Here is a 112,594-nt window from a genome sequence, read left to right as displayed (position 1 = left end):
CGCCGGCCGCACACACGACCGCACCTGCCGCATCGTCACCGAGGAGATCGACCATGCCTAGACGCACCTTTACGAACCACCGCCCTGGCGAGGAGGGCATCCACATCCGCTTCACCTCCCAGGACATCACCGCCCTCCTCGCCGACATCCAGCCGATCGCCGACGCCCGCACGGCCACGCGCGAGCTGCGCCTCGTGCTGGAGCGCGCCGCGGTCGAACTGGGCCTCACCGCCTCCTTCCGCGTTGAGGACGCCAGCGCCCGTGGCGAAGCCGAGGAGACCAACCGTGCCCACTGACCCCGCCCGCGAGATCGTCCGCGCCGTCGACCGGCTGACGACGCAGGTCAGACGCCTCGCCGACCACCTGACGACGCCCGTCACCGACGAGCCGACGACGGCCAGCGCAGCTCCACGCCAACCCAACGCTGCTCGCACTGGCCGCTCTACCCATGGGGAACAGCACTACCGAATTGGTGACGATGGCGCTGCCTGTCGCGACGCGCTGCTGGTGCTCCTGTCCCGCGCCGCCCGTGGCGTCCTCACCCCCGACGAGGGCCCGCTCCTCCGGCAGCACGTCGAGCACCTGCTCCACGACCGCGACCAACTCGCCGCCGCCGTCGACCGCGTACGTGCCGTGGCCGACGGCGACATGGAGCTACAGGACTACGTCGAGCGCGAGGCACTACACGATGCCCTCGCTACCCCGTAACCGTAGAGTGCTGCGCCCCGTCAGCCACCCGGCCGACGGGGCGCAGCGCTGTGCGGCCCGCACTCTCAGCCCTGCGACTCCCGGGCCGCCATGTCCGGCGGCTCAGCTCGATACGCCTCGTCCGCGGCGTCGATGCCCTCGCAGTAGCACGGGCCGCCGGGGTCGCTGGCGGCCGGGCACTCGTCGTAATGGTCCTCAGTCTGATCAGTGGTCATGCACTCTCTCCTTCGGTCTCAGGGGCTTGCCTACAACCGCGGATGGCGAAAGCGACTAATTACGAACAATTTTGAGGCGGGTGGGGCTGGAGTGGCGCCGCCTCGTGTCAGAGTGAGTACCGCTGCACGTCCGCCACCTTGCACGTGATCTTGCCGGACGCCTTCTCGAACCCCTGCGCCGTCGCCCGCGCCTTCTGCCCCGACGCGAGGTTGTTCTCCGCCGCCGCACCCGTGCCGATCCGCGTACCACTGGAGTCGACGAACTCCACCTGCACCATGTAGTTGAAGGTCCGCTCCGTGTGGTTCGTGATCAGCAACTTCGCCGACGGCCACCCCGTCGCCCCGCTCACCTCACAGCTGGTGATCTTCACGTCGCCCGCCGCCTCACCCCCCGGCGCGGCAGCCATACTCGGCGACGAGTCGGCCACCTCCGGCGCAGCCTTCTCCGGCACCGCCCTCGCAGGCGCCGGCGTCGCCTTATGCTGCGGCACCCCCACCATGCAGCCGGTGAGTGCCACCGCCCCCACGATCAGGCTGGCTGCGGCGAAACGTATGCGCATGATCCCCCCACGGGTGCGAAGTTGAGGACGCAACCGTACGAGCCGGGCGAGACGCGCGGGAGAGCCGTGGCGATCCTGTGACCATTCCGCAGCCGACGCCGGTCAGCCCGCCTCGTCGCCACCCCAGTCGTCCGGCCCGCCGCCGCGCCACTCGATCAGCCCGGGATCGTCCGGCCGGACCGCGCCCTCGTCGAGACCCGCGCGCCGCAGGAACTCGACCACATCAGCCCAGCCGTACGCCACCCCCAAGACCGTGCCGTCGACCGACACTCGTCGGCCCCCGCTCGGGGACGGTGGATGCACGATCACGGGTCGCCGCTCCATGAACCCACGGTGCGCGCCGGACGGTGACGACGCACGTCAACGGCCGTCGGACGGGTGGCTACTTCCCCCGCGCGATCTGCCCGGCCCGGTCCCCGCTCGTGCCGATCTGCTGGCCGATCTCGTCGTACGTCCGGCCCTCCCGGTGCGCAGCGATCACCGCGTGCTGACGGACCTCCCTGAGGAGTGAGTGCAGCTCTGGCCACTCGCGGAGCAGCCTCGACGTCTCGCGCGCCCGCTCGATCGGGTCACTGATCGCCTCCAGCGCCCGTACGGCCTCGCGTACCGCGTCCGCCTCACCCGCCATGATCCGCACCTCCCGACCGGAGAGTAAGGCTGCACAGCGCACCCAACGAGGGGTACCCTTCGAAAAACGAGGGGTACCCCTCGCCGCGTCATGACGGGCCACCGACGCCCGTCGACGCCCCACAACAGAACGGCCCCCGGCGGTGTGGCTGCACTACCGGGGGCCTGACCAGGAGAGGTGATTCTCCATGGCTGAGCAGCAGCCTACCCACACCCCGGACGACGAGGCACAGGCCCGCGTCCGCCGCCTCCAGGCCGAGGCCGCCGAGGCTTACGCCCGCCACCAGGACCCGGCCACGGCCGCCGCCGCACGCGACCAGTCCGCCACCGGCCGCGCTCACGGCAACGAGAACGGCGGCAACCGGTGAGACTGCACCGCCGCATCTGGCACCGCCTCCGCGCCCGCGGCACCACACCGCTCCCGCCGTCGAGCGCCCGCATCCCCTGGTGGGCATCACTGTTCACGGACGCCGGGCGCCCCATCGTCGCCGTCCTCGTCATGGTCATGTGCGCCCCCGGCGAGCACCACCTCGGCGTGCTCGCCGGATGGGACACCCGCCTCGCATGGGGCATGGCCTCCGTCCTCGCCGCGTACGCAGGCATCGCCGCAGTGGTCGCCTCGCGCCGACCGAAGGGAGCGCCGGGCAAGACGAGCGCGGTGGTCGGGGCGTGGCTGGCGCTCGGTGCCGCCATGGCCGCACAGCCCGTGTCGCATCTGTTCGTGACCGGGCACTGGTCCGCCGAGCCGCACGCCCCCGCGTGGCTCGTCGTGGTCGTGTCGTGCGTGCCGCCGCTCGTCCTCGGTCACCTGCTGCACCTCGCGGCGACGCCCGTCCCGGCCCCGTCGACCAGCGTCGACACCGAGCAGGACGCCCCCGTCGTCGAGCGCGCCGACGGGGAGACGACCACCCCGGCACCGGCCGTACCGCCGGTCGAACAGGCCCCGCCGCTGCCGCCCGCCGAGCCGCAGCGCCCGCCGATCGTCTACCGCGACCCCAGGTGCGCCGCCATCCGGCCCCTGTACGACGGAGGCACCCGCCCCGGCACCGCCGCCATGCGCGACGCCCTGCTGGACGCCGGGCACGGACGCGTCGGCGACTCCACGATCCGCGGCGTCATCCGCGCCGAGATCGAGGAGCACGAGCCCCAGCTCGCCGCGTACCCGCCCGCGCTCCCCGCAGCGCACACCGCGTAGGCCGGCCGTGCCCGCGCTGCTGTTCTTCCTCACCGCGACCGTGACCGGGCTCGTCGGCTTGGTGCGCACCGCACCAAGCCACGCCCCCGGCCGGTACGCCGTCCCCGTCGCTGGGACCACCGCCGTCATCCTCACCCTCGCGGCCCTCGGTGCCGCCCTCTACCGCTGAGGACCCCATGTCTGACCCCATCCGCCCGACTCGGATCATCCCCGCCAGCCAGCCCTGGCCCCCATTCCAGCGGCCGGCCGCCGCCCCGGTGGCGCCGCCCGCACCGCCTGGCCCGCCCGCGCCCCCGATCTCGCCCCCCGTCCCACCCGGCGGCGGAGGGATGACGCCCTGGCTGCCACCGCAGCCGCCGGTCCCCTGGGCCGGTCCGCCGAAGATCGACTTGTACGTCACTGTTCAGCCCCCGGTGCCGGTAGAGCCGGACCTGCGGTGGTGGCAGCGTCTCGGCCGGGCCGTCCCGTACAGGGTGTCGCCGCTGGTCGCGGTGACCGCCGTCGCGGCCGCGAGCATCCCGCTGCCGGGCGTCGGCTACGGCGTCGGCCGCATCTGGGGCGCCCTGCTGGACGACCTCGGGACGAACGTCCACTACGCGGCGTCCCACGCCGCAGCGGCCGTCGTCATGGGCGTGGTGGCCGCGCGCATCCACTGGCCCTGCCGCCTGCGGACCAACCTCGCCGGCGGCCTCGTCCGCCGCCTGACCTTCCTCGACGCCTTCGGCGTGGCCGTCACCGTCATCGGCGGCACCTGGGGCGTCCTCTGGCCCGATCTTGTCGCAGCAACCACAGGAGTCCGCGGATGAACGCCGGAATGACCATCGCCGGAGCCGTCGTCTCCGTCGCCATCTTGATCATCAACGTGAGGTCATGGTGGAAAGGCAACCGCGAGCTGAAGGCCGCGGTCCCGTTCGGCGGCGGGCTGATCACCGGCGCCGCCTGGACCACGTGCGTCGGCGGCATCCTCGGGTGGTTCGCCACGCAGGCCGTCGAGGCGAGCAACAAGGTCGGTGACAAGGCGGTGTCCGCCGTGACCGGCGCCAAGGGCGGCGGGGGCCTGGCCCAGGGGTCCGTCGGAGCGCTCACCTATCCCGGCGCCTGTGCGGTTCTCGTCGCCGCGGTGATCGGCGTCATCGTCTGGAAGGCCGCGGGCAAGACCGACAAGAAGCGCATGATCGGCGGCGTGTTCGCCGGGGCGACGCTCTGCGCTACGGCCGGGTTCGCTCAGCTCATGCAATGGGTGCCGGACCTGTACAACGCGATGGGTGACGCTGGTGTGGCTGTCCTGAATGGGACGGTGACGCTGTGAGCGAGACCACGCCGGAGGGCGGTGCTCTCACCGGCCGCGCCGACGAGCTGAAGGTCAAGGCGGCGCAGGCGGAGGAGAAGGCGAAGCAGGCCAGCGCGTGGGCGGTTCGGCTGATGTCGGCGCTGGGGGAGGGAACCGGCCTGCTGGGCAGGCGCCTCACCGACCGGCTCAAGGGCTGGTGCCTGGAGGCACACCGCTCCGACCTGACGGGCTTGTCGGCCGACCTCGGGATCTACGTGCGCGGTGCCCTGCTCCTCGGCGCCGGGGCCAGCCTGTGCTGGCTGGTCTACCGGCACTCCGCGCTCATGTGGCCGCTGGCCGTCGGGTGGTCGCTCGCGGCCCTCCGCGCCAAGGTCAGCGCCGACAAGGCGAAGTCCGCCAAGGAGGCCCCGGCCGACGGCAGCCCGGAGGGCGCGGGCAAGCGCGCTCCGGGGCCCTCCCCGGAGGCGTTCGTGCACCTCCTCCACGACCTCGTGGAGACCTGCTCCGAGGGGGGCAAGATCACCCCCGGTCTGCACCACGCTCAGGTGGTCGCCGCGCTCTCTTCCCGCTACCCCGGCCGGGCCTGGAAAGCGGCCGACTCCCGGGCCCTGTGTGAGGCCGCAGGGGTGCCCCTGACCCGGGGCACCCGGGCCACCGGTCCGGGTGCCTCTCGGGGGGCGTCCACCGGGGTCCGTACTCGGGACCTCCCGGCCCGCCCGCCGCACCCCTCCCCTGGCCCCTCTCCGGAAGGGGCCCAGGGCCCGGGCGTTGCTGTTGTTTCCGCAGGTCAGATCGAGCAACAGGTCCAGCAACAACAACAGCAACAGCCGCCGGACAACGCCTTCGCGTTCGTCCAGGACGAGAGCAACCCAGCGCGCTGGCACGTCGCCTGACGCGCATCTCAGCCCCGGGGCGGCCGACTGCTGCCAGGCGACCCGGCCGCCCCGGTCCCATCCCGATCACGAGATAGGAGCGCCATCATGGCACTGCCCTCCATGCCCATACGCGACCCTGGCCGGGACGGCGAGCGGCCTGAGGACATACGGGAGTACGCGAGCAGCACCGGCGGATGGACCACCGCCCCGGCGGACAAGCCGGTCCCCGGCAAGCCCAAGAACGGCTGATCACCTGCCACACTGAACGAGGCCACGCCGCGCATCCCCCGTCGCGGCGGGGCCGTCCCGAAGGAGGCCGCTATGCCCATCCCTGTAATCGTCGTCGTGGCCCTCTCCGTGGTGTGGGTCGCGGCTTCGCTGATCACGGCCTTCCGCGTCGGCCGCTCCGGGCCACGGTGGCTCTGCTGGCCCGCGTATGGGTGGGGTGCCTACACCCTCCTAATCCCGGCGTCGTGGCGGCGCCGGACGGCGGCCCCGAGAGGCAGGTAGCCGATCACACTTCCTGCGGCCCCACCGTGCCCCGGCATGGTGGGGCCGCTTCATGTCCGCGAATGACACCACCCAAGATCCCGCCGCGCCGAAAATCCTTACCCTCCCCACCAGGGAGGCGAGCGGACATGGCCACGAAGCGCAACGAGATCGTCGCGACGCAGCGGGAGGACGAGGTCGTCCTCTTCTACACCCGCGACCGCCTGACCTTCCACCAGATCGCCGACCGTCTGCACCTCAACGTCAAGACGGTGTACGAGGCGTGGAAGCGGGCCCGCAAGAAGTACGCCGCCGCTGCCGCCGAGGAGCACGGCGCGTGGATCGGCGAACAGCTCGGGGTGCTGGACGAGATCATCACTGGCCTGATGCCGCGCGTACGGTCCGGCGACGCCAAGGCAGCCGAAGCGATGATCAAGGCTCTCGACCGGCAGTCCAAGCTCCTCGGCCTCGACGCGCCCATCAAGGCGTCCGTCACCGTCACCGACGAGATGACCGCCCGCGTCAAGGCCCTCGCCGACGAACTGGCGGAGCTATGACCGTCGCCCCTAACGAGCTGGACGCGCGCCTCGCCAGCATGGGCCCGGAAGAACTGGCCCTGCTGGAGGAGGAACTGCGCGCCAAGCTGTGGGCGAAGCGCTGGGGACGCTGGACGCCGTACCCCTGGCAAGTCCCGCCCGACCACATAGAGACCCTGGGCTGGTGGCTCCAGCTCGGCGGGCGCGGCACCGGCAAGACGGACGGCTGCGCGAGGTACATGGTCGAGCACGTCAACGGCCCGCCCTGTGACCCGCGGCTGCGCGGTGGCCACCGCATGGCCATCATCGCCCCGACGCAGGGGGACGCCGTTGAGGCGTGCGTCAACGGACCGTCCGGGCTGAAGGCGCACGACCCGCGCGTCGTCCTGCGCACCACGGCCGGGGGCACGTTCGCGCGGTGGCCGGATGGTGCCGAAGCGAAGTTGTTCGGGGCGCACAACCCGGATGATGTCGAGCGGCTGCGCGCGGGCGGTAATCGCTGCTTGGTGTGGATGGAGGAGGCCGCCGCGATGCGCCGCCTCGGCGCCGCCATCACGCACTCGGAGATGGGCCTGCGCATCGGCCCGAACCCGCACTACATCGCGTCCACCACACCCAAGCCGCGCACCGAACTGATCAAGCTGACACAGCAGGCAGACGTGACCGTCACCCGCGGCCGGACCCGCGACGCGATCCACCTGCCAGAGGAGCAGCGGCGGAAGCTGATCGCGAAGTACGCCGGCACGCGCATGGAGGCGCAAGAACTGGATGGCCAGCTCCTCACCGACATCGAGGGCGCCCTGTGGTCCCGAGCCCTGTTCGACGCGACACGCGTCGGTGCAGCCCCGTCCATGTCCCGCGTGGTCGTCTCCATGGACCCGGCTGCCACCTCCGGCGACGAGTCGGACGAGATGGGCATCATCGTGGCTGGCCTCGGACAGCAGTACCTTCCGGACCGCAACGGCACGATGCGTCAGCACGGCTACCTGCTCGATGATCTGTCCGGCCGGATGCCGCCCATCGAGGCCGCCCGCCGGGCCATCGCCACGTATCACCAGCACAGAGCCGACGCGGTTGTCGTTGAGGTCAACAACGGTGGCGACTGGATCGTGACCACCATCCACCAGATCGACCCGACCGTGAACGTGCGCAGCGTCCACGCCACCCGCGGCAAGCTCACACGGGCCGAGCCTGTTGCCGCCGTGTTTGAGCAGCACGCGGCTCATGTCGTCGGCAGCCTGCCGGAGTTCGAGGAGCAGTGCGTCACGTGGGTTCCCGGTGACGACTCTCCGGACCGACTGGACAGCGGCGTGTGGGCCCTCACCGATCTCATGCTCGCCCCCGCGGGCAACCTCGCCGCGGTCGCATAGGAGGACGACGACGTGGGACGACTCAGAGACGCGCTCGATGTGGCGCGCGGCCGGCGCTCCGTCGGCGGCCTCGACCAGCTGCGGGACCGCCGCCCGATCACCGTCGCGTCGATCGGTGGGCAGCAGTCCCTCACGCTGGACCTGGACGCCGAGGCGCGCGGGTACGCGCACAGCGCGGTGGCGTACCGGTGCGTGGCGGCCATCGCCGACAACGGCAGCAGCGTGCCGCTGGTGGTGCGGCGGCCGGACGGCGAAGCCATCATCGGGCACCCGGTGGCGCACCTCTTCAACAAGAAGCCGAATCCGCAGATGAGCGCCCGCGTCTTCAAGTCGCTCATCCTCCAACAGGCGGAGTTGGCCGGGCAGAGCTTCGTGTGGCTCGACCGCGGCGAGACCGGGCTCGGCCCGATCACCGAGGCGCACCCGGTGTACGACGACGTGCAGGTCGTGGTGAACAAGCCGATCGCCGCGCGGCCGACGACGGCCGACATCGTGGGCTTCGTGATCAACCGAGCCGACGGCCAGCGTGTGCCGGTCCTGCCGGACGAGATGCTGTGGCTGCGGTATCCGCATCCGTTCGACCCGCTCGGCTGCCTCGCGCCGTGGAAGGCCGCACGGCACGCGGTGGACATGGACGCGTACGCCCGCGAGTGGCAGCGCCGGTCCTACGCCAACGGCGCTGCGCCGAGCGGTGTGCTGTACGTCGGCGACCAGACCGAGCAGCAGTTCGCGCAGACCCGCGCGTCGTGGCGCACGTCGATGCAGGGGCCGGAGAACGCCGGTAAGACGCTGCTCGTCGCCTCGCCGCCGGGCTCGCAGGGCAAGGGCATCGAGTACGTCCGCGTGGGCCTGACCACGGAGGAGATGGCCTACCTCGAATCCCGCATGGCCAACAGCGCGGAAGTGATGTTGGCGTTCGGGGTGCCACACGACTACCTCGCCGCGGGCACAACGTACGAGAACCGTGCCGCCGCCCGATCGACGTTGTGGTCCGACACGATCAAGACGAAGCTGGAGATCATCGGCTCCGAGATCGACCGAATCCTCCTGCCTTCGGACGCCGAGGAAGCAGAGTTCGATCTGTCCGGCGTCGAGGCTCTGCAAGAGGCGCAGGACTCGAAGGCGAACCGGGCTCGCGCGTCGATGTACGCCGACATCACCATGGTGGACGAGGCCCGCGCCGTGCTCGGCTACGACCCCCTGCCGAACGGGCTGGGGCAGCACACGTTGACGCCGTACCGGGCGCAGTTCGCACCCGTGCAGGGCGCGGCGGGAACAGACGATGCCCGCTCGTGGGACGCCGATTTCTCCCGCCTTCCGGGCCCGGACGTGGACACCATCGTCGCGAGGGCTGTCGAGTCGACGCTGTCCCGTCTGCTGGGAAAGACGCAGGTAGACGCCCGTCCCGCGCCCGTCCGGCGTGCGCTGACGCGTGCGGACGACGGCCCGTCGTCGCCATCGCTGGCGGAGATCGCCGAGGCGTACGACGGGCTGGAGGCGGCCGGGCGCGCGGCGGTGCGGGCCCTCGCCAAGGAACAGGGCGCCCGCGTGCTCCGCGACTTCGACCGGCTGATGAAGAAGCCGCAGCGCTCGACCGACTGGCTCGCCGAGGTGCGCGAGGAGTCGTGTGCCCTGGCCCGCGAGGACACCGTCCGCCTCGCCCCGCCGGACCCGGAGACGACGCCCGCGGACCGGATGACAGACCTCGATGTCGCGGCCGGCCCGGAGGGCTGGGAGCAGCGCATCCGGGTACGAGAGTTGTTCGACGGCGGGTACTGGCGGCGCCGAACGCGGGAGGTGCTGCGGCCGTTCGTTGAGCGGGCGTGGCGCCGCGGCGGCGCCTCGATCACCGCCTCGTTCGACCTCGACGAACCGGCGGTCGGCGAAGCCCTGGACGACCGTATCGACGAGCTGGCCGGGCGGGTGACTGCGACGACCGAGGCCGTGCTCCGGTCGCAGCTGCTCGCGCACGGCGTGGCGGACGGCGAGTCGGTCCCTGAGCTGCGGGCCCGCATCCAGCGCGTGTTCAGCAACTTGTCCGACTTCCGCGCGACGATGATCGCCCGCACCGAGACGGTGGGCGGGTACAACGCCGCGTCATGGCTGGCCGCCCTCGACGCGGGCGCCATCCGCAAAACCTGGCTGGCCACCGCCGACCAGCGCACCCGCGAGACGCACCGCCAGGAGAACGGCCGCACGGTGCCGATGAACAAGAGGTTCACGCTCACCAAGTCGCGGTGGCCTGCGGACCCGACGGCGCCAGCGTCGCAGGCGATCCAGTGCAGGTGCGCTCTCACCTTCCAGTTCGTGGAGGACTGATCATGGCGACGCTGCTGCGCGGCGAGGTCCGCGCCATCCTGCAACCCGCAGGCCACGCCCAATACAAGGGCGCCTACTGCCCGCCCGGTGTCCCGTACCGCGAGGTGCGGCGCGGCCCGTTCGACGGCAAGGCGGACATCGCCGTCCGCCCGGACCCGAACGGCGAACTGCCCCGACACATGACGTTCGGTGGCGGCACCGTCGTGTACGAGTACGACGGCCGGGACCAACAGGGACGGGCTGTCTACCGGTACGCGCCGCGCCTCTCCCCGTCTCACCGGACCGTGATGAACGGCGTCGCCGAGGTGTACGCCGAGCACACCCTGAAAGGGAACCGATGAACGTCGAGATGATCCCGTGCCCGTACTGCCGGGTGCCCCAGCCTGCGCGCATCAGCTTCCCCGTGGACGTTGACCTTGCCCGTGACGATCTGCCGGACGCGGTGCCAGTGACTCCGGTGGCAGACCTGCGGGCCGCCAAGGCACATGCCCAGTCGTGCCGAGCGAGGAGGACGCGGTGACCGAGATCGAATTCCGCGCGGCCGTCGACATCGACCTCCGCGCCGCCGATGCCGACGACGGCACGTTCGAGGGCCTGGCCTGCCGGTACGGCGTGGTCGATAGCTACGGCACCACCTTCCATCAGCGGGTGTTCCGTAAGGGCCTCAAGGGGCAGTACGCCATGCTGTTCATGCACTCCCCGATGCAGCCCGTCGGCACCTTCACCGCCGAGGAACGCGACGACGGCCTGTACATCACCGGCCGGTACGACGACACGGCCGCCGGCCGCGACGCCCGCACCATGGCCCGCAGCGGCTCGGCCCCCGAACTCAGCGTCGGGTTCGTACGGACGGACCTGCCCGACTGGGACAAGCTCGCCGAGATGGACGACGACAAGCGCCGCGACGTGATGGAGAACATCCGGTCAGCCCGGCTCGTCGAGGTCTCGCAGATCACCGCACGCATGGCCGCCGTGCCCGGCAGCAAGCTCAAGACCGTACGGCACGCCCTCGGCGCTCTGTACGAGGACATCGACGCCCCGGCCCCCACCCTCGACGAGCAGGTCGGCGCCGACCGCGATCGGGTGGTCGAGGAGCAGCGGCGGGCCCGGCAGCGGCGGGCGGCGGCGCTGCGCCTCGCCGTGATCGGCGGCACGTGATGGAGCGACGACGCAGGTAGACGCCCGTCGCCACCGCGAATGACACCACCCCCCACCGCAGTGCGGAACATGTGATCTACCCTCACCGCATCGATCCGGGCCGCCTGTACCGGACGTGAAAGCCACAGGCACGCCGGGCGCGATCCACCGGCCGTGAAAGACGGACGCAGACCCCAGACATCTGGGCGGCTGCGACCCGCCCACGGACCGGAAGGCACCGCGATGAGCAACCGCGCGAAGCCCATCGGTCGCCGCCGCGACGGACGACCGATCTACCCCATCAAGGGCGCAGCCCCGACCCTCACCGAGCAGCGGGACGCCATCCTCGCCAGGCTCCGCGACGAGAATTTCGATGGCGACCACGACGCCCTGATGGCCGAGGCCGACGACATCGAGGCCCGCATCGAGCAGGCCAACCAGCGTCAGGCCAGGCTCGATCGGCTCTCAGCCGCTGCACCGCCCGCGCCCGGCGGTTCTGGCTCCGGCTCCGGCCCGGAGCAACGTGGGCAGCAGCGCGAGGACCGCGGCTACCAGCCCGACGACCAGGGCCGACAGCACCCTGTCACCGTCGCCGAGGCGTTCATCCGCTCACGCGCCCTGGAGACGTACCGTGCCGCCGGGTACACCGGCAAGACGCGAGTCGACTTCGGCCCGGATGACGTGCGGGACGCTCCGGCCGGCACGGTCAACACGGGCACGTACCCGCTCCAGAACACCCGCGTGCCGGGGATCATCCCGCAGAACCCGGACTACCCGCTGTTGGTCGCCAACCTGCTGGACAGGCAGACGAGCGACGGGACGACGCTGGAGTATCTGCGGGACACCTCCGGGCCGGTGACGGGCACGGGCACATGGAACAAGGCCGCTGTCGTGCCGGAGGGCACCACGAAGCCGATGTCCGGCCCGTTCTCCTTCGACCTGATCACCACGACCCTCAAGACGGTGGCGCACTGGGTGCCGATCACGCGGCAGGCCGCGGATGACAACGGGCAGTTGATGGGGTACATCAACGGCCGTTTGACCTATGGCTTGGATTTCAAGCTCGACCGGGAGATCTTGACCGGCAACGGCAGCTCTCAGATGCAGGGCATCCTGACCACGCCCGGCATCGGCACGTACCGGCCCGGCGTCGGATCGACGGACGCCAAACTGATCACCGTCCGCAAAGCCAGGACTCAGGCTGAGCTGGCGCTTTACCCGCCGGACTCGATCGTGATGTCGCCCCTCGACTGGCAGGACATCCAGCTCGACGAGGACAAGAACGGCCAGTTCCGCGTCATCACCAGCGTCCAGGACCCCGGCGCGCCGCTGCGTCTGTGGGGCCTGACCGTCGTCACCTCCGTCGCCATGAGCGCGGGCACCGCGCTGCTCGGTGGTTTCCGCGCCGGGGCCACGCTGTGGGAGCGGCAGGGCGTGACGATCCTCATGAGCGATTCGCACGCGAACTTCTTCATCGAGAACACCATCGCGATCCTCGCCGAGCGCCGCGCCAACGTCGCCGTGCACACCCCGGCCAGCTTCGTGAAGATCACGTTCGCCGCCGCCACCGCCTGACCTGGCCCCACCACCACGACACCGTGAGGAGGCCAGCGATGGCCGCACGCAAGAACCCCGACGAGCAGCCGACTTCGGCGGCCGTCGTCCGCACGCAGGAGTACGCCGCCGGCGTCGGTTACGAAGTTGGCCAGACCGCGCCGGACGACGCGTACCGCGCACTGGACGACCACAGCGCGCCGACCGGCCCGGTCGTCCACTCCCACCCCGGCGGCCATGCCCGGCTGATCGTCGCCAAGGGCGCCACGGTCACCGAGGGCGCCCGGCGTGAGCTGGACGCGGCCAGCACCGAGCAGGCCGAGGGCTGACGTGTACTGCTCCGTGGCACAGGCGCGCACCGCGGGGTGCACCGGGTCGGACCCGGAGGTCACCGCGTGGATCACGGCTGCCATGGAGCGGATCACCGCGTACACCCGGCAGCTCTTCGAGCCGACGGTGATGGCGGTGGTCGCGGACGTGGCGCCGGGGGGGCTGGTGCTCCTCCCGCGCCGCGTCCGCACGGTCACCACCGTGACGCCCGTCTGCGACGGGTACGACGCCCCGTCGCTTCCGTCGTCGGCGTACCGCGTCACCTCGTCTGACGTGTTCGGACAGGTCGATGCCGTGCACCTCGCGTGGGGCGGCTGGGACGACCTTGTCGTCGGGGCCGAGTCATGGAACGGCGGGTGGGTCGGCCTGTTCGACAGGCTGGGAGCGGAGCAAGCGCATGTACTTGGGGAATTCGGGGTCGTCCCGACGCCGCCGGTCGTAGCGCCAGCCACCGCGCTCCTCGCCGCGCACGTCCAGGCGCAGGCCGCGCCGTCCGACGCCGACGCCGCCCGTGACCCGCGGCTCGACGTGGACGACGAGGGCAACAACGTCCACATCGAGGACACCTCCGACGAGGCGACGCCCGTCGTCTCGGCTGCCGCGTCGACCGGATCGACGCAGGTAGACGCCCTCCTCGCCCCCTACCTCAACAGCGGCTCGCTGGTCTTGGGGGGCGTGTGATGGCTCGGTACTTCGACACGTCCGCGTCCGCCCGGATCAACACGCGCGCGTATGAGCGGGGCCTCCGGCGCTACCTCGGCCGCATGTCCGACGACGTGCGGAAGGCCGTGGAGCGCACCGGCACCGACGTGCAGAACGAGGCGCGCAGGTTGGCGCCGGTCGACACGGGTCGACTCCGTTCCTCCATCGTCGCGCGGCAGACCGGCGGCGGTCGCCGCGTCGGCTACGAGGTCGGCACGAACGTCAACTACGCAGCGGCGGTCGAGTACGGGACAGCGCCGCACGTCATCGTGCCGAAGAACAAGAAGGCATTGGCGTGGCCCGGCGCCGCGCACCCGGTCACCAAGGTCAACCACCCCGGCACCGCCGCCCGACCCTTCCTGCGGCCAGCCGTGGAGAAGACCTCGTTCTTCTTCCGCTTCCACATGGCCGGTATCCGGGGAGGCCGCTGATGGCCGCGACCACCTCCGGCGCCCTGAAGGCATACGTGGAATCGCTCGGCAGCGGTGTACCGGTCTTCCGCGACGGGCCGCGGCCGGGGCAGGCCGAGCCGTACATCGTCGTGCAGGAGGCCGTCAGCGTCGGCCTCGACAGCCGCGCGAACGGCGACTTCGGCGACCCGGCGGCCGAGATCAACATCACCGAAGTGGCGACCGTCGACCTGATCGAACGGGCCCGCACCAAGACCGGCGCCCGCACCGCCAAGAACGCCGAGCGGTACGGCCTCGCCGAATCCCTCGCCCACGCGCTGCACGGCTGCCGTCTCCCCGCGCACCCCGCGCCCGTGCACGGCGTACGCGTGACCGGCTTCGACCGCTTCCCGATCTCCGACAACCGCATCCGGACCTCCATCCCCGTCGAGATCCGGCGCGGCCTGCTCCCCGCCGAGGTGACCCCCGCATGACCTCCATGTACATCGCCCTTGACCGGGCCGAAGTCGTCCTCTGCCTCGACCGGCGCATCCCTGCGCAGCCCGGTCGGCCGATGGTCCGCGTGCCTGCGGATGCGGAGGTGCAGACCGGTGGCGTCGCCGTCCGTCGCGTCGAAGGCCAGCCCGGCTACCTCTACTACCTGCTCGACGGCTGCATATACGAGCAGGACGCCGGCCGCCTGGACGACCTCCCCGACCACATCCCGGGGGCCGTGCTGACGGTCGTGCCGGGTGACATCCCGCCGGACCGGCCGCCGTGGACCACGCCCGATTTTCCGCCTGCTGCGCCGCCGTCGGCGGAGCCGAGCACGGACACCCCAGCCGAATAGGGCCGGACCCCGGCACCAGGAAGGACACCCGATATGCCGATCAGCCGAGTGACCAAGCTCTACGCGGTCGAGGACGCCAAGATCTTCCCACTGCTGTCAGACCCCGCCGGCGGTACGCCGTCGTACGGGGCTGGCATCGACGTGCCTGGAATCAAGCAGATGGAGATCTCTGGCGACGTCGAGGTCAAGGAACTGCGTGGGGACAACGGTCTCCTCGACAGCGACGCGGCGATCTCAAACGTGACGGTCAAGTACCCGCACGCAAAGCTCAGCTTCGATGTGCTGGTGGCGCTCATGTCCAGCACCGTCACCGACTCCGGGACCGCCCCGTCGCAGAAGTCGCGGTGGCTGATGAAACAGGGCACCAAGCCTCTCCCGTACAAGCTCGAGGGCAAGACGCCCGTGAGCGGCGGCGACATCATCGGCGGTGACGTGCACTTCAACCTCTTCAAGTGCGTCATGTCGTCGTTCCCTGGTCTCGGTTTCGCCGAGGAGGACTACCGGGCGATCGAAAACGAGGCCCGGTGCGTGCCGCTGGCCAGCACGGGTGAATGGGTCGACGCCGTGATCAACGAGACCGCGACGCCCATCGTCACCGCCGCCACTCCGTGACCGCCGGGCGGGCCGCTCCGTCGCCGTCCGCCCGGCCCCGCTCCATCCGCAGGCCGAAACCCGGCACTGACCTCAGGGATTCACAATGACCACTGGCCTTGACCTGCTCGCCGAGGGCGGGACGATCACCCTCACCGACGGCACCGAGGTGCCGCTCCGCTACTCCTTCCGGGCCCTCGCCCTGCTGGAAGCCCGCTTCGGCAGCGTCGCCGCCGTACAAGATGCGATCGACAGCACGGGCAAGGGCGCGGCGTTCGGCCCGCTCATGCAGATCATCGGCGCTGGGAGCATCGGCCCCGGCGGGTTCGAGCCTCACATCCGTGAGCACCAGGACGCCAAGGGCGAGCGCCGCGTCTCCGGCGACATCGTGTTCCGCCGCCGCACCGACGGCTCCGACCTCGCCGATCTGCTGCACCCCGGCCGCCTCGACGAGTACACGTCGGCGTTCACCGCCGCCCTCGAACGAGCCCTCCAGAGCCAGGGAAACGGCGCGGCGGTGGCGAGCGCCGCGATCCCAGTGACGACCGTTTCCCCTGGTCTGACCTCTACTACCTCGCCGTCGGTGCCCTCCACATTCAGCCCGACCGCTTCTGGGACATGACGCTGCACCAGCTCCTGACGCTGGCCGACCAGCACCGCGCCGCGCACCGCGGCAGCGATGACCGTCCCACCCCGTCTGACGGCAGCTCCCTTATGGGGCTGGCCATGATGCGCCGCGCTTGAGAGGAGGGCCCGCGATGTCGGCTGAGGAAATCAATCTCCCCAACCTCGTCTCGCACTTGCAGGTCAACCTGCAAGGGACGTCCGGCGTCATCGCGGACGCCGCTCGGCAGGGATCGTCCGTCGGCGCGGCACTGGGGTCCTCGCTTCGAGACACGCTCCGGGACCAACTCGCCTACCTGCCCGAGGTCGAACTCGACGCGGACTCCAGCGAGCTGGACCGGGACCTCGACCGCGTGCGCCGCGACCTTCAGCGGCTTGCCGACCAGCGCATCGGCGTCGACATCTCCATCGAGGACGCGCTCCGTCAGATGGAGCGCCTGGAGCCGCACCTCGACCGCCTTGCGCATCAGCACCCGAGCGTGGTCGTACGAGGCGCCGTCGGCGGTGCTCTCGCCGATCTCGCCGAGGTCCGCGAGGCCGCGCGAGCGGTCGACGACACCGACATCGAGATCGACGCCCACGTCAACACGCGCGACTCCGAGGCGGGTGTGGGTCGCCTGCGTGGCGCCCTATCCCGGCTCGGTGAGATGGGCGGCAGCATCGCCGGGGTCGCCGCCCCGTTCCTCAAGGTCGCTGCGGCGATCGGTGCTGCTGTGCCGCTCGCCGGCGGTCTGGCCACGACGGTGGCCAGCATCGCGCCAGCCGCAGGTGTCGGGGCGACGGGCCTGCTTGCGCTGGTGACCTTGGCGGGCACCATCAAGATCGCATTCTCGGGGGTAGGCGACGCGATTAGCGCGGCGTTCGATCCGTCGAAGCCGGAGGCGTACGCCGAGGCGCTGAAGAAGCTCAGCCCCAACGCCCGCAGCTTCGTCGAGCAACTGCGCTCGATGTCGCCCGAGCTGGACAAGATCAAGCGCGCCGTTCAGGATCGCGTCTTCGCCGGACTGGACACGCAGCTCAAGAGCACCGCGTCGGCGACGCTGCCGGTGTTCCGGCAGGCTCTCACCTCGTCGGCCACGACTCTCAACCAGATGGCCAGCGGGGTCCTGACGACCGCTCGGCACCTCGGCCAGTCCGGCACGCTCGGCGCCGCGCTCAAGGGCGCCACGCAAGGGCTGAGCGGCTTCTCGAAGCTGCCGTCGGTGCTGGTGCAAGGGCTGGTGCAGGTCGGTGCCGCGGCGGCGCCCGCCTTCAAGCGGCTCGGTGACGCTGCATCGTCCGGTCTCGGTTCCCTCTCGCAGAAGATGGACGCCGCGTTCAAGAGCGGCGCGATGCGGCAGGCCATCGAGCAGGCGATCAGCCTGGTCAAGCAGTTGATCCAGGTGGCGGGCAACATCGCGTCGATCTTCGCGAGCGTCTTCCAGGCCGCGCAGGTCAGCGGCGGCGGGTTCGTCGGGATGCTCCAGACGATCACCGGCAGCATGAAGACGGCGTTCGCCAGCCCGGAGGTTCAGGGTGGCTTGCGTGCCCTCTTCAGCACCATGGCGCAGCTCGCCCGTACCGCTGGACCTTTGCTCGCGCAGGCGCTCGGCGTGGTCGGGCAGGTGCTCGCCAAGCTGGGCCCGCCCGCACAGACCTTGATCCGGGCGCTCGGTACTGCGCTTCAGCCCGTGATCCGCGCGCTCGGCCCCGTCTTGGTGCAGGCGGCGGGCGCCGTCGGCCAACTCGTCGTGGCCTGCGCCCCGCTGATCACGGCCGTGGGTCAGATCGTCGCCGCGATCTTGCCCGCGCTCGGCCCCGTGTTCGGTGCCCTCGGCAAGATCTTCGCCGCGCTCGCGCCGATCATCTCGCAGATCGCGACGGGCATCGCCGCGTACCTGTCGCCGGTCCTCTCTGGCCTGGCACAGGTCATCGGCCAGTTGATCTCAGGGGTCGCTGATCAGCTCGTCGTCATCCTCAAGAGCCTCGCCCCCCTCGCGCCGCAGATCGCGCAGGCCATGGGTGCCATGGGGCAGGCCATCGGGCAGGTGCTCGTAGCCGTCGCGCCGCTGCTCCCCGCGATCATGCAGCTCGGGACGCAGCTCATCGCCGGGCTGCTCCCCGCAATCCTGCCGCTGGTGCAACCGCTGCTGCGCATCGCCACCGTCCTGATTCAGATGGCGGCGGTCGCCATCGGGCAGTACGCGGTCCCCGCCATCCAGGGCCTCGTCGGCTTCATCAACGGGCTGGGGAGCGCTTTCGGCCCCGGCATCGCCGCCGTCCGGGCGCTCGTCAAAGCGATCAGCGTCCCGTTCGAGTGGCTGTACGACCACCTCGTCGGGCACAGCGTCATCCCAGATTTGGTCCGCGGCATCACCTCCTGGCTCGCCGGACTACCCGGCAAAGCACTGTCGGCGATCTCCTCGCTCCCCGGCTTCCTGGCGCGGAAGGCAGTCGAGGCCGCCCGTAGCTTCCGGTCGGCTGTCGAGTCCGGTGTCAGCTCCGCCCTAGCGTGGCTGCGGAGCGTACCCGGCCGCGCGATCTCCGCGCTCGGTGACCTCGGCGGCGTCCTGCGGGGCGCTGGCGCCTCCCTTGTCCGGGGTCTCATCCGCGGTATCGAGTCGGCAATCGGCGGCGTCCAGTCCGTGCTTGGCCGCCTGACAGCGATGATCCCTGATTGGAAGGGCCCGAAGCGCAAGGACGCGAGCCTGCTCACCCCGGCCGGTAAGACGCTGATCAGGGGCCTGATCGACGGCATCACCGCGTCGACCTCCTCCCTGAAGAGCAAGCTGTCTCAGGTCACCACGCTGATCGAGCGCGCGATCACCATCAACGCGGGCAACAGACGCAAGCGGGGCGGCCTCACCTCTCTGCTCGGGCGGGTCAAGAAGGACAATCAGGCGTTGGTCAGCCTCGCTGTGCGGCGCGACGCCGCAGCGAAGCGCCTGGCCGATGCAACGAAGAAGCTGAACGATCTCGTAGCCGAGCGGAACAAGACCGCGAAGGAAGCCACGGATCGGGTGCTCGGCGAGGCGAACATCGTCCAGGGCCACGAGCAGACGAACAGCGTCGCCGCGATCACCGTCGGCCTTCAGCAGTCGCTCGCCAAGACGAAGCGCTTTGCCGACACCCTCGCCGCGCTGAAGAAGAAGGGCGTCCGCGCAGACCTGCTGAAGCAGCTCTCCGATGCGGGTGTCGAGGGTGGCTCGGCCACGGCCGACGCCCTCAACCGGGCGACGCCGAAGGAACTCGCGCGGATCAACGACCTTCAGAAGCAGCTTGCCGGATCGGCGACCAAGGTCGGCAACACGATCGCTGACCAAATGTACGGCTCCGGCATCCGCGCCGCTCAGGGCCTCGTCAACGGCATCAAGGTCTCGCAGAAGGCCATTGAGGCGCAGATGATTCGCATCGCCAAGGGGATGCAGGGCGCCATCAAAAAGGCCCTCGGCATCCGGTCCCCCTCGAAGGTCTTCACAGAGATCGGGCGGCAGACCGGCGAGGGTCTGCGCCGCGGCATGCTCGCCACGACAGGCGCCGTGGCCGCCGCGTCTGCCGCGATGGCCGGTGCCGCGACCGGCGCCGCTCGTGCCGCGACGGCCGTCCCGGCACCGGGAGCGCTGGCCGCTGCGGTGCCGACCGCCGGGCCGACGACCAACGTCTTCAACCTGCACCAGACCGACGCCACCCCGGACGGCATCCTGCGCGCCCTGTCGTGGGCTGGCCTCGTAGGGAGGCGGTGACTGTGCCCTCGTCCGAGGCGATCGGCCGTATCCAGTGGGGCGACATGCTGTTCGGCCCCGGCACGCCGTACGGCGTCGAGGCCCTGCTCGGCATCGACGACCTGCCGGACGTACGCGGCGACGACAGTGACCGGCCGAACCAGCACGGCACATACTCCGGACCGGACTACACCGGGGCCCGCGTGATCCAACTCGGGCTAGCCATCCGCGGTGACGACCCGACGCACCTTCGCGCGCTGAAGATGGCACTGCGCGCGGCGACGCAGCCCGGCCAGACGCCGGCGCCGCTCCAGCTGCTGGACTGGGACCTCCTCGCGTACGGCAAGGTCAGGAAGCGCAGCATCCCGTACGACGCCCATTACCTGTGGCGCGTCGGCGAAGCCGCCATCGAGTGGTACTGCCCCGACCCGCGGCTGTACTCCCTCGCCGAGCACACCGCCAGCACGACGGCGTACAGTCCGGCGGCTGGCCGCACCTACCCGCTCACCTTCCCGCGGTCGTACGGCGATGCAGGGTCGGCCGGGCGGATCACCGCCTACAACGGCGGCTCGGCCGAGGCATACCCGGTCCTGCGGATCGACGGGCCCGTCGCCGCCCCGGTCATCGAGCACACCACCGGAACTCTCACCTTCACCGCGGCGGCCGTCCTCCGCCAGGGCGAGTACCTGGTCATTGACACCCGCGCTCGCGCCGTCCTGCTGATGGGCAGCGCACCACGCCGCGACTGGGTGCAAGGCGGCTCTCGGTGGCCGGTGCTGGCGCCGGGCCCGACCGAGATCGCATTCCGCGGGGCGGCGCTGCCTGGTGCGTCCGGCCAGTCCGCTCTTCTCACCGTCACCTGGCGCGACACGAGTCTGTAGGAAAGGGGGCCTGTGATGGCCGAAGTGAATCCGCCCTCGTGGGCACAGGCCGGGTCGTATCCGGCGCGGAATGACAGGCTGGGCGCCATTTCGGCGATGCTGTGCTATCCCGCTTTCGCGGCTGACGAGGCGGCGCCTCTGCGTATTCGGCAGGGTGTCAAGCCGTCGTATCAGAATTACCAGCTCAAGGTGCGGCCGACGCCGACGCCCACCATGTCCGTCATCGTGAGCGCCGGATACTGCTGGATCGACAATCACGATTTGAGTGGATTCGGCGCGTACTGCTGCGTCAACGACGCAGACGAACCGCTAGCCATCGCGCCTGCGGGGGGTGCTGGCCAGTACCGCAAGGACGCCGTCGTCGCGTCGGTGTATGACGCCGAGACGAGCGGCAGCGTAAGCGAATGGCGGCTGGAGGTGATCCAGGGCGCATACGCGGCGTCGGCTGGCGCAGCGCAGATTCCGTCGACTCCTGCATCGGCGCTGATTCTGGGCGTGGTCTCGGTCGGGCCGGGGCAAACGACCGTGACGGCGGCGTCCATCTCAGACATCCGAAATTACTCGGTGTCGGTAGGCGGAATTCTTCCGGTCTCGTCGAGTAGCACCCTCCCCCGGCCGCACCCGGGTCAGGTCATGTACCACACGGATACTGACGCTTTTCAGTACGGCCGATCGGACGGGACTGTCGCCATCCTGCACCGGGATTCAGGGTGGCTGACGCTTCCATTTCCGACCGGCTACACGTCATTCTCCACCAATGCCTACGCTGTGCAGATTAGGAAGGTCCGCGATCAGGTGTTCTTGCGGGGGCGTATGACTCGTACCGCGGGCACCATTCCCGATCTGGCGACGTTCGCAGGATGGATTCCTTCCGACTACCGACCTCGCCAGTCAGTTACGTCCTACCAAGATGTGACAGCTATCTGTGGCGCGGGAGGCACTACCCCTTCTGGTCTGCTGCGATGTGAGGTCTTGGGGAATGGCGATTTCCGCATTGGAGGGGCTATCAGTTCCTCGTGGATCGGCTTTCCCTCTACGACATGGTGGGCCGACTGATGGCCGAGATCCTAACCGAATGGCTAAGTCCCGGTGCGGTGGAAACGCACACATACACCTACCTGTTCTGCGACCTGCGCACGGACACGGTGCTCGCCGAGCTGCCGCTCCGGGGCGTGAAGCACAGTACGGAGCTGAACGGCATCGGCGCTCTGTCGGCGGTCGTGCCCTACACCGCCGACACTTTTCCGCTCGACCCGGACACCGCCACGCGCCCCGGGCGTACGGCGGTGTATGTCGACCGGGATGGCGTCATCATGTGGGGCGGCATCATCTGGGCACGCGATCGCGCCGAGGGCGGAAAGCAAATTCAAGCCGCTGAATTCCTGTCGTACTACCAGCGGCGCTTCGTCAAGAAGACGCTTTCGACTGACCCGTCGGTGCTGCTCGACGCGCGGTATGTGCCCGACGGACAGAAGTTGTATCCCGATCAGCGGTTCATTGTCTGGTCCCTGCTGCGGTATGCCGAGACACAGGTAGGCGGGAACGTAGGGATCGACATTCTCAGCATGGTGCCCGATCCGAATACGGGTGTGTTCCCGACGGTCACGTATTTCGGGTACGAGCGGCCCGCCATCTACGACTGCATCGTCGCGTTGGCGAAAGCCGATAATGGCTTCGACTTCGGGATTGATGTGCGCTGGACGCAGCCCGGCAACAACGAGCCTCCGCGTCGAGTGCGCGAAATGAAGGTCTGGTACCCGCGGCGTGGCCGGCAGTCGGCGGCCGAGTCCGGGCTCTACTTCTCCAGCGGCGGGCCGGAGCCGTCGATCTTGTCGTACACGTGGCCGGAGAACGGGACCGAACTGTCCACTGAAGTGAGCGCGCTCGGTGCCGGGAACGGCGAGGCAAAGCTCGTGTCGGTCCAGCAGGCCGCCGACCTGATCGCCGCCGGGTATCCGCTGATCGAGGCCGTGACGACGTACTCGGACGTGGTCGAGCAGGCCCGGTTGGACGCAACGGCGCGGGCCGATCTCGCGGCGCGGACGCAGGCCGACGTGCAGCCGAGCTTCGAGGTGATGGCGGACGCCGACCCGGCGTACGGCTCGTACAGCGTGGGCGACGTGGCGCGCTTCGTGATCGCGCCGGACGAGCAGACCCCGGCCGGCCGGTCGGCGGAGCTGCGCATCCTGTCCATCGAGGCGACGCCCGGTGCGGGGGCCGAGCGGATCACGCTGAAGTGTGGGGCGGTGTGATGCCGCAGTACGCGAAGCAGCGTGATCCGATGGAGCGATTGGCGATTCTGGAGGATCGTCTCGCGCTGCTGGAGCGCGTCGGTCGCACGACCAGCGAAGTGCCCTTCTTCCCGACCTCCGCCCATGGGCTGTTCTGGGAGGACACGGCGGCTTTCGCCACCACGTGGGAGACGATCATCACCCCTCGCGCCGCCGTCGTCTCCTTGGGCCTGGTGTTCATCGGTGACCTCGTCGGCAGCGTGTACACGGGCGGTGCGTGGCAGGTCGTGGTGAACGACGGCGCGGCCGTCGTCGGCTCCGGGGCTGTTCCTGCGTCCGCGACGTACGCCCTGCCGACGGTGTCCATCGACCTCGGCCCGTACCGCGGTGCTCCTGACCTGAAGATCCAGATCCAGACCCGGCGCACCAGCGGCGCCACGACCGGCGGCCGGTACGGCGGTGGCGGAGCCATCGGCAGCGCGCCCCGTTTCGCGCGCCAACTCTGAGAGGAAGACCATGACCAGATCAGGCCCGCAGAAGTACCCCGGAGCGTCGACCGCGTACTGGTACCAGGGCCGGTACGGCGGCGACGCGATGGAGACCAACACGCTCGTGTGGCACACGACGGAAGGCCGTACGCTGCCGTCGTACGACGGCGGTCGGTCGGCGCCGACCTTCACCGCGGTCCCGGACTTCGCCGCGCGCAAGCTGCGCTGGTACCAGCACTTCGACTTCGACACCTCCGCCCGCGCGCTCGAAAACAGGGCCGGCGGAGTAGAGACCAACACGTTGAACGTGGGCCAAGTCGAGTTGGTCGCCACCTGCGACCCGGACACCCACCGGCGGTGGGGCTCCACGCCGCACCTCTACACCCCCGAGCTGCCGAGCTGGGTGATCAGAGACCTCGGCGACTTCGCGCGGTGGGCCCGCGACCACCACAGCGTGCCCTTGACCTGCGGTGTGCAATGGCGGGCCTACCCATCCAGCTACGGCGCGTCCAGCGTCCGCATGAGCAACGCGGCGTGGACGAACTATCGCGGGCACTGCGGCCATCAGCACGTGCCCGAGCAATCCCACGGCGATCCGGGCCAGTTCCCGATGTCCGCCATTCTCGCCGCCGCCAAGGGCGGCCCGACCCCGGAGGACGACATGGCGCTGAGCGACGCCGACGTACGAAAGATTTGGGCGTACCCCCTGATCAACCCCATCGACAAGACGCAGGACAACACGAGGCAGGCAGGAACGTATCTGCGGTACGCCGATCACCGGCAGGTGACGCTGCTCGGCCGCCTCGACTCCGCCCTCGCCCGCCTCGACCACATCGAGGCCGCGCTCAAGACCATCACCGACCGGCTCAACGCCGACTCCTGAAGGGGACCTCATGACCACCGCAGCATTCTGGAAGGCCACTTTCGAGCGCATCGTCCGCACCTTCGCTCAGTCCCTGCTCGCCATCCTCGGCGCCGGCGCGACGGGCGTCATCGATGCCCCGTGGCTCGGCGCCCTGTCGGCCGCCGGGCTCGCCGCGGTCCTGGCCTTGCTCACTGCCGTCGCGACCAGCGGCGGGGCCACGGTCGGGCCGGGCATCACCGAGGTCGCGGTCGACCGTCCGAGACTGATCCCGTAGGAGGTGCTGATGACGACGCATCCGTCGCCGTCGGACCCGGCCGCAGTAGCGGTCGAACTGGAGCGCCTGCGTAGTTCTGTCGACGTAGGGTTCGCCCGTGTCGACGGGAGCCTCGCTCTGCTGGTGCAGCGATCTGACCAGACCGACCGCGCTATCGCCGATCACGAGTCCCGGCTCGATGCGCTGGAGCGGAATCGGTGGCCGCTGCCGTCGCTGGCTGTGCTGGTGTCGGTGGTCGGAGCGGCTGTGACGATCTGGACCGCGGCCGGCCGGTAGCCCCCTGTGCCCCGTCTGCTCGGGTGCAGGCGGGGCACAGGACTGAGCAGGTCACACGTCAGCGAGCGTCCGCAGCACTTCGCGCGTGTCGGACAGATCAGATAGGACCACGTCCGCCCCTGCCGCGCGCAGCTCGTCCGCATTGCTACGGCCGGTCGCCACACCTACGGCCCGTACACCAGCCGTGAGGCCCGCCTCTATGTCTGCGGGCGTATCGCCGACGAGCACAGCTTCGACCGCCTGGTGATCTACGCGCTTCAGAGCGATCGTCACCAGCTCAGCACGCTCCTCGGCATCTTCGCCGTACGCGCCGACCGACAGATCGAGGTGGTGGTCCAGGCCGAAGGTGGCCACCTTGACCTCCGCGGCCACGCGAATGTTGCCGGTCACCACAGTCTGAAGGAGCCCCCGATCCGCCAGCGCATCGAGGGCCGAGGCGGCGCCATCCAGCGCGTGGCCACGCTCCCGGAGGTCGGCCGCGCGCCGGACGTGTCCCTCGCCGAGCGCCTGCGCAAACGCTTCGAAGTCCTCCCGCGTGGTGGTGAGCCCGTGCAGCTTGGCTGTCTCACGGAAGATGACCGGCTCCGTCAGGCCGTCGATCTTCGCCTGGTCCTTCATCTCCAGGCCGGTCACCTGGCGGAACGCCGCTGCGAACAGGGCGCGCCCGACGCCGCGTGTGTCCACGAGAGTGTGGTCGATGTCCCAGAGCACGAGCTGTGCCATCTGTGCACTCCTCAGTCCGCCGTCTGCTTCACACGTTAGTGAATGCCCTACGCCGCCAGCGCTCAGGCTCCTACTCTGCAACTGAACCATCGTGGACGGAGGGAGCGGAGCATGGTCGCTCCAGACCTGCCCATCGGGGACAGGATTCGCCACTATCGCAAGAGCCGTCAGCAAGACGTAGTCGCCGGCCTCGTCGGCATCACGCCCGACTACCTCTCTCAGATCGAACGCGGCCTCAAAGTACCGTCCCTTCAGATTCTCTACGCCATTGCCCGGGAGCTTGGAGTGCCCATCGCCGCCCTGCTTTCAGACGAAGCTGTCACGGCCCCGGCTCCGCCGCCTACGGCGGAGACCAGTGTGGTGCGGGCCCTCATGGGCTACGGCCCGGCACTGAGCACGCCCCCATCCAGCCCGCGCGATCTACGCGAGCGGATCGAGGCCGCATGGCGCAGCTGGCAGACCTCTCCCACGCGATTCACCGATGCCGCTCAAGCCTTACCCGTGCTGATCGCTGAAGTCGAGCATTCGGTACGCGCGCATCGCTCGGGCCCGGATGCTCAGACGCGCCGTCAGGTGCTTCGAGCGGCGGCCGATCTGTACTTCCTCCTCCGGTCCTACCTGCGACGGACCGGTCGGCTGGACCTGTCGCTCATGGTCGCGGACCGAGCGGTGCGGGCAGCGGAGGACGCGGACGACCCGCTGCGTGTGGCTGCGGCGCAGTGGAATCTCGGGCATGTCCTGCTGGCCACGGATGAGACGGATGGGGCCGAGCACGTCGCCATGCACGGCATCGAGACCCTGCACGCCGAGGTTCCGGCCAGTGTGGAGCGCGAGGCGATGACAGGGGCTCTGCATCTGGTGACGGTCGTCGCTGCCTCCAGGCGCCGGGACTGGACCGCGGCGCGCGACCGCCTCCGTAAGAGGGCAGCGCCCGCCGCTGCCAACGTCGGCGAGGGAAACTTCTTGTGGACCGTGTTCGGTCCGACGAACGTCGACCTTCACCGTGTGTCCGTTGAGATGGAGGCTGGCGAGGTGAGCGAGGCGCTGCACCTGGCGGACAAGGTGGATACGGCCCGAGTGCAGTCGATCGAGCGGGAGTTCACCTTCACGCTGGAGGTGGCGCGCTGCTACGACCTGCGGCGGGAGGACGCCGCGACCCTGCTGCACCTGCTGCAACTTGAGTCGCTGGCCCCAGAAGACCTGGCGCGCACGCCCATGGCTCGCGCTCTGGTACTGAGCTTGATCCGCCGAGCGCGGGCCATGCACGCGCGCCAAGCCGAAAGCCTGGCCCACCGACTTGGCGTGCTGTAGCAGCCGAGCCCGTAGTACGCCCGAACTCACAGTTCGGGTCAGCGGCCCGCGGGGTGCCTACGGTCCTCACATGACGACCAAGCCGACCGCGGCCGAGGCCGGCGCGGCCTGGCTCGCGCAGTGCAGCGACCAGCCTGCGGCCGTACGCAGAGCGTGGGCGGCCGACGCGTTGGCTCCATTGCGGTCCGACATATGGCGCGTCGTCGAGGCCGATCTCCTACGGTCTGTCGACGCCATGCGCCCGCTCAGCCGCGCCGGCGTACTGGGCCCCGTCCTCGTCTCCGCTGAGAGTCGGCGCGCGTGGTGGCTCACCTCCCTGAGCGCCGAGGACCACCTCGACGACCTGCCCGCGCTCACCGTCCGCCCGGTCCGGTGGCCGCTGCTCTGTCCCGAGGTGGGGCACAGCGTGTACGGCCGCGGGTGGTTGGAGGCACCGGATGGTACCGGCAAGCTCACTGACCCCGTCGCGTTGGGCGCCGTGTTCGGCCCGACCAGCTCTCTCTCTGCGGAGGCATTCTGATGACCACCCCGCCGCCCCTCGCGTTCATCTACGACCGCAACGTGATCCAGAGCACTCAGCACCTCGACATGCGGTTGACTGGCTGCCGCAACTATGCCGATCGACACGGCTGGGTGGTAGCTGACCAGTGGATCGATCTTGGCGACGATGCCTTGGAAGAGGCGCGACCCCGCTTTGGCGCCCTTTTGGAGATCATGCGCAGGGAGGCCCCGTTCCGGCCGGTGATCTGCCTTGTGCACAACTGGAGCCGTCTAGCGCATGACGGTGGCCTGCGCAGTGCCCTTCAGACGCGCGTTGCACTGGCCGGCGGATACTGCGCGACGACGTTCGACGAGTCCGACGAGAGGTCTCACGCCGTGCTCGTCGGCCGCGGCGATGCCTGATCGTCGGCTCGTGGTGGTGTACGTCATCGTGCTGGCTGGGGTGATGGTCGCCCTCGCCATCGGTATCAGCCTCGAACGCTGATCGCGTCACCTCTCAGCCCTCGTGCCGCTCGCACCACCATGACCGCGGCGCGGGAGGGGCGGGCCTGCTGGCCTGGGTAGCCAGCCCGTCCGCCGCGCCGTGCACGCACACGGCGCAGGGAGGCTGCCCGCACCGTAGGCCGGGCAGCCTCCCATCTCCGTCCGCTCTGCTGCGCTCCCTGGTCCCGGGTGGCAGGGCGGATCGGTCCTCGACGGTCGACAGCGCCGGGGACCGGCTTGCGTCGCTGGCCACGGACCGGCGGCGCGGAAGGGGCGGGCCGGTCGTGAGTGCTCGCGGCCGGCCCGCCACGCAAAAGATGGTTGCCGTTTGAAGTATTCCCGGTACACATATTCCGACCGCAGGCGCACGCCGCGGTTCACGAAACGGTGCGGCTGGCGTATGCGTGTCCGTCAGATCGCACCGGAAGACGCACCGATGTAGTCGAGTGCGTCCCGGCCCGTCCCGCTCAGGGGCGGGCCGGTCTACGTTGGGACGCAGACGGCCCCGCCGATAGGTTCGGCGGGGCCGCGCCTGTGGGTCCGGCCTCCCCGCCAGAGCACCACAGGTGGTGAGAGGTGCGTGTCAGGCGCGGTGTGGGGAGGCACGCCCGCCCCTCTCGTACGTCGCACTGTACGCGGATCTTCCGCCCGAGCCACCCCCTGCCAAGGAAGAGGCTCATGGGGATGTGGACTCTTCGTGGACTTCCAAGATCGAGAAGGCCCCCAACCGTGATTGGTTGGGGGCCTCGATCTAGCCGCTCACCTGCGGACTAGCGCTGGTGGGCACAACAGGATTTGAACCTGTGACATCTGCTTTGTAAGAGCAGCGCTCTACCGCTGAGCTATGCGCCCTGGCTGAGCCGACAGACTACCTTGCTTCCAGGGCTGCGCCGTAATCCAGGGCACGGGCCCCCGCGCGGGGGCCGGGGAACCGACCCCCGAGATCGCGAACCAACCGGCCGCTGTGTTCGTTCCCACTGGGTGGGAGAATGGCAGCCGGGCCTGGGGCGATGCGATCGGGAGAGGGATGTGACGGCGATACACACGCAGCCGCACGAGCAGCGAGCACGCCGTGCAGGCCGCCGTCGCCCGCGAGGGGGCGCCTTCCGGGACACGGTGACCCTGCTCCTGCTCCCGCTGCCTTTGCTGGCGGCCGCGGCGCCGGCCGCGTTCGCGGGTGGCGGTACGCGGCGCTGGTTCGGGCGCGGGGAGAGCCAGCGTGCGGACGCGCAGGCCGCGAAGGATGCCGCGGCGGCGGCGTTCTACGAGCTGGACACGGCGCAGCGTGATCTTCGGATCTCCATAGAGACGATCACCGCGGTCGACAGATCACCGGCGGCCAGGCGGGCCGCCGACGACTACGAGAACTTCGGGCACCGGATCGACGAGGTCAGCCAGGGCTACATCAGCGCCGTCGACGCCCATGACCTCGACCGCGACGACCTCGACGCCGGTGCGGCCGCACGGGCGCGCGCCGACCTGACCCGGGCCAAGGAGGAGCTGGAGCGGGTCAAAGCGGACCTCGACCGCTTCGCGCAGGGGCTCGGTCCGCTGCTGCAGACCGCGGAAACGCAGCTGGCGCGGCTCGCGCCCGCGGTGGAACGGGCCCGGCAGGCCCTGCTGGCCGCGAGCAACGCGCTGGACGCCGTCCGCGCGAAAGACTTCAAGGCCGACGATCTGGCCGCCCGGCTGGCCGCCTTGTCACCCGAGCTGACCAAACTGAACCAGGGCGCCGGGCAGCACGGCGTGCAGGAGACGATCCGGCGCGCCGACGACGTACTGCGCCAGGCCGAATCCGTACGGACCGAGGCGGAGCGGCTGCCCGAGAAGGCCGCGGACATCGACAAGCGGCTGGTGTCGCTGCGCACCCGGGCCCAGGCCATCACGACGCGGGCGGCCAAGGTCGATCCCGTACTGAGCGAACTGCGGCGGCGGTACAGCGCGGCCTGCTGGCAGGACCTCCAGCACGTGCCGGACCAGGCCGCGGACGCCGTCGCGCAGGCCGAGACCAAGGTGCGGGAGGCCCAGCGGGCACGGGACGAGCAGCGTTGGGCCGACGCCACGAGCCTGCTGGCGACCGTACGGGCCTTGCTGAACACGACCGACGAAGCGGTTTCGGCAGCCGGCGACCGGCTGCGGCGGCTCGACGAGGTGTCCTTCGACCGTGAGAAGGACGTCGAGCGCACGCGCTTCGCCGTGCGGGACGCGCAGCGACTGGCGATGGCGGGACGCAGCACACCCGACCCGCGGCACGCGCGCCCTCTGGACGACGCGGTGGCGCGTCTGGAGCGCGCCATCGCCGGCCTGGAGGGGCGGCATCCGGACTGGTGGCACTTCCTGACCGAGACGGAGGCGGTACGGCAGACCGCGGCCCGGGTCGTCCAGGAAATCCGCGATGAACGGGGCGGCGGGGCGGCCTGAGACACCTCGGGGCAACCTGAGGCGCCTCGGTGCAGCCTGAGGCGCCTCGACGACCCAAGGCACCTCCGGGCAACTTGAGACACCTCGACGACCCAAGGCACCTTCGGATGGTCATGGTCTGAGGTCTCCGGCTGGCCAGAGGCCTTCGGACGACCTGTGGCAACTCCCGACGCCCGGCAGCCGGAGCATCGTGCCTCCCGCCAGCCCGGCCGGAGAGTCGGCCCCCGAGCCCCCTGCCCCACTGGCCGGAGAATCGACTCCCCGGCTCCTGATCCGGCTACGGCTCCAGCCCGCCCCCCCCTCACCCCTGGCGCCGCCCCACGCCCCTCCCCAGCCGCCAGTCCCGGTGGTCCCCAGTCCCCAGTCCCCCCCCCATCCAGCCCCCTGACCTGCCACTATGGCGTTACTCCACCTACAGGCGGATGCTGGAGGCAAGCACGGCCCAGGCGGTTCATCTGCGCTAAGGAGGCCGGACATGGAAGCTGGCCAGGCTCTGCACGGTCCTACCCGGACGCTGCGCGGCAAGGTGCGGCACACCCGGCTCGACGAGCACCTGCCCGTCGATCACCGGCTGAGCACGGTCTACCGCTTCGGCGCCGGACTGATGGGGCTGGTCCTCATCGCCTTCGGCATCCTCGGCCTGATCGACAAGATCGGGTTCTTCGACACGGGCGGTGACACGGTCGCCGGCCTGAACACCAACGGCGCACTGAGCGTGTTGTCGATCATCGTGGGCCTGGTTCTCTTCGGCGGCATGGTGATCGGCGGAAACTTCGCCTCGACGCTCAACATCGTTCTCGGAGTGGCGTTCCTGCTGAGCGGCTTCATCAACCTCGCCATCCTGGAAACCGGCTTCAACTACCTGGCCTTCCGCATCCAGAACGTCCTGTTCAGCTTCCTCGTAGGCCTGATGCTGCTGGTCTTCGGCATGTACGGGCGGGTCTCCGGTGGCCTGCCGCACGACAACCCGTACTGGCGTGCCCGGCACCCTGAGGTGGCGCAACGACCGGCCCGGCGGCCCCTGCCACCCCGGACCGGCGCTCATGCGACACCGCGATACGAGGCCGCTACGAGCGGCCGCCACCGACCCCGCAAACACCGCAGACACGCCATGTGACACCGACTGCCACAACAAGCCCCCCAGCAACCCCCGATTGATAACCCCCGCCCCACATGCCAGCCTCTGATCAGCCACCATCGGAGGAAGGGCGGCGGCCTGTGAAGATCAGCCGTGTCGAAACGTTCCTGGCCCCGCCACGCTGGATGTTCGTCCGCGTGGAGACCGACGAGGGCCTCGTCGGCTGGGGCGAGCCGGTGGTCGAGGGCCGTGCCGAGCCGGTACGCGCCGCCGTCGAGGTCCTGTCCGAATACCTCATCGGCCAGGACCCGTCTCGCATCGAGGACCACTGGCAGGTCATGACGAAGGGCGGCTTCTACCGCGGCGGCCCGGTACTCTCCTCCGCCGTCGCCGGACTGGACCAGGCCCTGTGGGACATCAAGGGCAAAGAACTCGGCGTGCCCGTCCACCAGCTCCTCGGCGGCCCCGTACGCGAACGTGTCCGCGCGTACGCCTGGGTCGGTGGCGACGAACCCGACGAGATCCGCGACGCGCTGACCGCACAGGTCGAGGCGGGCTTCACCGCCGTCAAGATGAACGGCTGCGGGCGCATGACGCCGGTCGCCACCCGCGCGGAGGTACGCGACTGCCTGCGCCGGGCCGAAACCGCCCGTGCGGTGCTGGGCGACGACCGGGACTTCGGCCTGGACTTTCACGGCCGCGTCTCCCCCGCCAACGCACGGCGGCTCCTCCCCCTGCTGGCCGAGCACGCGCCGATGTTCGTCGAGGAACCCGTCCTCTGCGACTACCCGCACGCACTCCCCGACCTGGTCAATGCCTCCAACATCCCCCTCGCGCTGGGCGAACGGCTCTTCACCCGCCAGGAGTTCCTGGCACCTCTCCAAGCCGGCGTCGCCATCCTCCAGCCGGACATCTCCCACGCGGGCGGTATCTCCGAACTGCGCCGGATCGCCGCTCTCGCGGAGACGTACGGAGCTCAGCTCGCGCCGCACTGCCCACTCGGCCCGGTCGCCCTCGCCGCCAGCCTCCAAGTGGCCTTCACCACCCCCAACTTCCTCATCCAGGAACAATCCATCGGCATCCACTACAACCAGGGCGCCGAACTGCTCGACTACGTGGCCGATCCGGAGCCCTTCCGCTTCCACGAGGGCTCCTTCCTGCGCACCGACCGCCCGGGGCTGGGCGTGACGGTCGACGAGCCGGCCGTACGAGCCGTCGACCGGCAGGGGCACGCCTGGCGCAACCCGGTCTGGCGTCACGCGGACGGCTCGTTCGCCGAGTGGTGAACGCCGACCAGGCCCCGGACCGGCAAGCACACACCCCGGACCGGCAAGCACACACCAGAGAGGCACGGATCCACCGCATGGACTTCGCCAAGGCGCTACGAGCCACACGCCTGATCGCCATCATCCGAGGCACGGACGCCGACGCGTCGTTCCGTACGGTCATGACGCTGGCCGAGGCAGGCGTCTCCCTGATCGAGGTCTCCCTCACCGGGCGGGACGCGCTTCACGTCATCCGCCGGGCACGCGCCGAACTCGGTGATGGCGCCTGGCTCGGCGCCGGAACCGTCCTGACCGCCGACGACGCCCGGAACGCCGCCGAGGCGGGTGCGAACCTCGCCGTCACACCCGGTCTGGGCGCGGGCCTGGACACCTCCGTTCGCCTCGGTCTTCCGGTCCTCGCCGGAGTACTCACCCCCTCCGAAGTGATCGCCGCCGATGCCGCAGGAGCGACAGCTCTGAAACTCTTCCCGGCCTCGGTCGGCGGCCCCGATTACCTCAAGGCGCTCCGCGCGCCTTTCCCGGATGCGCCGTTCGTACCGGTCGGCGGGGTGGACGCGGCGGCGGCCCGTGCCTACCTGGCCGCCGGAGCGGTGGCTGTCGGAGTCGGCTCGCCCTTGATCGGGAACGCCGCGGACGGCGGTGACCTGGCCGCGCTCCGCACCCGCGCAACCGACTTCCTAGCGGTCTGCGCAGGATGAGCACGGACGCGGGACGATCGGCTACGGACGTGCCCACCGGTACCGACCACGGCCCGAACGGCAGCGACACCGCCAGCGGCACCGCCAGCGGCACCAGCGCCGGCACCGGCACCGTCCTCACCTTCGGCGAGACCATGGTCGCGCTGCGCGGCAGCGGCCCGCTCAAGCTGGGCGGCACGATGAACGTCTCCATCGCGGGCGCCGAGAGCAACGTCGCCATCGGCCTCGCCCGGCTCGGCCACTCCGTCCGCTGGGTGGGTGCGGTCGGGGACGACGAGGCCGGTGAGCTCGTGCTCCGTACGCTGCGAGCGGAAGCCGTGGACGTCTCCGGGGCCTGGTCCGATCCCGGCGCCCCGACCGGCCTGATCCTCTTCGAGCCGCGGCTGCCGGACGTGACGCGGGTGCACTACTACCGGGCGGGCTCGGCCGGCTCTCGCCTGACTCCGGACGTGCTCGACCGCGCCTTCGCCGCCTCCGTACCCCGGATCCTGCACCTGACCGGCATCACCCCGGCGCTGAGCCCCACCGCCCGTGCGGCCTCCGCACACGCCCTTCGGCTGGCCCGCGACCACGGCACCCTGGTGTGTCTCGACGTCAATCATCGCGCCCGGTTGTGGACGGCCGACCAGGCATCGGCGGTGTTGCGGGACTGGGTTCCGTACGTAGACCTCCTGATCGCCTCGGCCGACGAGCTCCCCCTCTGTCTCCCACCGGACTCCCCGCCGGACTCCCCGACCGACACCGCGGCCCAGGCCCGGGAACTGCTGGCCGCCGGAGTCAAGGAGGTCACCGTCAAACTCGGCCCGGACGGCGCCACCTCCTACACGCGCCCAAACTGCTCGGCCGGTCCGGCAAGCAGCACCCACCCGGCAGAGGGCGCGAGCGACGCGCACGACACCGGCGGCGGCTCGCTGCACCAGCCGGGCGCAGCGGTGCGGGCCGTGGACACGGTCGGCGCGGGGGATGCGTTCGTGGCCGGATACCTCTCCGCTCTGCTGGACGGCGAGGACGTCGCCGGGCGTCTCGAACGAGCCGTGACGACCGGTGCCTTCGCTGTCGCCTCGTCCGGTGACTGGGAAGGCGCGCCCACCCGTGCCGAACTGAGCCTCCTCGGTGCCCCTCCCGGCACGGTCGTACGCTGACCCGGACCGTCCTCCTCCCACGTCCCACCCCCTCTCTCCCGCTCGCGGGCTAATCTGTCGCCATGCCTCGTTACGAATACCGCTGCCGTTCCTGCGGCTCGACCTTCGAGCTGAACCGCCCGATGGCCGAGTCCTCCGCCCCGGCCACCTGCCCGGACGGGCACGGAGACACGGTCAAGCTGCTGTCCACGGTCGCCGTCGGCGGCACCGCCGCGGCCCCGGCGCCCAGCGGCGGCGCAGGAGGCGGCGGCTGCTGCGGAGGCGGCTGCTGCGGTTAGTACCGGCAGGCTTCCCGTACCGGCAGGCTTCCCGCTTCAGGACTTCACCGCCTGCGTGCCACTGTCAGTCCGTCTGCCACGGTGAGCATCACCGCCTCCACCCGCTCGTCCGCCATGACGTGCTCGTTGAACTCCCTGATCGCCGCGGCGGGGCCTTCTGCCTGTGGGTCGGACACGGCCCCGCCGAAGAGGACGTTGTCCGCGACGATCAATCCCCCGGGCCGCAGGCGCGGTACCAACTCGTTCCAGTACGGGATGTAGTTGTCCTTGTCCGCGTCGAGATAGGCGAAGTCGATGCGCGGCTCGTCGGGCATCGCCCGCAGGGTGTCCAACGCCGGTGCGATCCGCAGGTCGATCCGGTCCGCGACACCGGCCTTCTTCCACGCCTCACGGCCATATGCGGTCCACTCCTCGGAGACGTCGCAGGCGATCAGCTCACCGTCCTCCGGGGGCAGTGCCTGTGCCATCGCCAGGGCCGAGAAGCCGGTGAACGTGCCGACCTCGACGATCCGGCGCGCACCGCACAAGCGGACCAGGAAAGCCAGCAGGGGCCCCTGCTCCTGGGCCGACTGCATCCGTGCCGCGTCGGGGAAGCGCTGGCGGGTGGTTTCCACCAGCTCGCGCTGCACGGCGTCCAGCGGCGGGTTGTGCGCGAGGACGTAGGCGTACAGCTCCTCCGTGATCGCGGTGGTCTTGCTCTTGGTCACCGGTGCTCTCCTCAGGTCCCCAGATAACGCAGTACGGCCAGAACGCGGCGAGAGTAGCCCGAAGTGTTGGTCAGACCGAGCTTGTCGAAGATCGCGTTGGTGTGCTTCTCCACCGCGCTCTGGGAAATGTGCAGCCTCCCGGCGATGGCGGCGTTGGTGTGCCCTTCGGCCATGTGGGCGAGGACCTCACGCTCACGTGCCGTGAGCGAGTTCAGCGGGTCGGTGCGGCTGCTCCGGGAGAACAGGACACGTACGACCTCCGAGTCGAAGGCCGCCTTGCCGGAACCGACCCGTTCCAGCGCGTCCAGGAACTCGTCGACCTGTACGACTCTGTCCTTGAGCAGGTAGCCGACCCCCTCGCTGTCCTCGGTCAGCAACTCGGTGGCGTACCGCCGCTCGACGTACTGCGACAGGACGAGCACACCGACATCCGGCCAGCGCTCACGGATCTGCACCGCCGCCCGCAGCCCTTCGTCCGTGTGCGTGGGCGGCATCCGTACGTCCACGACCACGACGTCGGGCCGCTGCTCCGCCGGCGCGCGCTCCAGCACCGTCATCAGTTCGGCGGCGTCTGCGACGGCAGCCGTCACCTCGTGGTCCTCCTCCGTCAGCAGTCGCACCAGTCCCTCCCTCAGCAAGGTCGAATCGTCGGCAAGTACTACGCGCACGGCAGCTCCGCGGTGATCGTGGTGGGTCCGCCGACCGGGCTGTCCACCCGCAACCGGCCGTCCATGGCGGCGACCCTGCGGGCCAGCCCGAACAGACCGCTTCCCGAGGCGTCCGCACCACCCCAGCCGTCGTCCTGGATCCGAACGGACAAGATGTTCTCATCGCGGTCGACGGTGACGGTTATCCCTACCGCGCAGGAGTGCTTGACTGCGTTGGTCACCGCCTCGGATACGACGAAATAGGCGACGGTCGCCACGGCTGCCCCGGGCTCACCGGGGAAGTTGTAGGTGAGCCGGACAGGGACCGCGGAGCGCTCCGCGACGGTTTCCAGAGCGGCCCGCAGCCCCGCCTCGTCCAGCACCGTCGGATAGACGCGCCAGGCGACTTCGCGCAGCTCGGTCAGTGCCTGGCGGCTTTCCGCATGGGCCTGCCGCAGCAGGTCGACCGCGTGGTCCTGGTCCTTGCTGCGCAGTGCGCGGCCGAGCAGCATCCCGAGGGCCACCAGCCTCTGCTGGACACCGTCGTGCAGGTCGCGCTCGATGCGACGGCGTTCGTCGTTGACCGCGGCGACGACCCCGGCCCGGCTGGAGGCCAGTTCCGCGACCCGGCGTTTCAGCTCCTTCTCGTGCGTGGGGCCGAGGAAGTGGCGTGCCAACCGGGCTTCCAGCGCCGCCACCCCGAACACCGACTGCAGGCTGAGAAAGAACAGGAACAAGGCGCCCACTCCGGTCTCCGCGACATCGACCGGATGCTCGACGCGGGTGAACGCCCATACCGTCGACGCCCACAGGACGACGGTCGCTCCCAGGAGCGCGGTGAACACCACGACAGCGCCCAGGGAGCCCAAGATCCAGCGGACGGCGAGGTATTTGAGCGCCCGCTCGTTGTCGTATCTGTACGCGAAATCGGCCCCGCCGTACCGCAGGCGGCGGCGCGCGGACTCGATGAGCCACCGTGCCACGGCCATCACCGGCTCCAGCACCTTGCGTCTCCCGCGCGGCCACACGAAAACACAGAGCAGCGCGAGCCCCGAGAGCACGATGAACGGCACCTCGACCGCTACCGTGCCCGCGCCGACCAACAACCCGACCGTGAGGCGCATCCCGCGCCGTGCCATCCCCCGCATGATCGGAACGCTAGTGGCTGCGCCGACGCCACCGCACTGCGGAAAACCGCAGTGTTCCGTGTGGTTTTCCGCAATGTGGCGGACCGCGGGAATTTCTAACGTCGAAGCATGAACGGAAACGCGGAAACCAGCTGGATCACCGGCCTCATGGACACCCTCGGCGCGCCCGGCGCAGGCTTGGCCATCGCCGCCGAGAATCTCTTCCCGCCCCTGCCGAGCGAGCTGATTCTGCCCCTGGCGGGCTTCGCGGCGGGACAGGGCCGGATGTCCCTGTACTCCGCGCTCGCGTGGACGACGCTCGGCTCGGTGCTCGGCGCACTGGCGCTCTACGGCGTGGGCGCGCTGCTCGGCCGGGACCGCATGCTCGCCATCGCCGCCAAGCTGCCGCTGGTCAAGGTCTCCGACGTCGAGAAGACAGAGCGCTGGTTCCAACGGCACGGCAACAAGGCGGTGTTCTTCGGGCGGATGGTGCCGATCTTCCGCAGCCTGATATCCGTCCCGGCCGGCATCGAGCGGATGCCGATACCGGCCTTTCTCGTTCTGACCACACTCGGCAGCCTGATCTGGAATTCGATCTTCGTTCTCGCCGGCTACGCGCTCGGCGAGAACTGGGAGGAAGTGACCGGCTATGTGGACGCGTACTCGAAGGTGGTGCTGGTGGCCGCCGCCCTGGCGGTCCTGGCGTTCCTCGTCGTACGGCTCAACAAGAGCGGACGGGGACAGCACCGCGGGTGAAGGCCCGCAGGATCTCCTCGCCCGCCACGGCTCCGCGCTCGTTCAGCGCGGTGACATGCGGGGCGCTCCACCCGGAGTCCGCCAATTCGCCATGGCCGGGGCGCCATCCATGGTCCGCGGCCAGCAGGAGATCGGCATCCAGCAGCGAGTCACCGGCGGCGAGCACCTGCGAGGCACCGGCCCGCCGGGCGACCTCGGCCACGGCTGCGCTCTTGGTGAGCGGTTTCGGCACCACGTAGACCTTCCGGCCCTGGAGCGAGACGGTCCAGCCGCGGGCATCCGCCCATTCGGCGAGTTCCTTGACCCAGGTCTGCGGCAGCAGCGAGCGTTCGACGACGAGGTAGGCGAAAAGGTCCTCGGCGACGCGTTCCTTGAGCAGCCATGCCGGGTCGGCGGTGCGCAGCAGGTGCGTACGGACCTCGTCGAGCGAGGCGCACTCCGCGCTCAGCCGGGCGGCGACGGTGCGCTGCCAGTCCCGGTCGGACTCTCCGTCGACGAGCAGATGCCCGCCGTTCGCGCAGATCGCGAACTGCGGGGCGCGGCCCGGCAGGTGGATGCGTCCGTACTGCTCGCGGGTGCGCGTGGTCGTGGGGACGAACGTGGTGGCGTCGGCGAGTCCGGCGAGCAGGTCCGCCGCCGTCTCCGTCATGTAGGAGAGCGGTCTGTGTTCGTAGATCTCGACGCAGAGCAGGCGCGGCGCTTCGGCGTCGGGCATGGCCAGGTCCAGTGCGGCGGCCGAATAGATGAGGGTGCGGTCCAGGTCGCTGGCGACGATCGTGCTCACGGCGCGGTCACCGCCTTGCCGTCCGCACCCGTCGCGCCCCGCGTGTAGCGGGGATGGATCAAGCCGACACAGGTGTAGGGGAGTTCGTCGACCTCTTCGACGGGTACGCCCCGCTGTTCAGCCAGGAGACGCACATGATCGAGGTCCGTTCCGGCGCCGCGCCGGGCAAGAATCTTCCAGGGGACGCGCCGGAGCAGCACCCGCGTGGTCTCGCCGACACCGGGCTTGACGAGGTTGACGTCGTGGATGCCGTACGTTTCGCTGATCCGCTCGACCGCGGACCAGCCCGCCCACGTGGGCGCCCGGTCGGCCGCGGCCAGGTCCTTCACGTCGGCGGCGACCTGTTCGGCGACCTCGTCGAAGCGCGCGGCGACCGTGTCGACGAACACCCGCGACAGATCGGCCGCCGCGAGGTCGCGGTAGAACTTGCCGCCGTGGAAGTCGTCGGGCCCCACGAGGTCGTCGCGGAGCACGGTGCGCGAGATCAGGCCCGACACCGTCGAGTTGAGGCACGCGGAGGGAATGAGGAAGTCGTCGCGGGTGCCATAGGTGTCCACGCAGCCGCCGGGGTCGGCGAGCACGGCGATCCGCGGGTCGAAGCCGGGGAAGTCGCCCAGCGCCTCGGCCAGTTCCCGGGTGATGGCGCCCTTGCCCGTCCAGCCGTCGACGAAGACGACGTCCGCCGGATCGTGGTGGGCGGCGAGCCAGCGCAGTGCGGTGGTGTCGATGCCGCGGCCGCGCACGATCGAGACAGCGTAGTGCGGCAGGTCCAGCCCGTCGGCGTGCAGCGCCCAGCGGCGCATCAGAACGCCCACCGGGGTGCCGGCGCGCGCCAGCGAGACGAGTACGGGGCGGGGCGAGCGTTCGGCGATGACGGTTTCCGTGACAGCGCCGACCGCACGCGCGATGCGTCCGGCGGAGGCCTCCAGGGCGCTGTGGAAGAGCGCCTGGTAGTGCTCGCTCGGCTGGTATTCGACGGGCAGCGACTCGGCATAGTGTGCGCCACCGGCCTGTATCGCTTCCTCGCGCTCCTCGGTCGGCGCTTCGAGGGTGATCGAGGACAGGTCCTGGAGCAGCCAGCCGACCTCGTCGGGGGCGTAGGAGGAGAAGGCGGGGCCGCGCAGCGGCTCGGGGAGAGACATCGGTCAGACCTGTCGTCGCGTGGCGGGAGGCGTGGGCTTCGGGTCGGGCTCCGGCGCCTGCGGCAGCGTGTACGCCGGTGTGTACGAGGGGATGACGGCGAGCAGCAGCCGGTCAGTGTGGGCGGCGAGCCGGCCCAGCAGGCCGTGGGGGCCGTGGAGCTGCGGGGTGTCGCCGTGCGAGTCGGTGACGGCCACGATCGCGTCGAAGCGCCGCTCCGGGTCCGAGCCGGGAGCGACGTTGTACGCGTACCGCTCTCCCGGACCGTCGGCCGGCTGATCGTGCGCGGGGAAGGCCAACCGGGTGCGGATGGCGTAGCCCGGGTCGTCCACGGCGAGGACCGGCGAGCGGGTGGTGGTCGAGAAATACACCTCGGCCGGTGTGGAGTCGTCCAGGGCTCCGGCGAGGCGCAGCGGCGCGTACATCAGCTCTTCGTTGCCGAGGACCAGTACCCGGCGCGCGCCGGTGAGTCCGTCGGCGAGCCGGGCCGCCATGCCGGGAAGCGCGGCCTCCAGGCGGTGCCGGTGGACGGGAGTGAAACCGTGCCGCCCACCGTCGGGCACGGCCTCCGGCCAGCCGAGATCGACGCGTACGGCTTGTACGGGACCGCCCGCGGTCACTTCACCGCCCGCGGTCACAGAGCCGTCCGAGGCAACAGAATCGCTCTCGACCACAGAACCGTCCATGGCAACAGAACCGTCCGTGGCAGCAGAACCACCCGGTGTCGCGTCCGCGTCCTGGTGGGCGGCTACGAGGGCCTGGCCGCGTTCGAGTACGTCGGCCGGGAGTTGAACGCCTCCGGCGGCGAGGGATATGAGGTCGACCCGTGCGCCGAGGTCCGCGGCGAACTTCTCCAGGTGGCCGCGGTCCGCGTCCGAGCGCATGTCGACCAGGGCGACGACGACGTACCGCTCGCGGGGGAAGCGGGCGTGCAGCGCCTTGATGGTGTTCAGGACCGTACGGCCGGTGGAGAACTCGTCGTCGACGAGGACGAGGGGGCCGTCGCCGGCCAGCAGCGCCGGGTCCTCCGGAAGGAGCAGGTGCGAGGTCGCGTGGCTGTGCTCCTCCTCGAAGCCGCCCGCCTGCTCGACCCCCGCGACCGGACGCCGTGTGGAGTGCAGATAGGGCGCGAGGGCCAGCCCGTCGGCCACGCTGTGCCCCAGTCCGGTGGCGGTCTCGGCGTATCCCAGGACGACGGCTCGCGCCGCCAGGGTGTCACCGAGCAGTTCACGGACCCGGCGTCCCAGCCCGAAGCCCGCGCCGTGGACCGTGTCCGGCCGCTGCGGCACGTGCTTTCCGAGCACGTTCGACACGAGCAGATGAGCCCGCTTGGGATTGCGCCGCAGCGCCAGTCCCAGCAGCCGGGGAAGCTCCGCCCCGCCGCTCAGCGAGACACCGAGCCGCTGAGCGACCCACTCTCCCGTCCACACCACTGTGCCCGTCTCCTTCGTCTCTTCCGCCGTCGTCATCGTCCGTTGCTTCCTGGGCGTCCTCGGCCCGGTGGGGCGGTAACCGCCGAATCTCCTGAACCGCTCGCCGTCTCAGGTGTGCGGAAGGCTGGCCGTCAGCAGTTCCACGAAGCCGACGCCCTCGCGGGCGACACCGAACGCGTCGGCGCGCAGCAGGGTCCGTTCGGCCCAGGCGCGGTGCGGCTTGATCTCGTTCATCTTGTTCGTGTACGCGGAGCGCAGTACGCCGCCGGCGCCCCGCTCGGGCCGCAGGATGTCCACGGCGTCGCTGAACTCCTCGTGGCTGACGACCGAGAGCGCGTGCACCGGCGCCACGTGCGAGGGGTGGATGCAGGTCTTGCCCTGCAGGCCGTTGGCGCGGTCGAGTTCGATCTCGCGCAGCAGACCGTCCATGTCGTGTTCGATCAAGGCCGTCCGGAGTTCCTCAGCCCGGCCCAGGAAGGGGCTCTGCCGCAGCTGCGGCTTGAACATCCGCTCGTGCAGACGGAAGTACTCCCACACCGGGCCGGTGACGGTGAATCCGGTGCCGTCAGCCCGGCCCAGCACGTTGACCACGTCGGCGATCACCGACGCGACGATCTGCACGTCGTACGCGGTCATGTCGGGGGCGCGGCGCAGGCCGTAGGCCGAGCAGAAGTCCGTGACACCAAGCCGCAGCGCCAGTATCCGTTCACGGTATTTGTCCACCGTGCGCGCGATGCCGCGCAGTGTCTCGCCGCGGCTCTCCAGGTGGAGCAGATCGGGAGATTCGAGCACCGGCATCGCGAAGAGCCGCCGGCCGCATTCGGCCTCCGCGCCGGTCAGCGCCTCCAGGAACGGAACGCCTCGATCCTCGGTGAACTTGGGCAGTACGAATCCGGACAACAGCCGAACGTCACGGCCCAGTCGGCGCGCCAGATCCGGTATCTGTGCGGCCGCACGGACCCGGATGAACAGCAGTGGGAGGTCCGTACCGTTTTCGTCCTCTTCGGCGAGGTCCGCGAACTGCCGTACGAGATTCTCCTCGCCGGCGGCCACGTCCGCGTCGCTGATCGAGTCCTCCAGGCACAGCACCATGGACACGACCCCGCGGCCGGCCTGCTTGACGATGTCCTCGGCGAGCCGCGGACGGGTGGCCGGGCTGTAGAGCGTCGCGCCGAGGGCGATCGAGAGCGTACTGGGCGGGGAGTCGGCGGTGAACTCGACCGGCTCCTGGTGGAACAAAGCGTTCCGGATATCGGGCGCAAGGTGCCCAAAATGACGCATAGAACTCCCCGTGAGCAGGCGGGGCCGGGGCCACCCCGCGGCGACTCGCTGTCTGGATCCGGCCGGTAATCGTACGTGTGGCCACGACAGGAAAGTTCCCGGCCGTGTGAAAAGCACGTAACCCGCACACGACGGCCAGGTGGCGCGAACACCGGACAGGCCACGCCGGGAAGGCCCCCGCGTTGTCCCCCCGACCTCCGGGAAGGCAGGATTGCGGACATGACGCACGCGATGCTGAAAGGGTCGAACGTACCCCTCGACACCACGGCGGTCCGGGCCGTACTGCGCTGGGCCCCCGGCGCGGGAGTGCCCGATGTCGATGCCTCGGCCCTGCTCCTGGGTGCCGACGGACGCGTGCGTTCCGATGCGGACTTCGTCTTCTACAACCAGCCCCGGCACCCCAGCGGCCTGGTGCGGCACCTGCCGAAGATGCAGCTGGCCGACGGGCTGGCGGACACGATCGAGGCGGACCTGTCCACTCTCGAAGCGTCGGTGGACCGTGTCATGCTCACCGCATCGGCGGACGGCGGAACCTTCGCGCACGTACGGGATCTGCGCGTACTGCTGTATGACGCCTCCGCCTCGGACGACGAGCCGGTCGCGGTCTTCGACGTGGTGCCGGAGACGGGCCGGGAGACGGCCCTGATCTGCGGCGAGTTGTACCGGCGCGGCGATCGGTGGAAGTTCCGTGCGCTGGGGCAGGGGTACGAGAACGGGCTGATCGGCCTGGCCACCGAGTTCGGGATCTCGGTGGAGGAGGACGAGTCGGCGGCTTCCGAAGCCGGTACGGCTTCGTCCGCGCCGTCCGCCGCCACCGCTTCACCGGACGGCTCCGGCGAGGCGGAAGCGCTTTCGCCGGCCGCGGCCCCCGAGGCCGCGACGCAGCACCTCCCCGACCCGGACCCGGCATCGGCAGCGGTCTCCGCCCCGGCCCCGGCTCCGACCTCACCCCCGGCGCAGACCCCGGCCTCGCCCCCGGCTTCAGCCCAGGCCCCCGCGTCGCAAGCGGAACCGGACTCCTTCCCGCTGTCGCCGCCCACCGCCGCGCCCGCGACGGCACCGCCCGCGCCTGCGCCGCACGCGGGCGCGCAGGCCCCTGCGTTCCCGCCTCCGGCGCAGCCCACCGGCGGGGGCTACGGCTATCCGCAGAACGCTCCGAACTTCCCGCCGCCTCCCACCCAGCCCCCGGCCCAGCCCGCGTATGGGTACCCCGGGCCCATGCCGCAACAGCCGCAGCCTTCGTACGGGTATCCGCAGCAGCCGCAGCAGCCCCAGCACCAGCCGTATCCGACGGGGCCCATGGCCCCGTCCTTCCCGGCGCCCCCGGCCTACGGCTATCCGCAGCAGCCCCCCGGCCACAGCGGCCCGGCACTGGAGCCGAACTTCGCCCTCCCGCCGCAGGGACCACAGTTCCAGCACCGCTGACCGGGCCGGCACCCTCGGCACCGCAGCACCACCGACCGGACCAGCACCCTCGGCACCGCAGCCCGGCGACCCCGCGGGCCCTCGGCCCGGCGACCCCGCGAACCCTCAGGCCAGCAGTCCGGCAGCCCAACAGGCCAGCAGGCCCTCAGCCCGACAGGCCAGCAGTCCGGCAGTCCCGCAAACCCGCGGCCCCCCAACCCGACAGCCCCGCAACCCAGCAGGTCCTCAACCCCGCAGAACCTCAGCCCCGCGCCCCCGCAGACCCCCAAACCCACAGGCTCCCAAACCCACAGGCCCTCAGCCCCGCGCCCCCGCACCCCCTCAGCCCCGCGCTCCCGCAGCCACCGTCGCAGCGGGGGCCGGGCGGCGGGAGCCGGGAGCCGAGCGGCGGGCGACGGGCGACGGGCAGCGAACGGCAGGCGGCAGGCGGCAGGCGGCAGAAACCGGGCAGCGGACGGCAGGCGGCGGGCAGCGGACGGCGGACGGCGGACGGCGGACCGTCTATCCGTCCCCCCTCACACCTTCGACTTGTACCCCCGCCCCCACTGCAGGCCCCAGCCGTACAAGCGGTCCAGTTCGGACTGGAAGCCGTAGACGTACTTCACCTCGCGGCGGACGGTCAGATCGCCCTTGTTGTTCTCCAGCATGAAGATGGCGCAGGAACGGGCCTGTGGCGCGCGTTCGTCGAGGCCGATCTCCACGCGGGGGCCGCTGCTCGGGTAGAGCGTCACGACGGCGTGGGTGCGGTCGAACGCCGGTGTGCCGTCGTAGATGTAGACGAAGATCAGCAGGCGCTTGATCTCGTCGCGGTGGTCGAGGTTGATGTAGAGCGTCTCTCCGGAGGGCGAGCCGAAGCGGTCGTCGCCGCTGAGCTTCACGTACGGCGCGGCGTTGATGTCTCCGAGGAAGTTGCCGAGGGGCTGCACCACGCCCTTCGTGCCGTCCTTGAGCTCGTACAGGCAGGCCAGGTCCAGGTCGATCTTGACGACCGCCGGCCCCTGCGCCTGCACCACATCCGGTTTGAACATCTTGCCCGGGTTGCGCAACAGGCTCCCGCCGCGCTGCGATCCGCGCATCCCGATGTCGGTCGTGCGCATCTGCCACGACAGGTTGACCCGCAGGTGCCCGGAGGCCGCGCCCTGCTTCGTCAGCGAGACGACCGGGTTGCGCTTGGTCAGCTCGACCACATACGACGCACCACCGGCTTCGAACTTCGGCGCCCCGCCCCGACGCCAGTTGTCCAAGAACGACACCTTGCCCCACCCCATCGATCCATCGATCCGACCCGGAGACCGCCCGCCCCGATGGCCCGACGGCCCGACAGCCCACCTACTGCTGCCCTCGCTTGCCCCTTCTGCCCCGCTTCTGGCTGCTTCTGGCTGTTCCTGCTGTCCTGGCTGCCCCCGTTCCGGTTCCTACTGTTTCGATTCCTACTGTTCCGGTTCCTGCTGTCCCGACTGTCCCGGTCGCCCCGTACCCCGGTACGGCCGCGGGGCGGCCATGGAGTGAGCACTCCATGGCCGCCCCGCTGAGAGCGTTCCTCAATCAGACCCTCGTCACACTCCGGAGGCAACTTCCGACTTTGCCGCGGAGTCTTCCCCCGGCTTGCCTTCCTGTCGGTTCTTGCGCACGGACGACCAGAACGACAGCGCGATCAGGACAATTCCGACCAGGCCGGTGATGACCTCGTTGATCTCGTACTTGATCGTGGCCAGCAGGATGACGGCCAGCGCGCCGATGGCGTAGTGCGCGCCGTGCTCCAGGTAGACGTAGTCGTCCAGGGTTCCCTTGCGGACCAGGTAGACCGTCAGCGAACGGATGTACATCGCGCCGATGCCCAGGCCCAGCGCCATCTCGAAGATGTCGTTGGTGATGGCGAAGGCGCCGATGACACCGTCGAAGGAGAACGACGCGTCGATGACCTCCAGGTAGAGGAACAGGAAGAACGCGGCCTTGCCCGCGAGCCCCACACCCGAGACGGAGCCGCGCTTGGACGCCGCACCGTTCGAACCGGCTTCCTGGGCCGCCACGGCCGCCTTCTCGGACGGGTCGCCCTCGGCCGCCTCGCCCTCGGCTTCCTCGGCCTCCTCCAGCTTGTCCTCGAAGTAGCCGGAGATGCCGCCCACGATCAGGTACGTGAGCAGGCCGGCGACGCCGGCCAGGAGCACCGTCGCGCTCTTGTCACCACCGCCGTGCGCGACGTCGGTGGCCACCGTCATCGCACCGACGAGCAGGACCACGAGAGCGACGATGACGGACAGCATGTCCAGCTTGCCCATTTTGGCCAGCGGGCGTTCCAGCCAGCTCAGCCACTTGTGCTCGCGCTCCTCGAAGATGAAGTCGAGGAAGATCATGAGCAGGAACATGCCACCGAAGGCCGCGATGGCCGGGTGGGCCGCCGTGACCAGATGCTCGTACTGCACCTTGTCGTTGATCGCCAGGTCGACGGCCTCGATCGGCCCCATGTTCGCGGTGACCGCGACGATGACGACCGGGAAGACCAGACGCATACCGAAGACGGCGATGAGAATGCCGACAGTCAGAAAAATTTTCTGCCAGAAAGCGTTCATCTTGCGCAGAATTCCGGCATTGATGACCGCGTTGTCGAACGAGACCGAGATCTCCAGGATGGACAGGATGCCGACGATCGCTAGCCCCTGCCACCCCCAGAGGACGCCGGCCAAGGCCAGGCCGGCCGCCGTGACGGCAAACGACCAGCCAAAGGTTCTCAGGAGCACTGCCTAACCCAATCCCTCGCTGTGTGGGGTCCCCCGCGCGCAGTGCGCGGCGCTTTACGAAACGTTGACCCCGAAGTCTAGAGCGATGCCGCGCAACCCCGACGCGTACCCCTGGCCCACCGCGCGGAACTTCCATTCACCGCTGTACCGGTAGACCTCACCGAAGATCATCGCGGTTTCGCTGGAGGCGTCCTCGCTGAGGTCGTATCGGGCCAGCTCACTGCCGTCCGCCTGATTGACCACCCGGATGAAGGCATTGCTGACCTGGCCGAAGCTCTGGCCGCGCAGGTCCGCTTCGTGGATCGAGACCGGAAAAACGATCTTGTCGACGTCTTCGGGGACCGTACCGAGGTCGACAAGAATCGATTCGTCGTCCCCTTCGCCCTCACCGGTGAGGTTGTCGCCGGTGTGCTCGACCGAGCCGTCCGGGCTCTTGAGATTGTTGTAGAAGACGAAGTACTCGTCGCCGAGCACCCGCCCTGACCTGCACAGCAGCGCACTGGCGTCCAAGTCGAACGGCGCGCCTGTGGTCGAGCGCGCGTCCCAGCCGAGGCCGACCATGACCTGCGTGAGATTCGGAGCGGCCTTGGAGAGGGAGACGTTGCCTCCCTTTGCGAGCGTGACGCCCATGGTGTTCGCATCCTCCCCGGTGACGGTGGTGCCGCGGTTCCCCGCGACTTTCATACGGGTTCGTACATGACCGGTACGAGGCGGACACGGCCCCTGATACGACACCTTTACGGCGCACGCGTGGACTCCGCGCGGCCCGCATACGCCGCAGTCCAGGGCCCGTGTCCCGTACAGCCTGCGTACGGGCTTCAAGCGCGCCCGGCGCCGTACTCCCCGGGCAGGGGGGTACGGCGCCGGACGTGGAAGGGTTACGGCTCGGGTCAGACGTTGACGCCGAAGTCCTGCGCGATGCCGCGCAGGCCCGACGCGTAGCCCTGACCGATGGCCCGGAACTTCCACTCCGCACCGTTGCGGTACAGCTCGCCGAAGACCATGGCGGTCTCGGTCGAGGCGTCCTCGCTCAGGTCGTAGCGGGCGAGCTCGTTGCCGTCGGCCTGGTTGACGACGCGGATGTAGGCGTTGCGGACCTGGCCGAAGCTCTGCTGGCGGTTCTCGGCGTCGTAGATGGACACCGGGAACACGATCTTGGCGACATCGGCGGGCACGCCGGCGAGGTTCACCTTGATGGCCTCGTCGTCGCCCTCGCCCTCACCGGTGGTGTTGTCACCGGTGTGCTCGACCGAGCCGTCCGGGCTCTTCAGGTTGTTGAAGAACACGAAGTTCTGGTCGTTGGCGACCTTGCCCTGGTCGTTGGTCAGCAGCGCGCTGGCGTCCAGGTCGAAGTCCGTACCGGTGGTGGTACGGGCGTCCCAGCCCAGACCGACGAGCACTGCGGTCAGATTGGGGGCTTCCTTCGTCAGCGAGACGTTTCCGCCCTTGCTGAGGCTGACTCCCACGAGTCCTCCTTAGGTTCGAGGGGTACGTATTGCTTTGCGCCCCCATCGTGCATGGCATCAGATCAACGTTTTGATCCTAGTGACCGGTTCCCACCGATTACAGGTACCGGTACGGACACCGCGCCGATGTCGCGGCGGCAGCCGCTCACAGCGGCCCGGCGGCCGGAAGAAGCAGGTCCGGGCATCGGCGCCCAGGGATCAGAGGGAGCCGAGCGCCTTGAGGTAGTCGTTGAGGTCACGGGCGTCGGGCAGGCCGTTGACGACCGTCCAGCGCACCACGCCCTCCTTGTCGATGATGAAGGTCCCGCGCACCGCGCAGCCCTTCTCCTCGTCGAAGACGCCGTACGCCCGCGATGCCTCGCCGTGCGGCCAGAAGTCCGACAGCAGCGGGTACTCCAGGCCCTCCTGCTCGGCGAAGACGCGCAGCGAGAAGGGCGAGTCGTTGGAGACGGCCAGCAGCTGCACGTCGTCGTTGACGAACTTCGGCAGCTCGTCGCGCAGGGCGCACAGCTCGCCGGTGCACACGCCGGTGAAGGCAAAGGGGTAGAAGAGGAGGACGACGGCCTTCTCGCCGCGGAAGTCGGAGAGCTTGACCAGCTCGCCGTGCTGGTTCTTCAGCTCGAACTCCGGAGCCTTCGTACCGACCTCGATCGCCATGGGGACCGTTCCCTTCGCAGACGCCGTGTGCGGACGCCTCAGCAGTGCCCGGCACCGTCACCGGCGTGCGGCGCGGGGCACCGCCGGCAGCAGCCGCTCCGGCGGATTCCAACAGGTTGCGGCCAACCCTACGCGCCGGGGCGGGTACGCCGAGCCCCCCACCGGATCACCCGGCGGAGGGCTCGGTACGGAACGTGGGAGCGCAGGTCAGCGCTTGCCCGACTTGGCACCCTTGGGGGTGACCAGGCGACTGCCGCTCCAGTCCTTGCCCGCGTTGATGCTCTTGGTCTGGGACAGGCCCGCGGTCTGCGCGGCTTCATTGATGTCGCTCGGCTCGACGTACCCGTCACGGCCGGTCTTGGGGGTCAGCAGCCAGACCTCGCCACCCTCGTCGATCAGACCGATGGCGTCCACCAGCGCGTCCGTGAGGTCGCCGTCTTCGTCCCGGAACCACAGCAGGACGACGTCGGCGACGTCGTCGTAGTCCTCATCGACGATTTCCTGGCCGGTCACGGCCTCAATGCCTTCTCGGAGTTCCCGGTCGACGTCTTCGTCGTAGCCGATCTCCTGGACCACCTGCCCGGGCTCGAACCCCAGCCTGGTGGCAGGGTTGGTCCGCTCCTCCGCGTGGTCCGCGGTCGCGCTCACGGATTGCCTCCTGTCATGTTTCGGTAAATGGCTTGCACCCCACGCGTGCGCGGGGCATTGGGCGTAGTCCACACGGGCCGGGCGGATCGCGCAAGTACCCGGCGGCCGAGACCGTCGAAACGGTGACGTTTACCTCCGTCTCGCCGCAACTGCGACCCCGCACACACACCGGGAAGTGATTCACCCCACACCATTCTGTCGCCCCTATTGGGTTTTGTCACAGTACTGGGCTCTTTGGGGGGCGCCGCCCGGCGTACGGACCTCTTCTCGGGGTTCGCACGACCGTACGGCGACCGATTCCGGCGTGGGCGTATGGTTGCGATTTGGCCGACCTGAAAAACCGGCCTTCGAGCGCCCGTCTCTTAGGGAGTGGTTACCCACCGGTAGAGATGACGTATCCCGGTGAGCCGGTACACGATGGAAGACGGCGCGACACCAAGCAGAGCAAGACCGAACAGCGAAGGAACAGCGTGGCTTCCGGATCCGATCGCAACCCGATCATCATTGGCGGCCTTCCCAGCCAGGTCCCGGACTTCGATCCCGAAGAGACCCAGGAATGGCTCGACTCGCTCGACGCAGCCGTCGATGAGCGAGGCCGGGAACGTGCCCGCTACCTCATGCTCCGCCTGATCGAGCGTGCCCGCGAGAAGCGCGTGGCCGTGCCCGAGATGCGCAGCACGGATTACGTCAACACCATCGCGACCAAGGACGAGCCGTTCTTCCCCGGCAACGAGGAGATCGAACGCAAGATCCTCAACGCGACCCGGTGGAACGCCGCGGTGATGGTCTCCCGGGCGCAGCGCCCCGGTATCGGCGTCGGCGGCCACATCGCCACCTTCGCGTCCTCCGCCTCCCTCTACGACGTGGGCTTCAACCACTTCTTCCGGGGCAAGGACGACGGCAAGGGCGGCGACCAGATCTTCTTCCAGGGCCACGCCTCCCCCGGCGTGTACGCCCGTGCCTACCTGCTGGACCGGCTGAGCGAGGCACAGCTCGACGCCTTCCGCCAGGAGAAGTCCAAGGCGCCCGACGGCCTGTCCAGCTACCCGCACCCGCGGCTGATGCCGGACTTCTGGGAGTTCCCGACCGTCTCGATGGGCCTCGGCCCGCTCGGCGCGATCTACCAGGCCCGGATGAACCGCTACATGGAGGCGCGCGGCATCGCCGACACCTCCGACTCGCACGTGTGGGCCTACCTCGGCGACGGCGAGATGGACGAGCCGGAGTCGCTCGGCCAGCTGTCCATCGCGGCGCGTGAGGGCCTGGACAACCTGACCTTCGTCGTCAACTGCAACCTGCAGCGCCTGGACGGCCCGGTCCGCGGCAACGGCAAGATCATGCAGGAGCTGGAGTCGCAGTTCCGCGGCGCCGGCTGGAACGTGATCAAGCTGGTGTGGGACCGCAGCTGGGACCCGCTGCTGGCCCAGGACCGCGACGGCGTCCTGGTCAACAAGCTGAACACGACGCCGGACGGTCAGTTCCAGACGTACGCGACCGAGACCGGTTCGTACATCCGCGACCACTTCTTCGGTGACGACCACCGCCTGCGCGCGATGGTCGAGGGCATGACCGACCAGCAGATCCAGCACCTGGGCCGCGGCGGTCACGACCACAAGAAGATCTTCGCGGCGTACGCGGCGGCCAAGGCCCACAAGGGCCAGCCGACGGTGATCCTCGCGCAGACCGTCAAGGGCTGGACGCTCGGCCCGAACTTCGAGGGCCGCAACGCGACCCACCAGATGAAGAAGCTGACGGCCGAGGACCTCAAGCGCTTCCGCGACCGGCTGCACCTGCCGATCTCGGACAAGGAGCTGGAGAACGGCAACCCGCCGTACTACCACCCGGGCCGCGACTCCGAAGAGATCCAGTACATGCACGACCGCCGCAAGGCGAACGGCGGGTACGTCCCGACCCGTGTCGTGCGCGCGAAGCCGCTGCCGCTGCCGGACGAGAAGGCGTACGCGGGGGCGAAGAAGGGCTCCGGCCAGCAGAAGATCGCCACGACCATGGCGTTCGTGCGGGTCCTGAAGGACCTCATGCGGGACAAGGAGATCGGCAAGCGTTTCGTGCCGATCGCGCCGGACGAGTACCGCACCTTCGGTATGGACGCGTTCTTCCCGTCCGCGAAGATCTACAACCCGCTGGGCCAGATCTACGAGTCGGTCGACCGCGAACTGCTGCTCGCCTACAAGGAGTCGCCGACCGGCCAGATGCTGCACGACGGCATCTCCGAGGCCGGCTGCACCGCCTCGCTGATCGCGGCGGGCTCCGCCTACGCCACGCACGGCGAGCCGCTGATCCCGATCTACGTCTTCTACTCGATGTTCGGGTTCCAGCGCACCGGTGACCAGTTCTGGCAGATGGCCGACCAGCTCGCGCGCGGCTTCGTGCTGGGTGCGACCGCCGGTCGTACGACCCTGACCGGTGAGGGCCTCCAGCACGCGGACGGCCACTCCCAGCTGCTCGCCTCGACCAACCCGGCGTGTGTCGCCTACGACCCGGCGTACGGGTACGAGATCGCGCACATCGTCAAGGACGGTCTGCGCCGGATGTACGGCGAGAACAGTGAGGACATCTTCTACTACCTCACCGTCTACAACGAGCCGATCCAGCACCCGGCCGAGCCGTCGGACGTGGACACCGAGGGCATTCTCAAGGGCCTGTACCGCGTCAAGCCGGGCGACAAGGGCGAGCACGCGGCCCAGATCCTCGCCTCCGGCGTGGCCGTGCCGTGGGCCATCGAAGCCCAGCAGATCCTCGCCGACGAGTGGAACGTCAAGGCGGACGTCTGGTCGGCGACCTCCTGGAACGAGCTGCGCCGCGACGCGGTGGAGATCGAGGAGCACAACCTGCTCCACCCGGAGGAGGAGCAGCGCGTCCCGTACGTGACGCGGAAGCTGGCCGACGCCGAGGGTCCGAAGGTGGCCGTCTCCGACTGGATGCGTGCGGTTCCCGACCAGATCGCGCGCTGGGTGCCGGGCACCTACCAGTCGCTGGGCGCCGACGGCTTCGGCTTCGCGGACACGCGTGGCGCGGCCCGCCGCTTCTTCCACATCGACCCGCAGTCGATCGTCCTCGGCGTGCTCACCGAGCTGGCCCGGGAAGGCAAGGTCGACCGCTCGCTGCTGAAGCAGGCGATCGACCGCTACCAGCTGCTGGACGTCGCGGCCGCGGAGGCCGGCGAGGCGGGCGGCGACGCGTAGTCGCCACCGACAGCCGATATCGCGAGGCGCCCCCGGCCGGAGAGATCCGGCCGGGGGCGCCTCGCGTCGCTGTCACCGGTGGCCCGGCCCGCCGGTGTCTCCGGGGGGCGGACAGGTGATCGGGGACGGCTGCCGCGGGATCCGCTCAGAACGGTGCCCCCACGGCCGTGGTGGTGATCCGGATGATCGCCAGCACCGTGTCGATCACACCGAGGACGACAGCCACCAGCGCCGGGAGCGCCTGGCTCCCGTTGCTCCAGCGGCGGCCCATCGCGAGCCAGCCGAGGAGCACGGACACCGGCCCGAGGACGAGGCTCAGGATGAAGAATCCGGCGACCGCGCAGATCAGTCCGATCACGCCCAGCGTCGCGCGGTCCGGCCCGGTCCGAGACCCCGTCCGGCCTCGTGAGCGGGGGCTGCCGCGCAGGTGGGTCCGCCATCGTGTACGGGTGTGCTGTCCGAGGCCCGCCATCATCCCTCCCGAGGGTCGTGTGGTTCGGGCTCGGACTCCGGGTACCCCGCGTCGCCGTACCCACTCCCCGCATCAGCGCTCCCAGATTTTGAACGCCCTGACCTGGTAAGGAGATTCGGGAACCCAGCTGCCGCCGCCGGGGTAGGTGTCGAACTCGCCGGTCTCCTCGCACTCGGCGCTCTGGTACGTGGTGACGGGCCGGCCCGTGCGGTTGGCGAACGAGGCGGCGCGGCCTCCGGCGGGCAGCGTGACGCAGCTCTCGATGTCGGTGCCGGACAGTTCGTAGGTGTGCCGCTCGCCGCCGAAGCCGCGGCCCGGCCAGACGCAGAACTGGCCGGTGGCGCAGTCGCCCGCGGCCGGTCCCGCGTGGGCCCGGGGCCGCTGCTGCGGCGCTCCGTGGGCGGACGGGACGCCGAAGTGGGCGGCGGCCAGTGCGGCGGCGCCGGTCAGCAGCGCGGCGGTGTGGATCGTACGCATGTGCATCGCTCCCCCGTGGAGTACGAAGTGGGCTGCCGCGGCGGGCGGTTGTCCGTCGCGGGCCGGTGATCCGAGCTTGGCCGCGTGCGGGCGCCGCGGCCAAGCCCGCGCGGGACGGCCCACCCTGATAGGCGACACGCTGCCGCCGGGCCCGCAACGGGGTTCCGGAGGCCGGGCGTTGACGCCCGTCGCACCGGCGTACGGCCGGGCGGCGCACGCGGGGGTCACCCGGGGGTGCGGAAAGCGTCATATCCGTACGGGGGAACGCGCACCTGTGGAGAAACGAAACGCGCGGCCGGCCGGGGCGGTGGGCCCCGGCCGGCCGCGCGTCGGCGCGACCCGGTTGTACGGCGGACGGTCAGATGTGGCCCATGCCCGCGCCCGCCTCCGCGTTGCTGCCGCGCTTGGTGAACAACGCGACGACGGCGGCGACGACCGAAACGGCACAGGCCACGGTGAAGGCCAGGCCCATGCCCGACACGAACGTGTCGTGCACGGCGGTGCTGATGCGGTCGACGATCTGCGGCGTCATGCCCGGGGCCTGGGCCACCTGCGGCGGCACCACGCCGACCTCGGCGGCGGCCTTCAGCGCGGGGTCCGGAGCGCCCGGGAGCCCGGCCTTGGTCCAGTTGCCCGCGAAGTCCGAGCTGACCTTGCTGGACATCACGGCGCCGAGCACCGCCGTACCGAGGCTGCCGCCGACCTGCATGGCGGCCTGCTGGAGGCCACCCGCCACGCCGGACAGCTCCAGCGGCGCGTTGCCGACGATGACCTCGGTGGCGCCGACCATGACCGGCGCGAGGCCCAGGCCCAGCAGCGCGAACCACAGGGACATCGTCAGCGTGCCCGTACCGGTGGTCAGGGCGGTCATGCCGAACATGGCGACGGCGGTGCAGACCATGCCGCCGACGAGCGGGACGCGGGGGCCGAACCTGGTGATCAGCGCGCCCGCGGCCGGCGAAGCGACGATCATCATCGCGGTCAGCGGCAGCAGGCGCAGACCGCTGTCCACCGGGCTCAGGCCGTGCACGTTCTGCAGGTAGAAGGTGACGAAGAAGAGGCCGCCCATGAAGCCGAAGGCCATCAGCGCCATCAGGACCGTACCGGCCGTCAGCGGTACGGAACGGAACATCCGCAGCGGGATCAGCGGCTCGCGGACCTTGGTCTCCAGGATCGCGAAGGCGGCGAAGACGACGACGGACGCGGCCAGGAAGCCCAGCGTCTTCGCGTCGCCCCAGCCCCACTCGCCGGCCTTGATCAGGGCCCAGATGAGGCAGAACATGGCGCCGGAGAGCAGCACGATGCCGGGGATGTCGAAGGAGCGCGGGGCGTTCTCGGCGCGGTGGTCCTTGAGGATCACCAGGCCCATGACGAGGGCGATGACGCCGACCGGCAGGTTGATGAAGAACACCGACTGCCAGTTCACGTGCTCGACGAGCAGGCCGCCGACGATCGGGCCGCCGGCGGTGGAGGCGCCGATGACCATGCCCCAGAGGCCGATGGCCATGTTGAGCTTCTCGGCCGGGAAGGACGCGCGCAGCAGGCCGAGGGCGGCGGGCATCAGAAGCGCGCCGAAGACGCCCTGCAGCACCCGGAAGGTGATGACCAGCGAGACCTCGCTGGACAGGCCGATGGCGCCGGAGGCGAGCGCGAAGCCCACCACGCCTATGAGGAACGTCTGCCGGTGGCCGAAGCGGTCACCCAGCTTGCCGGCCGTGATCAGCGAGACGGCGAGGGCCAGCAGATAGCCGTTGGTGATCCATTGGACGTCGGCGAGCGACGCCTTCAGGTCCGCCTGGATGGCCGGGTTGGCGATGGCGACGATGGTGCCGTCGAGGGCCACCATCATCACGCCGATCGCGACGGCGATCAGTGTCAGCCACGGATGGCCCCGGAGCCCCTTGCGAGGCTCCGGGGCGGAAAGGTCCGGTGCGGCATGGGCAACCGGGGTCTGTGAGCTCATTCTCCGAGGCTAATGTCAGCCACTGACAGTTGACAAAGCAATTCAACAGTCGGTAACTGTCATTTAGCTCACAGGTATTCTGAGCAGCGGCAACAACGAGAAAGGCGGCGCAGGATGACCGACTCCACGCCGCAGGTGACCCGACCTGAAACCGCCCGGCCTTCCGGAGGCGAACCCTCCGCCGGCACCGGGACCACCGGCATCCCCGCCTCCGCCGGACCCGCCGTCGGCGGCCTGCGCGAGCGCAAGAAGCAGCGCACCCGTGACGCGCTGATCCGCTCCGCCCTCGAACGGTTCACGGCACACGGCTACGACGAGACGACGATCGACGAGATCGCCGAGGCCGTCGACGTCTCGCAGCGCACCTTCTTCCGCTATTTCGCCAGCAAGGAGGAGGTCGTCTTCGCCGTACAGGAAATGGTGGAGGCGCGCTTCATCGAGGAGCTGGAGCGGCGGCCGGACGCCGAAGTGCCCCTGGAGGCGCTGCACAGCGCCGTGATGACCTCGTGGGACGACATCGGTGGCGCGATCCAGTCGGTGATTCCGCTGGAACTGCACATGCGGACGTACCGGCTGATCGAGTCGACGCCCGCTCTGCTCGCCGCCCACTGGCGCCGCTACGCGGAACTGGAGGAGCAGATCGCCCGGCTGATCGCGCGGCGCGAGGGGCTGGACGTGACGGTGGATCCGCGGCCGCGGGTGGTGGTCGCGGCGTTCAGCGGCGTGATGCGGGTCGCCGGGAAGGTGTGGGGCGAGGGCGAGGACGTCAGCGTGGAGTCTATCCGCGAGATCACCGAGGAGTACCTCGCGAAGATCGGCCCGGCCGTCTGCGGCGACTGGCGCAGCCGGGAGGACGGCGGACCGGACGGCCGGTGAGCCGCGGTCACGGACCGGACGGGCCGAGGGCCCCAGCGATCGCCCGCGAACCTGCTGGAGCACCGGCCCGCGTACCCGCCTGAGCACCGACCCGCGCACCCGCTGGAGCTACGGCCCGCGCACCTGCCTGAGTACGTTTCTGCACGTCTGAGCGTCGGACCGCCTCTCACCGTGCCCGAGTGGTCCCATATGACCAGCGTGAAACGTGATATGCCTCACCCCCTCAGCGGGCACCCCGTCACTTCTCCTAGGGTGGCCCGCGGTGACTTCTTCCTTTCCGGGGCTCGGCGCCCCCTCCTTCGGTTTTTTGCAGTCCACCGCGTGGCGTGCGGCGCTCGCCCTGGTGGTGGTGTTCGTGATGCTCGCGATGACCGGCTGGACGGCCGTCAGAGGCAGCAAGGACGACGCCAATCCGCTGGCCTCCGCGCGGTCCGCCTGGGAGCACGCCTCCTTCCGCGGCCACCGGCTGCCGGACACCGGCTCCGGGCCCGGCGCCCTCGCCGCCTTCTTCCGGAAGCTGAGCCTCGCCGACCAGGCCGCACTCGCCGACCGCTACCCGCTGGTGGTCGGCAACATGGGCGGCGCCCCCGTCGACCTGCGCTACCAGGCCAACAAGGAAGCGTTGCGGCAGGCCGGCGAGGTGGAGCAGAAGCGCATGCACGACCAGCGGCTGACACCCGTGGGCCGCCAGGAGGCGAGCCGGCTGATGCACCGCTTCGATTCGATGCGCAGCGCTGGACGGCAGATCCTCGCCTTCGACCCGGCCGGCGGCGGCCGGGCCGCCGAGGTCTTCGGTGACCTGCGGCAGGCGCGCCGCGTCTCGGTGGTGGTGCCCGGTGTGGACACCAACCTCGGCACCTTCGAGCGCACCGCGCGCGCGACGAGCGCGCCCGCCGGCATGGCCAAGTCGCTCTACGACGCGCAGCGGTCCACCCGCGGGGGCGCTTCCCGTACGGCCGTGATCGCCTGGGCCGACTACACCGCGCCCGCCGGGCTCGGTGTCGGTGCCGCCACCGGGCAGCTCGCCGAGGCGGGTGCCGTACGGCTGAACGCGCTGGTACGGGCGCTGCCGAAGGCGGCTTCCGTCTCGCTGATGTGCCACAGCTACGGCTCCGTGGTGTGCGGTGTCGCGGCCCACCGGCTGCCGTCCAGCGTCACCGACATCGCGGTGGCGGGCAGCCCGGGGATGCGGTCGGAGACCGCCGCGGGGCTGGGTACCGGCGCGCGGGTGTGGGCGATGCGCAATCCCGACGACTGGATCCAGGACGTGCCGTACATGGAGGTCGGCGGGCTCGGCCACGGCGCCGACCCGGTCACCGCGGCCTTCGGGTCCCGGGTGCTGTCGGCCGCCGGGGCCGAGGGGCACGCCGGTTACTTCGCGCCCGGCACACGGAGCCTGCACAATTTCGCGGAGATCGGGGTCGGCGAGGTCGCCTCGGTGGACTGCGCCGCGCAGGACCGGGACTGCTCGGCCGACCTTGCCTGAGCGGCGGGCCGCCGTTCCCGCACGGCGCGGCGTCCCATCGTCCGGGCGGGGTGGCCGCGCCAGGACGGCGCGTTCAGGACAGGCCGGGCGCCGGGGCGGCATGGGGCAAAAGCGGCTTGACGCGCGTAGCGCATGATGTCCGGAAGGGGGACGGGCGGGCGACCGCCGCATACGATGAGCCGCATGGGTGATGTGCTGGCCGGTTTTCACGCCGTCTGGGAGTTCGACACGGACTCCGTGCTCATCCGCTTCGAACGGGGGATACGCAGGCCGAAGCTCTTCCAGGCGCTCGGCGGGCGGCGCGTCCCCTACGAGGCGTTGAGGTCCGTCGAGCTGTCGCCGGGCAGACGCGGCACGGTGGTGCTGCGTGCGCTGCCGCGGCCGGGTGCCGATCCTCTGATGGAGGCCGCCGCCGGCCAGCTCAAGGACGATCTCGACCCCTACCGCCTGGTGCTGCCCGCCGATCGCGAGACGCTCGCCGAGTACTACCGCGACGAGCTGCGTGCCGTGCTCGGGCCCGCCGCCGCGCTTCCCGCCGACGAGCACCTGGTGACCGCGCCGGAACCGCCGCTGACCTTCAAGGCGTACGACGGCAAGGCGTCCTTCGACGGCAGCTCGGTCGCGTTCCGCTGGTTCTGGACGGGGGCGTCGTCGGCCAAGTGGAAGTGCGGCGACCAGCACTTCCCCGTACGGGAGCTGACCGGGGTGGAGTGGCGCTCGCCGGAAGGCGGCGCCGGGGTGCTGTCGGGCAACGGGTATCTGCGGCTGGTGGAACGCGGCGCGGAGGACCGGCGGCCCGGCGAGGCGGACCAGGACCCGGCCTCGGTGGTCTTCGGGCTGGGGTACGGGTCGGTGCACGAGTCGCTGCCGTTCGCGGCAGCGGTGCTCCAGGCCGTACGGTCCACCGCGCCCGGCGCGGACGCGGCGCCGCGGCGGGCGGTGCGGACCCGTACCGACGAGCGGCGCGATCCGGCCGACATCGCCGACCGCATCCGGCAGCTGGGCGAGCTGCACACGGCGGGGCTTCTGACGGACGCGGAGTTCACGTCGAAGAAGGCCGAGCTGCTGGCGGAGCTGTAGCGGCGCGCGGGACCGGGGGTGGTAGTGAGGCCACGGGCGGCTCGGCGGGCCCGGGAAGGGCCGCGGGGTGCCCTCGGCCGGCCGCCCCGGCCGTACCGGAGTACGACGCCCCCGCTCCCCGTACCGGGGTATGACGGCAGAGGGCACCCCTCGTATGACGCCCCGGTGCCCGGCCGCCGCTTACGCTGACCAGGTCATGAAGACCACTCCACGCCCCACGGCCGACGGCCTTCCCGCCCGTGCCCGCTTCCTGCTGGCCGGGCGGCAGGCGCTGCGCACCCTCGCCGAGGACCTCGGCAGGCCGACCGGCCCCGGCGCCCCGCTCTTCGGCCAGGTGCGCAACCGCTGGCTGCGCCTGCTGCCGTACGCGGTCGCCTTCACCTTCATGGTGTCCCTGCTGCCCTCGACGGTGAACGTCCTGATGAACGACTACGGGCTCAGCGGCGGCCCGGCCGGGGCGCTGGCCACCGCCCAGACCGTGCCGCTGCTGCTGGCGGTGACCCGGCCGCTCCAGGCGTGGTGGGTGATCTTCGCGGCGGATGTCGTCGGCGGCATCGTGCTGGCCGCCGTACCGGAGTCGGCGGACCGCCTGTGGCCCTGGCCCCCGACGGTCATCGTCGGCTACCTCGTCCTGATGCTGGCGCTCTCGCTGCGCGAGCGGCGCCGCACGCTGACGTCCGTCTGGGGCGCGACGGGTGCCGTGAGTGTCCTCTTCGAGCTCGCCAGGCCGGACCGCAGTGACGGCACCTGGGTGCTGATGTTCGTCCTCGCCGGTGTCGTGCTGCTGGTGGGGGGCGCGCTGCGCGAGCGCGGCGCCGCCCAGCGCAAGCTGATCGAGCAGGAGAACATCAGCGAGGCGGAGCGCGCCATGCGCACCCTGCTGGAGGAGCGCACGCGCATCGCCCGGGAGCTGCACGACGTCGTCGCCCACCACATGTCGGTGATCACGGTCCAGGCCGACAGCGCGCCGTACCGCATCAGCGGCATTCCGGAAGCGGCCCAGGAGGAGTTCAGCACGATCGCCGCCACGGCGCGCGAGTCGCTGTCCGAGATGCGGCGGCTGCTGGGCGTGCTGCGCAGCGAGGAGACGGAGCGGCACGGCGGCCCGGAGAAGGCGCCGCAGCCCGGCCTGGCGCAGCTGCCGAAGCTGGTCGAGGGGACGGTGCGGGCGGGGGTGCCGGTCGAGCTGGCGCTGCCCGACGCCCCGGTGGCCCTGTCGTCCGCGGTGGACCTGTCGGCGTACCGCATCGTGCAGGAGGCGCTGGCCAACGTCGTGCGGCACGCGCCGGGCGCGCACACCCGCGTCTCGGTCACGGCCGCCGAGGACGGCGGCCGGCTGACCGTCCTGGTCGTCAACAACGCCCCGCCGCGTGCCGCCGCGCCGCTGGAACCCTCCGGTACGGGCCACGGGCTGGTCGGTATGCGCGAGCGCGTACGGCTGGTGGACGGGACCCTGGACACCGGGCCCCTGCCCGACGGCGGCTTCCGGGTCGCCGCCCAACTCCCCATAACAGCAAAGGACCACCACCCCGCATGACCACTCGGGTGATCATCGTCGACGACCAGGCCATGGTGCGGGCGGGCTTCGCCGCGCTGCTCGCCGCGCAGAGCGACATCGACGTCGTCGGTGACGCGCCGGACGGCGTCCAAGGCGTCGCACTGAGCCGCCGTACGCACCCGGACGTGGTGCTGATGGACGTCCGGATGCCGGAGATGGACGGGCTGGAGGCGGCCCGGCAGCTGCTGGATCCGCCGGCCGGGGTCGTGCACCGGCCGAAGGTGCTGATGCTCACCACGTTCGACGTGGACGACTATGTGTACGAGGCGCTGCGGGCCGGGGCGTCGGGGTTCCTGCTCAAGGACGCGCCGCCGGCCGACCTGATCTCGGCGGTACGGGTCGTGGCGGCGGGCGAGGCGCTGCTCGCGCCGTCCGTGACGCGGCGGCTGATCGCCGACTTCGCCCGGCAGCGGCCCGCGCCCCGCAAGGACCGGGCCTCGCTGCGGCTCAACGGGCTGACGCCGCGCGAGACCGAGGTGCTGGAGCTGATCGCCCGCGGACTGTCGAACCAGGAGATCGCGGAGACGCTGGTGCTCGCCGAGCAGACCGTGAAGACCCATATCGGCCGGGTGCTGGCCAAGCTGGAACTGCGCGACCGCGCGCAGGCCGTCATCTTCGCGTACGAGTCGGGGCTGGTCTCGCCCGGCGTGAACTGAGGGGCGGGCCCCGCCCCCGTAGTACTGGTCAGTGCGGCCGGGGGTGGGGAAAGCCCCCTACGGTGCCTGGGGGTGTCCGGTCGTGCTGAAGGACGAGCAGGTCGGACACCCCCTACCCCGGTATCAGCGGACAGTTGGCCCCGCGGTGTGACGCCGTGTCATACACCCGCTTCCTACGTTTTCCTCTGCCACGTCAACGGAAGAGGGAGACCCCACCATGTCCTTGCTGCGCCGGTTCACCCAACGCGGCAGGCGCACGCTCGTCGCGGTCGCACTGGCGGCGACGGTCGTCGGCGGCACCGGCGGCTGGGCGGTGGGCTCCACACAGGAGGCCGTCACCGGGCCCGCGCCCGGCGCCGCCGCCTGGCGCGCTGACCCTTCGCTGGGCAAGCGGCTGCCGGATCCGGCGACCGCCGACCCGGCGGAGGTAGCCCGGTTCTTCGCCTCGCTGAGCGAGGCCCAGCGGCAGGGGCTGGCGGCCCGTCACCCGCTGACCGTGGGCAACCTGGACGGTGCGCCGGTGGCGCTGCGCTACCGCGCCAACGCCCTCGCGCTGAAGGCGGAACGCGACCGCCAGACGGCTCGCGCCGCCGATCCGGCCGGGACCCTCCAGGACCACCAGGAGGCGCGCCGGATGGCCGGCCGCTATGCCGAACTGCTGCGCCCCGGGCGGCAGATACTCGCCTTCGATCCCCGCGGTCGCGGCCAGGTGGCCGAGGTGTTCGGGGACCTGGCGGCGGCGCGGCGCACGTCCGTGTTCGTGCCGGGCTCGGACATCGACCTGTCCTCGGCCGACCGCGAGCGCGACCCGTACGGCACGCCGTCCGGCATGGCCAAGTCGCTGCGGGCCCGGATGGCGGCCGAAGCGCCGGGCGTCCGTACGGCCGCGATTGCCTGGACCGGCTACACCACACCGGTCGGCCTCGGCCCGGACGCCGCGACCGGCCGTCTGGCGGTGGCCGGCGCCCCGCGCCTGGCCCGCTTCCTGGACGGTCTGGCCGCCGTCGGCGTGCGGGCTCCCGCCCTGCTGTGCCACAGCTACGGAACGGTCGTGTGCGCCCAGGCCGTACCGCTGCTGGCCCCGGGGCGGATCGCGGACCTCATCGTCTTCGGCTCGCCCGGTATGCGCACGGACAGCGCGGCGGCGCTGCGCACCACCGCCCGGGTGTGGGCCGCCCGTGACGCCTCCGACTGGATCGGCAACGTGCCGCACGTCGAGTTCCTGGGCCTGGGCCACGGTACGGACCCCACCGACCCGGAGTTCGGCGCGCGCCGGGTGCCCGCGCGGACGGCCGAGGGGCACACCGGCTATCTCGCGCCCGGCACGGACTCGTTGCGCAACTTCGCCGACATCGCGCTCGGGCGCTACGGCCGCGTGCGCTGACGGGCGGGCGCCCTGCCGTACGCCGTACGCGCCCCCGCGCCGCCTCCCGTACCTCTCACCTCCCGCACCTCCTCCGAAGGAGGCCCTCATGGCCACCCCGCTCCTGGACCCCGTCCGCAAGGCAGTCCGCACCATCGAGGGCCGCACCCCCGCCCACCGCGACCGTGCCGTCGACGGGCTGCGGGCCCTGGCGCTGCTCGCCGTGCCGACAGGTCACTGGCTGCTCGGCGGCTTCACCCTCGACGCAGGGGGCGCGCTGCACAACGCGAGCCCACTGTCCTCCTTGGCCGCCCTCGCGCCCGCGAGCTGGGTGCTCCAGATGCTCGGCATCTTCTTCCTGGTCGGCGGGTACGCCTCGGTGCTCTCCTTCCACCGCGCCGCCGCGCGCGGGGAGTCGGCGGGCCACTGGCTGCGGGGCCGCCTGGCCCGGCTGGGCCGTCCCGTCCTGGGCGTGACCGCTGTCTGGGCGGCGCTGATTCCCGTGCTGTCCACGTTCGGCGTTCCCGAGGCCACACTCCGTACAGGAGCGACGCTGGTCATCCAGCCCCTGTGGTTCGTCGGCGTCTACGCGGGGATCACCGCGCTCACGCCGTACTGCGTCCGCGCGGCACGCCGCACGGGTGTCTGGGCCTCGGCGCCGCTCCTGGCGGCCGTCGCCGTCGTCGACTTCCTGCGGTACGGGCCGTACGCCGACGCCATGCCGTCGTGGCTGAGCCTGCTCAACCTGCTGCCGGGCTGGATGTTCGCGTACCAACTGGGCGTGTCGTGGGGAGAGAAGCGGCTGGGCAGGCGTGCCGCCTGGATGCTGCTGCTCGGCGGTACCGCCCTGTTCGCCGCGCTGCTGGTCTTCTTCCACTACCCGGCGAGCATGGTCGGCGTCCCGGGCCAGGACCGTACGAATTCGCATCCGCCGTCGCTGCTGGTCCTCGCGCTGGCCGCGGCCCAGTCCGGCGCCGCGATCCTGCTGCGCGACCGTATCGCCCGGCTGCTGCGGCGGCCCGCCCTCTGGGCGCCCGTGGTCGTCGTCAATCTGTCCGCGATGACGGTCCTGTGCTGGCACCAGACGGCGATGTTCTCGGCGGCGATCCCCGCGTCCGCCCTCGGTGCCGTGCCCGGCCTGACCACCGCGCCGGACACCGTCGGCTGGATCGTCGCCCGCCTGGCCTGGCTGCCCGTCTTCGCCGTGGCGCTGCTGGTCATCGGCCGCCTGACCCGCCGTTTCGAGGCGCCGTGGACCGGTGTCACGGCGGCCCGCCGGGCTGTCGCGGGGACCTTGGCGGCGGCCTTCGCGGTGTTCGCGCTGGGGCTGGCCTGAGGGCCGGAGCCGGGCGGGCGCGGCGGGCGGAGCCGATCGGGGGACGGCTCCGCCCGCCGCGCGCCCGCGGTGTTACTCCCGGCCCGCCGAGGTGGACGTCATGTCCGCGTACCGGTCGCCCGCGACCTTGCTCGCGACCGGCTCCAGCAGCGCCAGCTCCGCATCGCTGAGCACGATGCGCGTGGCGGCGACGTTCTCCTCGACCCGGCCGCGCTTGCGCGTCCCCGGGATCGGCACCACGGCCAGGCCGTGCACCTGCGCCTGCTGCTGCACCCAGGCCAGCGCGACCTGTCCGAGCGAGGCTCCGTGCGCGGCGGCGACCTCGCGCACCGGCTCCAGCAGGGCCGCGTTGGCCTTCGCGTTGTCGCCCGTGAAGCGGGGCTGGTGACGGCGGAAGTCGTCGTCGCCCAGTTCCTTCTCGGCGCTGACGAACGAGCCGGTCAGGAAGCCGCGGCCGAGCGGCGAGTACGGCACGAAGCCGACGCCCAGCTCACGTGCGGCGGGCACCACGCCGTTCTCCACGTCCCGGCTGAACAGCGACCACTCCGACTGCACGGCCGCGATCGGGTGCACGGCCTGCGCCGCGCGCAGTTCGCCGCCGGTGACCTCGCTCAGGCCCAGGTGCTTGACCTTGCCCTCGGCCACCAGCTCGGCCATCGCGCCCACGGTGTCCTCGATGGGGACGGCCGGGTCGCGGCGGTGCATGTAGTAGAGGTCGATCTCGTCGACGCCGAGGCGGCGCAGGCTCGCTTCGACGGCCTGGCGTATGTACGGGCGGTCGTTGCGGATGGTCCGCTTGGCCGGGTTCAGCGGGTCGGACGAGTCCATGGCAATCGCGAACTTCGTCGCCAGCACGACCTCGTCGCGGTGCGCCCGGATGAACGGCGCTATGAACTCCTCGTTGTGCCCCATGCCGTACATGTCGGCGGTGTCGAAGAGCGTGACGCCCAGTTCGAGCGCCCGCTCCAGCGTGGCCCGCGCCTCGGGCTCGTCGTCCGTCGGTCCGTACGCGAAACTCATGCCCATGCAGCCGAGTCCCTGGACTCCGGCCGGCGGTCCGGAGGCTCCCAGGCGGACGGTTGCGATCTTCTCAGTGGTCATGCCGACTCAGACTCCCTCCGACGCCCGGCGGGCGTCAGCGTAAACGTCGATCTTGTAGTCGAGGACCTGGAGCGTGCTGCGCAGTTCGGCGATCCGCTGCCGTACGTCCTCGCGGTGCGCGGTCAGCAGTTGTTCCCGCTCGGGGAAGGTGTGGGCGCCCTCGCGCACCAGCTCGGCGTAGCGGACCATGTCCGCGACCGGCATACCGGTCAGGCGGAGCTTGGTCACCAGGTCCAGCCAGTCCAGGTCGCGGTTGCTGAAGCGGCGCTGGCCCGTGTGCGTGCGGTCCACGTGCGGCATCAGCCCGATCCGTTCGTACCAGCGCAGGGTGTGGGCGCTCAGGCCGGTGTGTTCGGCGACCTCGCTGATCGTGTACTGGTCGCGGCCGTCGGGCCGCGGGTGCAGCCCGGTGCCCTTGCAGCGGTTCGGCCGAGCGTCCGCCACCGTTCTGTCCGTCGCCGTCACCGTCATGCCGCGCCTCCCGTAGTCGCCGGATGTCCCGGTACCGGGACGCCTTCTCCCGGATCTCTCACGACGGCTTCAACGCTAGAGAGTTCGAGTGCACTCCAAGCAAGCGAAGTTTTGACCCGGTCTTGAGGAGATCCGCGGACGCCGGTCCGCTCTCCCCGGCCCGCCCCCGCCGTGCCACCGGGGCGTTAGGCTCGTGGACATGCCCTTGCAGAGCCTTCGGATGATCGAGAACTGGCCGGTGCCCACCGCGGCCGCCGCCGTCGTACGGACCGACGGGACGGTGGCCGGGACCCACGGCCCCCAGGAGCACCGCTTTCCGCTGGCCTCGGTCACCAAGCCGCTCGCCGCGTACGCCGCGCTGCTCGCCGTCGAGGAAGGCGCGGTCGAGCTGGACGAACCCGCCGGGCCGCCGGGCTCGACGGTCCGCCACCTGCTCGCGCACACCGCGGGGCTGGCCTTCGACGAGGACCGGGTGCAGGCCGCTCCGGGCGAGCGCCGCCTGTACTCGAACGCGGGCTTCGAGGCGCTCGGCGACCACATCGCCAAGGCCACCGACATCCCCTTCCCGCAGTACCTGCGCGAGGCGGTCCTCGAACCGCTCGGCATGACCGCCACCGACCTGCCGGGCTCCCCCGCCAAGGACGGCGTCTCGACCGCCGCCGACATGGCCCGCTTCGGCGCCGAACTGCTCGCGCCGCGCCTGCTGGCGCCGCAGACGCTCGCCGAGGCGACATCGGTGGTCTTCCCGGGCGTACGCGGTGTGCTGCCCGGCTACGGGATGCAGAACCCGAACGACTGGGGCCTCGGCTTCGAGATCCGCGACGGCAAGTCGCCGCACTGGACGGGCGCTTCGTCCTCGCCGCGCACCTTCGGGCACTTCGGCCAGTCGGGCACGTTCCTGTGGGTGGACCCGGACGCGGGCGCGGCCTGCGTCGCGCTGACCGACCGGGCCTTCGGCCCCTGGGCGATCGAGGTGTGGCCGCCCCTCACGGACGCGATCCTCGCCGAGCTGCGCTGAACGCGCGCGACGGGGGCGCGGTGGACCCGGTGGCGGCTGCGGCCAGGACCGTTCCGGCCGCACGCCCGGCCGCCGCCCCCTCAGCCGTACGACGGTTCGCCCGGCATCTCCCACAGCAGGCACTCCGCGGCCCCTTCGGCGGCCAGTTCCAGGTCCGCCGCGTCCGTGATCCGCGCCGCGTCCCCGGCCGCCAGGCGCCGGCCGTCCAGCCGGACCGCGCCGCGCACGACGTGCACGTACGCCCGGGGCGCGTCGGGTACGGCGGACCGTTCGCCGTCGGCCAGCCGCCGCACGTGCAGCATCGAGGCGGCCCCGGGCAGCGCGTACGGCGTCCCGTCGGCGATCCCGCGCACCACCTCGTACTCCGGCTCGCCGCCGAAACCGGTGGGCGCCAGCCACATCTGCACGAAGCACAGCGGCTCCGCGCCGGCGTTGCGCTCCTCGTGCCGCACGCCGTCCGCGGAGCTGAGCCGCTGGACGTCGCCGGGCCGCACCACCGTCTCGTGGCCGGTGGTCGAGTCGCGGTGGGTCAGCTCCCCCTCGACGACCCAGGTCACGATCTCGGTGTCGCGGTGTGGATGCTCGTCGAAACCGGCGCCCGGCGCGAGCCGTTCCTCGTTGCAGGCGATGAGCGCGCCGAAGCGCAGGTTGTCCGGGTCGTAGTGCGGGCCGAAGGAGAAGGCGTGCCGGGTCTCGATGCCGGCTGCCGCGTCACCGCCCGGATAGCGTTCGTCGCCTCTGTGTACCTGGATCACCCGACCACCGTAGCCCCCGCCCCCGTGAGCCCACCGCGCCATCACACCGCCCCGATAAGGCAGGCTTGTCCCCGTGTCTGAACCCGCATCGCGCGAACCGCACCCGCATCCGCACACCGCGACGCTCCGCCGTCTGGAGAAGTCGTCAGGCAAGCTGGCCGCCAACGCCATCGCCCGCATGGACGCGCAGCTGCCGTGGTACCGCGCCATGCCGCCGGAGAACCGCTCGTGGATCGGGCTGGTGGCCCAGGCGGGCATCGCGGCCTTCACCGAGTGGTTCCGGCATCCGGAGACGCCGCAGGCGATCAGCACCGATGTGTTCGGTACGGCGCCGCGCGAGCTGACCCGGGCGATCACTTTGCGCCAGACCGTCGAGATGGTCCGTACGACCATCGAGGTCATGGAGGCGGCGATCGACGACGTGGCGGCCCCCGGCGACGAGGGGGTGCTGCGCGAGGCACTGCTCGTCTACGCGCGCGAGATCGCCTTCGCCACCGCCCAGGTGTACGCGCAGGCCGCCGAGGCCCGGGGCGCGTGGGACGCGCGGCTGGAGTCGCTGGTCGTCAACGCGGTGCTCTCCGGGGAGGCCGACGAGGGGGCGGTCTCGCGGGCCGCCGCCCTCGGCTGGAATTCTCCCGAACATGTGTGCGTTGTGCTGGGTACGGCCCCCGACGGGGACAGCGAGCTGACGGTGGAAGCCATCCGCCGTGCGGCCCGGCACGCCAAGCTCCAGGTGCTCACCGGTGTCCTGGGCAGCCGCCTGGTGGTCATCGCGGGCGGCTCCGACGATCCGCTGAAAGCGGCGAAAGCCCTGATCGGACCGTATGCGGCGGGCCCGGTGGTGGCCGGTCCGGTGGTCTCCGACCTGCTGGCCGCGACCCGCTCCGCGAAGGCCGCGGCGGCGGGGCTCAAGGCCTGCGCCGCCTGGCCGGACGCGCCCCGTCCCGTACTCTCCGACGATCTGCTGCCGGAGCGGGCGATGGCCTCCGACCCGGCAGCGCGCGATCAGCTGGTGGAGGAGATCTACAGACCGCTGGAGGAAGCAGGCTCGGCGCTCCTGGAGACGCTGAGCGTGTATCTGGAACAGGCCAGCAGTCTGGAGGGCGCGGCGCGGATGCTGTTCGTGCACCCCAACACCGTGCGCTACCGGCTTCGACGTGTGACCGACGTCACCGGATGGTCACCTTCGGACGTACGCTCCGCCTTCACGCTGCGCATCGCGCTGATTCTGGGGCGTCTGGCCGACGGCGACACCCAACTCTAGACTTTTGTAGAACACCGACAATTCCCCTGATGGTTCTTCGTCCCTGTCCCCACGGGCGGGCGGGACCTCCCACAAGAGAGAGTGTGAGGGTGCTCGTACTCGTCGCTCCCGGCCAAGGCGCTCAGACGCCCGGCTTCCTGACCCCCTGGCTCGACCTCCCCGGAGTCGAAGACCGGCTTCGCGCGTGGTCGGCCGCCATCGACCTGGACCTGGTCCACTACGGCACGCAGGCCGACGCGGACGAGATCCGCGACACCGCGGTGGCGCAGCCGCTGCTGGTGGCGGCCTCCCTGATCTCCGCCCGGCAGCTGTTCGCGACCCCGGAGGACTTCTCCCGGCAGGTCGGCGCCGCGGCCGGGCACAGCGTCGGCGAGCTGGCCGCCGCGGCCCTGACCGGCGTGCTCTCCGAGGACACCGCGCTGGAGCTGGTACGCAAGCGCGGCCTGGCCATGGCCGAGGCCGCCGCCGTCACCGAGACCGGTATGGCCGCCCTCCTCGGCGGCGAGCAGGACGTGGTCCTGCCGCACCTGGAGAAGCTGGGCCTGACCCCCGCGAACGTCAACGGCGCGGGCCAGATCGTCGCCGCGGGCACCGCCGAGCAGCTGGCCGCGCTGGCCGCCGACAAGCCCGAGGGCACCCGCCGCGTCGTGCCGCTGAAGGTGGCCGGCGCCTTCCACACCGAGCACATGGCTCCGGCCGTGACGGTCCTTGAGGAAGCGGTCGGGCAGATCACGCCCGCCGACCCGCACACCCGGTACGTCTCGAACAGGGACGGCCGCGCCGTCGCCGACGGGCAGGACATCGTGCGCCGCCTGGTGGGCCAGGTGGCCAACCCGGTGCGCTGGGACCTGTGCATGGAGACGTTCAAGGAGCTGGGCGTCACCGGCATCATCGAGGTGAGCCCCGGCGGCACCCTCGTCGGCATCGCCAAGCGCGCCCTGCCCGGTGTGCGGACGCTCGCGCTGAAGACCCCGGACGACCTCGACGCGGCCCGCACGCTGATCGCCGAGCACTCTGCCCAGGCCGAATAGGAGCCCCGAGAGCATGACCTCGAAGATCAAGCCCGCCAAGGGCGCCGCGTACGCGCGCATCATGGGCGTCGGCGGCTACCGCCCGACCCGGGTGGTGCCGAACGAGGAGATCCTCAAGCACATCGACTCCTCCGACGAGTGGATCCGTTCGCGCTCCGGCATCTCCACCCGGCACTGGGCCGGCCCGGACGAGACCGTGGCGGCCATGTCGGTGGAGGCGGCCGGCAAGGCCGTCGCGGACGCCGGCATCGCGCCCGAGCAGATCGGCGCCGTGATCGTCTCGACCGTCTCGCACTTCAAGCAGACCCCGGCCATCGCGACCGAGATCGCCCACCGGGTCGGCGCGGGCAAGCCCGCCGCGTTCGACATCTCCGCGGGCTGCGCCGGATTCGGTTACGGTCTGACGCTCGCCAAGGGCATGGTCACCGACGGCAGCGCCGAGTACGTGCTCGTCATCGGCGTCGAGCGGCTCTCGGACCTGACCGACCTGGAGGACCGGGCCACCGCGTTCCTCTTCGGTGACGGCGCGGGCGCCGTGGTCGTCGGCCCCGGCAAGGAGCCCGCGATCGGCCCGACCGTCTGGGGCTCGGAGGGCGACAAGTCCGAGACGATCAAGCAGACGCTCGGCTGGGACGTCTACCGCCGCACCCCGGTGCCCGGCGGCAACGGCCCCGACCCCCGTGCGGCGCTGGACGAGATCCGCTACCCCGCCATCACCCAGGAGGGCCAGGCGGTCTTCCGGTGGGCGGTGTTCGAGATGGCGAAGGTGGCCCAGCAGGCGCTGGACGCGGCCGGAGTCAGCCCGGACGACCTGGACGTCTTCATCCCGCACCAGGCCAACATGCGGATCATCGACTCGATGGTGAAGACTCTGAAACTGCCGGAGAGCGTCACGGTCGCCCGTGACGTGGAGACCACCGGCAACACCTCGGCCGCCTCCATCCCGCTCGCCATGGAGCGGCTGCTGGCGACCGGACAGGCCAAGAGCGGGGACACCGCGCTCGTCATCGGCTTCGGGGCGGGTCTCGTCTACGCCGCGACGGTCGTTACCCTCCCCTAGGCGAGTTTCGCGCGGCACCACCGGTGACCTCGTGTCCCGGTGACCGCACGAAGCTCGATCCACATCCCCGGAACTGCAGACTTTCTACCGTTCCCCCGACAAATTACCGAAGGAGCGCCATCATGGCCGCCACTCAGGAAGAGATCGTCGCCGGTCTCGCCGAGATCGTGAACGAGATCGCCGGGATCCCCGCCGAGGACGTCCAGCTGGACAAGTCCTTCACCGATGACCTGGACGTCGACTCGCTGTCCATGGTCGAGGTCGTCGTCGCCGCCGAAGAGCGCTTCGACGTGAAGATCCCCGACGACGACGTCAAGAACCTCAAGACGGTCGGCGACGCGACCGATTACATCCTCAAGCACCAGGGCTGATCCGGCCCCGGCGCATGTCGCCACCCCGCGGTGGCGCCGTCGATTCTCAACCCCTCAACCTGTGGAGTAGGAATTTCCGTGAACACGACCAATCGCACCGTGGTCGTCACCGGTATCGGCGCAACCACACCGCTGGGTGGCGACAGTGCCTCGACCTGGGAAGGGCTGCTCGCCGGACGCTCCGGTGTGTCCGCCCTCGACCAGGACTGGGCAGCCGACCTCCCGGTCCGCATCGCCGCCGCGGCGGCCGTCGACCCGGGTGAGATCATCCCCCGGGCGCAGGCCCGCAAGCTGGACCGCTCGGCGCAGTTCGCGCTGATCGCGGCCCGTGAGGCGTGGGCGGACGCCGGTTTCCAGGCCCGCGCCGGCGAGGACACGTCGGTGGACCCGGACCGGCTCGGCACGGTCATCGCCTCCGGTATCGGCGGCGTGACCACCCTGCTGAACCAGTACGACATCCTCCGGGAGAAGGGCTCGCGCCGCGTCTCCCCGCACACCGTGCCGATGCTGATGCCCAACAGCCCGTCGGCCAACGTCGGCCTGGAGGTCAACGCGCGCGCCGGTGTGCACACCCCGGTCAGCGCCTGCGCTTCCGGCGCCGAGGCCATCGGCTACGCGATCGAGATGATCCGTACGGGCCGTGCCGACGTCGTCGTCGCGGGCGGTACGGAGGCGGCCATCCACCCGCTGCCGATCGCCGCGTTCGGCAACATGATGGCGATGTCGAAGAACAACGACGACCCGCAGGGCGCCTCCCGCCCCTACGACGCGGACCGCAACGGCTTCGTGCTCGGCGAGGGCTCCGGCGTGATCGTCCTGGAGTCGGCCGACCACGCCGCCAAGCGTGGCGCGAAGGTCTACGCCGAGGCCCTCGGCCAGGGCATCTCCGCCGACAGCCACGACATCGTGCAGCCCGAGCCCTCCGGCAACGGCATCGCGCACGCCCTGCAGAACCTGCTGGCCAACACCGACCTCAAGCCGGCCGAGGTCGCGCACGTCAACGCGCACGCGACCTCGACGCCGCTGGGTGACCTGGCCGAGATCAAGGCGCTGCGCAAGGTCTTCGGCACCGACGTCGACCACATGGCGATCTCCGCCACGAAGTCGATGACCGGCCACCTCCTGGGCGGCGCGGGCGGCGTGGAGACCGTCGCGTCGGTGCTGGCGATCCACCACCGGGTGGCGCCGCCGACGATCAACATCGAGAACCTCGACCCCGAGGCGGACGCGGACATCGTCCGGGACGAGAAGCGCGCGCTGCCCGCCGAGGGCCCCCTCGCGGTGCTGAACGACTCGTTCGGCTTCGGCGGCCACAACGTGGCGCTGGCCTTCCGGACGGTCTGACCGGAACCGGACCCGCTGGTCCGTGATGCGTGGGAAGGGGCCGTGCCGCCGGGCACGGCCCCTTTCGCGTGCGCGCGTGCGGACCGGTTCCGCGTACGGCTGACCGGTTCCTCGTACGGCCGACCGGCTCCGCGTACGGCGGGCCGACTCCCCGTACGGCCGACCGGCTCTCCGTACGGCGGGCCGACTCCCCGTACGGCTGACCGGCTCCCCGTACGCGTTCGCGGGCCGCCGTCGTTCAGAAACTGGCGAAGTACGCCGCCGCGCCGTCCTCGTCGCCGTGTCCCTGCGCCTCCGCGCGCCGGAAGCGCTCCGCAGCGGCCGCCGCCAGGTCCACGTGCACCCCGCCCGCCGCTGCCGCCTCCTCGATCAGCCGGGCGTCCTTGCGCGCGGCGGACACCGTGAAGCTGGCCGGATACGCGCCGGACAGGATCAGCTCCGCCTTCATCCGGAGGTAGGGCAGGTCGAGCGGCCCGCCCGCGACCGCGTCCAGGAAGGCGCGCGGGTCCACGCCGAGCCCCTGGGCCAGGGCGAGCGCCTCCCCCGTGCCGTTGACGACGGTGAGCACCCAGCTGTTGACGACCAGCTTGAGGCGGCTGGCCGCGCCCGACGCCGCGTCCTCGTCGACCCACAGGGTGCGCTGTCCGACGATGTCGAAGATCCGCGCGGCCCGGTCCCGTACCTCCTGCGGCCCGGCCGCGAGAACGGTCAGCAGGCCCTTCTCCGCGGGTTCCTTCGTGCCGAGCACGGGCGCGTCCACGAGGTCCAGGCCGTGTTCGCGGGCGAAGGCGGCGAGCGGGGCGAGCCCGTCCGCGCCGACGGTGCTCATCTGGAGCCAGAGGGTCTTCGCGCGAAGGGCGGGGGCGCTGTGCCGTACGGCGTCCAGGACGGCGGGACCGTCCAGCAGGACGGTCAGGACGGCGTCCGCGCCGTCCACCGCCTCGGCCGGGGTGTCCACGACCCGTACGCCGTCGGCGGCCAGCGGTTCGGCCTTGGCGCGGGTGCGGTTCCAGGCGCGTACGTCGAGGCCGGCGCCGGCGAGGTTGCGGGCCATCGCCGCGCCCATGATTCCGGTGCCGAGCACCGCGACTGAGGTCTTGTCAGGCATGTCCGCACGCTACGGGCTGGAGTGCGCTCCAGGGCAAGGGCGGTTCCGGCGCGCCGCGGCCTCAGACGACCTGGTGCAGCCAGCGGACCGGGGCGCCCTCGCCCGCGTACCGGAAGGGCTCCAGCTCGTCGTCCCAGGGCTTGCCGAGCAGCTTGGCGACCTCGGCGGCGAGTTCCGTCTCGCCGCCCGCGGAGCGGGCGAGCGCGGCGCGCAGCCGGTCCTCGGGGATGAGGATGTCGCCGTGGATGCCGGTGACGGCGTGGAAGATGCCGAGCTCGGGCGTGGCGCTGTAGCGCTCGCCCTCGGCGGAGGCGCAGGGTTCGGCGGTCACCTCGAAGCGCAGCAGGTGCCAGCCGCGCAGCGCGGAGGCCAGCTTGGAGGCCGTACCGGACTCGCCCTGCCAGGAGAACTCGGCTCTCCAGGTGCCGGGGGATGCCGGCTGGCGGATCCAGTCGAGGTTGACGCGCACACCGAGCACGCCCGCGACGGCCCATTCGACGTGCGGGCACAGCGCGCGCGGTGCGGAGTGGACGTACAGAACTCCACGTGTCGTCACCGGGACCTCCAGTACGGTTCGAGGTTCGCCTTCCCCAGCGGCCTCGTGCCCGTTCCGGTCGCGGCCGGGACAGCTGCAAGCATTCTGCCCCAGTGATCACGTCGGCACCAGCATCCGAGGTTACCTACAGTAAACACCATGAGCCCCAATTTGCCGCAAAAGGGACAGCAAATGACGTGATGCGATGCCCATGTGCCGACTGTGCCGATGCCGTCGGGTGAGGACCCTACGGGCCACGGCACAAGCTACCGCGCGGCAGCCGTCGGGTGGTGACGTACCGTCGGTACCGGAACAGATATCACTCGCACGCCGGAGGGGGACAGGGGATGACCGTGGTCAATCGGCCCTTTCGGCCAATCCGGGCCCGTACCGCCGCGGCCGCCGCACTCACGGCGGCCGCGCTCGCCGTCTCCCTCACCGCCTGCGGCAGCGACCCGGACGACGGCGGCCGGACGGCCCCGAGCCCCTCCCCCAAACCCTCTTCCGCCTGGCGTACCGACCCCGCCTCGGTGGCCGCCGTCGGCGACTCCATCACCGTCGGCTTCGACGCCTGCTCGGTCCTGTCCGACTGCCCCGCCGTCTCCTGGGCCACCGGCACCGACCCGCGGGTGGACAGCGTCGCCCGGCGGCTGGTGAAGGACCCCGCCACGCACAGCTGGAACTTCGCGAAGACCGGCGCGCTGATGCGCGACCTGCCGGCCCAGGTCGACCGGGCCGTGCGGCAGCGGCCCGAGCTGGTCACCGTGATGGCGGGCGCGAACGATGCCTGCCGTGCCGACGTCGGCGCGATGACCTCGGCGGACTCCTTCCGCGCCGACTTCGAGGCGTCGCTGCGCAAGCTGCGGAGCGCCCTGCCCAGGACACAGGTGTACGTCGCGTCCGTGCCCGACCTGATGCGGCTGTGGTCCCAGGGGCGGCAGAACCCGCTGGGCAAAGAAGTGTGGAAGCTGGGGATATGCGGCTCGATGCTGCGCGACCCCGACGACCTGTCGAAGGCCGCCGACACCCGCCGGCAGAGCGTGCGGGACCGGGTGATGGCCTACAACAAGGCTTTGGAGTCCGTCTGCGCGCGCGACGAGCTGTGCCGCTTCGACCGGTCCGTCTTCGACTTCCGCTTCACCGGAGCGGAGTTGAGCACTTGGGACTGGTTCCACCCCGGCCGGGAGGGCCAGCGGGAACTGGCCCGGATGGCGTTCCGGGAGATCACCCGTAAGGGGACGTAGCGGACGGCCGGCACGACGGTACAGGGCACACCCCTAAGGGGGACGGCGGGGAGATCGTCCCTGCTGGGGACCCGGACGGAACGCGGACCACGGGAAGATGAAGCCGACCCGCGCGGCGGCGTGCGCCCCGTACGCCGCTCGCCGCCAGCGCACGCCGCAACCCGTTCCGGGGGACCCACCATGACCGCACGCCGCGCCGCCAGGCCGGGACACCGCACCACCCGCGCCGCGCTGGCCTCGGCCGCCCTCGTCACGGTGGCTGTCGCGGTCACCGGCTGCGAGCTGACCGAAAAGGTCACCGAGACCGAGCAGACCTACACGGTGGACGGGAAGGCGGCGAAGCTGGACGTGACGACGCCGGGCGGACACATCTACGTGGTCGCCGACGACACCGCCGGTGACGGGGCCAAGGTGACGGAACGCATCGCCTACGGCAAGCGGAAGCCCAGCACCCGGCACTCCCTCGACAACGGCACGCTGAAGCTCACCGCGGACAACTGCGGGGGCGTCATGGGCAAGTGCAGCGTCACCTACGAGGTGCGGGTGGCGCCGTCGGCCGCCGTGAAGCTGGCGACCAACGGCGGGGACATCGACGTCAAGGGCGCCGTGGGGGCCGTCGACGCCCACACCAGTGGCGGCAACATCGACCTCAGGGACTGCGCGGCCAAGCAGGCGACCGCGAAGACCGAGGGCGGGGACATCGAGGCGCGCTTCACCGCCGTACCGGACCGGGTGGACGGCCGCAGCAGCGGCGGCCAGGTCACCGTCCGGCTGCCGCAGGGCCGTTACGCGGTGGACGCCACCACGGACGGCGGGGAACGCACGGTCACCGCCCCCGTGGACAGCGGCTCGCCGCACCGGGTCACGGTGCACAGCGACGGGGGCGACGTGGAGGTGCTGGCCGGGCGCTGAGGCCCGGCGCTGCACCTCTGAGCGCGCCGCGCCCGCCGCTCACCGCGGTGCGTGGGTGGGGCGGGGCCCTGAGCGGTGCGAGGGCGGTGTCGGTACCCGGTCCGTACGCGAAATGGATCTCCCCCTTCCGCAACGGGCCCCGCGCCGGTTTACTCACCCCATGAATCGCATACGTACCAAGGCGGGCGTGCTCGGCGCCGCGTTGCTGACCGCGGCCCCGCTCGCCCTCACCGCCCCTTCCGCCACTGCCGCCCCCACCGGTACGGCCGACGTCGCTGCCCCGGCGGCGGCGCGGCAGCCGGCCACCACCGCGCCGACCGCCGAGGAGCAGCGGCTGTCGCAGCGCGCGCCGCAGGAGATCCTGCGGCGCAGCGGGTTCGCCGGGGTGGCGGGGACGTTCGGTGGCGGGCTCGCCCGGGTGGGCTCGTACGGGGAGGCGAAACGGTACGTCGCGGATGCGGGGCGCGGCCTGTGGCGGCGCGCGGTGGACCGCGTCCAGGGGCGCGGCCCGCAGGGCGGCGACCTGAGCCGGGACGACGACCGGCCGCTGTACTGGGCGCGGCTGGGCATGACCAAGGCGCTGCGCGAGTGGAAGCCGCCGTTCCGGCTGACCGCGGGCCAGAAGAACGCCCTCATGGGGGCGCTGGAGCGCGGCTCGCGCGGGCAGGACTCGATCAACCTGCCGGGCGGCGGGCACTCCAGGACCCGGCCCCTGCGTGTCGTGGTGACCGGCTTCGACCCCTTCCAGCTGGACGCGGACGCGCGGCGCAGCAACCCGTCGGGGGCCGCGGCGCTCGCGCTGGACGGCACGACGGTCCGTACGTCCTCGGGGCGGCTCGCCCGCATCGAGACCGCCGTCTTCCCCGTACGGTGGGCGGACTTCGCGGCGGGCACGGTGGAGCGGACGCTGCTGCCGCACTTCCGGCGCGGGCCGCGGCAGGTGGACCTGTTCACCACCATCAGCCAGGGGCGGCCGGGCCAGTTCGACCTGGAGCGGACGAACGGCGCCTGGCGGGGCGGCTCCCCGGACAACGCGCGGGAGTCGCGGACCGAGCTGGTCCCCGTGCCGAAGGGCGTGCCGACCGTACGGCCGCAGCCGCAGTGGACCACCACGTCCCTGCCGTACGCGAAGCTCACCTCGGCCGGCACCGGGCCGTTCCCGGTGCGGGACAACACGGAGGTGACCGAGATTCCGGCGGGCGGCGGCGAGGCCGTCGAGCGTCCCGACGGGCCGACGCCGGGCTCGGCGGCCCGCGCGGGCGGCGGCGGTGACTACCTGTCCAACGAGATCGGCTACCGGGCGACGCTGCTGCGGGACGCGGTGAAGCTGAAGGTGCCGGGCGGCCATCTGCACACGCCGGTGCTGAAGTTCGGCGCCGGGAACACCGATCCGGCGACGGGTGAGGTCACCGACCCCGACTTCGTACGGAACCGGACCGCCATCACCGGGCAGGTGCGGAACATCCTGACCGCCGCGTTGTCAGTGGTACCCGGCATGATGGAGAAATGATCGTCGCAGCAGCGCAGTTCCGGTCCGTCCCCCTGGACGTCGAGGCCAACGCGGCGCGGACGGCCGCTCTGATCGCCGAGGCCGCCGGCCGCGGCGCCGAGCTGGCCGTCTTCGCCGAGCTGGCCCTGACCGGCTACGAGCTCGACGCGATAGCCGCCGCCCCGGAGCGGGCCGTCCTCGCGCCGGACGATCCGCGGCTGGCCCCCGTCCGGGACGCGTGCCGGGCGGCGGGCGTCGCCGCGGCGGTCAACTGCCCCGGCAGCGGTCCTGCGGGCACGGCGGACGGCATGGCGATCTCGACGTTCGTGTACGGGCCGGACGGCGCGCTGCTGACCCGCTACGACAAGTACCACCTGCACGGCCGCGAGAACGGGCTGTTCACGGCGGGGCCGGGCGCGGGCGGCCGCTTCACCTTCCGCGGCCTGCGGTTCGCCCTCGCCACCTGCTACGACAACGCCTTCCCCGCGGTGGCGGAGCAGGCCGCGGCCGACGGCTGCCAGGTGTATCTGGCCAGCTCGTTCCACGACACGGTGGAGGGCACGGAGCGGTATGCCACCCGGGCCCGGGACAACGGGCTCGACGTCCTGCTCGCCAACGGCGTCGGCCAGGGGAGCGAGAGCGTCGCCTGCGGGTACAGCGGCATATGGGCGGCGGACGGGGCGGTGCTCGCGCGCCTGGCCGACGGGACCGGACTGGCCGTGGCCGAGGTCGGCCGGTCCGTCGGGCGCCCAGCGGCGGGCCCGGAAGCGGCCGCGATATCCGACGCCCCGGTGGGCGGGGCGGTCATCCGGGTTTCCTAGCGGACCTCGCGCGGGCCCCGGCGGGAGCGGCCGAGTACGCCGCTCCCGCCGGGCCCTCCGCTCAGGACGGCAGTTCGTCCAGCGTCGGGTAGGACGGCTGGGCGCCCGGCTTGGTGACGGCCGCGGCGCCCACCCGGACGGCGAAGCGGGCCGCTTCCGTGAGGGAGTCGCCGCGGGCCAGGCGGGTCGCGAGGGCGCCGGTGAAGGCGTCGCCCGCGCCCGTGGTGTCGACGGCGTCGACCTTGACGCCGGGGACCCGGTCGGTGTGGCCCTCGCCGTCCACGACCAGCGCGCCGTCGCCGCCGAGGGTGACGACGACCGAGCGGGCGCCGAGGCCGCGGAGCGCGCGGGCCCAGTCCTCCGGGCCGCCTTCGTCGCGGCCCGTGAGCTGCTGAGCCTCGTGCTCGTTGACGACGAGCGGGTCGGCGGCGGCGAGGAGTTCGGGGTCCAGGCGCTCCGGGGTCGGGGACGGGTTGAGGACGACCCGGGTGCCGGTCTCCGTGGCGGTGGCGGCGGTGGCCCGTACCGTCTCCATGGGGACCTCCAGCTGGAGGGAGACGGCGGCGGACGCCGCGATGACGTCGCGGGCGGCCGCCACGTCGTCGGGGGTCAGCGCCGCGTTGGCGCCCGGGGAGACGACGATGCTGTTGTCGCCGTCCGGACCCACGATGATCATCGCGGTGCCGGTGCGGGTACCGGACTCGACGATCACGTGAGCGACGTCCGTGCCCGCGGCGCGCTGCGCGTCCAGCAGCAGCTCGCCGTACGCGTCGTCGCCGACCCGGGCCAGCAGACCGACCCGGCCGCCGAGCCGGGCGGCGGCGGCCGCCTGGTTGGCGCCCTTGCCGCCCGCCGACTCGACCAGGTCGGAGCCGTGCACGGTCTCGCCCGCGCCGGGCCGCCGCGCCACCCGGACCGTCAGATCCGCGTTGGCCGAACCCACTACCAGTACGTCGTACATCTGCTTCTCACCCATCGAATTGCCCCGCGTTCCTGCCGGTCACCAGGACCACCGGCACTTTCACCTGCTGCGGCAGCCGCTCGCCGCGCGCCGCCCTGAGCGCCTGGTCCACGGCCTGCCTGCCCAGCAGCCTCGGTTGCTGGGCGACCGTGGCGGTCAGCGTCCCGCCGCGTACGGCCGCGACGCCCTCCGGCGTCCCGTCGAACGCCACGATCTTCACGTCCTTGCCCGCCCGGACGCCCAGCGACTTGGCGGCGCCGAGCGCCATCTCGTCGTTGGCCGCGAAGACGCCGCCGATGTCCCGGTGTACTTGGAGCATATTGGACATCACGTCCATGCCCTTGGTCCGGTCGAAGTCGGCGGGCTGCCGCGCCACCACCTCGATGCCCGGGTACGCCTTGATCCCCTCCTCGAAGCCCTGCCCGCGCTCGCGGGCGGCCGAGGTGCCGGGCTGGCCCTCCAGGAACGCCACCTTGCCCTTGCCGCCGAGGGACGCGGCGAGCGTCTTCGCGGCGAGCCGGCCGCCCGCGACGTTGTCGGAGGCGATGGTCGAGCCGACCCGGCCGCCGTTGACGCCGCGGTCGATGGAGATCACCGGCACGTCCGCCCGGTTGGCGACGCCGACGGCCGGCACGGCGGCGTCGGCGTCCACCGGGTTGATGATCGCCGCCTTCACGTTCTGGCTGGTGAACGTCTCCATCTGGTTGATCTGCTGCATGGGGTCGTTCTGCGCGTCGGTGATGTTGATGTGCAGGCCGCGCCGGTCCGCCTCGGCCTGCGCGCCCTCCCGGATGCCGACGAAGAACGGATTGTTCAGGGTGGACAGGGCCAGGCCCAGGTCCGTATTGCCGCCCCGGTCGCAGCCGGACAGGACGAGGGCCCCGGCCAGGGCTGCCGCGCCGAGCAGGCCCGTACGCCCGCCGAACAGACCCGTACGCCCGCCTAGCAGGCTCGTACGCCTGCCGAACGGGCCCGTACGCCCGCCGGGCTCAGCGGTACGACGCTCGCGGAGCGAGCCCATGCCCCCGGCGAGCGGAGCCGTACCCCCGTCGGGCGCACCCGTACGCCGCCTCACCGTGCGCTCCGGCGGCGCAGCGTGTCCAGGAGCACCGCCAGCGCGATGACCAGGCCGGTGGCCACCTGCTGCCAGAACGCGGAGACGCTCAGCAGGTTGAGGCCGTTGCGCAGCACGGCGAGGATCAGCGCGCCGATGAGCGTGCCGGACGCCTTGCCCGCGCCGCCGGAGAGGCTGGCGCCGCCGATGACGACGGCGGCGATGGCGTCGAGTTCGTAGCCGCCCGCGGCCTGCGGCTGGGCGGAGGTCAGCCGGGCCGCGAGCACGATGCCCGCGACCGCCGCGAAGACCCCGGACATCGCGTAGATCACCAGCTTGCGGCGCTTGACGTCGATGCCGGAGAGCCGCGCGGCCTCCTCGTTGCCGCCGATCGCGAACATCGCGCGGCCCGCGTACGTACGGTTGAGGACCAGCGCCGCTATCAGCCCCATCGCGATCATGACGAGGACCGGGACGGGCAGCCAGCCGCCCAGTGTGTCCCCCAGCTTGCTGACCGAGGCGGGGAACGCGATCGGCGTGCCGCCGGTGATGACCAGGGCGAGGCCGCGGCCGACGGAGAGCATCGCGAGGGTGGCGATGAAGGCGGGCAGCTTCCCGTACGCGACGAGCGCGCCGGAGACCAGGCCCGCCGCCGCGCCGATCGCGAGCCCCAGCAGGACGGCGGCCCACACCGGCAGCCCCGCGTCGGTCGCGGCCCAGGCCACCACCGTGGAGCTGAGGGCGGCGACCGAGCCGACCGACAGGTCGATGCCGGCCGAGACGATCACGAAGGTGACGCCGAAGGCGAGGATGGCGGTGACGGACGCCTGGACGCCGACATTGAGGAGGTTCTGCCCGTTCAGGAAGTCCTGGGACAGGATCGCCATGACCGCGACGAGGGCGATCAGACCGCCCAGCGGGCCGTTCTTCAGGACGGCCCGGGTGAACCAGGGCCCGAAACCGTCACCGGGCGGGGCGGTGCCGACCGCCTCGGCGCCCGCTCCCGTCTTCACATCAGCGGACATCGGAGCCCTCCATCGCGCTCTCGTCGGTCGTCGTGTGCGGTGTCGTCCCGTGCGGTCCGGACGCGCCGTCGGCGGTCCGCACCGCCAGTTCCATCACCGCGTCCTGCGTCGCGTCGTCGCCGGACAGTTCACCGGCGAGCCGCCCCTGTGCCATGACCAGCACCCGGTCGCTCATGCCGAGCACCTCGGGCAGGTCGCTGGAGATCATCAGCACCGCGCGGCCCGCCGCCGTCAGCTCGTTGACCAACTGGTAGATCTCGACCTTCGCGCCCACGTCGATACCGCGCGTCGGCTCGTCGAGAATCAGCAGCCGGGTGTCGGCCAGCAGCCACTTTCCGATGACGACCTTCTGCTGGTTGCCGCCGGAGAGGGTGCGGGCGTGCTGCGCCAGCCCGCTCATCCGCACCTTCAGCTGCGCGGCCACGTCCGCCGCCGCGCGCCGCTGGGCGCGCCGGTCGACCAGGCCGCCACGGGTGTCGCGGTCCAGCCGGGCCAGCGTCAGGTTGTCCTGGAGCGAGGCGTCCAGGACCAGCCCCTGGCCCTTGCGGTCCTCGGGGACCAGGCCGAGTCCGGCGCGCATCGCGGCCCGTACGTCGCCGGGGGCCAGTACCCGCCCGTCGACCTCGACGGTCCCGGCGTCGTAGCGGTCCACGCCGAAGACCGCCCGCGCGACCTCGGTACGGCCCGCGCCGACCAGGCCCGCGAGGCCGACGACCTCGCCGGCCCGCACCTCGAAGCCGATGTCCTCGAAGACCGGGGCGCCCTTGGGGCCGTGGCGGGTCAGGCCGCGTACGCGCAGCAGGGGCGCGCCGGGTGCGTCCGGGCGCTGCCGCGGGTACTGCTCGGCGATGTCCCGGCCCACCATCAGGCGGATCAGCTCGTCCTCGTCCGTACCGGCCGGGACCTCGGCCACCGAACGGCCGTCGCGCAGCACGGTGACGCGGTCGCCGATAGCGCCGATCTCCTCCAGGTGGTGGGTGATGAAGATGATCCCCACCCCGTCGTCGCGCAGTTCGCGCACGATGGCGAAGAGCGTCTCGACCTCCTCGGAAGTCAGGACGGCGGTCGGCTCGTCCATGATGAGGACGCGGGCGCGCAGGCTCAGCGCCTTGGCGATCTCGACCATCTGGAGGCGGGCGATGCCCAGTTCGGAGACCGGGGTGTCCGGGGAGACGTCCAGGCGTACCCGGCGCAGCAGTTCGGCGGCGCGGGCCCGCATGGTCTTCTTGTCGATCAGGCGGAGGGCGGTGCGCGGCTGCCGGCCGAGGAAGATGTTCTCGGCGACGGTCAGGCCGGGGACGAGGTTGAACTCCTGGTAGATGGTGGCGATGCCGAGCCGTTCGGCGTCCTGCGCGGAGCGGATGTGCACTTCGCGGAGGGCGGCTTCGCGGAGGGCGGTGTGGGGGCCGGATTCGGAGTCGGTGGCCGAGTCGGAGCCGGAGCCGGTCGGGCCGTCGCTGGTCGGGCCGCTGCGGGACGGGCCGCCGCCGGACGAGCCGCTGCCGGACGAGCCGTCGCCGGACGGGCCGCTGCGGGACGGGCCGCTGCCGGGCGGGCCGCCGCCGGTCGAGCAGTCGCCGGACGGGCCACCGCCTTCCGGGGCGTCGGCTGCCAGGATGCGGCCGGCGTCGGGCCGGTGGGCGCCGGAGAGCATCTTGATCAGGGTGCTCTTGCCCGCGCCGTTCTCGCCGAGCAGGACGTGCACCTCGCCCGAACGCAGACTCAGGTCCACGCCGTCCAGCGCGCGGACGCCGGGGAACGACTTCGTCACCCCCTCCACGCGCAGCAGTTCGCGGCCGGCCGGTGCGTCGTCCCGGACGTCGTCGTTGACGTCGGTCATGCGCTGCCCCTCTCGTCGCGGGTGTTCTCCTCATGGGTGGTGCCCGGTTCGCCGCAGGAGCGGCGGGTGACGAGGCGGGCCGGCAGCAGTACGGAGCCGGCCGGGCGCCCCTCGATCCGTTCCAGCAGGGTGTGCAGGGCGGCCCGGCCCAGCTCGCGGGTGGGCTGCGCGATGGCGGTGAGCGGCGGGTCGGTGTGCGCGAACCACGGCACGTCGTCGTAGACGACCAGCGCCATGTCGTCGGGCACCCGCAGCCCGCGCGCCCGGATCTCGTCCATCGCGCCGAGCGCCATCAGGTTGTCGGTGGCGAGCACGGCGTCGGGCGGCTCGGGCAGGTCCAGGAGGCGGCGCATCACCTGACGGCCGCCGGTGTGCCGGAGGTCGGCTGTGGAGCCGACGCGCTCGTCCGGCAGCGCTATGCCGTGCGCGGCCAGCGCCGTACGGAAGAGGTCCAGCCGCTCGTCGCCGGTCGGTGTGCCGGCCGGGGCGACGATGATCGCGGGGCGCCGCCGGCCGAGGGCGGCGAGGTGCGCGGCGAGGCCGGTGAGCGCCGCGGCGCCGTCGGCCCGTACGCACGGCGCGTCGATGCCGGGCACGATCCGGTCCAGCAGGACCAGCGGCGTGCCGGAGGTGACGACCTCGCGCAGCATCGCGGAACCGGTACCGGCCGAGCTGACCAGCAGGCCGTCGATGCGGCGGTCCAGCAGCGTACGGATGTAGTCGTCCTGCTGGCCGGTGCGTTCGGCGGCGTTGCCGATGATCAGGCTGTAGCCGAGGCCGCGCGCCGCCTCCTCGACGGCGTCGGCCAGCTCGGTGAAGAACGGGTTGGTCAGGTCGCTGATGACCAGGCCGAGCGTGCCGGTACGGGCGGTCCGCAGAGCGCGGGCGACGTTGTTGGGCCGGTAGCCCAGCTCCTCGACGGCGGCCAGCACCCGTTCCCGGGTCTCGGCGACCGGGCTGCGCCCGTTGAGCACCCGGGAGACGGTCGCCACGGACACTCCGGCCCGCTCGGCCACATCCTTGATCTTCGCCATGCCGCCCTTGCCCTTTCGTGCGGGCCCGCGCAGGCAGGCCGAGGACACCGAAGCGCATGGCGTCTCGATCGCACGTCGGTGTGTAATCGATTTTGTGTGGGCTTACGTAATCGATTACACGGCGGTGCCGTCAAGATGGCGCGGGAGTGGCCTGCGTCACAGGGGTGGTGTACGGGGAGCGGAAGCCCCCCGTCCCCGACAGCCGGAACGGGTGACGTCCGAAACGGCCGAAGGCCGCACCCCGGTGCCGGGGTGCGGCCTTCGGTCCGACGCCGTCGCGTCAGATGACGCTCAGCTTGACGTCGATGTTGCCGCGGGTGGCGTTCGAGTAGGGGCAGACCTGGTGGGCCTTCTCGATCAGGTCCTGGGCGGTGGCCGCGTCCACGTTGGGAATGGAGGCGGCGATCTCGACCGTGAGGCCGAAGCCGCCGGACGGGGTCTTGCCGATACCGACCTTCGCCGTCACCCGGGAGCCGGAGACGTCCGCCTTCTCCCGGCGGGCGACGACGCTCAGCGCACCCTGGAAGCAGGCGCTGTAACCGGCCGCGAAGAGCTGCTCGGGGTTGGTGCCTGCGCCGCTGCCGCCCTGCTCTTTGGGCGGATTGACGACGACGTCCAGCTGGCCGTCGTCGCTGGCGACGCGGCCGTCCCGGCCGTTCTCGGCGGTGGCGACGGCGGTGTAGACGACGTCTACGGGCTGGATGGACATAAGGATCCTCCTGTGATTCGCCGCGACTCGCGCCCACGATCGCGACGGCTTGGGGCCGAGCCTAATGGCCCGGCCGGACCGGCTCCGTAACGGATCAGTCCGTGAGATCGACGATCATCTTGCCGGTGTTGTCGCCGCGCAGCAGGCCGAGAAACGCCTCGAACCCGTTCTCGATGCCGGAGACCTTCGTCTCGCTGAACTTCAGCTCACCCGAACGCACCCAGGCCGACACCTCGGAGACGAACTGCTCCTGGAGGTGGGTGTGGTCGGCGACGAGCAGGCCCTGGATGCGCAGCCGCTTGCCGATGACCATCGCGAGGTTGCGCGGCGCCGGGGTCGGCTCGGTGGCGTTGTACTGCGAGATCATGCCGCAGACGGCTACGCGGCCGTGCACGTTCAGCGAGTCGATGGCGGCTTCCAGGTGGTCGCCGCCGACGTTGTCGAAGTAGACGTCGATGCCGTCGGGGGCGGCCTTGCGGAGCTGCCCCTTGACGGACTCGCCGGACTTGTAGTTAAAGGCGGCGTCGAAGCCGTACTCCTCCGTCAGGAGCTTGACCTTCTCGTCGGAGCCCGCGCTGCCGATGACGCGCGCGGCGCCCTTGAGCTTGGCGATCTGGCCGACCTCGCTGCCGACCGCGCCGGCCGCGCCGGACACGAAGACGGTGTCGCCCTCCTTGAAGGAGGCGACCTCCAGCAGGCCCGCGTAGGCCGTCAGGCCCGGCATGCCGAGCACGCCCAGGTAGGCGGAGAGGGGGGCCAGGGACCCGTCCACCTTGGCGATCTTGGCGACGTCCACGACCGCGTACTCGCGCCAGCCCTTGAAGTGCAGGACGTGGTCACCGACCGCGAAGCCGTCGGCGTTGGAGGCGACGACCTCGCCGACCGCGCCACCCTCCATCGGCTCATCCAGCTGGAAGGGCGGGGTGTAGGACTTCACGTCGTTCATCCGACCGCGCATGTACGGGTCGACGGAGAAGTACAGGTTGCGGACGAGGAGCTGTCCCTCGCCGGGCTCGGGGACCGCGGCCTCGCGCAGCGCGAAGTCCTCCGGCTTCGGCCAGCCGTGCGGGCGGGCGACCAGGTGCCATTCGCGGCCGGACGTGGGCTGTGCGGACATGGGCTGCTCCTCCTCAAAATGCTTCAGGTGCTGAAACAACAATGCTCCTCGATATTTCATGTTGTCAAGCAATTCGGTACCCTGGTGTCATGACTCCTCGCGCAGACCACCTGACCGTCGAGGTCGTCGAGCTGATCGGCACCGTCGTGGCCCGCTATCACGAGGAGTACGAGCACGCGGCGGCCGAGCACTCCCTCACCGGCGCCCAGGCGCGCGTCCTCGGCCTGCTCGCCCGCGAGCCGATGCCGATGCGCCGGATAGCCCGGAGCCTGAAGTGCGAGCCGTCGAACGTGACCGGGATCGTGGACCGGCTGGAGTCCCGCGGCCTCGTCGAGCGCCGCCCGGACCCGGCCGACCGCCGGGTCAAGCTGGCCGCCCCCACGGACGCGGGCCTGGCGACGGCCGCACAGCTGCGCGATTCCCTGGACTTCGCGCGCGAGCCGCTCGGCGAGCTGTCCGTCGCGGAGCGCGCACTGCTCAAGGAGCTGCTCCAGCGGATGCTGGGCATCTCACCGGAGTAAGGCGGAGGCCCCGCCCGGACTCCCGTCCGGATCGAACTCCCGGCCGAAAGTTCCATATCGAACTATCGTGGTGTCATGACTGCCCAGAATGCGTCTTCCCCGAGCACCACCCGTCACACGGTTGATTTCTATTTCGACCCGATCTGCCCGTTCGCCTGGATCACCTCGCGCTGGATCCTTGAGGTGGAGGCCCGCCGCGACATCGATCTGCGCTTCCGCGTCATGAGCCTGTCCGTCCTCAACGAGGGCCGTGAAGAGCTGCCGGAGCAGTACCGGGAGCTGCTGACCAAGGGCTGGGGGCCCGTACGGGTGTGCATCGCCGCCGCCCAGGAGCACGGCGAGGGCGTACTGCGCGACCTGTACACCGCCCTCGGCACGCGCCTGCACAACGGCGGCCGGCAGGACTACGCGACCGTCGTCGAGGAGGCGCTCGCCGAAGCCGGTCTCCCCGCGGAGCTGGCCCGCGCCGCGGACAGCACGTCGTACGACGACGCGCTGCGCAAGAGCCACCACGAAGGCATGGACCCGGTCGGCGAGGAGGTCGGCACGCCCACCATCCACATCGACGGCGTCGCCTTCTTCGGCCCGGTGCTGACGGCGATCCCGCGCGGTGAGGACGCGGTGCGGGTCTTCGACGGTGCCCGGCTGCTCGCCGGTTACGACAAGTTCTTCGAGCTGAAGCGGACCCGGACGGGAGACCTGGACTTCAGCTGACCGCAGGCCGGTTGTCAGTGGCGGGACCTACCGTGGCGTCATGAACGCTTCGACGTACGACCGCCACTGCTCCGAAATCGTCGCGCAGACCGACCTGTTGAGGTCCCTGGTCCGGGACGTGGACCACCTGAGATCCCCGGTGCCCTCCTGCCCCGGCTGGAACGTCGGCCGGCTGCTTCGACATCTGGGCGGCGCGCACCGCTGGGCCGAGGAGGTCGTGCGTACCGCGGCCGAAGCTCCCCCGCCCGACGGGCACTTCCGCGATCTGCCGCCGTACGCCGACGAGGACCCGGCCGTGCTCGACGGCTGGCTGGGCGAGGGCGCCGCACTGCTGGCGGAGACCTTGCGGACCGCCGGGCCCGGCGCGGAGGCCTGGGTCCCCTTCCCCCGGCTGGGCCCGGCGGCGGCCTTCTTCGCCCGCCGGATGGCCAATGAGACGGTGATCCACCGCGCCGACGCGTTCCTGGCGGTGGGAGCGTCCTTCACCGTCGGCGCGGTGACGGCCGCCGACTGCCTCGACGAATGGCTGGAGCTGGGCTCGCAGCCGCAGATGTTCGACTTCCGCCCGGAGTTACGCGAACTGCTGGGCCCGGGGCGCACGCTGCGCTTCCAGGCCACCGGTGCGGCGCCGGGGGCAGTGGCCGACTGGCTGGTCGACCTGACCGGCGAGGCGATCACCTGGCGCCGCGCGCCAGGTGAGGAGGCCGCCGTCACCGTGCGCGGCCCGCTGACCGACCTGCTGCTGGTCGTCTACCGGCGGCTGCCCGCCCGCAGCCCCGGTATCGAGATCGACGGTGACGCCGGGCTGCTGGACTTCTGGCTGGAGCGGGTCAGCTTCGGGTGAGGGGGGCGGCTCCGGGGGAAGGGGGGTCGGGCTTCGGGTGAAGGAGATCGGGTCAGAGTGAAGGAGGTGGTGGCAGGAGCCCAGGTACGCGGAGGTCAGCACCATGGGCGGCGCGGGGATGCTCCGGCTGGACGCGGTGTTGGAGTTCGGTCCGGCCCGGTTGCTCGACGGATGCGAGCTGTTCACCGAGGACAGGGAGGGCAAGGAGGGCAGGGACGCCGGCCGGGCACCCTGAGTTCGCCGCGCAGCCGCCGGGCCCGCAGCACCAGTTCCAGTTCGAAGCGGCGGTCCGGGTCGTCCACTTCGTCGCCCCACAGTTCCCGTATCTGACGCAGCCGGTAGCGGACGGTCTGCGGGTGGACGCCGAGCCGGGCGGCCACCTCGGGTGCGCCGCCGCGCGTCTCCAGCCAGGCGAGCAGGGTCTCGGCCAGCCGGCGCCCGTGGGTGGGGCCGCAGTGCGCCAGGGGTTCCAGGCGCCGCCGGGTCAGGTCCTCGATCAGCTCCTCGGGCGGCAGGAGGACCAGCGCCTCGGTGTGCTCGGTGCAGTGCAGCAGCTGTCCGGCGGGCAGCAGGCCGCGCTCCATCAGGTCGACCGCGGCGCCCGCCCAGCGCAGGGATTTCGCCGCGTGCGCCAGGGGTACGGCGGGGCCGAGGGCGCCCGACCAGCCGGCCGTGGCGCGCTGGAGCAGTTCCCTGCGCCCGGCGGCGTCCGGTTCGGGCACCACCATGCGGGGCCGCTCGCACTCCATGTCCAGGAGGACGTCGGTGCCGACGGCCGGGGCGACGGACTCGCGGGCCGGGCGCAGCAGTACGGCCACGGCGACCCGTTCGGGCAGTGTCCAGCCGATCCGGGCGGCGCGGTCCGTGAGCGCGGGTGCGGTGGGGGCCCGTGTTCCGGCCACGAACAGCTGCTCCATGAGGCGGCGTTGGTGCCGTAGCCGTTCGCCCGCCTGGCGGGCCGCGGCCTCGGCGAAGCCGCGTACCGATTCGGCGACCAGCCCGTCCAGGTACTCGAAGCCCGATTCGGCCAGTTCGTACATGGCGGGGGCCGGAATCGCCACCTGCTGGCCGATCTCGGCCAGCCGCCGCCAGGCCAGCCGTACGCCGAGCCGGTAGATGGCCTGGAGGGCGTCCAGGCTGCGGCCCTGGATGCCCGCGCCGCGTCCGAACTCCTGGAAGATCCGCGGGTGGACGTGCGGGCGGTCCAGGCCCGCCGACATGTGCTCGACGAAGTGTTCCAGCGACTGCCGGATGCCGGTCAGGGCGCGCGGCTCGCCGTACTCGTCGAGCGCGAGGGGCAGTTGGGGGTACTCGCGGCGGATCTCCGCCAGGATGCGCTGGGCCAGTGCCGGTACCTCGTCGAGGGCGCGCGCGGCGAACTCCCTCACCTGCGCCGGAGGAACGTCACGCCAGGCCGACCGGACGGTCTCCACCACGCCTGCCGACCCCCTCAGGGCGTCCGGTCGAAGGTCACCAGGGGTACGTTCGGCTGTTCGGGCGTGGCATCCAGGGCGGCGACGATGCCGAGGGCGGCACCGACGGCGAGGGCGACGGCGGCCAGCGAGGTCAGTACGGCGGCGAGCAGTCTGTGCATGGCGCGGCGAGCCCCTTCGTGGCAGGTACGTCGAGGGTTGCGCAGCGCACCGGCCCGGTCCGGCCCGGTCCGCGGACGGCCTCGGGCGCACGCGCGACCGCACATCGGCGGCCGCGGTGCCGTACCGCGCCGGCGGGGTGCCGGGCCGCGGCGGCCGCGGTGCCTGCCGAGTGTGTGGGGGCATTGACGGCATGTCAAGCATTCGCCTACGGTTCCCGCCCGTTCACCCGGACCACCGCCACGCCGCACGTGCACTGCCCCCGCCGCCTTCAGGAGTGCCCGTATGCGTAAGACCGCCACACCCTTTTCCCTGGTCCTGCTGGGACTCGGCGTCTTCCTCCTGGCACTCGCCCCGATGCTCGTCTGGTACGTCTCGCCGCGCGCCCAGCGCACCCCGGTGGACGTCGACGTGACCACCGTCTTCTCCGGCACCGGCAGCTACTTCGACACGGAGACGCTGCGCACCAGGAACAAGCAGAAGATCACCATCACCCGGCACGTGCTGGGGGACGTGGCGGAGAGCGAGCGCAGCGGGCGGGCCGTGTGGGACGTGTCCACGACCGTCGACACCCCGGTGACGCTGGAGCTGAGGGATCCGCGCAAGGCGTTCCAGTGGACGCTGGAGCGGTGGGTCACCGACCGGCGCACCAACGCCCCGGTGCACTGCTGCGAGGAGGCGCCGACGCGCTTCGAAGGGGACGCGTACCTCAAGTTCCCCTTCGACGTGCAGCCCCGGACCTACCGCTGGTGGGACAACACCCTGGGCGCCGCGGTCCCGCTCCGCTTCGCCGGCACCAAGCACGTACAGGGGTACGAGGGGTATCGCTTCACGGGAACCGTCGAGCCCACCAGGACGGGCAGCCGCCAGGTGCCGGGGCGGCTGGTCGGCCGGCCGGCGCAGGGCCAGGTCCAGGCCGAGGAGTGGTACGCGAACAGCGGCATCGAGCTGGTCGTCGACGCGCGTACCGGCCGGATCATCAACGCGTCGATCTCGCCGCACAAGACGCTGCGGGCGCCCGGCGCACGGGCCGACGCGGTGACCCTGCTCCGCGGGACGGGGATCGAGTTCACGCCCGCGACGCAGCGCAGACAGGTGGCGCTGGCGGACGCGGACAGCAGCAAGCTCAAGACGGTCGGCGAGACGGCTCCGCTCGCGGCGGCCGTGGCGGGCGGCGGATTGACGCTCTTCGGGGTGGTGCTGGTGATACGGGGGAGGCGGCGGTTCAGCTGATCCTGCGCGAAGTGATGAGGCGTCAGGCGGAACCGGGGCGGAAATTGTCACGCCGGTGAGTAGCCGCATCGAACAGGGCGGCGAAAACTATCCAGCTCACCCACCCGCGTCCCCGCACCTCGACCCCCGCCCCGCCCCGTCCGCAGCCCCAGGCCGGCAGGTCCGCACGGCTCAGTACGCAGTACGTCCCCCCACACCACTGGTACCGCACCCTGAGACGAGTTGGAGCGCACATGCCCCAGCACGTACGACCGCCCTTGTCCGCCGAACCGCCCGCACACCCGGCACGCTCCGTACCACCCGCACACCCGGCACCACCCGCACACCCGGCACCGCCCGCACGCTCCGTACCACCCGCTCACCCCGCACCACCCGCACGCTCCACAGCGTCCGCACCCCCCGCACCACCCGCCCGGCACACCCCCGCACCCGCGCCCCCGCTCCCCCGCCGCATCGTCTTCCTCGCCCGCCGCGACCTGGGCAACCCCGCCGCGGGCGGCTCCGAGCTGCTCGTCGACCGCATCGCCGAGGGCCTGACCGCGCACGGCCACGAGGTCACCCTGCTGTGCGGCGGTCCCGCCGCCGACCGCGGCTACCGGGTGGTCTCCGCGGGCGGCGACGCCGGGCACTACCTGCGCGTACGGCGGCAGTTCAGCCGCCGGGTCGGCGCGTGCGACCTGCTGGTCGAGGTGTGCAACGGGATGCCGTACCTGTCCCCCCTGTGGCACAGCGGACCGACGCTGTGCCTGGTCAACCACGTCCACACGGACCTGTGGGGGATGCGCTACCCGGCACCCGCCGCCCGGCTCGGCCGCCGGCTGGAGCACTGGGCGCTGGCGGGCACCCACCGCGGCAACCTCATGGTCGCCGTGTCGGGGTCGACGGCCGCCGCGCTGCGCGGGCTCGGTGTGGAGCGGGAGCGCATCCGGCTGGTGCACAACGGCGTGGAGGAGCCGGGGCCGCTGCTCCCCGAGTCGCCGGAGCCGCTGTTCCTGGCCATGGGACGGCTGGTCGAGTACAAGCGCGTCGATCTGCTGCTGCGCCTGTGGGAGCGGGTCCGGCCGGTCACCGGCGGCCGGCTGGTGATCGTCGGCGACGGCCCCGAGCGGGGCCGCCTGGCGGCCATGGCCGGTCCCGGCGTGCACTTCACCGGCCGGATCAGCGAGCAGGACAAGCACGAACTCCTCTGCCGCGCCTGGCTGCTGCTGCATCCGTCGCTGGTCGAGGGCTGGGGGCTGGTCGTCATGGAGGCCGCCGCCCGGCACACCCCGGCCGTCGGATTCGACATCCCCGGGCTGCGCGACTCGGTCGAGGACGGGGTGACCGGACTGCTGGCGCGCGGCGAGAGTTCCTTCGCCGCGCACTGGTGCACCCTGGCGCTCAGCCGTCCGCGCCGCCGGGCCCTGGGTGCCGCCGCCGGGCAGCGGGCCGCGCGGTTCCGGTGGAGCGCCACGGTCCGCAGCTTCCGGGCCGTGGCGGCCGAGTCGTACGCCGAGGCGCACCTCGACCTCCCCGCCGGGCGGTGATGCGGAGGTGCGGGACCCTTCCCTGCGCAGATCTCTCACCCTCTTCCGCGCCTTCCTGCGCGAGCAGCACGACCCCGAGCACTGTTACGGCCTGCTCGCGCGGGACGCCGCCGACCAGATCGAACGGTACGAGCCGCTGTCCGGCCGCGTCGTCGCGGACATCGGCGGCGGCAGCGGGCACTTCACCGAGGAGTTCCGGCGCCGCGGCGCGCACGGCTACCTCTTCGAGCCCGACCTGCGCGAACTGACCGCCCGCGGCCGCCCGCCGCGCGGCGCGGTGCTCGCCGACGGCTACCTCCTCCCGCTGGCCGACGGCGCCGCCGACGTCTGCTTCTCCTCCAACGTCCTGGAGCACGTCGCGGACCCGCAGACCTTCCTCAGCGAGCTGGCGCGGGTCACCCGGCCCGGCGGCCTGATCTATCTGTCGTTCACCAACTGGCTCTCCCCGTGGGGCGGTCACGAGACGGCGCCCTGGCACTACCTGGGCGCCCGGCGGGCCCGCGAGCGCTACCGGCGGCGCACCGGCCGGCCCGCCAAGCACACCCTGGGCGAGAACCTCTTCGCGCTGCACGTCGGCCGGACGCTGCGCCAGGTCAGGGCCCGGGACGACGTACGGATCGTGACGGCCAGGTCCCGGTACGCGCCGTTCCTCGCCGAAACGATCCCGCGCCTGCCGGGCGTACGCGAAGTAGCCACCTGGAACCTCCTCCTCATCCTGCGGCGGTTGCCATGACCCAGACACTCGTGTCCAGCTCACCGGGATCGCCGGACGCCGGTGGCACCCCGGCGTCCGCGCCGGGCGCGCCGCCGCCCGGACCGCCACGGTCCCGGCGCTGGCTCGTGGCGTTCTGGGCCGTCGCCTTCGTGCTCTTCCTCGTGCCGTCCTCCGGGAAGATGACCTTCGAGACGAAGCTGGGCGTGACCACCGACCCCTGGCGGTTCCTGGGCGACCTGGGACAGCTGTGGCACGACCGGGCGGGGTTCGGCGGCATCACGGACCAGTACGTCGGCTACGCGTTCCCGTCCCTGCCGTACTACGCCCTGACGGACCTCGCGCACCTCCCGGTGTGGCTCGCCGAGCGGCTGTGGATGTCGCTGATCGTCACCGCCGCCTTCTGGGGCGCGCTGCGGCTGGCCGAACGGCTGCGCGTCGGCTCCCCGCCGGCCCGGCTGCTCGCCGCCACCGCGTACGCGCTGTGGCCGACGTTCACCATGGTCGTCGGCTCCACGTCGGCCGCCGCCCTGCCGGGCGCGCTGCTCCCCTGGGTCCTGCTGCCGCTCACCGGCCACCGCGTCACACCGCGCCTCGCCGCCACGCGCTCCGCGCTGCTCATCCCCTTCATGGGCGGCGTCAACGCGGCCTCGACACTGGCGTCGCTGCTGCCCGTCCTCCTGTACGTGCTGACGCGTACGGGCTCCCGGCGCACATCGCTGCTGGTGTGGTGGCTCCCGGGTGTCGTCCTGGCGACCGCGTGGTGGGCGGTGCCGCTGCTGCTGCTCGGGGTGTACGGCGAGAACTTCATGCCGTACATCGAGCAGGCCGGGACCACGACCGGCACCATGTCGGCGACCGAGCTGCTGCGCGGCGCCGGGAACTGGACCGGCTACCTCAACTTCGGCGAACCCTGGCTGCCGGCGGGCTGGACCATGGCCGCGGGCGCCGCCGCCATCCTCGGCTCGGCGCTGGCCGCCGCTCTGGGCCTGGCCGGGCTGGCCCGCCGGGACGTGCCGGAGCGGCGCTGGCTGCTGCTGACCGTGCTGGTCGTGGCCGGTATCTGCCTCACCGGGTACGCCGGTTCGCTGGGCGGCCCGTTCCACGGGCTGTGGCAGGACTGGCTGAACGGCTGGCTGCGGCCGTTCCGCAACATCTACAAGTTCCAACCGGGTCTGGCGCTGGCCCTCGCGTTCGGCCTGGCGCACCTCGTCGGGGTGGCAGGCGAGCGGCGCGGCACCCGGCGCGTCGCCGGACGCCGCCACGTCCCGCTGATCGTCGCGCTGCTGACGGTCCCCGCGCTGGCCCTGCCGTACCTGAACGGCACCGTCCTCCAGCCCGGCGCCTTCAAGAAGCTGCCCTCCGCCTGGGAGCGGACCGCCGACTGGCTGAAGCAGAACACCCCCGACAACCGCGCCCTCGTCGTCCCCGCCACCGCGCACGGCATCTACACCTGGGGCTCCCCCATCGACGAGCCCCTGGACGTGCTCGCCCGTTCCCGGTGGGCGCAGCGCGACTTCGTGCCGTTCGGGACGCCGGGTGTACGGCGCGCCCTGGACGCCGTCGAACAGGCGCTGATGTCCGGCTCCGAGGTGCCGGGACTGCGCGACTACCTGGGCCGGGCGGGCCTGTACGACGTCGTCGTCCGCAACGACCTCGACCCGGACCAGATCGGGTACGTACCGACGCAGACCGTCAAACGCACCCTGGAGGCGTCCGGCTACCGCAAGGCCGCCGCGTTCGGTCCGCCGACCACGGACGGGAAGATCGCCCCCGACACCCCCGTGCAGATCCAGGGCCTGTACCCGCGCCAGCGGTCGGTGGAGATCTACGAACCGGTGGGCACCCCGCGGCCGGGACCGGTCACCGCCCGGCCGGTCGCGGACACGGCCCAGGTCAGCGGGGGGCCGGAGGCGCTGCTCCCGCTGTCCGCCGACCCCACGCTGCGCCACCGCCCGGCCGTGCTGACCGGCGACAACCACCCGGGCGTCGGCACCCCGCCGCTCCAGCTGACCGGCGACGGGCTGCGCCGTGCCGACACCCGGTTCGGACTGGTCAACTCCAACACGTCCTATACGTACACGCCCGGCGAGCACAATCACCCGGACAGCGTCCAGGACGCCGGGCGCCCGCCGCGGCAGATCCTGCCCGCCGAGGGCATCGCCCACCAGACCACCGGGGTGCTGCGCGGCGCCTCCTCCGTCACCGCCTCCAGCAGCGGCAACTGGCTCTTCCACCTGCCGCAGTACGACCCGGTGCACGCCTTCGACGGCGATCCGGGCACCGGCTGGGCCGAGGGCAGCGCGGGCGAACCGGTCGGCCAGTGGCTGCGGATCAGCTTCACCCGGCCCACGTTCGTGCCGACCACGATCGCGCTGACACCGCTGCCCGGTGACGGGATGCGCGCGGCGCCGACGTCCGTACGCGTCGAGACCGACCGGGGCGGGGTGGACGGCCAGCTGCTGACCAACGGGGCGAAGCAGCAGGTCAGGGCACCGGCAGGGGTCGCGAAATGGCTGAAGATCACCATCACCGGGTCGCAGACGCCGCGCGCCGGGCTGTCCGGCGCGGGCTTCTCCGAGGTGTCGGTACCGGGCGTGCAGGTCACCCGGCTGCTGCAACTCCCGTCGGACGCCGAGAAGTCGACGGCACCGGCCGCCACGTACTCCCTGCACCGCGGCAGCGACCCCGGCGGCCTCTCGCCGGTCTCCGCCGAGGTGGGGCTGCACCGCCAGTTCCGTACCAACAACGACTCGTCGTACGAGGTCGCGGCGCGGGCCCTGGCCGTACCGGGACCCGAACTCGACCGGCTGCTGGACCGCTCGGCACCCCGCCAGAAAGCACGGATCACCGCCACCGCCGACTCCACCAGCTTCGGCTCCGGCCGCTCGCTCAGCCCCCGCAACCTCGTCGACGGGGACCTGACCACCGCCTGGATCGCGGGCGACCGGCCGACCCTGCACCTGCGCTGGCCCGGAAAGCGCGCCATCGGCCAGATCGTGCTGGCCGCCGCGGGCGGCATCTCCACCCGGCCCGAACAGATCCTGGTCAACTCCCCCGACGGGGCCGCGACCGCGGGCGTCGACGAGAACGGCCAGGCCCGCTTCGACCCCATCACCACCGACCGCCTCGACATCACCATCAGCAAGGTCAAGGAACTCACCGTCCACAACCCGGTCGCCGACCAGGCACTGCAACTGCCCGTCGGCCTGAGCGAGGTCTACATCCCGGCGCTGGACGCGCTGCGCACCCCGCCGCCCTCGGCCGCCGACCGGTTCACGCTCGCGTGCGGCGAGGGCCCGCCGCTGGCCGTGGACGGCACCCTGCACGCCACCCAGGCCTCCGGATACGTCCGCGACCTGACCGAACGGCGGCCCGTCAGGGTCGAACTGTGCGCGGGCGAAGCGCGCGACGGGCGCCTGCAACTCCCCTCCGGACAGCACCGGGTGGAGGCCGGCGACCAGGGGCCGCTGGCCCTCACGGACATCACCCTCAGCCGTGGCAGCGCCCCCGCTCCCACCACCGAGCTGCGGACGGTGACGGCCCGGGACTGGGCGGGCGACCAGCGGTGGGTGCAGGTGGGCACGGGCGCCGCCGCCTATCTCCAGATGTACGAGAACGCCAACGCCGGCTGGCACGCGACGCTCGACGGGCGCGAACTGTCACCGGTACGGCTCGACGGCTGGCAGCAGGGGTTCCTGGTCCCCGCGGGCAGGGGCGGGCTGGTGAAGCTGTCGTACGAGCCGTCCACGACGTACGACATCGGGATGCTCGGCGGCGCACTCGGCATCGCCGTGCTCATCGGCTCCGCCCTGGTACGCCGTACGCCACGCACGCCACCGGAGCCGCAGGCGCCGCCCGCGCCCTCCTGGGTGCTGGGCGCCGTCGCGCTCACGGCGGTCGTGGCGCTCGCCGCCGGCCCGTACGCGGTGATCGTGCCGGTGCTGGTGCTGGCGGCCCGGTTCCGGCCGGGGCTGCTCGTGCCGGTCGCGCTCCTGGCCATGGTGGGCGCAGGCATCACCGCGGCCCTCGGCGCGGGCGAACCGGCCGCCGCCGACGCCGGGGCCTTCAGCGCCGCGGCGCAGGCGCTGGCGCTGCTGGCGCTGGCGGCGGCGGTGGTGACGGTGCCGGGCGCGCGGGCGCGGCGCGGGGCGCATGCGGGGGCGGTGCCGGGGCCGGGCGGAGAGACGGCGGTGGTTGGGGCGGGGGCGTCGGGGGCGTCGGAGACATCAGAGGTGTCGGAGACATCAGGGACGTCGGAGGCATCAGGGGCGGAAGGGGCCGGGGCGCCCTCGCCCCCGTTGCCGAGGCGTCGGCGGCGGCGGGCCGCGCCGGAGGGCGAACCGGAGGGCGAGCCGCCGCAGGAGACGGGTCCGGGGAATGCGTCGCCATCCGGCCCGTCAGGCACGCCCGGCCCGTCGGATCCGTCAGGCCCGCCGGATCCGTCAAGCCCGCCGCCATCGGATCCGTCAGGCCCGCCGCCGCCATCGGACGCCCCAGGCCCGCCGCCACCATCCGACGCACCAGGCCCGTCAGCCCCATCGGACCGCAGCGGGGAGGAACCCACCCGATGACCGCACTTCAGCCCGCTCGGCAGGAACCGGCCGGGGACGGGCCGCCCGGTGCGGCGGACCGGACCGTACGGCGGATTCCGTTCCCGGTGGTGGACGAGATCACCCGGCACTGCCTCACGGACGACGAACCGGAGACCGTGCACATCGAGGTGCATCTGCCCGGGAGGCCGGATCGCGGCCGGCTGCGGGCGGCGTTCCGGGAGGCGCTGTGCCGGCACCCCCGCATCCTGATGCGCCAGGCCCCGCACCGCTGGTGGCGGCGGCGGTACGCGTGGGAGCTGACCGGCGTGCCGGACGTGGACCCGGTGGTCTTTCCGCCGCCGGGCCCGGACGCCCTCGAACGGGCCCGGGAGCGGGCACTGGCCGACTGCCCTCCACTGGACGCCTCGCCGCCGGTGCGCCTGGAGGTCATCGAGGGGGAGCCGCGGGGCGGGGGCGACGGCACGGTGCTGCTCGTCACCATCAACCACACCGCCCTGGACGGCCCGGCCTGCCTGCGGGTGCTGGCCACCGCCGCCCAGCTCTACGGCGGCGCCGACAACTCCCCGGCGCCCCCGCCCGTACGCGCCGCGGGGACCGCCGGGGGCGCCGCGGGCGGGGTGCCGCCGGACACACCACCGCTCGGCGGGCACCGCCTGGAACGGCCGGTACGCATCGCCGCCGACCACGGACGGCACCACGACGGGCGGCACGGCGCGACCGGCAGCGGCAGCGGCAGCGGCAGCGGCAGCGGCGGTAACAACACCGGTAACGGCATGCTCATCGCCGAACTGCCCGTGCCCGCCCGGCCGCCCCGCGCCGGCGGCGTCGCCGCCTTCACCGTCAACGACCAGCTCCTCGTCGCCACCTGCCTGATGGTGGGCCGCTGGAACCACGTCCACGGGCAGCGGAGCGCCCCCGTCGTCGTCACCATGCCGGTGGACGACCGCCCACGCGGTACGGACATGCCCATCGGCAACGGCACCCGGCTGGTCTCCGTCGGCTTCGGCCCGGCGGAGGAACGGGATGCCGCGCTGCTCACGGCCGATCCCCCCGACCCGGCGGCGGTCGCCCGGCTGCTGCGGAGCACCGCGGCCCGCACCCGGTCCCTGAAGGCCGCACCGGGCTCCCAACTCGGCGTCGGCGCGGCCCTGCTGACCGCGCCGGTACTCCCCGTCGGCGTGCGCGGAGTCCTCACGCGGGCACTGCGTACCGCCGCCGCTCCGCTGGCGTCCACCACGCTCCTGTCCAACATCGGCCGCATCCCCTACCCGCTCGACTTCGGGGACGCGGGGCGCCCCACCGCCGTGTGGTTCTCGGCCCCGGCCCGTATGCCGCGCGGCCTGACCGTCACGACCGTCTCCGTCGGCGGGCGCGTCCAGCTCGCCCTGCGCTGGTCGCGCGCGCTTCTGGACGACGAGGCGGGCGCCCGCCTGGGTGCCCTCTTCGCCCGGTCCCTCGCGGCCACTTCCTGGTCGCCGGAGACCGGCGGGGACGGGGCGGAAGGAGCCGCGCCGTGACCCGGCAGGCCGCCGCCACCGCCCGGGGCGGTGCGGGGAGCGAACCGCGCGACGGGCTGCGGGAGTTCTACGAGAACCCCGCCGTGCCCGTCGCCTCCGGTGACGCCCGCAGCCGCCGCCAGGCGCTGATGCTGGCCCGCGCCCTGGGCCCCGTACGCCCCGGCGCGACGGCCGCCACCGTCCTGGACGTCGGCTGCGGCGACGGGAGCGCGGCCGCCGTCGCGGCCGGTGTCCTGCGCGGCCACCGCATCGTCGGCGTCGACTGGTCACAGGACGCGCTGCGCCGCGCCGCGGCCCGTGTCCCGTACGCCGTCCGCGGTGAACTGGGCGGCGGTGGGCTCCCGTTCGCGGACGGCAGCGCAGACGCCGTCCTCTTCAGCGAGGTCATCGAGCATCTCGTCGACCCCGACGCGGCCCTCGACGAACTGCGCCGGGTACTGCGTCCCGGCGGTCACCTGATGCTGTCCACCCCCAATCTCGCCGCCTGGTACAACCGCGGGCTCCTGCTCGCGGGGGTCCAGCCCGTCTTCTCGGAGGTGAGCATGCGAGGCATCCACGGCCGGCCCGGCACCCAGGTGGTCGGCCATCTGCGCCTCTACACCGCCCGCGCGCTGCGCGGCTTCCTGCCGGCCTGCGGCTTCGAGGTCGTACGGATCGCGGGGGCGCCGTACCACGACGTGCCGCGTCCGCTGCGGCCCCTGGACCGCGCCGCCTGCCGGCTGCCTTCGCTGGCCTCCGTCCTGCTCGTCCATGCCCGCCGGAGAAGGGAGTAGGGCAGTGCCGTGGTGGGGCGTGGCGTCCGCGCTGATCGCCAACGTCCTGTACAGCACCGGGTTCGTGCTGGAGAAGCGCGCCCTGTCCGCGCTGCCCGCGCTCAGCACCCGGCGGCCCGCCCGGCTCGTCCGCCACCTGCTGGGCAGCCCGCTGTGGCTCGGCGGCTCGCTCGCCCTCGCCGCCGGTTTCGCCGCCCAGCTCGCGGTCTACCGCACCCTTCCCATCGCCGCCGCCCAGGGCATCTTCGTCTCCGGTCTGGTCCTGCTGCTGCTCCTGTCCTCCGTCTTCCTCGGCGAGCGCACCACCGGCCGCGAGCGGCAGAGCATCCTGGCGATCCTGCTCGCGCTCGGCATGGTCGTCGCGTCACTCCAGGGCAGCGGCGCCGGAACCGTCACCCGCACCGCCCCCACCGGCACCCTGCTCGCCATCGCGCTGCCCTCGCTGGCCGCGGGGCTGTGGCTGTACGGGTCCGCCGAGCGGCGCGCCAAGCGCCGTCACCGCCAGCCGGCCTCGGGCGTCCCCTACGGCGTGGCCGTCGGCCTGGTCTACGGCGTCAGCTCGCTCGCCATCAAGGGCGTCTCCGGACTGCTGGACGCGGACGACCCGGCGGGCGCCGTCCGTGACCTGTTCACCTCCCCGTATCCGTATCTGCTGCTGTTCACCGGAGCGGTGGGCCTGGTGCTGTCGCAGACCGCGCTCCAGCGCTGCCGTGCCTCCCTGATCGTCCCCGTCTGCACCACCGTGACCTGCGTCTTCACCGTCGCCTGCGGCACGGTCGCGTTCGGCGAGCCGCTGCCCTCCGACCCGCTGCGGCTGGCCCTGCGCCTGGGCGGCACCGCCGTCGCCGTGCTCGTCCTGCTCGCCCTCCCCCGCCAGGACGCCCCGCCCACGGAGCTGGCGCTGAATCCCCCCTCTCCCTCCCCCTCGCAAGGAGTTGAGCCGTGAGCCCGGACGACCCGCTGCTGAAGATCCTCGCCTGCCCGATCGACAAGGGCCCGCTGTCCCTGCTCGTCCCGGACGACGTCCTCTACAACCCGCGGCTGCGCCGCCGTTACCCGATTCTCGACACCATCCCCCAGCTCCTCCCCTCCTGCGGTGAACAGGTCACCGAGACCGAACACGAAGCCATCCTGCGCCGCCTCCCCCCGGACGAACGCCCACCCGACGAGCCCGGCGAGCCCGGCTAGCCCCCGCCCGGACCCGCTGTCCGCGAACATGTCCATCATGGACCCCACCACTGACAACGGACCGGCCGGCGAATCCGGCGCCGGCCCCGGCGGGCCTGCCGACGGCCCCCGCGCCTTCCAGCTCGTCCTGCTGCGCCGCATGGCCGACCACCAGCCCGGCCTGGTCGAGGACGCGCTGCGCACCCTCGGCGCCTCGCGCGCCGACCTGCGCGAGGCCAACCGCCGCTGGCAGGCGTGGAGCCACTCGCCCCGGTCGCGCGGCGCGGTGCAGCGCTACCGCTCGCTGCTCGGCCGCCCCGAGTCCGTCACCGCCCGCCGCATCGGCGACCTGACCTGCGAGGCGCTGACCTGGCCCGTACCGCTCTGGCCCGATCTGCGCTTCGAGGTCCTCACCGGCCCGCAGGGCACCGCGTGGAACGCGTGGCTGGTGCGGGCGCCGGGCGCCCCCGCCCCCGCGCTGCGGACCACCGACGACCTGGTCCCCTGGTCCTGCACGGTCGACGAGGTGGCCCGCGCCTTCGCCCCGGCCCGCCCCATGGAGGGCACCGCCCCCACCCGCTGGCGGCTCGCCTTCACGGCTCCCGACGCGAACGGCGAACCGCGGGACACCGTCGCGGAGTTCACCTGGGGCCTGCTACAGCGCACCCTTGAGTGAGGCCCGCAGGCAGGCGGCCGTGGCCGAGCCGCGCGCCGCCAGCAGGTCGCGGGGCGTCCCGGCGAACACGATCTCGCCGCCGCGCCGCCCGCCGCCGGGCCCGAGGTCGACCACCCAGTCCGCCCGTTTGACCACGTCGAGGTCGTGCTCGATCACCAGGACGGTGTTGCCGCCGTCCACCAGCCGGTCGAGCAGCGCCAGCAGCCCCTCCACATCGGCCATGTGCAGCCCGGTGGTCGGCTCGTCGAGCACGTACACGCTCCCCGTACGGTGCAGCCGCGTCGCCAGCTTGAGGCGCTGCCGCTCACCGCCGGACAGGGAGGACACCGGCTGGCCCAGCGTCAGGTAGCCGAGCCCGACCTCGACCAGGGCCGTCAGCTTCCGTACGGTCCCCGCCGCCTCGTCGGCACCGGCCGCAGCGGGGCCGCCCGCCCCGAAGAACCCGCCCGCTCCGGAGAACCCGCCCGCTCCGAAGAATCCGGCCGCCTCCTCCGCCGTCATCTCCAGCACGTCCGCGACGGACCTGCTGCGCAGGGTCAGCGCGAGTACCTCGTCCTTGAAGCGCCGCCCCCGGCACGCCTCGCAGGTCGTGGCCACCGGGTCCAGGTACGCCAGGTCCGTGTGGATCACCCCGCGCCCCCGGCACTCCTCGCACGCCCCCGCCGCGTTGAAGCTGAACAGCCCCGCCGGCACGCCGTTCGCCCGCGCGAAGAGCGCGCGCACCGCGTCCATCGCCCCGAGGTAGGTGGCCGGTGTGGACCGCGCGGACACCCCGATCGCCGACTGATCGACCACGACCGCCTCCGGGTGCGCGCCCACGAACGCCTCGGACACCAGCGTGCTCTTGCCGGAGCCCGCCACTCCCGTGACGGCCGTGAGCACTCCGGTGGGCACGTGGAAGTCCACCCCTTTGAGGTTGTGCAGCGTCACGTCCCGTACGGTCAGCCGGCCGTCCGGCGTGCGGACGTCCTCCTTCACACCCGTCACGCGCCGCAGCCCGCGCCCGGTGGGCGTGTCGGCCGCCGCCAGTCCGCGCACCGTCCCGGCGAAGACCACCTCCCCGCCGTGCGTCCCGGCCCCGGGCCCCATGTCCACCACGTGGTCCGCGATGGCGATGACGTCCCGGTCGTGTTCGACGACGAGGACGGTGTTGCCCTTGTCGCGCAGGCGCACCAGGAGGTCGTTGAGCCGGCGTATGTCGCCGGGGTGCAGCCCGGTGCTCGGCTCGTCGAAGACGTACGTCATGCCCGTCAGGCTGCTGCCCAGGTGGCGTACCGTCTTCAGCCGCTGCCCCTCACCGCCGGACAGGGTGCCGGCCGGGCGGTCGAGGCTGAGGTGGCCGAGGCCGATGTCGACGAGCCGGTCCAGCGCGGTGACGGCGCGCGCCGCGATGGCCGCGCCCACCGGCTCCTCGTCCGGACCGATGCCCCGCAGGACCTCCCTCAGCTCGGTGGCCTCCAGTGCCGCCATGTCGGCGATGGACCGCCCCGCGATCCGGGATTCCAGCGCCGCAGCGGTCAGCCGCGCCCCCTGGCACTGCGGGCAGGTTCCCTCCCGTACGAAGCCGCGCACCATGTCCCTGGTCTTCTCGGCGAGCGCCGACAGGTCCCGCTTCACATAGCGCCGGTCGAAGTTCTCGACCAGTCCCTCGTACGTGTTGTTGTAGGCCCGCTCACCGCGCTTGACCGTGAAGCCCTTGCCGTACAGGAGGAGGTCCCACTCCTCGGGCGGGTACCGGTCCAGGGGCCTGTCCGGGTCGAAGAGGCCGGAGGTCGCGTAGATCTGCCAGCCCGCCGTGCCGACGGCGAGCGGCGGGAAGCGGATCGCGCCGTCGTTGAGGGAACGGCCGGTGTCCAGGAAGCGGTCCAGGTCGATGCGGGTGGTGCGGCCCAGTCCCGCGCACCCGGGGCACATTCCCGCGGGGTCGTTGAAGGAGTACGCGGTGGCCTCGCCGGCGCTCGGCGTGCCGCAGCGCGAGTAGAGCACCCGCAGGATCGCGTAGATGTCGGTGAGCGTGCCGACGGTGGAACGCGCGCCGCCGCCGAGGGGCCGCTGGTCCACGACGATCGCCGGGGCGAGTCGCTCGATGGTGTCGGCCTTGGGCCGTTCGTGTTTGGGCAGCTGGTTGCGTACGTACCAGGTGAAGGTCTCGTTGAGCTGGCGCTGCGACTCCACCGCCACCGTGTCGAAGACCACCGAGGACTTGCCCGAGCCGGACACCCCGGTGAAGACGGTGATCCGCCCCTTGGGGATCTTCAGGTCCACGTCCTTGAGGTTGTGCTCGCGCGCCCCGGTGATGGTGATGCAGTCGGTGACGGTGACAGGGACGGTGTCAGGGCCGGTGCTGATGCCGCGGCCGGGGACGGTGGTATCGGCGTTCTGTGCTCCCATACGGCCACGCTAGGAACGAAGCAGGTCAGAACATGGCCGCCTTCTCCGGCACTCTGGAGACATGAGCGACACCCCGGCGCGCCTCCTGAAGCTGCTCACGCTCCTCCAGACCGGCCGCGAGCGGACCGGCGGCGAACTGGCCGAGCGGCTCGGCGTCAGCCCGCGTACGGTCCGCCGCGACATCGACCGGCTGCGCGGCCTCGGCTACCCCGTGGACGCGGCCATCGGCGCCGTCGGCGGCTACCGCCTCGCCTCCGGCACCGCGATGCCGCCGCTGCTCCTGGACGACGAGGAGGCCGTCGCCATCGCGGTGGGGCTGCACGCCGCGGCGGGCGGCACGGTCGCCGACGTGGCGGAGACCTCCCTAAGGGCCCTGGCCAAGCTGGAACAGGTGCTGCCCGCCCGGCTGCGGGACCGGGTCACCGCCCTCCAGGAAGCCACCGTCCCGCTCTACGGCCTGCTCACCGGCGGCGGCGAGGCTCCCGCCACCGACCCGGCCGTGCTGACCACCCTCGCCGCCGCCTGCCGCCGCCGTGAGCGGGCGCGCTTCGCGTACGCGGCGGCGGACGGCGCCCCGAGCAGGCGGCACACCGAGCCGTACCGCCTGGTCAGCGCGGATCACCGGTGGTATCTCGTCGCGTACGACCTGGACCGTGCGGACTGGCGTACGTTCCGGGCCGACCGGATCAGCGGTCCGCGGCCCACCGGCGCCCGCTGCGTACCGGACCGCCGGCCGCCCACCCCCGACGCCGCCGCGTTCGTCGCCGAGTCCATCACCAGCCACCGCGCACGGCACCGGGCGCTGGTCACCCTGCACACCACTATGGAGGACGCCGCCGCCCGCCTCCCCGCGGGCACCGGCCTCCTCGAACCGCTCACCCCGGACTCCTGCCTGCTGCGCACGGGAGGCGACGCGCTGGACTGGCTCGCGTACCGGCTCGGCCTGCTGGGCGTCCCCTTCGAGGTGCACGAACCGCCGGAACTGGTCGCCTACTTGCGCGACCTCGGCACCCGGCTCCTCAACGCCTCGCACCGCACCTCGCCCCCGCCGGCCCTCACCGACCCACCGGACCCGCCGGACTCCGCGTCCCCCAACCGGACCTCCTCAACGCGCACCTGACGACCCGTTGGCACACGATGGCTTACGAGTGGCCGCCGGCGGCCACTCGGCCCGTACTGCCGAACGCTCCTCAGGGAGGCACCCTTCATGACCGCCAGCCTGGCACAGCTGCTCCGTTGCTCGGTCGCCGTCGACCTGGGCGCGGCCCGCACCCGGATGTACGTCAAGAACCAGGGCCTGCTGGTGGACCAGCCGACCGTCGCGGCCGTCAACATCCGCACCGGCGCGCTGATCGCCGTCGGGGACCGCGCGGAGGTGATGGACGGCCGCACGCCGGACCACATCCGCGTCGTGCGCCCGGTCTCCGGCGGCACCGTCGTGGACATCGACATGGCCCAGCGGCTGCTGCGCAACCTGGTCGACGACAGACTGCGCAAGGCGTGGCGGCGCAGGCCCACCATGCGGGCCGCGGTCTGCCTGCCGTACGGCAGCGAGCCGCTGGCGCAGCGGGCCGCGGTGGAGACGCTGAACGGGATCGGCGCCCGCCGGGTGGAGATGGTCGACACCCTGGTCGCCGCGGCCGTCGGCTGCGACCTGCCGGTGGAGCAGCCCGAAGCCACCATGATCGTGGTGTGCGGGGCGGGCACGACGCAGATCGCGGTGCTCTCGCTCGGTTCGATCGTCGCGGCGGAGACCGTCCCGGTGGGCGGCAACGCCATCGACCACGCCGTCGTCCAGCATCTGAGGCTCCAGCACAAGCTGATGCTGCCGGGTCAGTCCGTACGGCCGCTGCACCTGATGCTCTCCGGCAACGGCGACCTGGCGGCGGGCCCGACGGAGGTGCACGGCCGGGACGTGGTCAGCGGGCTGGCCCGCTCGGTCATGGTCGAGACCGAGCCGGTCCAGCGCGCCATCGCCTCACCGCTGACGACCATCCTGGACGGGATCGGGTCGGTGCTGCGCCGCTGCCCGCCGGACCTGGTGGCGGACCTGGGCGAGCGCGGCATCATGCTGGCGGGCGGCAGCGCGCTGATCCCCGGTCTCCAGTCGATGATCCGGCAGGCCACGACCATGCCGGTGCACATCGCGGACCGGCCGGACACCTGTGCGGTGCTGGGGCTGGGGGCCATGATCGAGGGCAAGGTGGAGCCCCTGCACCTCGATCCGATGGCCTCCTGAGGAGCCGGTACGACCGCCTCCTGAGGAACCGGTACGACCGGGCCACGGTCACCGTGGCCCGACCCCGGCCCCGCCGCTCACAGCGTCCGGGTGTTCCAGCCCACGACCGCGGGCCGCCCGTGTTCCGAGCCGAGCACGCCCACCGCACCCGTCTCGAAGGTGAACAGCGCGCCCGCCGACGCGGGCAGGCCCAGCCGACGGGCCGTCAGCACCCGCTGAAAATGCCCGTGGCCGACCAGCACCACGTCGCCGTCCGCGGTGCGCAGCTGCTCGGCGATACGGCCCAGCACCCGGTCGGCGCGCGCGCCGACCTGCGCCGGCGACTCGCCCGGGTGCTCCGGGGGGCCGGCGGCCACGCCGTCGGTGAACAGGAACCAGTCGGGGCGGGTCCGGTGGATCTCGTCGGTGGAGATGCCCTCGTACCCGCCGTAGTCCCACTCGCTCAGATCGGCGTCGATCTGCGGTTCCGGCAGTCCGACCAGCTCGGCCGTGCGGCGGGCCCGCCGCAGCGGGCTGCTGAGCACGGCGCCGATCTTCCGGTCCGCCAGGACCGTTCGCAGGCTGCGGGCCTGCTCCTCACCGCGGGCGGTCAGCGGCAGGTCGGTCCAGCTGGTGTGCTGGCCCGATCTGCTCCACTCCGTCTCGCCGTGGCGGATCAGGAGCAGTTCATTCACCGGCGGCCTGCCCCTCCTGCTTCTGGGCCTCCTGCTTCTGGGCCTCCTCGACGGAGGCGCGGACCTCGTCCATGTCCAGGTTGCGGGCCTGGCCGATGACGTCCTCCAGGGCCTCCTCCGGCAGGGCGCCGGGCTGCGAGAACACCGCGACGTTCTCGCGGACGATCATCAGGGTCGGGATCGACTGGATCTGGAAGGCGGCCGCCAGCTCGGGCTGCGCCTCCGTGTCGACCTTCGCGTAGACCAGGTCGTCATTCTTGTCGGACGACCGTTCGAAAACCGGACCGAACTGCTTGCACGGGCCGCACCACTCGGCCCAGAAGTCGATCAGGACGAAATCGTTGCCGGAGACGATCTCGTCGAAGTTGTCCTTGGTGAGTTCTACCGTGCTCATGCTTGTTTCCCTGCTTCCGGTTCCGGTCCGTTGTCGGTCCCGCCGCGACAACAGGTTCATCCCATGACCTATTCCGCACGCCGGACCGTCGTGCACCCCTGCCCAGCAAACGCCGTCCTATCCATACGATTTTTCACGGCCGTACGGCCCCGCCCCGGACGCCCTCGCAGGCCAGCGCGCACCACACCCGGTCCCGGGCCAGCGGCAGCGCGGTGCAGCGCACCCCGGTGGCGGCACGGAGCGCGTTGGCCAGGGCCGGGGCGACCGGATTGAAGGGGCTCTCGCTCATGGACTTCGCGCCCACCGGACCGATCGCGTCGGCCGTCGGTGTGAAATACACCTCGGTACGGGGTACGTCGGCGAAGGCGGGCAGCCGGTACTCGCGGAACGCGGCGGTGCGCACCGCGCCACACCCGTCCAGCCGTACGTCCTCGAAGAGCGCCGACCCCAGCGCCTGGGCCACCCCGCCCTCGACCTGCCCCCGGCACTGCATGGGATTGATCACGGTCCCGGCGTCCGCGGCGTGCACGCTGCGCAGGACGCGGATCTCCCCGCTGTCCGGGTCGACCGCGACGCGGAACCAGTGCGCGTTGAAGGCGACCGTGCGCGGCGTACCGGCGAAGTGCCCGAACCCGGCCGGCGGCCCGCCGCCCTCGCCCGCACCGACCTCCTCCGCACCGGCCTCCCCCGCACCGGCCTCCTCAGCACCGCCCTCCCCCGCACCGGCCTCCTCCGCGCAGCCCGCCTCATACAGCTCCGCCAGCGTCACCCGGCGCTCAGCGGCCCCCTCCCCCACAGCCCCCTCCCCCACGGCCCCCTCCCCCGCAACCACCGCGTCCGCCGTCAGCACGCACTCCGCGCGGCGGACGCCCAGGCGGCGGGCGGCCCGGTCCCGGAGCAGACCGGCCAGGGACCGGGCCGCGCGCAGCACGGCCCGGCCGACGACCACGGTCCCGGCGGAGCCGAAGGCGCCGGTGTCGTGCCCGACCGCGTCGGTGTCGGCCTGCCGTACGGCGATCCGCGCGCCGGTGGTGCCGAGTTCACCGGCGGCGATCTGGCGGAGCGCGGTGGTGGCCCCGCTGCCGGATTCGGTCGTCCCGACGGCCAGTTCGTACGTACCGTCGGCGGCGAGCGTGACCCGGGCGTCGGCGAGGTGTCCGCCGGGCCCGTTCGCGGCGATCATCGACAGCGCGCTGCCCTCGCCGACCAGCCAGCCGTCCGGTGCGGCGGGCGCCCCGGACGCGGCCGCCTCGCGCACCACCGCCAGGCACGCGTCCAGCCCGTAACTGCCGATGCGCAGGTCGGTCTCCCCGCCGACCACCGTCTCCAGCGCGTCGCCGGGCCGCACCACGTTGCGTTCCCGCAGCACCAGCGGGTCGATGCGCAGCCGCCGCGCCAGTTCGTCGAGCGCGCTCTCCAGCGCGAAGACGACCTGCCCGAGCCCGTATCCGCGGAAGGCGCCGGCCGGGACGGTGTGGGTGTAGACGGCGAACCCGTCCGCCTTCTTGTTCGGGCAGCGGTAGAGGGCCAGGGCGTCGCCGCAGCCGTGCAGCAGGACGGACCGGGCGTGGTTGCCGTAGGCGCCGGTGTCGGACACCACGTGCAGGTGGAGCGCGGTGAGGGTGCCGTCCCGGCGCGCGCCGATCCTGACCCGTACGGTGAACGGGTGCCGCATCGTGGCGGCGTGGAACTGCTCGGCCCGGGTGAACTCCAGCTTGACCGGGCGGCCGGTCCGCAGGGCCGCCAGCGCCACGACGTCCTCGACGAGCATCTCCTGCTTGCCGCCGAAGGCGCCGCCGACCCGCCCCGCGACGACCCGGACCGCCGTGGAGGGCAGGTCCAGCAGCGCGCAGAGGGAGCGCCGCACGAGGAACGGCACCTGCGTACTGGTACGGATGACCAGCCGCCGGGCCGGTCCGGCACCGTCCGGCGCCGCCTCGAAGCAGGCGAGCGCGCCGTGCGTCTCCAGGCTCGCGTGCTGGGCCCGCTGCGTGCGGAAGGTCTCCTCGTACACCTCGTCGGCCGCCGCGAACCCGGCCTCCGCATCCCCCGTCTCCCCGTGCACCTCACCCGCCACATTGGCCGCGGGCCTGGCGATCCCGGCCCACGCCCCTTTGTCGTGCACCACGGGAGCGCCCGGCAGCATCGCCTCCTCCGGGGTGCGGACCGCGGGCAGCACCTCGTACGTCACCTCGACGCGGCGGCAGCCCTCCTCCGCCGCCGCCTCGCTGTCCGCGAGCACCGCGGCCACCCGCTGGCCCACGTGGCGGACCGTGTCGTCCAGGAGCCGGGTGTCGTACGGATCGTCCCGCGGGTGCTCGTGCTGGGCGGTGGAGAAGTGCCGGTCGGGAGCGTCGTGGTGGGTGAGGACCGTGTGCACGCCCGGCACCCGCAGCGCGGCGCGGATGTCGACGGCGGTGATCCGGGCGTGGGCGTGCGGTGAGCGCAGCAGCTTCATGTGCAGCAGGCCCGGCAGGGCGCCGGTGTCGAGATCGAAGGTGAAGCGGGCCGTGCCGGTGACCACATCCGTACCGCCGGGCGCGGGGGCGTTGCGTCCGACAGTGCGCCCGGCCGCCGTGTCCTCGGTGTGCCGGACCCCCCGTACGGCGTCCTCGACGGCCCGGTAGCCGGTGCAGCGGCACAGGTTCCCCTTGAAGGCGCGCGGCAGGTCGGCGAGCAGCCCGTCGTCGAGCGCCGCGGTGGTCATCACGAACCCGGCGGTGCAGAATCCGCACTGGAACCCCTGCGCCTCCAGGAACCTCCGCTGTACGGGATGGAGTTGGCCGCTCTCCGCATCGGCCAGCCCCTCGACGGTGGTGACCGACCGCCCTTCGGCCCGTACCGCCGGATACACGCAGCTGTGCACCGGCTCGCCGTCCACATGCACCGTGCACGCCCCGCAGTCCCCGGCATCGCACCCCTTCTTGACGCCGAACCAGCCGCGCTCGCGCAGGTAGGTGCGCAGACACTGGCCGGGGCGGGGGACGGCGTCGGTGGCGGTGCCGTTGACCTCGGCGCGGAAGGCGGCACGGGGATGTGGCCGTGCGGGCGGGGGTGGGAGCGGGGGCGGCGCAAGCGGCTGCGGGGCCGCGCCCAGGACCGGAGCCGAAGCCAGGACCGGAACCGGGCCCGGCTGTCGCGCCATCTCCCGCCGGATCTCCTCCCCCATCCGATACGTCATGTGCCGCCGCCACTCCGGCAGCCCGTGGACGTCGTCGAACCAGCTGCCGTCCGGCACGGCCCGCCCGATCGCCGCCCGCAGCACGGAGGCGTCCGGCGGTCCGGGAAAGCGCAGCCGTACCGGCCGTACGGTGGAAGCGGTGATCGTCAGGGTGAACGCCCCGTCCACCGGGTCGAGCGTCCCGATCAGCAGCGCGGCCGAGCGGCCGAGCCCGTGCAGCGACGTCTGCCGGAACGCCGTACGGCAATCCAGCGCGCGGGCGGGCAGAGTGACCGAGCGCAGCAGCTCGCCCTCGGCCAGCGCGTTGCGCCCGGCCCCGGTGACGAGGTCCGGGACCGGCAGCAGCCGGGTGGTCCCGTCCCGGGCCAGCAGCAGACAGGTGCCGTCCAGCGCCGCGGCGAGGGAGATCATCGGGCCTGCGGGCAGCGCGCGGCACAGGTTCCCGCCGACGGTGGCCGTGTTCCAGATCTTGAACGAGGACTGGAAGGCGCGGCAGCACTGCTCGAAGAGCGGTCCCGCGGACCGCCCGTCGCCCTGCCCCCAGCGGGACACCTCGGCGACGGTGCACGTCGCCGCGATCTCCAGGGCGCCGTCCGGCAGCCGCCGCACCGGCTCCCAGCCCGTCCGGCCCAGGTCCAGCAGGCGCCGCAGCCGGGGCTGGGGCTCGGAGAAGAGGTACGTGCCACCGGCGAGCCAGGCGTCACCCGGCCGCCACCGCGGCTGCTCCCGGGCGTCCCGGACCTCCCGCACCGTGTTCAGGTCCATGGACCGAGTGAAGCAAGCGCGGCCCTCCGGCAGCCGGTGCAACGCACGGACCCCGGCCCCGTGTCCCGCCCCGTCACCCTTCCCGCCGCCCCTCCCGCTGCCTCCCTCGGCCTCGCCTCGACCTCGCCTCGGCCTCCGATTTCCCCGCCCTGGCATCAGCGCGACTACCGCCCCGATTCACCTGGCATTTACGATGCGATTCCGCGCTCTCACCTGGCGAGTGCGCACGGCCATGCCCCGGGTCGGCTGCCCGGGACGGACGGTACGAGGAGCACCCCCATGCCGCACACCCCCTCACCCGCCACCCCCTCACCCGCCACCCTCGAACAGCTGCTGGCCGCCGTACCCGCCGACGTACGCGCCGTCTTCAGCGCCCGCACCCTGCACCCGCTGCTCCCCGCGCACGACAAAACCGGCACCCTGCTGCACACCCTGGAGGTCTTCCTCCGCCACGACGCCTCGTGGTCCCGTACCGCCGCCGCTCTCCACCTCCACGTCAACACGGTCCGCTACCGCGTCCAGCGCATAGAACACCTCACCGGCCGCGACCTCACCCGCCTGCGCCACCGCCTCGATC

The 112,594-nt window shown here is 71.8% G+C and carries 111 protein-coding genes, 1 tRNA gene and 3 pseudogenes (2 of these 115 only partly in view); 76 read left to right on the top strand and 39 right to left on the bottom strand.

The window, feature by feature from the left end:
* The 3 genes in view from A6A06_RS41700 to A6A06_RS15135 are tightly spaced (each overlapping or abutting the next) and all read left to right on the top strand, a layout consistent with a single transcriptional unit that may run on beyond the window.
* Positions 1 to 61, top strand: partial view of a hypothetical protein gene (locus tag A6A06_RS41700; RefSeq protein WP_199930883.1) — the final stretch only. Its footprint begins 86 nt before the window's first position; the window shows 61 of its 147 coding nt (coding positions 87-147); its start codon lies beyond the left edge, outside the window; its stop codon occupies positions 59 to 61.
* Entirely contained in the window at positions 54 to 296 is a 243-nt protein-coding gene (locus A6A06_RS15140; RefSeq protein ID WP_073761708.1) for a hypothetical protein, read from the top strand. The genes A6A06_RS41700 and A6A06_RS15140 overlap by 8 nt, the downstream gene beginning before the upstream one ends.
* Positions 286 to 708 (top strand): hypothetical protein, encoded by a 423-nt coding sequence (locus A6A06_RS15135; RefSeq protein WP_073761707.1) that lies wholly within the window; start codon positions 286 to 288, stop codon positions 706 to 708. Before A6A06_RS15140 ends, A6A06_RS15135 begins: the two co-directional genes overlap by 11 nt.
* A 65-nt stretch (positions 709 to 773) precedes the next feature.
* Here the strand turns inward: A6A06_RS15135 and A6A06_RS41695 are convergent, their stop codons facing one another.
* The 4 genes from A6A06_RS41695 to A6A06_RS15120 all read right to left on the bottom strand — a co-directional run bounded on the left by A6A06_RS41695 (position 774) and on the right by A6A06_RS15120 (position 2,111).
* A complete protein-coding gene (locus tag A6A06_RS41695; protein ID WP_199930882.1) occupies positions 774 to 923 on the bottom strand; it encodes a hypothetical protein in 150 nt (49 codons plus the stop codon).
* A gap of 107 nt (positions 924 to 1,030) precedes the next feature.
* Positions 1,031 to 1,483, bottom strand: coding sequence for an FxLYD domain-containing protein (locus tag A6A06_RS15130; RefSeq protein WP_073761706.1), 453 nt, complete (start codon positions 1,481 to 1,483; stop codon positions 1,031 to 1,033).
* A 102-nt stretch (positions 1,484 to 1,585) separates the two neighbouring features.
* Entirely contained in the window at positions 1,586 to 1,807 is a 222-nt protein-coding gene (locus A6A06_RS15125) for a hypothetical protein (RefSeq protein ID WP_073761705.1), read from the bottom strand.
* A 58-nt stretch (positions 1,808 to 1,865) separates the two neighbouring features.
* On the bottom strand, positions 1,866 to 2,111 hold the full coding sequence (locus tag A6A06_RS15120) for a hypothetical protein (protein WP_073761704.1): 246 nt from the start codon (positions 2,109 to 2,111) through the stop codon (positions 1,866 to 1,868).
* A 187-nt stretch (positions 2,112 to 2,298) separates the two neighbouring features.
* Here A6A06_RS15120 and A6A06_RS15115 point away from each other — a divergent pair, with 187 nt between their 5' ends.
* From A6A06_RS15115 to A6A06_RS14985, 29 genes are all read left to right on the top strand, one after another.
* Positions 2,299 to 2,478 carry a hypothetical protein gene (locus A6A06_RS15115; RefSeq protein WP_073761703.1) on the top strand — a complete coding sequence of 60 codons (180 nt, stop codon included), beginning with the start codon at positions 2,299 to 2,301 and terminating at the stop codon, positions 2,476 to 2,478.
* Positions 2,475 to 3,305: a hypothetical protein gene (locus A6A06_RS15110; RefSeq protein ID WP_242440738.1), complete on the top strand. Its 831-nt coding sequence runs from the start codon at positions 2,475 to 2,477 to the stop codon at positions 3,303 to 3,305. The genes A6A06_RS15115 and A6A06_RS15110 overlap by 4 nt, the downstream gene beginning before the upstream one ends.
* Positions 3,306 to 3,312: 7 nt before the next feature.
* Positions 3,313 to 3,474: a hypothetical protein gene (locus tag A6A06_RS41690; protein WP_199930881.1), complete on the top strand. Its 162-nt coding sequence runs from the start codon at positions 3,313 to 3,315 to the stop codon at positions 3,472 to 3,474.
* Positions 3,475 to 3,634: 160 nt separating this feature from the next.
* Complete coding sequence (locus tag A6A06_RS15105) at positions 3,635 to 4,111, top strand: hypothetical protein (RefSeq protein ID WP_073761702.1); 477 nt, start codon at positions 3,635 to 3,637, stop codon at positions 4,109 to 4,111.
* Complete coding sequence (locus A6A06_RS15100) at positions 4,108 to 4,614, top strand: hypothetical protein (RefSeq protein ID WP_073761701.1); 507 nt, start codon at positions 4,108 to 4,110, stop codon at positions 4,612 to 4,614. Before A6A06_RS15105 ends, A6A06_RS15100 begins: the two co-directional genes overlap by 4 nt.
* The gene (locus tag A6A06_RS15095; protein WP_073761700.1) at positions 4,611 to 5,489 is read left to right on the top strand and encodes a hypothetical protein; all 879 of its coding nucleotides are present in this window, start codon (positions 4,611 to 4,613) and stop codon (positions 5,487 to 5,489) included. Before A6A06_RS15100 ends, A6A06_RS15095 begins: the two co-directional genes overlap by 4 nt.
* An 87-nt stretch (positions 5,490 to 5,576) precedes the next feature.
* Positions 5,577 to 5,720: a hypothetical protein gene (locus A6A06_RS41685; RefSeq protein ID WP_199930880.1), complete on the top strand. Its 144-nt coding sequence runs from the start codon at positions 5,577 to 5,579 to the stop codon at positions 5,718 to 5,720.
* Positions 5,721 to 6,109: 389 nt separating this feature from the next.
* A complete protein-coding gene (locus A6A06_RS15085) occupies positions 6,110 to 6,517 on the top strand; it encodes a hypothetical protein (protein ID WP_073761698.1) in 408 nt (135 codons plus the stop codon).
* Positions 6,514 to 7,866, top strand: coding sequence for a terminase large subunit domain-containing protein (locus A6A06_RS15080; protein ID WP_079194023.1), 1,353 nt, complete (start codon positions 6,514 to 6,516; stop codon positions 7,864 to 7,866). The genes A6A06_RS15085 and A6A06_RS15080 overlap by 4 nt, the downstream gene beginning before the upstream one ends.
* A 12-nt stretch (positions 7,867 to 7,878) precedes the next feature.
* Positions 7,879 to 10,185, top strand: coding sequence for a phage portal protein (locus A6A06_RS15075; RefSeq protein WP_079194022.1), 2,307 nt, complete (start codon positions 7,879 to 7,881; stop codon positions 10,183 to 10,185).
* 2 nt (positions 10,186 to 10,187) lie between these two features.
* Complete coding sequence (locus A6A06_RS15070) at positions 10,188 to 10,526, top strand: hypothetical protein (protein WP_073761696.1); 339 nt, start codon at positions 10,188 to 10,190, stop codon at positions 10,524 to 10,526.
* A 175-nt stretch (positions 10,527 to 10,701) separates the two neighbouring features.
* A complete protein-coding gene (locus tag A6A06_RS15065; protein WP_073761695.1) occupies positions 10,702 to 11,343 on the top strand; it encodes an HK97 family phage prohead protease in 642 nt (213 codons plus the stop codon).
* Between the two features lie 222 nt (positions 11,344 to 11,565).
* Complete coding sequence (locus tag A6A06_RS15060; RefSeq protein WP_079194020.1) at positions 11,566 to 12,897, top strand: phage major capsid protein; 1,332 nt, start codon at positions 11,566 to 11,568, stop codon at positions 12,895 to 12,897.
* A gap of 38 nt (positions 12,898 to 12,935) precedes the next feature.
* A complete protein-coding gene (locus tag A6A06_RS15055; protein WP_073761694.1) occupies positions 12,936 to 13,205 on the top strand; it encodes a hypothetical protein in 270 nt (89 codons plus the stop codon).
* Between the two features lie 13 nt (positions 13,206 to 13,218).
* A complete protein-coding gene (locus tag A6A06_RS15050; RefSeq protein WP_199930879.1) occupies positions 13,219 to 13,887 on the top strand; it encodes a hypothetical protein in 669 nt (222 codons plus the stop codon).
* Positions 13,887 to 14,339 carry an HK97-gp10 family putative phage morphogenesis protein gene (locus tag A6A06_RS15045; RefSeq protein ID WP_073761692.1) on the top strand — a complete coding sequence of 151 codons (453 nt, stop codon included), beginning with the start codon at positions 13,887 to 13,889 and terminating at the stop codon, positions 14,337 to 14,339. Before A6A06_RS15050 ends, A6A06_RS15045 begins: the two co-directional genes overlap by 1 nt.
* Complete coding sequence (locus A6A06_RS15040; RefSeq protein ID WP_073761691.1) at positions 14,339 to 14,791, top strand: hypothetical protein; 453 nt, start codon at positions 14,339 to 14,341, stop codon at positions 14,789 to 14,791. The genes A6A06_RS15045 and A6A06_RS15040 overlap by 1 nt, the downstream gene beginning before the upstream one ends.
* On the top strand, positions 14,788 to 15,147 hold the full coding sequence (locus tag A6A06_RS15035; RefSeq protein ID WP_073761690.1) for a hypothetical protein: 360 nt from the start codon (positions 14,788 to 14,790) through the stop codon (positions 15,145 to 15,147). The genes A6A06_RS15040 and A6A06_RS15035 overlap by 4 nt, the downstream gene beginning before the upstream one ends.
* A 33-nt stretch (positions 15,148 to 15,180) precedes the next feature.
* Positions 15,181 to 15,759 carry a phage tail protein gene (locus A6A06_RS15030; RefSeq protein ID WP_073761689.1) on the top strand — a complete coding sequence of 193 codons (579 nt, stop codon included), beginning with the start codon at positions 15,181 to 15,183 and terminating at the stop codon, positions 15,757 to 15,759.
* Positions 15,760 to 15,844: 85 nt separating this feature from the next.
* Entirely contained in the window at positions 15,845 to 16,360 is a 516-nt protein-coding gene (locus tag A6A06_RS15025; RefSeq protein ID WP_073761688.1) for a hypothetical protein, read from the top strand.
* The gene (locus A6A06_RS43915; protein ID WP_079194019.1) at positions 16,333 to 16,482 is read left to right on the top strand and encodes a hypothetical protein; all 150 of its coding nucleotides are present in this window, start codon (positions 16,333 to 16,335) and stop codon (positions 16,480 to 16,482) included. The genes A6A06_RS15025 and A6A06_RS43915 overlap by 28 nt, the downstream gene beginning before the upstream one ends.
* 14 nt (positions 16,483 to 16,496) lie before the next feature.
* Positions 16,497 to 20,084 carry a phage tail protein gene (locus tag A6A06_RS15015; RefSeq protein ID WP_073761687.1) on the top strand — a complete coding sequence of 1,196 codons (3,588 nt, stop codon included), beginning with the start codon at positions 16,497 to 16,499 and terminating at the stop codon, positions 20,082 to 20,084.
* Positions 20,081 to 20,944: a phage distal tail protein gene (locus A6A06_RS15010; RefSeq protein ID WP_199930878.1), complete on the top strand. Its 864-nt coding sequence runs from the start codon at positions 20,081 to 20,083 to the stop codon at positions 20,942 to 20,944. Before A6A06_RS15015 ends, A6A06_RS15010 begins: the two co-directional genes overlap by 4 nt.
* A 15-nt stretch (positions 20,945 to 20,959) precedes the next feature.
* Positions 20,960 to 22,000, top strand: a complete 1,041-nt coding sequence (locus A6A06_RS41680) for a hypothetical protein (protein WP_199930877.1) — start codon at positions 20,960 to 20,962, stop codon at positions 21,998 to 22,000.
* Entirely contained in the window at positions 21,961 to 23,196 is a 1,236-nt protein-coding gene (locus A6A06_RS15005; RefSeq protein ID WP_199930876.1) for a hypothetical protein, read from the top strand. Before A6A06_RS41680 ends, A6A06_RS15005 begins: the two co-directional genes overlap by 40 nt.
* Before the next feature lie 29 nt (positions 23,197 to 23,225).
* Positions 23,226 to 23,681 (top strand): hypothetical protein, encoded by a 456-nt coding sequence (locus A6A06_RS15000; RefSeq protein ID WP_199930875.1) that lies wholly within the window; start codon positions 23,226 to 23,228, stop codon positions 23,679 to 23,681.
* A 10-nt stretch (positions 23,682 to 23,691) separates the two neighbouring features.
* Entirely contained in the window at positions 23,692 to 24,546 is an 855-nt protein-coding gene (locus A6A06_RS14995; RefSeq protein WP_073761685.1) for a hypothetical protein, read from the top strand.
* A 10-nt stretch (positions 24,547 to 24,556) separates the two neighbouring features.
* The gene (locus A6A06_RS14990; protein ID WP_073761684.1) at positions 24,557 to 24,802 is read left to right on the top strand and encodes a holin; all 246 of its coding nucleotides are present in this window, start codon (positions 24,557 to 24,559) and stop codon (positions 24,800 to 24,802) included.
* Between the two features lie 9 nt (positions 24,803 to 24,811).
* Positions 24,812 to 25,078 carry a hypothetical protein gene (locus A6A06_RS14985; RefSeq protein ID WP_073761683.1) on the top strand — a complete coding sequence of 89 codons (267 nt, stop codon included), beginning with the start codon at positions 24,812 to 24,814 and terminating at the stop codon, positions 25,076 to 25,078.
* A gap of 51 nt (positions 25,079 to 25,129) precedes the next feature.
* On the opposite strand, the gene A6A06_RS14980 is transcribed toward A6A06_RS14985, so the two are convergent.
* Positions 25,130 to 25,801: an HAD family hydrolase gene (locus tag A6A06_RS14980; protein ID WP_073761682.1), complete on the bottom strand. Its 672-nt coding sequence runs from the start codon at positions 25,799 to 25,801 to the stop codon at positions 25,130 to 25,132.
* Positions 25,802 to 25,912: 111 nt separating this feature from the next.
* Here A6A06_RS14980 and A6A06_RS14975 point away from each other — a divergent pair, with 111 nt between their 5' ends.
* The 3 genes from A6A06_RS14975 (at position 25,913) to A6A06_RS14965 (ending at position 28,015) form a co-directional block, all read left to right on the top strand.
* Entirely contained in the window at positions 25,913 to 27,112 is a 1,200-nt protein-coding gene (locus A6A06_RS14975; protein WP_073761681.1) for a helix-turn-helix domain-containing protein, read from the top strand.
* 70 nt (positions 27,113 to 27,182) lie between these two features.
* Positions 27,183 to 27,632 carry a hypothetical protein gene (locus A6A06_RS14970; protein WP_073761680.1) on the top strand — a complete coding sequence of 150 codons (450 nt, stop codon included), beginning with the start codon at positions 27,183 to 27,185 and terminating at the stop codon, positions 27,630 to 27,632.
* Entirely contained in the window at positions 27,632 to 28,015 is a 384-nt protein-coding gene (locus A6A06_RS14965; protein ID WP_073761679.1) for a recombinase family protein, read from the top strand. Before A6A06_RS14970 ends, A6A06_RS14965 begins: the two co-directional genes overlap by 1 nt.
* An 858-nt stretch (positions 28,016 to 28,873) precedes the next feature.
* On the opposite strand, the gene A6A06_RS14960 is transcribed toward A6A06_RS14965, so the two are convergent.
* Positions 28,874 to 28,948, bottom strand: a tRNA-Val gene (locus tag A6A06_RS14960).
* 177 nt (positions 28,949 to 29,125) lie between these two features.
* Between A6A06_RS14960 and A6A06_RS14955 the strand changes: the two genes are divergently transcribed.
* From A6A06_RS14955 to A6A06_RS14930, 6 genes are all read left to right on the top strand, one after another.
* A complete protein-coding gene (locus A6A06_RS14955; protein ID WP_079194017.1) occupies positions 29,126 to 30,517 on the top strand; it encodes a hypothetical protein in 1,392 nt (463 codons plus the stop codon).
* 475 nt (positions 30,518 to 30,992) lie between these two features.
* Positions 30,993 to 31,634, top strand: coding sequence for a DUF4383 domain-containing protein (locus tag A6A06_RS14950; protein ID WP_073761678.1), 642 nt, complete (start codon positions 30,993 to 30,995; stop codon positions 31,632 to 31,634).
* A 101-nt stretch (positions 31,635 to 31,735) separates the two neighbouring features.
* Complete coding sequence (dgoD, locus tag A6A06_RS14945; protein WP_073761677.1) at positions 31,736 to 32,881, top strand: galactonate dehydratase; 1,146 nt, start codon at positions 31,736 to 31,738, stop codon at positions 32,879 to 32,881.
* A 77-nt stretch (positions 32,882 to 32,958) separates the two neighbouring features.
* A complete protein-coding gene (locus A6A06_RS14940) occupies positions 32,959 to 33,579 on the top strand; it encodes a bifunctional 4-hydroxy-2-oxoglutarate aldolase/2-dehydro-3-deoxy-phosphogluconate aldolase (RefSeq protein ID WP_073761676.1) in 621 nt (206 codons plus the stop codon).
* Positions 33,580 to 33,713: 134 nt separating this feature from the next.
* Complete coding sequence (locus A6A06_RS14935) at positions 33,714 to 34,721, top strand: sugar kinase (RefSeq protein ID WP_073762165.1); 1,008 nt, start codon at positions 33,714 to 33,716, stop codon at positions 34,719 to 34,721.
* Between the two features lie 62 nt (positions 34,722 to 34,783).
* Positions 34,784 to 34,999: an FmdB family zinc ribbon protein gene (locus tag A6A06_RS14930; protein WP_073761675.1), complete on the top strand. Its 216-nt coding sequence runs from the start codon at positions 34,784 to 34,786 to the stop codon at positions 34,997 to 34,999.
* Between the two features lie 44 nt (positions 35,000 to 35,043).
* On the opposite strand, the gene A6A06_RS14925 is transcribed toward A6A06_RS14930, so the two are convergent.
* The 3 genes from A6A06_RS14925 to A6A06_RS14915 are packed head-to-tail and all read right to left on the bottom strand — an operon-like array spanning position 35,044 to position 37,501.
* Positions 35,044 to 35,706: an O-methyltransferase gene (locus A6A06_RS14925; RefSeq protein WP_073761674.1), complete on the bottom strand. Its 663-nt coding sequence runs from the start codon at positions 35,704 to 35,706 to the stop codon at positions 35,044 to 35,046.
* 11 nt (positions 35,707 to 35,717) lie between these two features.
* Entirely contained in the window at positions 35,718 to 36,374 is a 657-nt protein-coding gene (locus A6A06_RS14920) for a response regulator transcription factor (RefSeq protein WP_073761673.1), read from the bottom strand.
* On the bottom strand, positions 36,365 to 37,501 hold the full coding sequence (locus A6A06_RS14915; protein WP_242440736.1) for a sensor histidine kinase: 1,137 nt from the start codon (positions 37,499 to 37,501) through the stop codon (positions 36,365 to 36,367). Before A6A06_RS14915 ends, A6A06_RS14920 begins: the two co-directional genes overlap by 10 nt.
* Positions 37,502 to 37,609: 108 nt before the next feature.
* On the opposite strand from A6A06_RS14915, the gene A6A06_RS14910 reads away from it, so the two are divergent.
* Complete coding sequence (locus tag A6A06_RS14910; protein ID WP_073761671.1) at positions 37,610 to 38,236, top strand: DedA family protein; 627 nt, start codon at positions 37,610 to 37,612, stop codon at positions 38,234 to 38,236.
* On the opposite strand, the gene A6A06_RS14905 is transcribed toward A6A06_RS14910, so the two are convergent.
* The 3 genes and pseudogenes from A6A06_RS14905 to A6A06_RS14895 all read right to left on the bottom strand — a co-directional run bounded on the left by A6A06_RS14905 (position 38,202) and on the right by A6A06_RS14895 (position 42,874).
* Positions 38,202 to 39,020: an HAD family hydrolase gene (locus tag A6A06_RS14905; protein ID WP_073761670.1), complete on the bottom strand. Its 819-nt coding sequence runs from the start codon at positions 39,018 to 39,020 to the stop codon at positions 38,202 to 38,204. The genes A6A06_RS14910 and A6A06_RS14905 overlap by 35 nt on opposite strands.
* Positions 39,017 to 41,629: pseudogene (locus A6A06_RS14900) on the bottom strand (phosphoribosyltransferase). Before A6A06_RS14900 ends, A6A06_RS14905 begins: the two are co-directional and overlap by 4 nt.
* A gap of 72 nt (positions 41,630 to 41,701) precedes the next feature.
* Positions 41,702 to 42,874 carry an HpcH/HpaI aldolase/citrate lyase family protein gene (locus tag A6A06_RS14895; protein WP_073761669.1) on the bottom strand — a complete coding sequence of 391 codons (1,173 nt, stop codon included), beginning with the start codon at positions 42,872 to 42,874 and terminating at the stop codon, positions 41,702 to 41,704.
* A gap of 219 nt (positions 42,875 to 43,093) precedes the next feature.
* On the opposite strand from A6A06_RS14895, the gene A6A06_RS14890 reads away from it, so the two are divergent.
* Positions 43,094 to 44,299 carry a TerD family protein gene (locus tag A6A06_RS14890; protein WP_073761668.1) on the top strand — a complete coding sequence of 402 codons (1,206 nt, stop codon included), beginning with the start codon at positions 43,094 to 43,096 and terminating at the stop codon, positions 44,297 to 44,299.
* A 515-nt stretch (positions 44,300 to 44,814) separates the two neighbouring features.
* On the opposite strand, the gene A6A06_RS14885 is transcribed toward A6A06_RS14890, so the two are convergent.
* The 6 genes from A6A06_RS14885 to A6A06_RS14860 form a co-directional block, all read right to left on the bottom strand.
* Positions 44,815 to 45,552, bottom strand: a complete 738-nt coding sequence (locus A6A06_RS14885) for a TerD family protein (protein WP_073762164.1) — start codon at positions 45,550 to 45,552, stop codon at positions 44,815 to 44,817.
* A 303-nt stretch (positions 45,553 to 45,855) separates the two neighbouring features.
* Positions 45,856 to 47,037, bottom strand: a complete 1,182-nt coding sequence (locus A6A06_RS14880) for a DUF475 domain-containing protein (protein ID WP_073761667.1) — start codon at positions 47,035 to 47,037, stop codon at positions 45,856 to 45,858.
* A 54-nt stretch (positions 47,038 to 47,091) separates the two neighbouring features.
* Positions 47,092 to 47,667 (bottom strand): TerD family protein, encoded by a 576-nt coding sequence (locus tag A6A06_RS14875; protein ID WP_073762163.1) that lies wholly within the window; start codon positions 47,665 to 47,667, stop codon positions 47,092 to 47,094.
* A 260-nt stretch (positions 47,668 to 47,927) separates the two neighbouring features.
* Complete coding sequence (locus A6A06_RS14870; protein ID WP_030023139.1) at positions 47,928 to 48,503, bottom strand: TerD family protein; 576 nt, start codon at positions 48,501 to 48,503, stop codon at positions 47,928 to 47,930.
* Positions 48,504 to 48,701: 198 nt separating this feature from the next.
* Positions 48,702 to 49,160: a peroxiredoxin gene (locus A6A06_RS14865; RefSeq protein WP_073761666.1), complete on the bottom strand. Its 459-nt coding sequence runs from the start codon at positions 49,158 to 49,160 to the stop codon at positions 48,702 to 48,704.
* A 207-nt stretch (positions 49,161 to 49,367) separates the two neighbouring features.
* Positions 49,368 to 49,808, bottom strand: coding sequence for a DUF3052 domain-containing protein (locus A6A06_RS14860; protein WP_073761665.1), 441 nt, complete (start codon positions 49,806 to 49,808; stop codon positions 49,368 to 49,370).
* A gap of 470 nt (positions 49,809 to 50,278) precedes the next feature.
* On the opposite strand from A6A06_RS14860, the gene aceE reads away from it, so the two are divergent.
* The gene (gene aceE, locus A6A06_RS14855) at positions 50,279 to 53,011 is read left to right on the top strand and encodes a pyruvate dehydrogenase (acetyl-transferring), homodimeric type (RefSeq protein ID WP_073761664.1); all 2,733 of its coding nucleotides are present in this window, start codon (positions 50,279 to 50,281) and stop codon (positions 53,009 to 53,011) included.
* Positions 53,012 to 53,156: 145 nt separating this feature from the next.
* On the opposite strand, the gene A6A06_RS14850 is transcribed toward aceE, so the two are convergent.
* The 3 genes from A6A06_RS14850 to A6A06_RS14840 all read right to left on the bottom strand — a co-directional run bounded on the left by A6A06_RS14850 (position 53,157) and on the right by A6A06_RS14840 (position 55,923).
* Entirely contained in the window at positions 53,157 to 53,486 is a 330-nt protein-coding gene (locus A6A06_RS14850; RefSeq protein WP_073761663.1) for a small hydrophobic protein, read from the bottom strand.
* 69 nt (positions 53,487 to 53,555) lie between these two features.
* Positions 53,556 to 53,960 carry a peptidase inhibitor family I36 protein gene (locus A6A06_RS14845; protein WP_073761662.1) on the bottom strand — a complete coding sequence of 135 codons (405 nt, stop codon included), beginning with the start codon at positions 53,958 to 53,960 and terminating at the stop codon, positions 53,556 to 53,558.
* Positions 53,961 to 54,318: 358 nt separating this feature from the next.
* The gene (locus tag A6A06_RS14840) at positions 54,319 to 55,923 is read right to left on the bottom strand and encodes an MFS transporter (RefSeq protein WP_073761661.1); all 1,605 of its coding nucleotides are present in this window, start codon (positions 55,921 to 55,923) and stop codon (positions 54,319 to 54,321) included.
* Positions 55,924 to 56,037: 114 nt separating this feature from the next.
* Between A6A06_RS14840 and A6A06_RS14835 the strand changes: the two genes are divergently transcribed.
* The 7 genes from A6A06_RS14835 (at position 56,038) to A6A06_RS14805 (ending at position 64,278) form a co-directional block, all read left to right on the top strand.
* Positions 56,038 to 56,799: a TetR family transcriptional regulator gene (locus A6A06_RS14835; protein ID WP_079194015.1), complete on the top strand. Its 762-nt coding sequence runs from the start codon at positions 56,038 to 56,040 to the stop codon at positions 56,797 to 56,799.
* A gap of 262 nt (positions 56,800 to 57,061) precedes the next feature.
* Positions 57,062 to 58,285 (top strand): alpha/beta hydrolase, encoded by a 1,224-nt coding sequence (locus A6A06_RS14830; protein WP_242440735.1) that lies wholly within the window; start codon positions 57,062 to 57,064, stop codon positions 58,283 to 58,285.
* Positions 58,286 to 58,468: 183 nt separating this feature from the next.
* Entirely contained in the window at positions 58,469 to 59,365 is an 897-nt protein-coding gene (locus A6A06_RS14825; protein ID WP_073761659.1) for a DUF4429 domain-containing protein, read from the top strand.
* Positions 59,366 to 59,561: 196 nt separating this feature from the next.
* Entirely contained in the window at positions 59,562 to 60,902 is a 1,341-nt protein-coding gene (locus A6A06_RS14820) for a sensor histidine kinase (protein WP_242440734.1), read from the top strand.
* Positions 60,899 to 61,579, top strand: a complete 681-nt coding sequence (locus A6A06_RS14815) for a response regulator (RefSeq protein WP_073761657.1) — start codon at positions 60,899 to 60,901, stop codon at positions 61,577 to 61,579. The genes A6A06_RS14820 and A6A06_RS14815 overlap by 4 nt, the downstream gene beginning before the upstream one ends.
* Positions 61,580 to 61,796: 217 nt before the next feature.
* Entirely contained in the window at positions 61,797 to 62,963 is a 1,167-nt protein-coding gene (locus A6A06_RS14810; RefSeq protein ID WP_073761656.1) for an alpha/beta hydrolase, read from the top strand.
* 88 nt (positions 62,964 to 63,051) lie between these two features.
* Positions 63,052 to 64,278 (top strand): acyltransferase family protein, encoded by a 1,227-nt coding sequence (locus tag A6A06_RS14805; RefSeq protein ID WP_073761655.1) that lies wholly within the window; start codon positions 63,052 to 63,054, stop codon positions 64,276 to 64,278.
* Positions 64,279 to 64,350: 72 nt separating this feature from the next.
* On the opposite strand, the gene A6A06_RS14800 is transcribed toward A6A06_RS14805, so the two are convergent.
* A complete protein-coding gene (locus tag A6A06_RS14800; protein WP_073761654.1) occupies positions 64,351 to 65,379 on the bottom strand; it encodes an aldo/keto reductase in 1,029 nt (342 codons plus the stop codon).
* Between the two features lie 6 nt (positions 65,380 to 65,385).
* Entirely contained in the window at positions 65,386 to 65,850 is a 465-nt protein-coding gene (locus tag A6A06_RS14795) for a MerR family transcriptional regulator (protein WP_073761653.1), read from the bottom strand.
* Between the two features lie 199 nt (positions 65,851 to 66,049).
* Here A6A06_RS14795 and A6A06_RS14790 point away from each other — a divergent pair, with 199 nt between their 5' ends.
* Positions 66,050 to 66,868, top strand: coding sequence for a serine hydrolase domain-containing protein (locus A6A06_RS14790; RefSeq protein WP_073761652.1), 819 nt, complete (start codon positions 66,050 to 66,052; stop codon positions 66,866 to 66,868).
* Positions 66,869 to 66,948: 80 nt separating this feature from the next.
* On the opposite strand, the gene A6A06_RS14785 is transcribed toward A6A06_RS14790, so the two are convergent.
* On the bottom strand, positions 66,949 to 67,665 hold the full coding sequence (locus A6A06_RS14785) for a pirin family protein (RefSeq protein ID WP_073761651.1): 717 nt from the start codon (positions 67,663 to 67,665) through the stop codon (positions 66,949 to 66,951).
* 31 nt (positions 67,666 to 67,696) lie between these two features.
* Between A6A06_RS14785 and A6A06_RS14780 the strand changes: the two genes are divergently transcribed.
* From A6A06_RS14780 to A6A06_RS14760, 5 genes are all read left to right on the top strand, one after another.
* Positions 67,697 to 68,887: a PucR family transcriptional regulator gene (locus tag A6A06_RS14780; RefSeq protein ID WP_073761650.1), complete on the top strand. Its 1,191-nt coding sequence runs from the start codon at positions 67,697 to 67,699 to the stop codon at positions 68,885 to 68,887.
* 89 nt (positions 68,888 to 68,976) lie between these two features.
* Positions 68,977 to 69,918: an ACP S-malonyltransferase gene (locus A6A06_RS14775; RefSeq protein WP_199930872.1), complete on the top strand. Its 942-nt coding sequence runs from the start codon at positions 68,977 to 68,979 to the stop codon at positions 69,916 to 69,918.
* Positions 69,919 to 69,931: 13 nt separating this feature from the next.
* Positions 69,932 to 70,978 carry a ketoacyl-ACP synthase III gene (locus A6A06_RS14770; RefSeq protein WP_073761648.1) on the top strand — a complete coding sequence of 349 codons (1,047 nt, stop codon included), beginning with the start codon at positions 69,932 to 69,934 and terminating at the stop codon, positions 70,976 to 70,978.
* 122 nt (positions 70,979 to 71,100) lie between these two features.
* Positions 71,101 to 71,349 (top strand): acyl carrier protein, encoded by a 249-nt coding sequence (locus A6A06_RS14765; RefSeq protein ID WP_073761647.1) that lies wholly within the window; start codon positions 71,101 to 71,103, stop codon positions 71,347 to 71,349.
* Between the two features lie 78 nt (positions 71,350 to 71,427).
* Positions 71,428 to 72,693: a beta-ketoacyl-[acyl-carrier-protein] synthase family protein gene (locus A6A06_RS14760; protein WP_073761646.1), complete on the top strand. Its 1,266-nt coding sequence runs from the start codon at positions 71,428 to 71,430 to the stop codon at positions 72,691 to 72,693.
* Positions 72,694 to 72,931: 238 nt separating this feature from the next.
* Here the strand turns inward: A6A06_RS14760 and A6A06_RS14755 are convergent, their stop codons facing one another.
* Together A6A06_RS14755 and A6A06_RS14750 are read right to left on the bottom strand one after the other, a co-directional pair.
* Positions 72,932 to 73,801 (bottom strand): NAD(P)-dependent oxidoreductase, encoded by an 870-nt coding sequence (locus tag A6A06_RS14755; protein WP_073761645.1) that lies wholly within the window; start codon positions 73,799 to 73,801, stop codon positions 72,932 to 72,934.
* 61 nt (positions 73,802 to 73,862) lie between these two features.
* Entirely contained in the window at positions 73,863 to 74,357 is a 495-nt protein-coding gene (locus A6A06_RS14750) for a DUF3145 domain-containing protein (RefSeq protein ID WP_073761644.1), read from the bottom strand.
* A gap of 326 nt (positions 74,358 to 74,683) precedes the next feature.
* On the opposite strand from A6A06_RS14750, the gene A6A06_RS14745 reads away from it, so the two are divergent.
* The 4 genes from A6A06_RS14745 (at position 74,684) to A6A06_RS14730 (ending at position 78,802) form a co-directional block, all read left to right on the top strand.
* A complete protein-coding gene (locus A6A06_RS14745; RefSeq protein WP_073761643.1) occupies positions 74,684 to 75,580 on the top strand; it encodes an SGNH/GDSL hydrolase family protein in 897 nt (298 codons plus the stop codon).
* A gap of 180 nt (positions 75,581 to 75,760) precedes the next feature.
* Complete coding sequence (locus A6A06_RS14740) at positions 75,761 to 76,492, top strand: DUF4097 family beta strand repeat-containing protein (protein ID WP_073761642.1); 732 nt, start codon at positions 75,761 to 75,763, stop codon at positions 76,490 to 76,492.
* 160 nt (positions 76,493 to 76,652) lie between these two features.
* The gene (locus A6A06_RS14735; RefSeq protein ID WP_073761641.1) at positions 76,653 to 78,002 is read left to right on the top strand and encodes a pyroglutamyl peptidase; all 1,350 of its coding nucleotides are present in this window, start codon (positions 76,653 to 76,655) and stop codon (positions 78,000 to 78,002) included.
* Entirely contained in the window at positions 77,999 to 78,802 is an 804-nt protein-coding gene (locus tag A6A06_RS14730; RefSeq protein WP_073761640.1) for a carbon-nitrogen hydrolase family protein, read from the top strand. Before A6A06_RS14735 ends, A6A06_RS14730 begins: the two co-directional genes overlap by 4 nt.
* Before the next feature lie 61 nt (positions 78,803 to 78,863).
* On the opposite strand, the gene rbsK is transcribed toward A6A06_RS14730, so the two are convergent.
* The 6 genes and pseudogenes from rbsK to A6A06_RS14695 form a co-directional block, all read right to left on the bottom strand.
* Positions 78,864 to 79,763, bottom strand: a complete 900-nt coding sequence (rbsK, locus tag A6A06_RS14725; protein WP_073762160.1) for a ribokinase — start codon at positions 79,761 to 79,763, stop codon at positions 78,864 to 78,866.
* 7 nt (positions 79,764 to 79,770) lie between these two features.
* Positions 79,771 to 81,842: pseudogene (locus A6A06_RS42770) on the bottom strand (ABC transporter permease/substrate-binding protein).
* Positions 81,832 to 83,682: a sugar ABC transporter ATP-binding protein gene (locus tag A6A06_RS14710; protein ID WP_079194014.1), complete on the bottom strand. Its 1,851-nt coding sequence runs from the start codon at positions 83,680 to 83,682 to the stop codon at positions 81,832 to 81,834. Before A6A06_RS14710 ends, A6A06_RS42770 begins: the two are co-directional and overlap by 11 nt.
* Positions 83,679 to 84,716, bottom strand: a complete 1,038-nt coding sequence (locus A6A06_RS14705) for a LacI family DNA-binding transcriptional regulator (protein ID WP_073761638.1) — start codon at positions 84,714 to 84,716, stop codon at positions 83,679 to 83,681. Before A6A06_RS14705 ends, A6A06_RS14710 begins: the two co-directional genes overlap by 4 nt.
* Before the next feature lie 280 nt (positions 84,717 to 84,996).
* Positions 84,997 to 85,425, bottom strand: a complete 429-nt coding sequence (locus tag A6A06_RS14700; protein ID WP_073761637.1) for an organic hydroperoxide resistance protein — start codon at positions 85,423 to 85,425, stop codon at positions 84,997 to 84,999.
* 94 nt (positions 85,426 to 85,519) lie between these two features.
* Positions 85,520 to 86,542, bottom strand: a complete 1,023-nt coding sequence (locus tag A6A06_RS14695) for an NADP-dependent oxidoreductase (RefSeq protein WP_073761636.1) — start codon at positions 86,540 to 86,542, stop codon at positions 85,520 to 85,522.
* Positions 86,543 to 86,631: 89 nt separating this feature from the next.
* Between A6A06_RS14695 and A6A06_RS14690 the strand changes: the two genes are divergently transcribed.
* The 3 genes from A6A06_RS14690 (at position 86,632) to A6A06_RS14680 (ending at position 88,621) form a co-directional block, all read left to right on the top strand.
* Positions 86,632 to 87,063: a MarR family winged helix-turn-helix transcriptional regulator gene (locus tag A6A06_RS14690; RefSeq protein ID WP_073761635.1), complete on the top strand. Its 432-nt coding sequence runs from the start codon at positions 86,632 to 86,634 to the stop codon at positions 87,061 to 87,063.
* Positions 87,064 to 87,138: 75 nt separating this feature from the next.
* On the top strand, positions 87,139 to 87,777 hold the full coding sequence (locus A6A06_RS14685) for a mycothiol-dependent nitroreductase Rv2466c family protein (protein WP_073761634.1): 639 nt from the start codon (positions 87,139 to 87,141) through the stop codon (positions 87,775 to 87,777).
* Positions 87,778 to 87,817: 40 nt separating this feature from the next.
* Positions 87,818 to 88,621 carry a maleylpyruvate isomerase family mycothiol-dependent enzyme gene (locus A6A06_RS14680; protein ID WP_073761633.1) on the top strand — a complete coding sequence of 268 codons (804 nt, stop codon included), beginning with the start codon at positions 87,818 to 87,820 and terminating at the stop codon, positions 88,619 to 88,621.
* 182 nt (positions 88,622 to 88,803) lie between these two features.
* Here the strand turns inward: A6A06_RS14680 and A6A06_RS14675 are convergent, their stop codons facing one another.
* Both A6A06_RS14675 and A6A06_RS41675 read right to left on the bottom strand, forming a co-directional pair.
* Entirely contained in the window at positions 88,804 to 90,057 is a 1,254-nt protein-coding gene (locus A6A06_RS14675; RefSeq protein ID WP_199930871.1) for a helix-turn-helix domain-containing protein, read from the bottom strand.
* Between the two features lie 14 nt (positions 90,058 to 90,071).
* Entirely contained in the window at positions 90,072 to 90,215 is a 144-nt protein-coding gene (locus tag A6A06_RS41675; protein ID WP_199930870.1) for a hypothetical protein, read from the bottom strand.
* Between the two features lie 283 nt (positions 90,216 to 90,498).
* Here A6A06_RS41675 and A6A06_RS14670 point away from each other — a divergent pair, with 283 nt between their 5' ends.
* From A6A06_RS14670 to A6A06_RS14630, 9 genes are all read left to right on the top strand, one after another.
* Complete coding sequence (locus tag A6A06_RS14670; protein ID WP_073761632.1) at positions 90,499 to 91,446, top strand: DUF3068 domain-containing protein; 948 nt, start codon at positions 90,499 to 90,501, stop codon at positions 91,444 to 91,446.
* Between the two features lie 233 nt (positions 91,447 to 91,679).
* Positions 91,680 to 92,972: a glycosyltransferase family 4 protein gene (locus A6A06_RS14665; RefSeq protein ID WP_073761631.1), complete on the top strand. Its 1,293-nt coding sequence runs from the start codon at positions 91,680 to 91,682 to the stop codon at positions 92,970 to 92,972.
* A 7-nt stretch (positions 92,973 to 92,979) separates the two neighbouring features.
* Entirely contained in the window at positions 92,980 to 93,705 is a 726-nt protein-coding gene (locus tag A6A06_RS14660) for a class I SAM-dependent methyltransferase (protein ID WP_073761630.1), read from the top strand.
* Complete coding sequence (locus A6A06_RS14655) at positions 93,702 to 98,258, top strand: alpha-(1->3)-arabinofuranosyltransferase domain-containing protein (protein ID WP_073761629.1); 4,557 nt, start codon at positions 93,702 to 93,704, stop codon at positions 98,256 to 98,258. The genes A6A06_RS14660 and A6A06_RS14655 overlap by 4 nt, the downstream gene beginning before the upstream one ends.
* Complete coding sequence (locus A6A06_RS14650; protein ID WP_073761628.1) at positions 98,255 to 99,757, top strand: condensation protein; 1,503 nt, start codon at positions 98,255 to 98,257, stop codon at positions 99,755 to 99,757. Before A6A06_RS14655 ends, A6A06_RS14650 begins: the two co-directional genes overlap by 4 nt.
* Positions 99,754 to 100,530, top strand: coding sequence for a class I SAM-dependent methyltransferase (locus A6A06_RS14645; RefSeq protein ID WP_073761627.1), 777 nt, complete (start codon positions 99,754 to 99,756; stop codon positions 100,528 to 100,530). Before A6A06_RS14650 ends, A6A06_RS14645 begins: the two co-directional genes overlap by 4 nt.
* A gap of 4 nt (positions 100,531 to 100,534) precedes the next feature.
* On the top strand, positions 100,535 to 101,476 hold the full coding sequence (locus tag A6A06_RS14640; protein WP_242440732.1) for a hypothetical protein: 942 nt from the start codon (positions 100,535 to 100,537) through the stop codon (positions 101,474 to 101,476).
* Positions 101,473 to 101,718, top strand: coding sequence for a Trm112 family protein (locus A6A06_RS14635; protein WP_073761626.1), 246 nt, complete (start codon positions 101,473 to 101,475; stop codon positions 101,716 to 101,718). Before A6A06_RS14640 ends, A6A06_RS14635 begins: the two co-directional genes overlap by 4 nt.
* 37 nt (positions 101,719 to 101,755) lie before the next feature.
* The gene (locus A6A06_RS14630; protein ID WP_073762157.1) at positions 101,756 to 102,373 is read left to right on the top strand and encodes a hypothetical protein; all 618 of its coding nucleotides are present in this window, start codon (positions 101,756 to 101,758) and stop codon (positions 102,371 to 102,373) included.
* On the opposite strand, the gene A6A06_RS14625 is transcribed toward A6A06_RS14630, so the two are convergent.
* Positions 102,353 to 104,764 (bottom strand): ATP-binding cassette domain-containing protein, encoded by a 2,412-nt coding sequence (locus tag A6A06_RS14625; RefSeq protein WP_199930868.1) that lies wholly within the window; start codon positions 104,762 to 104,764, stop codon positions 102,353 to 102,355. The two genes, A6A06_RS14630 and A6A06_RS14625, sit on opposite strands and share 21 nt — an antisense overlap.
* A gap of 61 nt (positions 104,765 to 104,825) precedes the next feature.
* Here A6A06_RS14625 and A6A06_RS14620 point away from each other — a divergent pair, with 61 nt between their 5' ends.
* Positions 104,826 to 105,884, top strand: coding sequence for a helix-turn-helix transcriptional regulator (locus A6A06_RS14620; RefSeq protein WP_073761625.1), 1,059 nt, complete (start codon positions 104,826 to 104,828; stop codon positions 105,882 to 105,884).
* 87 nt (positions 105,885 to 105,971) lie between these two features.
* Positions 105,972 to 107,003 carry a rod shape-determining protein gene (locus A6A06_RS14615; protein ID WP_073761624.1) on the top strand — a complete coding sequence of 344 codons (1,032 nt, stop codon included), beginning with the start codon at positions 105,972 to 105,974 and terminating at the stop codon, positions 107,001 to 107,003.
* Between the two features lie 77 nt (positions 107,004 to 107,080).
* Here A6A06_RS14615 and A6A06_RS14610 read toward each other — a convergent pair whose 3' ends face one another.
* From A6A06_RS14610 to A6A06_RS41670, 4 genes and pseudogenes are all read right to left on the bottom strand, one after another.
* The gene (locus tag A6A06_RS14610) at positions 107,081 to 107,677 is read right to left on the bottom strand and encodes a histidine phosphatase family protein (protein ID WP_073761623.1); all 597 of its coding nucleotides are present in this window, start codon (positions 107,675 to 107,677) and stop codon (positions 107,081 to 107,083) included.
* A complete protein-coding gene (gene trxA, locus A6A06_RS14605) occupies positions 107,670 to 108,071 on the bottom strand; it encodes a thioredoxin (RefSeq protein WP_073761622.1) in 402 nt (133 codons plus the stop codon). The genes A6A06_RS14610 and trxA overlap by 8 nt, the downstream gene beginning before the upstream one ends.
* Before the next feature lie 133 nt (positions 108,072 to 108,204).
* Positions 108,205 to 111,168 (bottom strand): molybdopterin-dependent oxidoreductase, encoded by a 2,964-nt coding sequence (locus A6A06_RS14600; protein ID WP_443333751.1) that lies wholly within the window; start codon positions 111,166 to 111,168, stop codon positions 108,205 to 108,207.
* Between the two features lie 45 nt (positions 111,169 to 111,213).
* Positions 111,214 to 112,017, bottom strand: a pseudogene (locus A6A06_RS41670) (FAD binding domain-containing protein); the annotation flags it as partial.
* Positions 112,018 to 112,296: 279 nt separating this feature from the next.
* Between A6A06_RS41670 and A6A06_RS43910 the strand changes: the two are divergent.
* On the top strand, positions 112,297 to 112,594 hold the 5' portion of the coding sequence (locus tag A6A06_RS43910; RefSeq protein ID WP_079194012.1) for a helix-turn-helix domain-containing protein. The gene runs 125 nt beyond the window's last position; only the first 298 of its 423 coding nucleotides appear in the window; its start codon is at positions 112,297 to 112,299; its stop codon lies off the right edge, out of view.

Origin of the sequence: Streptomyces sp. CB02923, assembly GCF_001905005.1 — a bacterium.
GTDB lineage: Bacteria > Actinomycetota > Actinomycetes > Streptomycetales > Streptomycetaceae > Streptomyces.
This window is presented reverse-complemented; position numbering and strand designations above follow the sequence as displayed.

Coding starts and splice junctions, on each gene's coding strand:
- A6A06_RS15140 (WP_073761708.1), top strand. CDS start 54: ATGCCTAGACGCACCTTTACGAACCACCGCCCTGGCGAGGAGGGCATC.
- A6A06_RS41695 (WP_199930882.1), bottom strand. CDS start 923: ATGACCACTGATCAGACTGAGGACCATTACGACGAGTGCCCGGCCGCC.
- A6A06_RS15130 (WP_073761706.1), bottom strand. CDS start 1,483: ATGCGCATACGTTTCGCCGCAGCCAGCCTGATCGTGGGGGCGGTGGCA.
- A6A06_RS15125 (WP_073761705.1), bottom strand. CDS start 1,807: ATGGAGCGGCGACCCGTGATCGTGCATCCACCGTCCCCGAGCGGGGGC.
- A6A06_RS15120 (WP_073761704.1), bottom strand. CDS start 2,111: ATGGCGGGTGAGGCGGACGCGGTACGCGAGGCCGTACGGGCGCTGGAG.
- A6A06_RS15115 (WP_073761703.1), top strand. CDS start 2,299: ATGGCTGAGCAGCAGCCTACCCACACCCCGGACGACGAGGCACAGGCC.
- A6A06_RS15105 (WP_073761702.1), top strand. CDS start 3,635: ATGACGCCCTGGCTGCCACCGCAGCCGCCGGTCCCCTGGGCCGGTCCG.
- A6A06_RS15100 (WP_073761701.1), top strand. CDS start 4,108: ATGAACGCCGGAATGACCATCGCCGGAGCCGTCGTCTCCGTCGCCATC.
- A6A06_RS41685 (WP_199930880.1), top strand. CDS start 5,577: ATGGCACTGCCCTCCATGCCCATACGCGACCCTGGCCGGGACGGCGAG.
- A6A06_RS15085 (WP_073761698.1), top strand. CDS start 6,110: ATGGCCACGAAGCGCAACGAGATCGTCGCGACGCAGCGGGAGGACGAG.
- A6A06_RS15080 (WP_079194023.1), top strand. CDS start 6,514: ATGACCGTCGCCCCTAACGAGCTGGACGCGCGCCTCGCCAGCATGGGC.
- A6A06_RS15070 (WP_073761696.1), top strand. CDS start 10,188: ATGGCGACGCTGCTGCGCGGCGAGGTCCGCGCCATCCTGCAACCCGCA.
- A6A06_RS15060 (WP_079194020.1), top strand. CDS start 11,566: ATGAGCAACCGCGCGAAGCCCATCGGTCGCCGCCGCGACGGACGACCG.
- A6A06_RS15055 (WP_073761694.1), top strand. CDS start 12,936: ATGGCCGCACGCAAGAACCCCGACGAGCAGCCGACTTCGGCGGCCGTC.
- A6A06_RS15045 (WP_073761692.1), top strand. CDS start 13,887: ATGGCTCGGTACTTCGACACGTCCGCGTCCGCCCGGATCAACACGCGC.
- A6A06_RS15040 (WP_073761691.1), top strand. CDS start 14,339: ATGGCCGCGACCACCTCCGGCGCCCTGAAGGCATACGTGGAATCGCTC.
- A6A06_RS15035 (WP_073761690.1), top strand. CDS start 14,788: ATGACCTCCATGTACATCGCCCTTGACCGGGCCGAAGTCGTCCTCTGC.
- A6A06_RS15030 (WP_073761689.1), top strand. CDS start 15,181: ATGCCGATCAGCCGAGTGACCAAGCTCTACGCGGTCGAGGACGCCAAG.
- A6A06_RS15025 (WP_073761688.1), top strand. CDS start 15,845: ATGACCACTGGCCTTGACCTGCTCGCCGAGGGCGGGACGATCACCCTC.
- A6A06_RS15015 (WP_073761687.1), top strand. CDS start 16,497: ATGTCGGCTGAGGAAATCAATCTCCCCAACCTCGTCTCGCACTTGCAG.
- A6A06_RS41680 (WP_199930877.1), top strand. CDS start 20,960: ATGGCCGAAGTGAATCCGCCCTCGTGGGCACAGGCCGGGTCGTATCCG.
- A6A06_RS15000 (WP_199930875.1), top strand. CDS start 23,226: ATGGAGCGATTGGCGATTCTGGAGGATCGTCTCGCGCTGCTGGAGCGC.
- A6A06_RS14995 (WP_073761685.1), top strand. CDS start 23,692: ATGACCAGATCAGGCCCGCAGAAGTACCCCGGAGCGTCGACCGCGTAC.
- A6A06_RS14990 (WP_073761684.1), top strand. CDS start 24,557: ATGACCACCGCAGCATTCTGGAAGGCCACTTTCGAGCGCATCGTCCGC.
- A6A06_RS14985 (WP_073761683.1), top strand. CDS start 24,812: ATGACGACGCATCCGTCGCCGTCGGACCCGGCCGCAGTAGCGGTCGAA.
- A6A06_RS14980 (WP_073761682.1), bottom strand. CDS start 25,801: ATGGCACAGCTCGTGCTCTGGGACATCGACCACACTCTCGTGGACACA.
- A6A06_RS14975 (WP_073761681.1), top strand. CDS start 25,913: ATGGTCGCTCCAGACCTGCCCATCGGGGACAGGATTCGCCACTATCGC.
- A6A06_RS14970 (WP_073761680.1), top strand. CDS start 27,183: ATGACGACCAAGCCGACCGCGGCCGAGGCCGGCGCGGCCTGGCTCGCG.
- A6A06_RS14965 (WP_073761679.1), top strand. CDS start 27,632: ATGACCACCCCGCCGCCCCTCGCGTTCATCTACGACCGCAACGTGATC.
- A6A06_RS14950 (WP_073761678.1), top strand. CDS start 30,993: ATGGAAGCTGGCCAGGCTCTGCACGGTCCTACCCGGACGCTGCGCGGC.
- A6A06_RS14940 (WP_073761676.1), top strand. CDS start 32,959: ATGGACTTCGCCAAGGCGCTACGAGCCACACGCCTGATCGCCATCATC.
- A6A06_RS14935 (WP_073762165.1), top strand. CDS start 33,714: ATGGTCGCGCTGCGCGGCAGCGGCCCGCTCAAGCTGGGCGGCACGATG.
- A6A06_RS14930 (WP_073761675.1), top strand. CDS start 34,784: ATGCCTCGTTACGAATACCGCTGCCGTTCCTGCGGCTCGACCTTCGAG.
- A6A06_RS14915 (WP_242440736.1), bottom strand. CDS start 37,501: ATGCGGGGGATGGCACGGCGCGGGATGCGCCTCACGGTCGGGTTGTTG.
- A6A06_RS14910 (WP_073761671.1), top strand. CDS start 37,610: ATGAACGGAAACGCGGAAACCAGCTGGATCACCGGCCTCATGGACACC.
- A6A06_RS14895 (WP_073761669.1), bottom strand. CDS start 42,874: ATGCGTCATTTTGGGCACCTTGCGCCCGATATCCGGAACGCTTTGTTC.
- A6A06_RS14890 (WP_073761668.1), top strand. CDS start 43,094: ATGACGCACGCGATGCTGAAAGGGTCGAACGTACCCCTCGACACCACG.
- A6A06_RS14875 (WP_073762163.1), bottom strand. CDS start 47,667: ATGGGCGTCACGCTCGCAAAGGGAGGCAACGTCTCCCTCTCCAAGGCC.
- A6A06_RS14865 (WP_073761666.1), bottom strand. CDS start 49,160: ATGGCGATCGAGGTCGGTACGAAGGCTCCGGAGTTCGAGCTGAAGAAC.
- A6A06_RS14850 (WP_073761663.1), bottom strand. CDS start 53,486: ATGATGGCGGGCCTCGGACAGCACACCCGTACACGATGGCGGACCCAC.
- A6A06_RS14845 (WP_073761662.1), bottom strand. CDS start 53,960: ATGCGTACGATCCACACCGCCGCGCTGCTGACCGGCGCCGCCGCACTG.
- A6A06_RS14840 (WP_073761661.1), bottom strand. CDS start 55,923: ATGAGCTCACAGACCCCGGTTGCCCATGCCGCACCGGACCTTTCCGCC.
- A6A06_RS14835 (WP_079194015.1), top strand. CDS start 56,038: ATGACCGACTCCACGCCGCAGGTGACCCGACCTGAAACCGCCCGGCCT.
- A6A06_RS14825 (WP_073761659.1), top strand. CDS start 58,469: ATGGGTGATGTGCTGGCCGGTTTTCACGCCGTCTGGGAGTTCGACACG.
- A6A06_RS14820 (WP_242440734.1), top strand. CDS start 59,562: ATGAAGACCACTCCACGCCCCACGGCCGACGGCCTTCCCGCCCGTGCC.
- A6A06_RS14815 (WP_073761657.1), top strand. CDS start 60,899: ATGACCACTCGGGTGATCATCGTCGACGACCAGGCCATGGTGCGGGCG.
- A6A06_RS14810 (WP_073761656.1), top strand. CDS start 61,797: ATGTCCTTGCTGCGCCGGTTCACCCAACGCGGCAGGCGCACGCTCGTC.
- A6A06_RS14805 (WP_073761655.1), top strand. CDS start 63,052: ATGGCCACCCCGCTCCTGGACCCCGTCCGCAAGGCAGTCCGCACCATC.
- A6A06_RS14800 (WP_073761654.1), bottom strand. CDS start 65,379: ATGACCACTGAGAAGATCGCAACCGTCCGCCTGGGAGCCTCCGGACCG.
- A6A06_RS14795 (WP_073761653.1), bottom strand. CDS start 65,850: ATGACGGTGACGGCGACGGACAGAACGGTGGCGGACGCTCGGCCGAAC.
- A6A06_RS14790 (WP_073761652.1), top strand. CDS start 66,050: ATGCCCTTGCAGAGCCTTCGGATGATCGAGAACTGGCCGGTGCCCACC.
- A6A06_RS14785 (WP_073761651.1), bottom strand. CDS start 67,665: ATGGCGCGGTGGGCTCACGGGGGCGGGGGCTACGGTGGTCGGGTGATC.
- A6A06_RS14770 (WP_073761648.1), top strand. CDS start 69,932: ATGACCTCGAAGATCAAGCCCGCCAAGGGCGCCGCGTACGCGCGCATC.
- A6A06_RS14765 (WP_073761647.1), top strand. CDS start 71,101: ATGGCCGCCACTCAGGAAGAGATCGTCGCCGGTCTCGCCGAGATCGTG.
- A6A06_RS14755 (WP_073761645.1), bottom strand. CDS start 73,801: ATGCCTGACAAGACCTCAGTCGCGGTGCTCGGCACCGGAATCATGGGC.
- A6A06_RS14745 (WP_073761643.1), top strand. CDS start 74,684: ATGACCGTGGTCAATCGGCCCTTTCGGCCAATCCGGGCCCGTACCGCC.
- A6A06_RS14740 (WP_073761642.1), top strand. CDS start 75,761: ATGACCGCACGCCGCGCCGCCAGGCCGGGACACCGCACCACCCGCGCC.
- A6A06_RS14735 (WP_073761641.1), top strand. CDS start 76,653: ATGAATCGCATACGTACCAAGGCGGGCGTGCTCGGCGCCGCGTTGCTG.
- A6A06_RS14730 (WP_073761640.1), top strand. CDS start 77,999: ATGATCGTCGCAGCAGCGCAGTTCCGGTCCGTCCCCCTGGACGTCGAG.
- rbsK (WP_073762160.1), bottom strand. CDS start 79,763: ATGTACGACGTACTGGTAGTGGGTTCGGCCAACGCGGATCTGACGGTC.
- A6A06_RS14710 (WP_079194014.1), bottom strand. CDS start 83,682: ATGACCGACGTCAACGACGACGTCCGGGACGACGCACCGGCCGGCCGC.
- A6A06_RS14705 (WP_073761638.1), bottom strand. CDS start 84,716: ATGGCGAAGATCAAGGATGTGGCCGAGCGGGCCGGAGTGTCCGTGGCG.
- A6A06_RS14700 (WP_073761637.1), bottom strand. CDS start 85,425: ATGTCCATCCAGCCCGTAGACGTCGTCTACACCGCCGTCGCCACCGCC.
- A6A06_RS14695 (WP_073761636.1), bottom strand. CDS start 86,542: ATGTCCGCACAGCCCACGTCCGGCCGCGAATGGCACCTGGTCGCCCGC.
- A6A06_RS14690 (WP_073761635.1), top strand. CDS start 86,632: ATGACTCCTCGCGCAGACCACCTGACCGTCGAGGTCGTCGAGCTGATC.
- A6A06_RS14685 (WP_073761634.1), top strand. CDS start 87,139: ATGACTGCCCAGAATGCGTCTTCCCCGAGCACCACCCGTCACACGGTT.
- A6A06_RS14680 (WP_073761633.1), top strand. CDS start 87,818: ATGAACGCTTCGACGTACGACCGCCACTGCTCCGAAATCGTCGCGCAG.
- A6A06_RS41675 (WP_199930870.1), bottom strand. CDS start 90,215: ATGCACAGACTGCTCGCCGCCGTACTGACCTCGCTGGCCGCCGTCGCC.
- A6A06_RS14670 (WP_073761632.1), top strand. CDS start 90,499: ATGCGTAAGACCGCCACACCCTTTTCCCTGGTCCTGCTGGGACTCGGC.
- A6A06_RS14665 (WP_073761631.1), top strand. CDS start 91,680: ATGCCCCAGCACGTACGACCGCCCTTGTCCGCCGAACCGCCCGCACAC.
- A6A06_RS14655 (WP_073761629.1), top strand. CDS start 93,702: ATGACCCAGACACTCGTGTCCAGCTCACCGGGATCGCCGGACGCCGGT.
- A6A06_RS14650 (WP_073761628.1), top strand. CDS start 98,255: ATGACCGCACTTCAGCCCGCTCGGCAGGAACCGGCCGGGGACGGGCCG.
- A6A06_RS14630 (WP_073762157.1), top strand. CDS start 101,756: ATGGACCCCACCACTGACAACGGACCGGCCGGCGAATCCGGCGCCGGC.
- A6A06_RS14625 (WP_199930868.1), bottom strand. CDS start 104,764: ATGGGAGCACAGAACGCCGATACCACCGTCCCCGGCCGCGGCATCAGC.
- A6A06_RS14620 (WP_073761625.1), top strand. CDS start 104,826: ATGAGCGACACCCCGGCGCGCCTCCTGAAGCTGCTCACGCTCCTCCAG.
- A6A06_RS14615 (WP_073761624.1), top strand. CDS start 105,972: ATGACCGCCAGCCTGGCACAGCTGCTCCGTTGCTCGGTCGCCGTCGAC.
- trxA (WP_073761622.1), bottom strand. CDS start 108,071: ATGAGCACGGTAGAACTCACCAAGGACAACTTCGACGAGATCGTCTCC.